This window comes from Chryseobacterium sp. RR2-3-20, from assembly GCF_017808115.1.
In the GTDB taxonomy this organism is placed as follows: Bacteria; Bacteroidota; Bacteroidia; order Flavobacteriales; family Weeksellaceae; genus Chryseobacterium; species Chryseobacterium oryzae.
Genome location: NZ_JADQBD010000004.1, coordinates 1 through 92,442, shown reverse-complemented (window position 1 = coordinate 92,442; position 92,442 = coordinate 1). Strand labels below are relative to the sequence as shown.

Genomic DNA, 92,442 nt, shown 5'->3' with positions numbered 1-92,442 from the left:
TATCAAGGGGTTCTTTTTTGAAATTAAATGTAAAGCTAAATGTAAAATAGGTATTTAGGCTGTTTCTATTTTTAATAATTTTTATTTAGGACAGTATTGATATTTTTTTAAATAATTACATGGACATCTGCCCAAGTATTGTCGCACATAAAAAAAAGTTGTACTTTTGCAGCCGTTACATAATAATCATTAAACAATATTGGAATGTACTTAACATCAGAAAAAAAGGCAGAAATCTTCGCAAAACACGGAAAATCTGCACAAGACACAGGGAGCGCTGAAGGACAGGTAGCTCTATTTACTTACAGAATTAACCACTTATCTCAGCATTTGAAGGCAAATCGTCACGATTTCAATACTGAAAGATCTTTGGTAAAATTAGTAGGTAAAAGAAAAAGTTTATTAGATTATCTTAAGAAAAAAGATATTACAAGATACAGAGCAATTATTGCTGAACTTGGTCTAAGAAAATAATCTGAAAAGATTTTAAAAATGAAGCAACTTCGAAAGAGGTTGCTTTTTTCTTTTAATACCACAAAACCTCATCTAAAATTTACTGATCTTTAAAGAAATCGTTTAAATTTGTTTTCCTAAAACTTTAATCTACTGACTTGAAACAGTTTTATCTCTATATCTTCATTTTAATTTCAGGATTTTGCAATGCTCAGGAATCAGATACAATTTCAAAATCCAATTTGCAAACTTCTGTAAGCCTGCAATTAGGAAAGTTTTTAGACACTAACGATTATCTTAAAAAACTCAAACAGAAAGAATTTATTGGAGCTTCCGCAGAATTGAAGGTACAGACAGACGGAAGCAAAGAATGGCACAGAAGATTTGGCAGACCTTATTACGGAGGAGGAATTGTAGCTTTCGATTTTTTGAAAAACAGTGAAATGGGAAAACCATTTGCCATCTACGGAACTTTTGGCGGTGTTATTAAAGAAACCCCTACTCATTCCTGGAACTATGAAACCAGCGGGGGTTTTGCATTCAATTGGACGCCCTACGATTTGGAGAAAGGATATAAAAATCAGACATTTGGCTCGTCTGTAAGTGTTTACATTAATTTAGGAGCTAATTACATCTATTATTTAGGAAAACATTTTGACTTAGGAATAGGTTTAAATTTCAACCATTTTTCAAATGGAGCTCTTAAACTCCCAAACAAAGGGATGAATACCCTATCTACAAAATTATCTTTAACCTATCATTTCGATGAAAGAAAATTTGCTCCAAAAGATTCTTTAACCTCTTTTGATAAATATTCTACACTCGATGTAAATGCTTTCGGGGCGGTAAGACATTCTATTTTTTACGGTGTAGATGCTGGATTTAAAGAATCTGATGTGGATATGATTCAGAAATTTAAAGGCAGATATTATCAAAACTGGGGAATAGAAACTATTTACCATAGACAAATAAGTTATAAATCTTCATTAGGTTTGGGAGTTGGAGTCATGTATGATGCAGACTATAATCATAAATTTTATCAGGATGAAACGGGAGCGATTCAGGTAACAAAAAGATTTAAAAACGATCAGCTTTTACTTAATATTATCCCGTCCTACCGTCTTACTATCTCAAGATTTGCAATTCTTGTACAACCGGGATTTTATCTTTTCAAAAAATCTATTGATAAAAGATATGACAAAACCATGTTTTACCAAAGACTTGGCTTTCAATATACTATAGGAAAGAATCTGCTCATAGGAATTGGTTTGCGTTCGTATCTCTTTCACAAAGCAGATTACATCGAATGGAGAGTTGGGTACAGGATTTTCAACAAGAAAAACTCTTAAAAGATGAAGAAAAAATGATAAAATTCAGCCTAAATAAGATACATCATTTCATTTAAAACAAAAACACTAAATTTGCAGACGAAATTTAGACGAAATAATTAATTTAAAAGCACTCAATACGGAGTGCATCACAAACAAATTTATGAGTGTACCTCAAGCAATTACAGAGCTGATTACTCTTGCAGACGGCAGAGAAATCACAATTGAAACAGGGAAATTAGCAAAACAAGCCGATGGATCTGTAGTCGTAAAAATGGGCGGAACAATGCTTTTAGCAACTGTTGTAGCCAACAAAGAAGCCAATCCTGGTGTCGATTTTTTACCTTTAACAGTAGATTACAGAGAAAAATTCTATGCAGGCGGTAAAATCCCCGGAAACTTTTTCAGAAGAGAAGCTAGACCATCTGACCAGGAAATCCTGACGATGCGTTTGGTAGACAGAGTTTTGAGACCATTGTTCCCGGAAGATTTCCATGCGGAAGTTCAGGTGATGATCTCGTTGATCTCTTATGACGGACAGTCGATTCCTGATGATTTGGCGGGTCTTGCAGCATCTTCGGCAATCGCCATTACAGATATCCCTTTCAACGGACCAATGTCTGAAGTGAGAGTGGTAAGAATTGATGGAAAACTTTCTATCAATCCAAAATTTGAAGATCTTGCAAAATCTGACCTTGATATTATGGTTGGAGCAACGAAAGATTCTATCGTAATGGTAGAAGGTGAGATGAAAGAAATTACAGAAGCAGAAATGCTTGAAGCGATTACTTTTGCTCACGAAGAAATTAAAAAACAGGTAGAAGCTCAGGAAAGATTGGCTGCAAAAGTTGGAAAATCTTTACCTAAAAGAGAATACAACCACGAAACTCACGATGAAGCCATCCGTGAAAAAGTTTGGAAAGAGACTTATGATAAAGTTTACGAAGTAGCAAAAACCCCTTCCAGCAAAGAAGAAAGAGGCGAAAAATTCAAAGCGGTACGTGATGAGTTTTTAGCTCAATACGTGGAAAATCCAGAAGAACTGGAAAGAGTAACGCCTTTCGTGAAAGTCTATTACCACGATGTGGAAAAAGAAGCGATGCGTCAGATGATTTTGAATGACAAAATTAGACTTGATGGTCGTGATCCTCAAACGATTCGTCCAATCTGGAGCGAAATCGATTATTTACCGGGAGCTCACGGTTCTGCAATCTTCACAAGAGGAGAAACTCAGTCTTTAACAGCTGTAACTTTAGGTTCTGTGAAAGATGCGAATATGGTGGACAGTGTAATGGTTAACTATGACGAAAGATTCTTCTTACATTATAACTTCCCTCCATTCTCTACAGGTGAAGCTCGTCCTTTAAGAGGAACTTCAAGAAGAGAAGTGGGTCACGGAAACCTGGCTCAGAGAGCTTTGGCAAATATGATTCCTGAAGAAAATCCTTATACCATCCGTGTAGTTTCTGATATTTTAGAATCTAACGGATCATCTTCTATGGCGACTGTCTGTGCAGGAACTTTAGCTTTGATGGATGCAGGGGTTCAAATTAAAAAGCCAGTTTCAGGTATTGCGATGGGATTGGTAACGGATGTAAAATCAGGAAAATTCACAGTGCTTTCTGACATCTTAGGAGACGAAGATCACTTGGGTGACATGGACTTCAAAGTGACGGGAACTGCAGACGGAATTACTGCTTGCCAAATGGATATCAAAATCCAAGGGCTTTCTATGGATATTATGGAGAAGGCACTTTTACAAGCTAAAGAAGGAAGACTTCATATCCTGAACAAAATCACCGAAACTATTGCTGAACCAAGAGAAGATGTGAAACCTCACGCTCCGAAAATGGTGATGATGGAAATCCCTAAAGATTTCATTGGAGCTGTAATCGGGCCTGGTGGAAAAATCATTCAGCAAATGCAGAAAGATACCGATACTGTTATTGCTATCGAAGAAATTGGAGAAATCGGAAGAATCGAGATTTCCGGTGTGAGCAGAGAGAAAATAAACGAGGCGATTGCGAAAATCAACGAAATCACTTTTGTACCTGTTGTAGGCGAAGTTTACCAAGGTAAAGTAGTGAAAGTAATGGATTTCGGAGCTTTCGTAGCGATTGCTAAAGGTACTGAAGGTCTTCTTCACATTTCTGAAATCGAGTGGGCTAGACTAGATAAAGTTCCTTACAAAGAAGGTGACGAGGTTGAAGTTAAATTTATGGGTTATGATGACCGTAAGAAAATGAAACTTTCAAGAAAAGTTTTGTTGCCAAGACCGCCAAGACCAGAGAAAAAAGAAGGTGAACAAAGAGGTCCAAGACCGGAAGGAAAACCAAATACTGAAGGAAAAGATAAGCCGGAACAACAAGCTTAACATTTCTTTAAATATATTAATCCCTCGAATTTTCGGGGGATTTTTTGTTAGATTTTAGAAATTTTATTTGAGTATAAAAACTTTTTTCATCCGAATTTTATAGAAGCTGCTGTCTTGTATATTCATTATAAAATTCAAAAATATTAAGAGCTTTCTGGCACAAAACATAAGTTATTGAAAACTAAAATATTAACACAACATCTATTTACAATAATATTTGTTGTATATTTGCAGAAGCAATTAATAGAAAGGTTTTCAGCTTTTACATCCAAGTAAAGTTCAAAATAATTATTTTTCTCTCAGTTTCACATTTCAGATGCCTCCGTTTATCATTAAAATACTTGTGCGGGCAATCTTTTATCCATTACTGAAAAACAATAGTCTACCTTTCGGATTTAATCGGAAAATGTTTTTGGGTAGAGCAGGTAGACTTCAGAGAGGAGTTTTATCTTTAACAACAGCACGTAACAAATAAATTTTTACATATATATGGCGGATTCTTTCTCTAAAAAAGAAAATTTTAAGAAAAAATTACAGAAAGCAAAAGAAAAAGCTCAGAAAAGAGAAGAGCGTAAAACAAGCAACAATAAAGGCAAAAGCCTTGATGACATGATTATGTATGTGGATGCAAACGGTCAGCTAACCAGCACTCCACCAGACAAGAATAATGATGAGGATTTCGATATCAACAACATTCAGCTTGGAGCAGCTCCTATTGAGGCTGAAGAAACAGTTAAAACAGGAATTGTAACATTTTTTAGCGAAAAAGGTTATGGTTTTATTACAGAAGACGGTTCTAAGGAAAATGTATTTTTCCATAGCAATAACTGCATGGAACCTATTAAAAAAGGAAACAAAGTTTCTTTTGAAAAAGAAAAATCTCCTAAAGGCTTCGTTGCCGTTGAGATTAGAATGGTGAAATAATATTTGAAAGATAATCCTTTCAGATTCTTTATAAAAAATCCGCTTCAGTATAAAATGAAGCGGATTTTTTATGATTTAAATTTTAAGTAATTATTTTTTAGCTTCTCTTCTCTGAGCATCCAAAACTGCTACTGTTGCCAAATTCACGATTTCGTCTACACTAGAACGCATCTGTAAAACATGTACAGGCTGTTTCAATCCCATTAAAATAGGTCCGATAACCTGAGCAACCTTCATTCCTCTTATAATTTTATAAGAAAGATTTGCAGATTCCAGGTTAGGAAATATAAATGTATTTGCAGGAGTTTGTCCTAATTTAGAAAACGGATAATCGCTTAAATGATCTGCATCCATAGCAAAATCTGGCTGAATTTCTCCATCAACAATCATTTTAGGATATTTTTCGTGAAGCATGCTTACTGCTTTCGCCACTTTTTTAGAAGTTTCTGAGATCGCAGCAAAATTTTCGAATCCAAGCATAGCAATTCTTGGTTCTATGGCAAAAGATTTTACTGTAAACTCTGCCATTTTCGCAATATTTACCAAATCTTCAGCCGTAGGATTTTGATTTATGGAAGTATCGGCAAAGAAAATAGGTTTCTTTTCAGATAAAATCATCATCATCGCAGCTACTTTATCCACTCCTTTATCTTTTTCTATAATTTCCAGAACAGGACGAAGAACAGAAGTATAATTTTTAGAAAAACCTACAATTAAACCATCTGTATCGCCATGTTTAAGCATTAAAGGTCCGAAATAATCTCTTTGGCGTACAAATCTTTTTGCTTTGTATTCGTTCATTCCTTTTCTCTGACGAAGCTTCCAAAGAGTTTCTCTGTACTTTTTACGGTTTTCTTTTTGGTCATCATCACTTGGATCTACAATTGGTAAATCTAACTGAATTCCGAAACGCTCCATCTGCTTCTTGATGTATTTTTTGTCACCCATAAGAATAGGATGTGCAATTCCTTCTTCGTATAATATCTGAGCAGCCTTCAACACATTGTATTCCTCGGCATTCCCTAAAGTAATTCTCTTAGGATTTGCTTTAGCGCGGTTCTGCATCATTCTAATCAGCTTTTCATCTCTGCCCATTCTGTCGAGAAGCTGGTTTTCGTACTCTTCGAAATCGGAAATTGTTTTTCTTGCAACCCCACTTTCTATCGCTGCTTTGGCAACTGCACTAGAAACCTTGGTAATCAATCGGTTATCAAACGGTTTCGGAATAAAATATTCTCTACCGAATTGTAAATTCTTTAAATTATAAGCTAAAACAACCGCTTCCGGAACAGGCTCTTTTGCCAAATCGGCAATGGCGTGAACAGCGGCAAGCTTCATTTCTTCATTAATTCCTCTTGACTGAACGTCCAAAGCTCCACGGAAAATATAAGGAAAACCTAAAACATTGTTTACCTGATTAGGAAAATCGCTTCTTCCTGTTGCCATAATAACGTCTTTTCTTGTAGCAATAGCCAAATCGTAAGAAATTTCCGGATCCGGATTTGCCAATGCAAAGACGATAGGATTTTCGTTCATACTGCTGATCATTTCAGCCGTCATGATATTTCCTTTAGACAAGCCAATAAAAACATCGGAACCTTTTAAGGCATCTTCAAGAGTATCGATATCTGTCTGAGCAATAAAATCTATTTTCTCTGGCGTAAGGTTTTCTCTTTTATGATTAATAACTCCTTTGCTATCGCACATTAAAACATTTTCTCTTTTCAGACCTAAAGAAATATAAAGATTAGTACAAGCAATGGCTGCAGCTCCTGCTCCATTTACCACCATTCTTACTTCTTCAATTTTTTTATTGGCAATCTGAAGTGCATTAATGAGTGCTGCCGCAGAAATAATAGCGGTACCGTGCTGGTCGTCGTGCATTAAAGGAATATCTAATTCCTCCTTCAATTTTTGTTCTATATAAAAAGCTTCAGGTGCTTTAATATCTTCTAGGTTGATTCCTCCGAAAGTGGGAGCAATACCTTTAACAATCTGTATAAATTTATCTGGATCTTTTTCGTTGATTTCAATATCGAAAACGTTGATATCTGCAAAAATTTTAAATAAAAGTCCTTTTCCTTCCATTACGGGCTTTGAAGCTTCCGCACCAATATCTCCCAACCCTAAAACTGCTGTTCCGTTAGAAATAACTGCCACCAAATTGCCTTTTCCGGTATAATCATATACTGTTTCCGGCTTATCGTGAATTTCCATACAAGGAACAGCCACACCCGGAGAATATGCCAAAGATAAATCTCTTTGTGATGAATGGGGTTTGGAAGGAATAACCTCTATCTTACCTTTTGGTTCTGCTTTATGATAATCTAACGCTGCCTGATTAAATTTTGCTTCGTCGCGATTGTTTTTGCTTGCCATAAATTTTTTCTTTTTTTAAAGTATATATTGTATGTGGTAATTCACAAGACTTTCGATAGGCTTCTGAACAATTTGTCCCACATTAAGATGAAGTTCTGATGCTGCAGAACGTAAAATATCTTCGTAATAATAAGCGATAGATCCTATAAAATTAATTTCTGCAGTTTGCGATTCTTCATAAGAAAGCACATGATAATCGAAAAAATTCTTTATTTCTTCTAAAATCATCTGTCTGAAATAAGGATGTTCTTTTCTTTCTACCACAAATTTATTGAAATCTGCCAAATATGCATTGGGTCTAGAACCGTGGTACATATTTTTCAAGGCTTCTTCTATGGTTAAATGATAAGTGTTTTCGAACTCAGAATGTAAATCGGACGGAAGTTTCTGCATAAAAAATCTTCTTACCACTTGTTTTCCTATCGCACTTCCGCTACCTTCATCACCCATGAGAAAACCCAGTGAAGGAAGTTTTATTTTCACTTTCTTCCCATCAAAAAAACAAGAATTAGAACCCGTACCCAAAATGCAGACAATAGCAGGTTTGCCTCTGTAAGCTGCATAGGCTGCTGCGGTAAGATCTTCTTTAACAATAAGATTTTCTGCTTTGTGAAAGAATTTTCTCAGTTCCCTTTCAATCGTTGCACAATTTTCTGCCACACCACAACCAGATCCGTAGAAAAAAATTTTTGTAATAGAATTTCTTACAGAGCATAAGTTAATATTTTTTTCGATCTCCGGAACAATGAGATCTGCAGCAATATTATTGGGATTGAAGCCTATTGTTTCTGTTTTAAGGAAGATTTTATTGAAATCGTCTAAAATAACCCAATCGCACTTGGTGGAGCCTCCATCAACAATCGCAACCATATTCTGTTTTTTTAAGAGGGCTAAATTATGAAATTTATCTTTATTAAACTTTAGAAACAGGGTTCGGAGTAAGTATTTATGATTAAGTTCAGTTTTTAAGCCTGAGTATTGTTGTGATTGAATTGTACAAGCCAGTCGTTGATTTCCTCTTCGAGATAAGAAGCCTGTAAATTGATCGCTTCAAGAAAATCATCGGTAACAGAATTTCCTTCTGAATTCTCTAAATTCCAAATATCATCGGAAATATTTTCGTATTCAGAATACACTCTTCTGAAACGTGAATTTTCTTTCTCGAGAGCTTCAATATTTTTTTGATGAAGCTGAAATTTTCTGTACTTGTTTTGAGATTTCATACAAATATTAGATTATCGGGTTGTGTAAAAATGATATAAACGATTCTCAATCATCCATTACAAGATAGAAAGACCATCAACAGAAAATGTTGAAAATGAATTTTTTATCAGATGTAATTCCTTCGGTTCTGAAAATTAAAATTATAAATTATTTTCATTCAAAAAAAAATTTTAACAAGTTTTTTCACTGTTTAACATATAGTTATAAATTTGCGTATTATAAAAATAAATGAGAGCATTATTATTACGCCACAAACAGGTATTGTTATTTATCATTGCAGGCGGACTGAGTGCTGTAGTAGAAATCGGAAGTTTTAAACTATTCAGTATTTATCTTCCGCAGATTATTCTTCAGGAACAGGATTTCCATGGGATTCATTATCCGTTCAGTAATATTCTTTCTACTACATGCGGGATTTTATTCAATTATTTCCTAAGCATCTGGTTTGTTTTTGAAAGAGGAAAGCATTCTAAGAAAAAAGAGTTTGCATATTTTATGATTGTTTCATTTATTTCAACTCTTTTAAGTCTTACTTTTTTTCAGGTTTTTTACAGTTTTGTATTTAAATCGAACATCAATTTAATTTTTTATACCTTGAGTCCGGAAATGATTAGTAAAATTGCAGCTATTGTGCTGGTTTCCATACTTAATTATTCAGTAAAGAAAAAAGTAATATTTAACGGTTGATGGTGACGAAGATTTTAAATTATCTGTGGAGAGCTTGGCTTATTATTCTCGCATTTTTCCTAACGATTATTCTGGGAATTCCGGTTTACATCTTATCCTATCGAAAAAAAAATTACAAATACGCCTATAAATTCATTCGTCTCTGGTGTATTGGGATGTTTTACGGTATGGGGATGAGATATGAGCTCATTAATCTCACCCATAAAAAAGTTGATAAAAACAGGCAGTATGTTGTTATTTCTAACCATACCTCTATAATGGATATTATGCTTCCCTGCATTTTATTTCCCAATCATCCATTATGCTATGTAGGAAAAAAAGAGCTTGAAAAAATCCCTATTTTCGGAACAATTTATAAAAGAATTTGCGTGATGGTAGACCGAAGCAGCGCAAGAAGCCGTGCAGATGTTTACAGAAGATGTGCCGAGAAGATGGAAGAAGGAAACAGCATTGTAATCTTCCCTGAAGGTGGGGTTCCGGATGATACTACTATAGTTTTGGACGATTTTAAGGACGGAGCTTTTACACTTTCCTCAAAGCATAACTCTCCAATTGCAGTTTTCACCTTCATTGGTTTAAAGGAAATGTTTCCGTTCGACAACTCCAAAGGATATCCCGGAAAAGTAAAAGTATTTTTTAATGATATCCTTGAGCCTACAGAATCTCCCAAAGACCTAAAAACAAAGGCCTTTGAGACGATAAAAAAAACCTTATCAGAACACAGTTAATCAAAGAAAACAATTATATTTGTCCTTTAATTTTAATATATGAGCTCAAATACACAACAGACCAAGTGGTCGCAGTTTCTCTCGCTAATTGTCGTATTTTTTTTCTGGGGTTTTGTTGCAGCAAATAATGATATCCTCATCCCGGTTTTCAAAAAATGGTTTGTGCTTTCGCAGGTTCAGAGCCAGCTTGTAGCGTGGGCATTTTATGTTGCGTATTTTGTAGGATCTGTTATATTTTTCATCATATCTTTAAAAAGTGACATTCTTCAAAAATTTGGCTACAAAAAAACACTTGCCGTAGGATTGTGTCTTTCCGCATTAGGAGCATTCATGTTTGTACCGGCAGCATTGTCTGCAAACTTCTGGTTTTTCTTATCTGCTTTGTTTATCGTAGGTTTAGGCTTTTCTGTTCAGCAGATCGTAGCAAATCCTCTTGCCATTAAGATGGGAAGCCCGGAAACGGGAGCACACCGTTTAACCCTTGCAGGCGGAATCAACTCTCTTGGGACTACCATTGGACCTATCCTTTTAGGAATTATTCTTTTCGGAATGGGAAACAAAGAAGAATCTCAACCCAAAGCAAAGAATTTATCTAAAATTGAAATCGTAAAATCTGAATATTTAACTCACAAAGAAGAGTTGTCTAAAAATATTCTTGAACTTCAAAAAGACAATCAGGATGATGCAACCGAAGTAAAGAAGGTAATTGCCACCGTAGAACATCACATTTCCTCTTTAGACACAGAAATTCAGTCGATTGAACAAAATTTATCTGCCAATGATTCTCAAGTTGATGAATATTCTAAAAAACTGGGTAAGATTAAGGAAAAGACCATAAGCATACAGTATCCTATAGGTTTTGTGAAAGATCATCTTAAAGAGGTGAAAATGCCTTTTATTGGTTTAGGGATCGCTTTTATTCTTGTTGCTATTTTCATGCTGTTTTCTAAAATTGAAGATCCTGCAAAAGAAGAAGAGGCAGAAATTGAGGAAGGCTCGGCTAACTTCAGTATTTTCAGATATCCACAACTTTATTTGGGAATGCTTGCAATCTTTATTTATGTTGGTGTAGAAGTTACCATCATCAGTAATCTTCCTGCCTTGCTTCATACTAAAGAGTTTGGAGGAATTTTAGAACACAATATTGCTCCTTTCGTGTCATTATACTGGGGAAGTTTAATGATTGGTAGATGGAGCGGCAGCGTAAATGTATTCAATATGTCTAAAACCATGAATACCGCAATGAAATTTATCATTCCATTTATAGCTTTTGCCATTATTATTTTTGCCAACGAACTGAGTGGTAAAGATGTTTCCAGCTTTTATGTGTATGCATTCTGGATTCTTGCATTTATCATCATGAGTTTTATCGGAGGAAAAATGGCAGGAAGAACATTAATGATCTTCGGAATGGCAGGTGTTATTATGATGTTTTTAGGCTTAGTTTATCCAGATAAAGAAATGGCTAAATATTTCTTTATATCGGGTGGTCTTTTCTGCTCTATCATGTGGCCTTCTATTTTCGATCTTGCGATTGCGGGACTTGGCAAAAACACCGGTAAAGCATCTTCTTTCTTAGTAATGATGATTTTAGGAGGCGGAATTATTCCTCTTATACAAGGCTACATTTGTGATTTTGACAAAACAAGCCCTGAAGGCGTAATGGGAATTACCTGGACTCATTTTTCTTATGTAATCCCAATAATCTGTTTTGCTTATATAGCATTCTATGGTTTTATAACGCCAAAACTTTTGAAGAAACAGGGAATTGTAATGGGAGAAACTACATCAGGAGGACATTAATATGATGACTAAAACATATCATAAAAAAAAGAGAATTTGGGCAGCTATTTTAGTTGTCCAATTTCTTTTGTTCTATTATTTTTCAAAAATAAGTTTCTTAATTTCTTTTTTTGAAAGTTTTTTTGAATTTCAGAGAAAATTTCACATCCTTCTCTTTTCGTGGATACCCTGTTCTTTCGGAGACATTGTGTATACGGTTTTAGGAATTGTTTTTTTGATTTTAATCATTCAATTATTTCGAAAAAAAACACGAAATAACGCTTTTTTAAAAATACTTATAACTGTAAACATTTTTTACTTTTTATATCAGATTTTTTGGGGAATGCTTTATTTTCAGACACCTGTTGCCGCCAAACTTCCTAAAATAGAAATCACACTGGAAGCAAGAAAGAAACTGGCTCTTGAATATCTTGAAAAAGCCAAAGCCACCCGAAAACTTATAAACCAAGACCGCAATGGCATTTTTATAATTAAGGATTTACAGTCTATTCAAACCGAAATATTAAGCAGACAAACTATACTTCCTGCCTTTATTACGAACAAAAAAGCCTTACCCGTAAATTCTATTAAGAAAAGTTTATATTCGAAACTGATGAGCTTTACCGGAATTTTAGGATATTACAATCCTTTTACGGCTGAAGCACAATACAACTCTAATTTGCCTTCATCTTATCTTCCTTTTACCATTGCACACGAAAGTTCTCATCAGTTGGGTTTTGCCAGAGAACAAGAAGCCAATTTTATAGGATATCTAATGGGTGTAGAATCTACAAATAACGATCTAAAATACAGTACAGAATATTTTACTTTAAAAAGCCTTCTCAATTCAATAGTTCAGGAAGACGAAAATTTTGTGAAAAGTATGCTAAATAATTATTCCGATGGGATGAAAAGAGACAGAAGCTACGAGAAGAAGTTTATAAAAGAACATGAAGGCTTGGTTACTGACTTTTTTGGCTTTACCAATAATCTTTTTTTAAAAAGCAATCGGCAGGAAGGTTCGATTACCTATTCATATTTTATCGATTTGTTGGTACGATATAAAAGCATGGAAGCTAAATAAAAAAGAACCGTATCTTACGATACGATTCTAAAAACACAAATGATGAAAAAAAATTTATTACCTTGATTTGTTCCCTCATTCAAGGCGGTGTAAAAGTACAACATTTTTTCTAAATTCAAAATTATGTTGCTAAAAAAATAAACATTTTAATAAAACTTTATGATTTTAAATTTTATTAACAAATATCTTTTCCCTATAAAATGATTTAACAAGTCTTTCAAAATCCCTGATAGCACCAAATTATCAGGATTCGAAAGTGAATTATATTTTTTATTCTATCCAAATCCTTATCATTAATTCCGGACAACTTTATTTCTTTATAATAATCAATTCAGAAAATGATTTATCTTAATTAAAAATGGTAAGATAATTTTGATTTTTGAAATGTCTTTTTACAAAAGCCTCAGATTTAAGTTCATAGAAAACACTTTGTTCAAAAGCTTCCACTTCTTTAAGTTTAAAATCTATGAAATCTACAATTTTTGTAACAGAATTATAAAATATCCTGTAAAGAGACATACTCACCGTATTTCCTGCTGAGGAAAGAAAAGCGTTTAAAAAAGGCAGTTGTTTCTGATGTTGTATCGAATCAATATAAAAACCAAAGTTTCTCTTTTCACAGATTATATAAGAATTATGAAGGTAGTCTGAAATAGTTTCGTTCTCTTTCATGGTAATTTTATTTTTGCTTAAATAATCGTGGATAGAGTCTAAAATATATTGAGCATATTCCATCATAGATATTGTTTTCGTTTCTGCAACAGGAGTAAATTTTGCATTGCCTCCCAATTCTGCACCAAAAGACAATCCGTATTTTTCATAATTAGGAAAAACATAATTTTGCAATTCTACACTCGCTTCAGGAATAAGTTTATCCTCAGAAAAACTGTAACAAACATATTCTTTGTACATGTCTTTTATATATAAAAGAAAATCGGTTTCGGAAGTGTTTCCCTGATTTTCAAACCATTTTTCCAGATTATCATAATAATCGGCTTCGAAATCTCTAAAATTTAAATAAAACGGGACTTTCATTGCTTAAATATTTTCAAAGCAAAACTAAACCTGTGTCGCGACAAAAGTTGTCGTCTTATATTTCATTTAAGATGTTATTTCAAAAAAAATTCGGCACTGAAAAATCAGCACCGAATTTCTATTGAATAATTTTTGATAAAGAGTTCTACTTCCAGCCACCTCCAAGACTCTTGTAAATATCTACAACAGTACTCAGCTGTTTTTGTTTTGCTTCCACCAGTTCCATTTTTGCATCTAAAGCATCTCTCTGATTCAGAAGAACTTCCAGATAATCTGCCCTTGAATTTTTGAATAACTGATTTGCAATATCTATAGATTTTTCTAAAGCCTGAGTTTCTTCAGACTTCAGCTGATAATAATGATCGATGTTTTTAACTTTAGACATTAAATTAGCAACATCTAAATACGCATTCAGGATCGTTTTATCATATTCATATAAAGCCTGAATTTGCTTTGCGTCTGCAGACTGAAAATTGGCTTTAATAGCACTTTTATTAATTAATGGACCCGCCAATTCTCCCGCCAAACTTGCCGCCATAGATTCTGGTAACTTTACAAGATAAGAAGGTTTGAAAGCTTCTAGCCCTAAAGTTGCCGAAATTTCTAAACTTGGATAAAATTCTTTTCTTGCAGCTTCTACATCGAGTTTTGCAGACTTCAATTCTAGTTCAGCCTGTTTAATATCCGGACGGTTTGCCAATAATTGAGATGGAATACCTGTGTAAACCGTCTGAGGAATCATCGACATAAAATCTCCTTTAGATCTTACAATCGGTTGTGGGAAACGTCCGCAAAGTGCATTAATTTCATTTTCCTTTTCGATGATTTGTTGGCGGATAGTATATTCGGTTGCCTTAGACTTTGCCAGTTCTGCTTCGAATTTTTTTACAGCCAATTCGGTTGCCGCAGCCGCTTCTTTCTGAATTTTAGAGATTTCCAACGCTTTCTGCTGAAGCTTTGTATACTGCTGAATAATATCCAACTGATTATCTAAAGCAAGCAATTCGTAATAACTATTGGCAACCTCTTCTATTAAATTAGAAAGAACGAAGTTTTTACCTTCTACCGTAGAAAGGTAATGAGCAACAGCAGATTCTTTTTCAGTTCTTAATTTTTTCCAGATATCTACTTCCCAGTTTGCCATTAAACCTCCCTCGAAATTCCCGAGTGGATCCGGCATTGCTTTTCCTGGTTCTACTTCTGTAGTGGCATCTCCGGCTCCTTCGCTTGTATATCGCCCTGCTTTTCTTACTCCGGCTCCTCCTCCTACAGTTACTGTAGGAGTTAATCTTCCTTTTTTAGCTAAAACACCGCTTTTTGCAATTTCAATTTCCTGTAAAGTAATCATTAATTCCTGATTATTCTTCAGAGAAGTTTCTATTAAAGCAACCAAGTTAGGATCTGTAAAAAACTGTCTCCAAGGAGTAGTTCCGCTGTTATTATTAGCATCCGCCTGATCTTCCTGATTGAAATTCTGAGGAACATTTTCTTTGACCTCGTCTTTTATTACAGTCGCCATTGGCGCCTTACAGCTTGCTAAAACAAGCGATAAGGCAACAGCAGCTATAAATTTTTTATTATTATAAATCTTCATGTTTATCATCATGTTGATAAGGTTCTGTTTGTTCTGTTAACGGGTTTTCTTCTTCATATTTAGACAATCTCGATTTTTCTGCAATGGTTCCGAAAATATAATACAATCCCGGAATAATCATCAATCCGAAAATAGTTCCTATTAACATCCCTCCTGCTGCTGCAGTACCAATCGTTCTGTTACCAATTGCTCCCGGACCCGTCGCCATTACCAAAGGTATTAAACCTGCAATAAATGCAAAAGAGGTCATCAAAATAGGCCGGAAACGTATTGCTGCTCCTTCAATTGCTGCTTTCGCCACAGGTATACCTTCTTCCGCTTTCTTCTGAACGGCAAATTCTACAATTAACACTGCATTTTTACCGAGTAAACCAATCAACATGACCATCGCAACCTGAGCATAAATATTATTTTCTAAACCTAATAATTTCAGACATAAGAAAGCTCCGAAAATACCCGTCGGTAAAGATAAAATTACCGGCAACGGAAGTATAAAGCTCTCATACTGTGCAGAAAGAATAAGATATACAAATCCTAAACATACAAGGAAAATATAAACAGCTTCGTTACCACGATTTACTTCATCTTTAGAAATACCTGCCCAATCGATACCGAAACCTCTAGGAAGCGTTTTGTCTGCCACTTCCTGAATTGCTTTAATCGCCTGACCAGAACTGTAACCCGGAGCCGGAGTACCACTTACCTGTGCAGAATTATACATATTATGTCTAGTCATTTCCGATAGACCATACACTTTTTCCATTCTCATGAAATCGGAATACGGAACCATTTGTCCCTTATCATTTTTCACATACAATTTTAAAAGGTCTGTCGGCAAAGCACGATATTGTGCACCGGCCTGAACAATTACTTTATAAGGCCTGTCGAAACGGATAAAACTTGTTTCGTAATTGGAACCAATTAAGGTAGACAAATTATCCATTGCATTTTCGATCGTAACTCCTTTTTGTTCCGCAAGATCATTATCAATTCTCAACATATACTGAGGAAAACTTGCAGAGTAGAATGTAAACGCAGAGCCCAGTTCGGGTCTTTTATTCAATTCTTTCACAAAATCGTAACTTACCTGCTCCATTTTATGATAATCGCCACTTCCCGCTTTGTCGAGCAAACGAAGCTCAAAACCTCCTGCAGCTCCATATCCCGGAACAGACGGCGGCTGGAAGAATTCTATATTGGCTCCTGCAATATTTTTAGCTTTTTCTTCAAGCTTTTCTATAATTTCTGAGGCAGATTCTTTACGTTCATCCCAACTTTTCAGGTTAATTAAACAAGTTCCTGAGTTCGAACCTGTACCTTCAGATAAAATCTCATAACCCGCCAATGAGGAAACAGACTGCACACCATCAATTCCTTCAGCTTCTTTCAACAATTCTCTGGCGATCTGATTAGTTCTTTCTAAAGTTGAGCCTGGTGGAGTTTGAATAATCGCATAAATCATCCCCTGATCTTCTGCCGGAATAAACCCAGACGGAATCGAGTTGCTGAGGAAGAAAGTACATGCACAGAATGCTAATAACAACGGCAATGTAACGGTTTTCTTCTTCACCGTTTTATTCAGCAATTTCTCATACTTCCCTGCTCCTTTGGTAAATAAATTATTGAATTTATCTAAGAAAATTGTTATCGGAGTTCTTTTTTTAGCCTTTCCGTGATTATTTTTCAGGATTAAAGCACATAAAGCCGGAGTTAATGTTAAAGCTACAACCCCTGAAAGGATAATAGCAGAAGCCATTGTAATTGAAAACTGACGGTAGAACACCCCAACCGGACCAGACATAAACGCAATTGGAATAAATACAGATGCCATCACCAAAGTAATCGCAATAATTGCCCCACTGATTTCGTGCATTGCTTCTTCGGTCGCCTTTAGCGGAGATAAATGTTTTTCTTCCATTTTGGCGTGGACGGCTTCAATTACCACAATTGCATCATCCACTACTACTCCAATCGCCATTACAAGTGCAAAGAGTGAAATCATGTTGAGCGTAATTCCGAAAGCAGACATCACCGCAAAAGTACCAATTAAGGATACCGGAACTGCAATTGCAGGAATTAAGGTAGAACGCCAATCTCCCAAGAATAAAAATACCACAATCGCTACCAAAATGAATGCTTCAAATAAGGTATGAACCACTTTTTCGATAGATGCATCTAAGAATCTGGAAACGTCGTAACTTATATCATAATGCATTCCTTTAGGGAAGGTGGTTTTCTGCAGTTCTGCCATCATCGATTTAACGTTTTTGATAACATCACTTGCATTAGAACCATAAGATTGCTTCACCGTGATTGCAGCAGAAGGTTTTCCGTTTAATGTAGAATAAATATCGTACATCGAAGAACCGAATTCCACATCTGCAACATCTTTTAAACGGATATATTCTCCATCTGGTTTAGCTTTAAGAATAATATTTCCGTAATCTTTTTCATTATTGAAACGTCCCGGATATTTTAAAATATATTCGAATGACTGAGATCTTTTCCCAGAACTTTCACCAGTTTTACCCGGAGAAGCCTCCAAACTCTGCTCATTTAAAGCTTGCATTACTTCATCTGCTGAAATACTGTAAGCTGTAAGCCTATCTGGTTTCAGCCAAATACGCATTGCATATTCTCTTGTTCCTAAAATATCTGCAAAACCAACTCCGCTTACCCTTCTTAGTTCCGACATTACGTTGATATCGGCATAGTTGAAGAGGAATTTCTGATCTGCTTTAGGATCGTCACTATACAAGTTAATGTACATTAACATATTAGGTTCTTCACGGGTAATTTTCACCCCTTCTCGAACTACCAATGGTGGTAATTTATTAACAACCGAAGATACACGGTTCTGAACGTTTACTGCTGCAACATTGGGATCGGTTCCCAAATCGAAAACCACCTGAATAGAAGCTTCACCGTCGTTTCCGGCATTGGAAGTCATATATTTCATTCCCGGAACACCATTTAAACCTCTTTCCAACGGAATAACTACGGATTTAATCAACAATTCGTTGTTGGCTCCGGGATATTCTGCGGTGATGTTTACTTTTGGAGGTGAGATAGACGGAAACTGTGTAACCGGCAATTTGGTGAGAGATAAAACTCCCATAAATACGATAATCAAAGAGATTACGATAGACAGAACTGGTCTGCGAATGAATTTCTTAAACATATAAATAATGATAAACTATTAATGAATTTGATAAATGATTATTTTGAACACATGATATGCTCATTAATCAGCTATCAGTTATCGTATCTCTACTCTGCTTTTAATTTTAATGACTGAAGAACTTTTTTAGGATCCTGAGCTTTGGTTTTCACTTTTTGATCGTCTTTCACTTTCTGTACACCTTCCAGTAAAATTTTATCTGATGTGGAAACACCCGAAGCTACTACATACAAATCCGGAAGTTCATAGGCAATTTTAATATTTTTAGATTTTACCACACCATTTTTGTCTACTACGAAAACATATTTCTGATCCTGAATTTCGTAAGTTGCTTTTTGCGGAATAATTAAAGCATTCTTCAATGGTAAGCTCATTCTTACTTTTCCGGTTTCGCCGTTTCTTAAAAGCTTATCCGGGTTTGGAAATTTTGCTCTAAAAGCAATGTTTCCGGTTTCACTATCAAATTCTCCTTCAATAGTCTGAATTTGACCTTTTTGAGGAAAAATATCACCGTTTGCCATAATCAGGTCTACTGTATTACTTCCTCTAGAAGCTACATTTCTCTGATAATTAAGATATTCTGGCTCAGAAACATTGAAATAGGTGAAAATATCGTTGTTATCGGAAAGTGAAGTTAATAAATCACCTTCATCTACTAGACTTCCTAATTTTAAAGGAATTCTGTCTATAATTCCGGAAAAAGGAGCTTTAATATCTGTAAAAGACAAATGAATTTGAGCCAATTTAGCTTCTGCATTGGCTGCATCCAACTTAGCTTTAGCCATTGCTCTTTCGTTTTTAGACACAATATTATTGTTGGCTAATGTGCTTGCGTTTTTAAGTTCTATAGTTGCCTGTGCTACTTCTGCCTGAGCTTTTAAAAGTTCTGCCTGATACAGTTTTGGCATAATTCGGAATAAGGTTTGTCCTTGTCGTACAAACTGACCTTCATCTACGAAGATTTTTTCTAGGAAACCTTTTTCCTGTGCACGAACTTCAATGTTTTTTACAGACCTGATCTGCGCAACATATTCTTTGTTAATCACCGTATCCATAACTATCGGTGTGGTTACAGGATAAATTGCAGCTTCTTCTTTTTCTTCTTTTTTATTGTTACATCCAGTGAACAATAAGATACTGCTTAGCGTAATTCCTGCGACAACTCTTTTCATCATAATTTAGAGTTTATATAAATCGTTAATGTTTAAAAATGGGAATGGTAATGGGAGAATGGCATTATAAGAGATTACCAACAATTATATGCACAATTTCAGAACTGAAACAGCTTTTTAAATTCTTATTGAACGAATGAGAATGAATCGTTTAACCGAAAAAATATCTGCGATAAATCGAAAGGGATCTCCTTTAACCCGATTGCCAAAATGTAAGGCAAACAAATAAATTATAAGGAAAATACTAACCGTAAAAGCAATTAAAGTTCCAGAGTTTGAATAAGAATAATCGGATTCTTCTACTTCTGAAGACATTTTTACGTTATCCAACTTATGCTGAGTAGAAATTTTTTCTAAAGTCTGATTGAGACGATTCGCTTTCTTTGGTAAATTCTGAGATGAATGAGAAAAATAATCATTACGCAATGTATGTAAACTTAGCCTGCTTTCGACTACGAATAGCAAAAACAAAGCGGTAAAAAAATATATAAATGCGTTTTTCATTTGAAGCAACAAATGTAAGCTTAGATTTATAAAAACTAAAATCAATTAACAATATTTAACTGTAATTTAAAATTGCTAAACCCACGATTATCATTAGCAAATCTACTTTAATTATGCTAATTTTTACAATAAAAATAATATTTTAATAAAATTTAACATTTATTTACGGCAAAAACCTTAATTTTACCCCATCCAAATATTATATTGAAACAATTTAAAACTCACAATTGAAATGAAAACAAAATTATTAATTTTAATAGTATTATCCGCTATTACTGGGTGTACGCATTCTGCAAAGGAATCTGAAAACAACTTGGCAAATAATTCCCAATTGGAAGCCAGTAAAGATGAAACTTCGCAACAAGTATTTACTGATCGCTACGGTGAAAAAATGGAAATCACAAGAAATCTCACTAAAAATACTATTGCGCTAAAACTGGATGGTAAATCTTACAGTCTTCATAAAAACCACGAGAACAACGGATATTCTACTTCGGATAACCAATATCAGTTGATAGAAAACAAAAAGACTGTTACCTTTTTGAAGAAAGATGTTGATATGGTCTTATTTCAGAGTGAAAAAGATTCTAACAGTGAGAAAATTGCTAATCAGTAATTAGAAGATTTTTTTAATTATTGAAATCTATTCAGTTGAATTTCTTCGGGTAAAGGATAATTTTTATCGATAAAATCAAATAATATTTTTGAGAAAAAGCATCCATTTAAGATTCCTCTTGCTCCTAATCCATTAAAAACATAAAGATTTTCATGCAGAGAATGTCTGCCAATAAGTGGACGTCTATCTTTTACTGTTGGTCTGAAACCAAAATGCACTTCTTTAGTTTCAAATTCATTTTCATAAAATTCTGAGAGTCCGTTTTCCAGTTGCTTAACGGCAGATTCATCAATATTTTCATGAATTTGATCTCTATCATACGTCCCTCCGTAAAAGTAAAGCTCATCATCCAGCGGAAATAAAAAATGTTTCTTCTTAATGGTAATGTTAGAATCTAAAGATTCTGAAAGTTTAATTCTTATGTGGTGTCCTTTATTGGGTTGTACAGGCAATTCCGCAAAAAAAGGGTTGAATTTCACTCCCATTCCTTCACAGAAAACAATATGTTTAAATGAAAATTCTCTGTATTTATTTTCTTGATTATCTAATTGATGATAATCGAAACGTTCCTGAATCCATTTATTTTGTTGGATTAAAAAATCTTTCATACCATCAAAAAAATGTCTTACATTGAGTCTTGCAGACTGATTCACTTTTCCAGATTTAAAGTTATTTTTCACTCCATCTATCTTTGTGAAGTTCTGATCAAGAAAATCAATCAACTCCTCTTTATTAGATTTATTAAGCCATAGCTTTTGCTCATTTTCATCATGAAAAACACGATGAATAGGTGTCTCTATCAAATAGTTTTCTTGTGTATAAAGGCTTATTTCATTTAAAGTTTTATGCAAAAAATAAATTTGCTCCTGAGCTTTCCAAAAAGTAGTAAATTTCTTTAAAACAACGGGATTAATAATTCCCGCAGAAATTTGCGAAGCACTTTTCTTTCCTTCCGAAAAAATAACAAAAGACTTATTATTTAAAATAAGCTGATGAGCAAAGAAAAGAGCAGCGTACCCGTCTCCAACTATAATATAATCTACATTTTGCATAATAAAAAAACCTGAGTAAAAGTACTCAGGTTTTTTATAAATATCAAGCGAAATATTAATAATTCCACATGTCGTTCTCCATTTGAAGAATCTGCGCTTTAATTCTGTCGCTTTCAGCTAACTGCTCTCTGGCATCTCCTGGGATATAATGTTTGATTGTACCATCACCAAGACCGTTAGATGACTTATAGATGATTGAAGAAAATCTTCTTGCATTGATTACATCATCAAAAGACAAATCTGCAGATGAATTAGCTCTATTAAAAACATAATTATTTGCTAAAATCTCTCTTGCTTTAGGGTAATAAATCCAGAAAAGATCAACCAAATCATTTGCTCCTTCCATTAATTTACCCTGCGCATCAAGTCTACCAATAGAAGTTGGATCTGGGCCCATTGCAGCAATACCAAGAGGTCTGTATTTCATCATTCCATCTCTTTTATCGATGAACCACATACCCATAATTTTCAAGATTTTAACTTTATCTGTTGTCGTTCTGATGTGGTCAACAAGTCTTTTTTTCTCATCTTCTGTAAGTTGTCTCCCTGAATTTAGAATATCAATAGCTTCCTCATCCATTCTAACACTTTCCAGTTTTTTTTGTAAAGCTTCTTTACTTAGCTTAGTAGTAAAATTCTCATCATCATAAACCTCATCAATTTTACCATCCATAGCAGCATCTAGAAGAATTTGGTATAAAGATCTTGTAGTTTTAGACCAAAGTGCATCAGGATTATCATAATAAAACGGCTGATTAATTTTGTCGTTCATATCGATAATTTCCCAAACGGTCACGCTTTTAAGAATGTCTTTCTCATCCACAAAACCATATTCTAAAGGAGTAATTTTGTTACTCACAACTGTATCTCCTACTTTCTTCATATTTTCAGACCTCATTTGTCTGAATTCTTCCGGAGAAGAGGCATTTAGAATAGTCTGAGAAAATGCAAACCCAGACGCTATTACTAAAAGACTGCTTATATATTTTTTCATAATATGAATTTACAAATTAATCTTATTGAACATTTATTGTTACTGGTGAAATTTCTTTCAACCTTTGATTACCTAAACCAGTAGCAGTCGCTTGGATATCATAGATTTGAACAACATCTCCCGATCTAAGATTTTTTAATAGACCTTCCGCAGATGATAATCCACTTCCTTGTATCATAGTACCTGCTCTACCTGGCAATTTCAATATAAAGCTATTAACTGTAAATGAAACAGGGAAATCGAAATCCGGTAAAGCTGCAGTCACAATTTGATTAGGAATAGAGCTTGCCGGCATAAAATTAACCGCTTTACCTCTAATCTGACCTTGTGGTCTAGGAATACCTTTAATTCTATATTCAAAAACCTGTGATACAGTTTTTCCGCTTGGCTCTCTTCCAGAAAGTGTTAACTGAATAACATTTCCAGATTGAGGTGTTACATTCCATTTTCCATTACCAGTACTTTTAACAATAGCTCCTCCAGAAGCAGATAAAGAAAGTTTAGCATTATCGGCACCTAGAATAGAACCAGATACAGGGTTTTCTAAACCTCTATACATAACATTCATTTTATCTGCAGAAAGTAATAATCCTTGTTCAAGTTTAACTTCCTGTGGACCCGCAATTACATTATAAGTATGAGTGAAAGGGAATTGTTGAGCTTTACCAGAAGCATCTGTAAGCGTAATAACTCCACCAATTTTCTTTTCTCCAATTCCTGAAGTATTCAACGGTAAGAAGCCTTTTCCATTTTCCTGTCTGCTTACACCACTCATGGTAATTTTGCTGCTATTAGAATAGTTACCCAACATTACCACTGCTTCAGCTTTTTTACCAACCTGAACGTCAGTAGGTGCAGAAACAATTGCTTCATAGTTTGTAAATTTAATGCTCGCATCTACTTTCTCAGAAAGCATTAATGCTAATGCATCAGACTGTACGTTTCTTGCATCATTCTGAATAATTTCTAAATTAGAAATTGCAGCAATTAACGGCTGATGATAAAACTTATTCTGAAACCATGTCTTCCCATTTGGAGATTTTCCTTGCGGATACTCAGTAGTAATAGACTTAGTGGCTCTGCTAACCAAATCTGCTAACTGTGGGTTGTTACCAAATGTACTTGTAATATAGTTTCTTACATCGTCCATTTTAGCTTTAAGTTCCAAAGCACCTTTAGAAGGGCTGTTTTCATCGCCTTCTTTAAAGAAAAACTCTGTTGTTGCCTCATTATTGTTCAACGCAGAGAAATTCTCACTTACATCCATGTCCTTACCCTTTTCATCTTTGTCGTGAAACTCAGATTTTTTCTTCAGATCAACTTTTACATCTTCTGCAAATTTCACCAAAGCATCAATCTTTGTTTTCAAAACATTGTATTGGCTCCATGGTTGAGCATAAGTATCCGGTACTTGTTGAGCTTTCGCTTCAAGTGTCTTTTCGAATATTTTTTCGTTTTTATGCTCCGTTAAACTTCTTGTTTCATTAAGAGCTCTTGTAGAATCGTAATACGATCTGATGATTTCAACATCAATATTTAGGGCCATCATCGCGATGAACACCAAATACATTAGGTTGATCATCTTCTGACGTGGAGTCTGTTTTCCTTTTGCCATTCTTTTTTCTTTAAGTTTTTATTAAATTAATGGTTCGGAATTAAGACTTCATAGCAGTTAACATACCTCCATAAACTCTGTTTAAGTTATTTAAGTTAGATGTTAAACCTTGTAATTCTTGGTTAAACTTTTCAGATTGTTCCGCAGATTTTTGCATATTAGCAACATATTGCTTAGTAAAGTCTGCCTGCTTTTGACCATTTTCTAACTGTATAGCATAAAGAGCATTCATACTTTCCATGTGCTGAGCAGCTTTATTTAACTGATCATTATATTTGTGTGTAGAAGCAGAAACATCAACAATTTGGTTAATTTGATCTACAGAACTAGAAAATTTATCGATACCGCTTCTCAATCTGTCAAATAACTGTACATCAAGTTTAGCATCCTGAAGCATTTTATCTAATTTACTAGAAAGAGAGTTTTCTAACTCTGCAAACTGAGTTGCATTGGCATTTCTTGCACTAACGTTAGAATGTAAAGGGTTAGGGTTTGCATGCTTATCTAACAATTCAGGATAAACATTTTCCCAAGCATAAGACTCTTCGGTTTTAGGAGGGTCGAAAGCAAAGATGATAAAAATAAATGCTTCTGTAACCAATCCTACAGTTAGAGCTATATTCCCGTTAATAGGTCCCAAGGTAATGTGAGTAATTTTAAGCCAAGCTCCAAGAATTACAATTGCAGCACCGAATGAATAAATGAAGTTCATCCAAGCATCTTTAGTCTTAAACATATAAGTTAGTTTTTTTTAGTTTTAAAATTAATTGAAATAAAATAATTTATCTAGGTTATCTGTTGACTCTTTTAGCTTTAACAGCTGCATCAGAAATATCTTGTACAGTTCTGAAACCGATATAACTTCTAGCAGAATCTTTGTGTTCCCAATCTCTTGCACCAGTCATCAACATATATCCTACATCTTTCCAAGAACCTCCTCTTACCGATTTTTTGTTTCCTGATTTATCTTTTACCGCAGGATTAAGAGTTGATGAGAACTGATAATCTGAATTATTGTAAGCAGAAATTGTCCATTCAGCTACGTTTCCTGCCATATCAAATAATCCGAAAGAATTTTTTCTAAATTTCTTAACAGGAGCAGTATAGGTATAAGTTCCTTTCTTTTCATCCTCCATATAACTACCTCTTTTTGGTTTGAAGTTAGCCAAATAGCAGCCTCTGTCATCCATTAAATAAGGACCTCCCCAAGGGTAAGTAGCATTTTCTTTACCTCCTCTAGCTGCATATTCCCACTCAATTTCTGTAGGAAGACGGAATTGCATTGGTCTTTGTTTCTTTCTTTTTAAACTTTCGTTATAATCAGACTTTAATTTAGTTCTGAAATTACAATAAGCTCTAGCCTGATCCCAGGTAACTCCTACAACAGGATAATCTTTATAAGCTTTGTGCCAGAAATACTGTTCGAATAAAGGCTCATTATAAGTAAAGTGGAAATCGTTTACCCAAACGGTTGTATCAGGATAAATTGCAATGCTTTCACTTCTAAGAAAGTTAATACCTCTCTCATTGTCTGCTATTGCAGCATCCATATCTCCCCACTTATAGGTATATTTCAATTTACTAACGTCTATAATTCTTTCGTTACCTACTCTTGATGAAGCCGGTAAATACATAGATTCTAGAACTTCTGCGTATTCAACATCAGGATATTTTGATGTGTTCCAATGCAAAGGAATTTTCCAGTCTAATCTTTTTGAATCGTCATAGCCATCTTTTCCTCCAGAACCTTCTAAATATTCCTGATAAGGTGTTAAATTATCTTCTTTCTTTGCAAGGTAAGCGTAATCACCAATACTGGCGCCCCTTCTACCTCCGCTACCATCACCTCCTTCACCTGCAGCTTCTGCAAGCATAGTACGTGCGATAGAATCTCTTACGTAATTAATAAAAACCCTGTATTCTGCGTTGGTAGTTTCTGCCTCATCCATAAAGAAAGGCGCTACCGTTACAGTTTTCAAAGGTGCTTTTTCGCCATTGTTGGTAAAGTCCTGATCGGCCATACCCGCAATAAAAGAACCTCCAGGAATTGCTACCATACCATAAGGTCTTTCCGCAACAAATGATTTCGTTTTTTCTCTAGGTATCAATTCTCCCTTTGTTCCTGGTTTTCCTACCGAAGAAGTTCCACCACCTGAACAAGATACCGATGCTACCGACGCAGACACTAATAAAAGAAATATCCTTTTCATGTTAATTTTTATAATTAAGCCGTAAATATATAATTTTTTTAAGAAACTTTTAAGATTTTTTTCAGAATAACGAAAAAAATCTAAACTTATTTTATTTGCAAGTATTTTTTTATTCTACTGTAACCGATTTTGCAAGATTTCTTGGCTGGTCTACATTAGCACCTCTGTACACTGCTATATAATAAGCCAGTAGCTGTAAAGGAACTGAAGCAACGATTGGCGAGAAGCATTCTGATGTCTCTGGAATTTCAATAACATAGTCTGCCATTGCACTTACCTGCTGGTCTCCTTTGTTTACTACAGCGATTACTTTACCCTTTCTCGCTTTAATCTCCTGAACGTTACTTACTATCTTATCATAATGTCCTTTCTTAGGAGCGATAATTACGATAGGCATATTTTCATCAATTAAAGCAATAGGACCGTGCTTCATTTCTGCCGCAGGATAACCTTCTGCATGAATGTAAGAAATCTCTTTCAGCTTAAGTGCACCCTCTAACGCTGCCGGATAATTGTATCCTCTTCCTAAGTATAAGAAATTGGTTGCATTAATAAAATCTTTTGCAATATCCTGAGTAAGCTCATGAGTTAATTCTAAAACTTCTTCTACTCTTTTAGGAATAGCCTCAAGTTCAGATATTAGACTCATAAATTCTGCATTACCTAGATTTCCGTTATGTTTACCTAGTTTTAAAGCTATTAAAGAAAGTATTGTTAGCTGTGCTGTAAACGCTTTTGTAGAAGCCACACCGATTTCGGGACCTGCGTGAGTATAAGAACCTGCATCTGTAATTCTAGCAATTGAAGAATCTACTACATTACAAATACCATAAATAAATGCACCTTTTTCTTTAGCCAGTTTTAAAGCCGCCATAGTATCTGCGGTTTCTCCTGATTGTGAAATCGCAATAACTACATCTTTATCTGTAATAATTGGATTTCTATATCTGAATTCGGAAGCATACTCTACTTCTACAGGAATTCTTGCATATTCTTCGATAAGATATTCTCCTATAAGACCGGCATGCCAAGAAGTTCCGCAAGCAATAATGATAATTCTGTTGGCATTTTTAAATTTCTCTACATGATCCCAGATTCCCGCCATTTTAATTATACCTTCATTTACAATAAGTCTTCCTCTCATTGTATCTTGAATTGATTTTGGCTGCTCAAAAATTTCTTTCAGCATAAAATGCTCGTATCCTCCTTTTTCAATCTGTTCTAAATTCAGCTTCAGCTGCTGAATTTCTGGACTAATTTTAGAATTTCCTGCAATTGTTCTGATATCCACACCATCCTGAAGTGAAATCGTAGCCATGTGCCCTTCTTCTAGATAAATAGCCTCTTTTGTAAATTCAACAAATGGCGAAGCATCTGAAGCGATGAAAAATTCATTTTCTCCAATTCCTATTGCTAATGGAGAACCTAATCTTGCCACAACCAAGAAACCAGGATAATCTTCGTGCATTACTGTGATTGCATATGCTCCATAAACTTCATTTAAAGCAGATCTCACCGCGGTAGGAAAATCCATACCTTGGTTTACATCCATAAAATACTGAATTAAGTTAACAAGAACCTCAGTATCTGTTTCAGACTTAAATGAAAATCCTTTATCGATAAGCATCGTTTTAATAGTATCATAATTCTCTATGATTCCATTATGAACAATTGCGAGTTTACCATTATTTGATATATGGGGATGCGAATTTCTGTCGCTAGGAACTCCGTGAGTAGCCCAACGAGTGTGTCCCATTCCTACTTTAGAAGTCCCTTTCAGCTGACTTGAAATATTAACCAAATCATCAACCTTTCCTTTTGTTTTTTCGACCGCAAAAATGCTTTCTGTATTCTCTAAGACAATCCCTGCACTGTCGTAACCTCTATATTCTAATCTTCTAAGACCGTTGATAACAATATCATAAGCATCCTGAAAACCTGTATATCCAACTATTCCACACATAATTTTAGTATCCGTATTATTATTTTGTTCCGTATGTAACTCTTAACTTAATTTTATTTTTATTTGAAGGATCAGAACCTACAAAAACTGCTCTTGGCATTGAAAAAGCTCTGGAAGTATATTTGTACCCCGCTAAACTCCCTGCACTTGTATTTAAGAATTGAGCCAAATCTATTTTAAAATACTTATTTGAATAATCTTTTCCTGATTCTACAATATCTTTAAGAGATTGAGTCACCGTAAAATCATAATAAGCAGGATTCTTATCTAAATCATACACTCTAAGAGGAACAAAAGTTGAAGCTCCGCTAAGAATTGTATAATCTGTAGTAAAACCAGTAGTTACTTGTCCGCTTGTATCTTTATCTCTTTGTAAAATCGTTAGGATGGTTGGCTTCTGATATTTATTATTCCAAACAGAATCATCTGTATATATTCTGATTTTTGCAGTAATAATAGCTGCTTTGTTCTTTTGATACATATTCTTAAGCGAATCAATTGTAGCCGTTGGGAATTTAACCCCTATAGAGTTTCCTCCCATACCTTGAGCATACAACTTAAGATCACCAGTTGTAGAATTTCCTATAGCATAAGTATTAATTGCCGCTCCACTTCTATTATATTGATAATAACCTGTATGAACGTTAGCACTTCCTAAAGCAAAATTATATTTCGATTGCGGTCTTGTTGTAACACCGTTATCTACTTTATCATTTTTATAGTACATGATTAGTTCAATATCATTTGGAGTAAATTGGAATAAATACCCATCATTTTCAACAACAGAAACTCTCAAACCTCTAAAATGTCGGGTAAAGTTTGCAGCATCTCTCAATTCCATCTGACCTTTTTTATCAATAATTTTCTGCTTAAAAAAGTCTGCATCAAGACGAATTCTTATTCCTACAGGAGTTCTGAAAATATCTCCATTGTCTGAATCTTTTGTAATTGCAACAGCACTTACATTTCCTGAAATTTCTTTAGAACCTAAAACATTGGACTCGTCTGCTGCAAAATTCTTATTAGAATAAACAATATCATTAAATCCGTTCATAAACTCCAAAACTTCGTTTACTTTAAGAGTTAATTTACCCCCGTTCAGTTTGGATTTTCCAAATTTTATGATAGGATAAGTGCTAACTACTTTTTTTGCAGGAATATTTCCGTCCGGATAAACATAATCGTCATTGGTTGTTGTAGACACAGAATCTATCGCATAAGTTGGCTTCACTACCATCACGACAGAATCTACAGTGGGATTAACTCCAAAATCAGGATCATAAGATGGTAATCTAAGCTGAGTAAAGTAAGTAGCTTTCTGCATCCCAAACTGGCTTTCATTAAACGCTCCTAAAACCGCTGTAGAGGATGTCGCAGCATTGGTACCAAAAAGATTTACAAAAGTATTAGCATCTGCTCTTATGGTATCGTTATTACTAATATTATATCCCACAACATCAAACAAAGCTTCCTTTCCATTTGCAGCTCCATCCAAAAAAAGCTGTTCACCTAAAGAATCTGCTTCGGGCTCACAGTTGTAAAGCAATATACTCCCTAAAACCATCATCGAAAGGATGGCGAAAGTTTTTCTCATATTATAAATCATCAAAATGTATATTAATATAGTTTACTGATAGAATCTACGTCAAGATATTCAGATTTAGATGTTGACGTTTCATTGAACGCTTTATCTAATTCCCCATTCAAAAACTCATCACCTTTTACGACTTCATCTACATACTCCATACTTTCGATAACAAAACTTTCAAAGCTTGCATTGTCTAACGCTTTTAAACCAGAAATATTATCAAACTGTAATTTTTCAGCCACATTTGAAGCCAATGGAGCATTGTTTTCATTATATAATGAAAGAATTATTTTTGCATCTTTAAAATAAGAATCAGACTGATAATAAGTTTTAAGATAAATAGGGACAAAAGAAGCCATCCAACCATTCAAATGAATAACATCGGGAACCCAGTTTAGCTTTTTAATTGTTTCTATAACTCCGCGTGCAAAGAAAATTGCTCTCTCGTCGTTATCCTCGAAAGCTGCTCCTTCATCATCAAAATAATATTGCTTTCTTTTAAAATATTCTTCATTATCTATAAAGTAAACCTGAAGTCTCTCACCGGGAAGAGAGGCAACCTTTATAATAAGGGGCTGATCGAGATCATTAATAATAATATTCATCCCAGAAAGACGAATAACTTCATGTAGCTGAAATTTCCTTTCACTAATCTGTCCAAATCTTGGCATAAAAACTCTTACATCATTGCCTTCTTGGTGCATTTTAAGTGCCATTTTGTTTACCACCGCTGCTAAATTTGTATCTTCCTGATAAGGGTACATCTCTGTGGTAATGTACAGTATTTTCTGATTGGGCATATAATTTTTATATAATTTTAAAATATCGCATTAATTTGCAAAATTACGAAAAAACATTCAACATTATAGTAATTAACATTTTTTTACGACAGTTGTAAACAATAATGTAACAAAGTAAAAATGAATCTCACAATATTTAGTATTTTTGAAATGTTATTATTACAAATATGGAAATTCTAAAAACTAAAAAAACACTTCAGGATTTTATAGAACGACAAAAAGAGATGGGCAAAAGAATTGGTTTCGCTCCAACAATGGGTGCTTTACATAATGGACATCTTTCCTTGTATAAAGCCGCGAGAGAAGAAAACGACCTGGTTATTTCATCTGTCTTCGTAAATCCCACACAATTCAACAACCTTGAAGATCTTGAAAAATACCCCCGTGATACCCAAAAAGACATTTCTATTCTTGAAAAATCCGGATTGGTAGACGCAGTTTACCTTCCGCAAGTAGAAGATATTTATCCTAAAAAAACAGAAAGCAAAAAGTACGACTACGACGGCCTTGAGAACGAAATGGAAGGAAAATCCAGACCGGGTCATTTCGACGGCGTAGGAACCGTGGTTGAAGAACTTTTCAGACAAGTACAACCTAACAATGCTTATTTTGGTGAAAAGGATTTTCAGCAACTGGCTATCATAAAAAAAATGACAGAAAAAAAGCATCTTCCTGTTACGATAAAAGGCATACCTATTTATAGAGCTGAAAACGGACTTGCATTGAGCTCCCGCAACCAACGCCTCACGGAAGAAAGAAGAAATGAATCTAAAATTATTTTCGAAACACTAGAAAAAACAAAAGAATGGTTTAAAAACCTTTCCGTTTCTGAAATAAAAAATATGGTAAAAGATATTTTCGAACACCAAAACAATATGGAATTAGAATATTTCCTTATTGCAGATGAACATACTTTAAAGGAAATCAATCAGAAAGAAGATGGAAAATCTTATCGTGCTTTTATTGTAGTAAATGTTGACGATGTAAGACTTATTGATAATATGCATTTAGAATAAAAAAAAATCAAAGGCTTCCGATGGAAGCCTTTGAACACCAAATCACAAAATATTAATATGAAAAAAATTTACTTTTCAGTAAACTTGTGACCCGGCTGGGATTCGAACCCAGGACCCATACATTAAAAGTGTATTGCTCTACCAGCTGAGCTACCGAGTCGGCCATCAAATTAATTGAGATAAATATAAAAATTTATTTTAATACCACACTCAACCTCTTTAATATTTTTTTTTGCAGTGCCTGCGACTGGACTCGAACCAGCACATCCTTAGGAAACCACCCCCTCAAGATGGCGTGTCTACCAATTTCACCACGCAGGCAAAAAATCGCAACGTATGCGAGATTTCACTTGTGACCCGGCTGGGATTCGAACCCAGGACCCATACATTAAAAGTGTATTGCTCTACCAGCTGAGCTACCGAGTCGGCCACTTTATTATCAAGTTTTTCGTTATAAATAACGTCCCTTGTTTTTAGTGGTGCAAAGATAGGACTTTTTTCATTATCTCAAAACTTTTTCGCAAATTTGTTTAAAATAAATTCATGATAATTTCACTACTCGGATACATGGGGAGCGGCAAATCTCACATTTCCAAAATATTAAGCGATAAAATAAATTTTCAATTAATTGATCTCGATAAGGAGATTTCCCGTCGCTTAAAGCTTACAATTCCTGAAATTTTCGAAAAAAAGGGCGAAATTTACTTTAGAAAGCAAGAGCGGGAGATTTTGGAAGAAATTTTGGCAACACAGGCAAACACTGTACTGAGTCTGGGTGGAGGCACTCCAGCGTATTATAATAATATGGAAATTATTAATAATAGTTCTAAAAGCATTTTTCTGAAAACTTCAATTCCCGTTTTATCAGAAAGATTATTAAAGCAAAAAGAAAAAAGACCTTTAATTGCCAGAATTGCAGACAGCGAACTTCCTGAATTTATTGCCAAACATCTTTTTGAAAGAAATGCTTTTTACAGTAAAGCACAATTCAGTATCACAACAGATGATAAAACACCGGAAAATATCATTTCAGAAATAACAGAAAAGCTCTATCTCTAGAGCTTTAGTTTTCATTATTATCATTATCTGCCTCACCAAAAAAATCGTCCCAATCTGTAAATTCGGAAGAAAGATCATTTTCAACATAATCGTCCATATCCCTTCTGTCTTTCTTGGTAGGTCTGCCTTCGCCACGGATACGGTAATAATCCTGACTGAGCTTTCTCATTTTTAACAGTTCCAGCTGTTCTTTATCTGTTACATCTTTTATATGAAGGGAAACCAGTTTCGCTCCTATTCTGCTTTTAGGAATCTGAATGACCTTAATTTGATAATCAATCTGATTTTTACGGATTTTTATTACATCTCCTTCTTTAACCTCTTTAGAAGATTTCACAACAGATGTTCCTATAGAAACCCGGTTCTTTTTAATTTCTTCTGCAGCGACTGATCTGGTTTTGTAAAAACGAATGCTCCATAAAAATTTATCTATTCTCATATTTTTTTATACTTTTGTCGTTATATTATTTGTAAAGTAATTAAAGTTTTTGAAATGAAAAAAATATTTTTATATATCCTTGCTGGATCTTTGTGTTTTACAGCTTGTAAAAAGGATGATGAAGTGGAAAGATTTGTAGAACCAGATGATATTGCGGTAAGAAATTCTTATGACGAGCAGGCTATTCAGAAATTTATGGATGCCAATTATCTCGACAGTCAGGGAAATGTAAAAGCATTCAGCGCGAGTGATCCTGCTGATGATAATTTCAAAAAACTGTCGGAGCTGAATCCTGTAAAACTTCCTTCCGGAGTTATCTATATAAAAAGAGTTGACGCCCAGCCAAATCCCGGAGTTGCTATTAACACTGATTCTAATTCAAACACAGCAAGTTTAGTTAAGATGATGATAAGAGCAAATTATTATGTTGCCACAGATTTGGACGGAAACGTATCGCTTACTTCTTACGGAGCTTTGGTGAACACCATAGATTCAAACCCAAGTCCTGTTACAGATCCTAAGTTTTATTATGTGAAAAAATCTGTTTTGGATGCTGCTACCACATATATTGCAAAACAAAGAAGCTATTATGAAATTGAAGGCTTTCAGGAAGGCTTATCTTACTTCACAGGTTTTCAGGGAATGCCAAATGAAGCCAACTACAATCTTCAGGGTGTAATTATTGTTCCATCTAAAGCAGCATTTGCAAGAAATGAAAATTATTACGGACTTAAAAACACTACTTTTGTATTTAATTTCCAAGTTTACAATACACAGGTAAGACCTGCGGATCAACAATAAACTGACAGTAAATAAATTAAAAAAGTGCATCAATTAATATTGGTGCACTTTTTTTTAGATTTGAATTAAAGTTACTTCACATTCCCTAAGATATCCGGGAAATATTTATCAGAAAGATGTTCAAACTCATCACCTCTCATAAACATGGAAGCATCTACTTCTTCATAGCTGTCTCTTCCTGCAGCAGCAATGAGTTCATTACAAGTGTGCAGCGTATTCTTATGGAAATGATAAACCCTTTCGGCTTTATCGGTAACATCTAGTCCTTTTATCAGCATTTTATCTTGTGTTGCCACTCCAGTCGGGCATTTGTTATTATTACACCTCAACGCCTGAATACATCCCAATGCAAACATAAATCCTCTCGCATTATTACACGCATCAGCTCCCATAGCTACCGCTCTTAAAATATCTAAACTTGTAAGTACTTTTCCGCTTGCTATAATTTTCACTCGTTCTCGGATGCTGTAATTTTTCAAAGTTCGGTTTACAAATATTAAAGCAGGCTCTAAAGGCATTCCTACTCCGTCTGAAAATTCTGGTGGTGCAGCTCCTGTTCCGCCTTCGGCTCCGTCTACGGTTATGAAATCAGGATAAATTTTCAAAACATTCATCTGAACACAAATGTCTTCAAATTCTTTGGTATCGCCAATACACAATTTGAAACCTACTGGTTTTCCTTCGGATAACACCCTCAATTCCTGTACAAAATGCAATAAACCTACTGCATTAGAAAAAGCAGAATGAGATGGAGGTGACAAAATAGTTTCTCCCGGTTTTACGTGGCGTATTTTTGCAATTTCCGGGGTGTTTTTAACTCCCGGCAAAACCCCTCCATGCCCTGGTTTAGCTCCTTGAGATAATTTAATTTCAATCATCTTAACATTCGGAAGAGATGCATATTTAGCAAATAATTCTGGATTAAATTTCCCTTCTTCATCCCTACATCCAAAATATCCCGTACCAATTTGCCAGCAAAGATCCCCCCCCTCCAAATGATATGGAGAAATACCCCCTTCACCGGTATTATGATAAAAATTACCTTTTTTGGCTCCTCTGTTCAAAGAAATCTGAGCACGATCACTCAATGCACCAAAACTCATTGCGGAAATATTAAACAATGAGGCATGATAAGGCTTACTGCACTGTTCACCGCCAATCCAAACTCTAGGCAATTCTTCTTTCGGACTTTTAGCATAAATAGAATGCTTTATACCCTCATATTTTCTATGATTAACTTCCAACTGAGTTCCGAAAGGTACTGTATCGCTAAGATTTTTGGAGCGTCTGTATGCTGCAGATCTTTGATTTCGAGGAAAAGGCTTGCCATCTGTTTCTCTTTCGATAAAATACTGCTGCATTTCCGGAGAAATATTTTCGAAAAAATATCTAAAATATCCTAATACTGGAAAATTTCTTAAAATGGCATGTTTACTCTGAGTGATATTATAAACTCCCAGAAAGTAAATCGCTGTAAGAAGTATCGGAATCCAGTAATGGGCTTTTATTAATAAAGCAATTACCCATGTACACAGGAGCAAAACAACTCCCCACAACAAAAATTTGTTTCTCATTCTTTCATTATTTTAACCTCAAATATAAAGAATGAAAACGAGAAGAAAAATTAAATAAAAAAACAAGAAGAAATGAAACATTTTAGCCTACTTTGTTGTCTTAAAAATAAACCTTAAAATAATACTGCCATGAAAAAGAAAATATTTACGTTCTTAGGGATCTGCATTTTGGGACAGGGCATTTTGTTTTCACAGAAAAAACTACCTGTAATTAAAGCAAATTCTATAAGTGTAGACATAAAAGACGGAAACACACTCAAAAAAAATGCATGGAATATTGTTCCGGAAGAAAAGTTGGATGTGTACACAACTTCCTCCAAAAAAGTAACTTTCTACACAGATATAGATTCTATATCCTTTAAAATTGATCCGAAAAAGGAATATAATTTTATTATTTTGCTGAAAGGTAAAGATTCTGCAAGAACACAAATAAAATACGTCCCTTCCCGATTGGAAATTTTAAAAGGTGGCGAGAAATATAATTTTTCAGACCAAAGATTGATTCCAAAATTCACTTATCAGTCTAAAGAGAATGAAGACTTAAAAAAAATAAGAAAAGAACTACGATTAGATTCTATTGCAGGAAAAGGAAATGAATTATCTCAAATTTTCAATTTAATGCATTGGGTACACAACTTAGTTCGGCACGATGGAAGCAGCAATAATCCTACATTAAAAAATGTTGTTGATTTAATAAAAGTCTGTAAAGCCGAAAATCGTGGCGTAAACTGTAGAATGCTCGCCACAATTCTAAACGAATGCTATCTTTCTATGGGCATAAAATCCCGCTACATAACCTGCATGCCTAAAGAAACCAATTTTGATGACTGCCACGTTATTAATATGGTGTACAGTAAAGATTTGAAAAAAATGGATTTGGATTGACCCCACTTTTGATGCCTATGTTATGAACGAGCACGGAGATCTTTTAAGCATTCAGGAAGTAAGAGAAAGACTTACCAAAGGGCTTCCGTTAGTTTTGAATGCAGATGCTAACTGGAACCGAGAATATCTACAAACAAAACAAGACTATCTGGAAAACTATATGGCAAAAAATCTATACAGAATGCAAACCACATTGGAAAGCGAATACAATACAGAAACCTGGAAAAAAGGAAAAAAAGTAACGTATGTTGAACTGCTTCCGTTAGATGGAATTGAACAAACTCCACAAAAGAAACAAGAAAGTAATACCGAAACCGGAGTTAATTTTACATATTACAAAACCAATAATCCAGATTTATTTTGGACGATTCCCAAATAAATATAAATAAGAAACAGCAATTTCACTAAACTTTCTCCAGGAAGTTTTCATAAGAATTCAGCACAGAAACAGTACCATCGGATTCAATCTTATCAAGTTTTAAGAATTCGATGGTATTAACCGATTTAGCATCAAAATCTTTCTGTACTCTCACATAATTTTCTGTAAAGCCAAACATTTTCCCCTCTTTATTTTCATGTTCCCAAAGAACAGGAAGCGTATTTCCGAGTTGGGTTTGGTAAAATGCCATTTTTTTCTTTTCAGATAAAATTCTCAGCATTTTGTTGCGCTTTTTTCTTTCAGAAATAGGTACAATATCTCCCATATCTGCAGCTTCTGTATTTTCTCTTTCGGAGTAGGTAAAAACATGCAGATAAGTAATTGGCAGTTCATTCAGAAAATTATATGTTTCTAAAAATTTCTCTTCTGTTTCTCCCGGAAAACCTACAATTACATCTACCCCAATTGCTGCATGAGGCATTACTTCACGAATTTTCGCCACTCTGTCGCTGTACAGTTTTGTGAGATAACGTCGTTTCATTTTTTTAAGCAAATCATCACTTCCCGACTGCAAAGGAATATGAAAATGCGGAACGAAACTTTTACTTTTAGAAACGAGTTCGATACTTTCGTCTTTCAGAAGATTAGGTTCAATAGAAGAAATACGGATTCTCTCGATTCCTTCCACCTGATCCAGTTCTGAAATTAAATCTAAGAAAGTATGTTCATGTCTTTTATTGCCAAATTCACCTTTTCCGTAATCTCCGATATTTACACCGGTTAGAACAATTTCTTTTATTCCTTTTCCGGCAATTTCTCTGGCATTGTTAAGTACATTTTCGATGGTATCAGAACGAGAAATCCCTCTGGCTAAAGGAATAGTACAATAAGTACATTTGTAATCGCAACCGTCCTGAACTTTAAGAAACGCCCGGGTTCTATCTCCTATAGAATAGCTTCCGATAAAGAAATCTGTTTCTTCAATCTCGCAAGAATGCACAATACCTTCATGTTGAGATTTCTGAAGATCATCAAGATAACTTAAAATATTGAATTTTTCTTTGGCTCCCAAAACCAAATCTACCCCTTCAATTTGCGATATTTCTTCTGGTTTCAGCTGTGCATAGCATCCAACAATCACCACCAAACCTTCAGAATTGGCTTTCATGGCTCTTTTCACATGAAGTTTGCACTCGCGGTCTGCATTTTCTGTAACCGAACAGGTGTTGATTACATACACATCAGCTTTATCATCAAAACTTACCTTACTGTACCCTGCATCTGTTAATTGACGGGCAATCGTAGAGGTTTCTGCAAAATTGAGTTTGCAACCAAGGGTATGATATGCGGCAGTTTTTTGAATTGTTGACATTTTTTTGAAGCTGAATTTTATGGGTGCAAAGATAATCAATTTAAGATGAATATGTACAGACCACAATTTCAGTATATTGTAAAGGCATTTGAAGATGCTTTAAAAAACAAATAAGCCGCTTCGGAAGAATGAAGCAGCTTATTGTTGATATATTTTAAATTTATTTTAAAGATTATTCAAGATAAATTCTGTCATTTTCTGGTAAAGTTGCGGTCTGGTCTGTCCTCCGTAAATCCCGTGGTTTTTATCCGGATACGCCATAAAATCGAACTGTTTTTTATTCTGAATTAAAGCTTCCGAAAACTCCATAGAATTTTGAAAATGCACATTATCATCCGCAGTTCCATGAATTAGCAGAAACTTACCTTTCAGCAATTTGGCGTGCGTTGTCGGAGAATTATCATCGTATCCTGCAGGATTTTCTTGCGGAGTGAGCAAAAACCTTTCGGTATATACAGAATCGTAATACCTCCAGTTCGTTACAGGTGCAACTGCTATTCCCATTTTAAAAACATCTGCTCCTTTCGTCATTGCAAGACTTGCCATATATCCGCCAAAACTCCAACCGAAAATTCCTATTCTGCTTTTATCAATGTAACTTTGATTTCCTAACCATTTAGCTGCTGTTATCTGATCTTCAATCTCGTATTTTCCAAGGTTTTTATAGGTAACTTTTTTAAATTTAGCTCCTTTATAGCCGGTTCCTCTTCCATCGACACACGCAATTACATAACCTTTCTGAGCCAACATTTCAAACCAAATTGCATTGCCGTTATCCCAAGAATTAGCCACTTGCTGCGATCCCGGTCCGGAATATTGATACATAAAGAGCGGATATTTTTTCTTAGGATCAAAATTTTTAGGTTTTATAATCCATGCATTCATCTGATCTCCCGCAGAATTGGGAATTGTGATAAATTCTTTTTCAGAAAAATTATCAGACTGAAGTTTTTTAAGCTGTTCATCATTATTCTGAAGCTCCTTCATTACCTTTCCATTTCCGTCTTTCAATACAAAAGTATAGGGTTTTGAGGCGGTAGAAGAAGTTTCGATAAAGTAATTGTAATTTTTACTGAAATTAGCAGAATTATTTCCTTCCGCATTAGAAACCAACTGAGACTTCCCGTTTTCTATATTGATTTTTGAAACCACTTTATTAATACTCCCTTTTTCTGTCGTCTGAACGTAAATTTCTTTAGATTTTGGATTAAATCCGTAGTAATCGGTAACCTCCCAATTTCCTTTTGTTACCTGTTTTTTCAGTTTCCCGTCTTTATCATACCAATACAGATGGCGGAAACCGTCTCTCTCTGAAGCCCAAAGAAAAGAATTATCCTCCAAAAACTCTAAGGTTACATTATCTGTATCAATCCATTGGTTGTCGGTTTCTGTAAAAAGTTTTGTTACGGCTCCGGTTTTGGTATTTACTTTTAAAACATCCGAAGCATTTTGTGTTCTCTGCGAAGTGATGAGAACCATTTCGTCTGAAGCGGAAGTCTGAATAACATTCGGAATGTAATAATTCTTAAAATTATCAAGATTAATCTTACTTATACTGCCTTTTCCTAAACTGAAAATATATGCAGAAACCACCGAATTTTTTTCACCAGCTTTAGGATATTTATACCTCATCTCGGATGGATAAAGCGATTTTCCGTAGATGGGAATGTAAATTTCGGGCACTTCTTTTTCATTAGATTTCACAAAAACAATAGCATCCGAATTTTTTGTCCATTCGTATAATCTTGCATGCCCAAACTCTTCTTCATACACCCAGTCTGCCAAACCGTTCAGAATTTCATTCTTTTTACCATCCTTTGTAATTTGAGTGATATTGCCTGATGATAAATCCTGATAAAAAAAATTATTATCTGTAATGAAAGCTACTTTTGTAGCGTCTGGAGAAAATCTAGGTTCCTGAATAGGTTTTCCTTCATTCAGAGTGATGGTTTTTCCTGTTTTAAGGTCTTTCACATCGAATATTCCTAAAAAAGAGTGTCTGTAAATAGGCTGACTGTCTTTTAGCAAAAGAATTTTAGATTCATCATCAGAAAACTCATAACTTTCAAAATTTCCATCAACAAGATTACCTTCCTTTTGAGAAGTTTTATAAGAATACTTGGCAATTCCGCCCTGTTCTATTACCAGATAGCTTTCGCCGTTTTTCATAGAGGTAATTCCGGCAATTCCTTTTCCTCGGTAATATCCCGAATATATTTTATCCAAAGTAATTTCCTGGGCATTAAAATTCTGAAATAAAGCCACAAGACTAAGTGTAAGAATAAGTTTTTTCATTGTAATAAATCCTGAATTTCAAAGATAAACATTTTATTTTCTCAAGGTGAACTAGGAACTTACCGTTTTGGCAAAAAAATTGAATAGTTATTCTATATTAATGATTACATCCTTAAAACCAATAATTATGGAAACAAAAGACAATGAAAGAAAATTAAACCGCTACGATCTTGAAGACAAAACTGTTTTTACCGGCTTTTCTGATTTTAATGATGCTAAAAATTATGCCCAAAATGAAGGTGGAAAATTAGTAGAAGTAGCCTTTAAAGATGGTAATGATAATCCCGTAATTAGCAATGAAGCAGGACTCATAGAAAAAAAATTACATTATTTTGTAGATGCAGGACCAGAATACAAATTCATTCACTCGTCTGACGAAGGATTTAGACAATATGCCGATGAATTACAGAAAATAAAGGCAAAACTTGAACAGTCTCCTCCAGATGAAAGATACATCGCAAGTTTTGAAATTGAAAATGCTGAAGATCCTATCATCGTACTGAAAAACGATGCTTTCGAATCGGTAACTTCCCGAGAAAGATCTAAATATCTGAAAAGTGCAAACGTTTACGAAATTGGTGTTACGGTACCAAAATCCTAATCATAAAAAAATCGGTTTGACGTTGCTCAAACCGATTTTTTATTAATAAACTCCTGCTTTATTTTAATGATTATAAAGCACAGCATAATATTCTTCTGCCATTCTATCGCTGTTGAAGTATTCTTTTACATCTTTCATAGAATTGTGCTGAATTTTTCTCCACTGGTCTGGCTGATCATAGTAAATAGGAAGAATTTCATTTTCCAGAATATCGTATAATGTATTCAGGTCATAATTATCCTGTTCATAAATACTCATATTCAGATAATCTGCTTTAGGAACAACAAAAGCATTTTCGCCATGTTTTGCAAATTCAGGAATCCAGCCATCGTCGGTAGATAAGTTCACCGACCCATTCATTGCAGCCGTCATTCCCGAAGTTCCCGAAGCCTCTCGCGGAACCCTCGGATTATTTAACCAAACATCTGAACCCTGTTTCAAAGATTTGCTTAAAGCAAGTTCGTAGCCGGTAAGAACAGCCATATTTTTATGATTATTACTTTCTTCAACTAAAGTATTAAATGTAGAAATTGAAGAATAATCCATCGGATATGGTTTTCCTGCCCAAATAATCTGCACCGGATATTTAGGGTTATTCAGCAATTTTCTGAATCTTTCTTTATCCTGCAACAGCAAATTTGCTCTTTTATAGCCTGCAAATCTTCTTGCCCAAACTATGGTAAAAATATTAGGGTTGAATAAATTCCCTGTCTGATCTGCCACAATCTTAAACAATCTTTTTTTGAGAAGTTTTTTACGATAATCAAAAATGGTATCGTTATTTTCATCTTTAGCAATGTAAAGCTCTTTATCTGCCCAATATTTGAATTCCTGAGCGTTGGTAATAGACTTTATTTCGCAAATGCCTTTATACTTGCTCCACATCGCTCTGGATACTTCTCCGTGCAACTGAGAAACTCCGTTTGCAATTCTTGCCATTTTTAAAGCACAAAGAGAATGGTTGAACATTTCTCCATCCGATCCTTCAAGATTTTTAACTTCCTCCATACTGAATCCCGAGAAATAAGACATATCGTAACACAGTTTCAGATTATGTTTTTCATTCCCAGCTTCTTCTGGAGTATGAGTGGTAAAAACGAGCTTCTGCTTTACTTTTCTAAAATCACCTTCGTATTTTTTCAGGAGATAAAATGCTGCAGGAAGCCCATGAGCTTCATTAAGATGATAAACATCTCTTTCTATATTCATCTCGTCCAAAAGCTTTGCACCACCTTTTCCCAGCAAAATATACTGCGCAAGCTTAGTAGATTCATTGGCATCATATAATCTGTGACAGATTGTTTTCGAAACATGGTCATTCTCCGGAACATCTGTAGAAAGAAAGAACATTGGTGCTGTATTGAAAATTTCAGGATCCAGATACCAAACCTTCACCCAAACCGGAGCACTGTGAATTTCTATCTGAAACTTTATCCCCGTATCTTCCAGAAAGCTGTACATTTTTTTTGTCCAGACCGGTTGCAAAGTCTGATCGTGGTTTCTTGCCTGATCGTAATATCCAAACTTCCACAAAATACCGATTCCTATAAGATCCTGATTAAGATTATAAGCACTTCTCATGTGAGAACCTGCAAGAAAGCCCAATCCGCCAGAATAGATTTTCAGAACCTGCTCCAAAGCAAATTCCATAGAAAAATAAGCAACTTTTGTAGAAAATTTTGGGTTGATATGATAAGGTATTGTATAGTTTTTAAAATCCATAAATCATTTGTTTGTGCTAAAAAGAAACAAAGGTATTGAATAAGAAAATAAACTAAGTATTAATTATTTGATAAATTATTTTTAAAAAAATTAATGAATAATAATTTTTACTACCTTTAAATGTAAATTTTTGATAATCAAAAACTTCAAAACAATTTCAACATCGGGTAAGTATTCATTTCTTTAAATACAATATCATGAAAAGAGCATTTTCGGAGGAAGATTTGGTAAAAAATCTCAGTTTGTATTATCTCAACAGACACTTAAAAAAGAAACCTATAGAAAAATATCACCGTACGATAGACGAATCTCCTCTTCACCAACGCGAAAAGTATAAAAAGAAAACAGAAATTCTTCTGCTCAATTCTTTCATGCATCATTTCCCGGAAATCACTTTTGAAAATCTCACTTGCGAAAGTCCCGATTTTATCGCCAAATGCAATGGTAAAAAGATAGGAATAGAACTTACTGAAGTGATTAATCATCTTGAAATGAAAAAAATGGAAAGTAATCTGAATAAGATTTTCCGCCAGGCGGAAATATTACTGGAACAAGAAAACGCTGCGAAATATCGTGGCGTTTATTTTTTGGAATTTCACGAGCATATTGCTATTGATAATCTAGAAAAACAGCAGGAAATTATTCTTAACATCTATAAAAGCATTAAAAAAGAAAAACCTGTTGGAGTTGTGAAAAATTTGAGAAAATCTTCTCACCGCAGAAATGTTTTTATCACTCACGAATACAATATGAATCTTTTTGATGAGCTATGTTCCGAAAAAATTGTAGAACTTATTAAAAAGAAGAATGAAAAATTTCCTTTTTACGATAATTCTGTGGACGAATGTTGGCTGGTAATTGTTTCGGATATGAACTCTATTGCATCCAGATACACGTTTATCCAGGATCAGCAACATCTTGAATCGGTTAAAAGTCCGTTTCATAAAATTTTTCACCTCGAGAATCTTTATGGAAATATTACAAGTATTAAATAAAACCTAGCTTATTATATAGAATAAGCAAATAATAGAATTATTCCTTATCATATTTGGATTATTATTTTAAATATAGTGATTTTTAAATAAATTTATTTAAATTTGATACACTTTAACCTTAATACCAATAAGATATGAGAAAAATTCTATTAGCTACTCTTTTCTGCATTTCATCTTTATTGTACTCTCAGGCAGACTGCTCTACCGCTTTGTCGGTATGTGGTAACTCCACCATTACATATAGCCCTACAGGTATAGGCAATGTGAACGAATCTTTGGGAGGATGTCTTAGCAGCGGAGAACACAATTCTATCTGGTATAAAATTACAATTGCAACCAGTGGAACTTTAACTTTTGATTTGGTACCTACCAACTCTGATGCGGATTATGATTGGGCAATTTACGGTCCCAATTCAACATGCGGATCTCTTGGAACTCCCATTCGCTGTAATGCAGCAACTGTTGTTGGCGTGGGTGCTTCAACAGGTCTGAATATGACAAGCACCATTACGAGTGCTGCCGGAGGTTCTTTAACACCGTACTGTCAATACCTGAATGTAACGGCTGGCGAAACTTATTATTTATATATTGATAACTGGGTGGGAGCTGGTAGTTCTACCACAGCACCTTTTTCGCTTACTTGGGGCGGAACAGCTACTTTATCTTCACCATTTACCAATCCTAGCATTCAACCAAATCCTTTTGTTCCTCCCGGATCTCCGGCAGCAAACCCTAATGATCCTAGAGAAATTCTTATCTGTGTGAGCCCGGCAACATTTGATTTCAGCACACTTTCTGCGGGAATTCTGAATTCAAATCCTAATTTCACTGTATCTTATCACAATTCTCAAAATGATGCATTAACAGGATTAAACCCTCTTACAGGAAATCAAACTGTAAATACAACTACTACTTATTATTACAGTATTCATTATCAGGATCCTGCGAACCCAAACAATCCTTTGAATTCATGCCGACAAATTGGAGCTTTCAAGTTTAAACAAGGAAATATTGTTGCCAATGATGTCACTATGTATGCATGTAACAATAATTACAGCGGACAGGGATTATATAACCTTACTACTGCAGGCGTATTTTCGGGAAGTAATGTGGTGATAAAATATTTCCCTACTATGAATGATCTGAATGCAGGTACTTCTCAGATTAGCAATCCTACACAGTATGTTTCTGGTCCCGGAACTGTGTATGCATTGGTTACCACTTCAGAAGGCTGTTCAGATTCTGCTGCAATAACTTTAAGTTTTTATTCTGGTTTTTCCGTTAAGGACGCTACATTAAAGGTGTGTACTTTTAATTCTGTTATAAAAACCGGAGTATTCGATCTTTCTACTGCGAATGTTTCCTCTCAATCCGGATTAACAAAAGAATATTACCCTTCTGTAACCGATGCTATTAACGAAACCAATAAAATTACTGCTTATCAGAATTATGTATCTCCCAACGGATATGTTTTTGTAAAAGTAACAGATGCGAATGCTTGCTATAATATCGCTAAAATAAATTTGGAAGTAATTCCTCCAGTTTATTCTACAGTATTGAAAGATAAAACAATTTGTTTTGAAGACAAAACAACTCTGGATGCCGGATCTGGATTCAGCGAGTACGAATGGAGCACCGGAGCCACTACACAAACAATTTCTAATATTGGAGTAGGTACTTATTGGGTAAAACTTAAAACCGGAGACTGTATTGCTATTCAGAATGTAAGAGTTTATGCAGCCAAAAGCCCTGTAATTACCAGTGTGAACATCTCTAATACAACTGTTACCATCAATGTAAACGGAGGAACTGCACCATACAAATATTCTATGGATAATGTTTCTTGGCAAGATTCTAATGTTTTCTCTAATCTGAAAAGAGGAGATCATAAAATCTTTGTAAAAGACCAATACAATTGTAATCCTATTGAAATTTCGATTGTTGTTCCTAATATCATTAATGTAATTACTCCCAATGGTGACGGATATAATGATGCTATAGATTATTCTGCATTAGCCAATAAACAGAATCTTGTTTTTGATGTGTATGACAGATATGGAAATATGATCTTCCATGCCGGCAAGTTCAATAATTACAAATGGGAAGGAACTTCCGGAAACAAAAAAGTTCCTACCGGAAATTACTGGTATTCTATTACTTGGAATGAAAATGACAAAAAAAATACCCAAATGAAATATTCCGGATGGGTAATGGTAAAAAACAGAGAATAATTGGAATATAAGATTATGGAAAACCGCCTGTGGGCGGTTTTTCTGTTTTAGAATGCTTTTTCGAGAAAAAAAACACTATCCATTCAGCTCTGTTCCGCAAAACTACTTTACGAATGTCTTTAGCCCTGATTGCAGCGGCATCCTTTTTTGTGGCAGGCGAAGCGAAGCGGAGTCTGCCACAAAAAAGATACAGCGGAAAGCAGGAAACAGCTCCAAATAAAAACCATTAATAGAATATTTTTCAATCTCTCAGAAAATAGAACAACTTCATCATTCAGTTAATTGTTATCTTTGTCAAAATTTAAAAAAACAAAAAATATGAGCATTCACATTAGTGCTAAAAAAGGTGAAATCGCCAAAGTAGTTTTGCAGCCCGGTGATCCTTTGAGAGCAAAATATATCGCTGAAAATTTTCTTGAAAACGCAAAATTGGTGAGCCAGACAAGAGGTATTTTTTATTACACAGGAACTTATAAAGGAAAAGAAATAACTGTTGGAGCAAGCGGAATGGGTTTCCCAAGCATCGGAATTTATTCGTTTGAACTGTTTACAGAATATGAAGTGGAAACCATCATAAGAATCGGAACTTGCGGCGGATATTCTAATGACGTAAAACTTTTTGACCTTCTGAACGTGGAAAATGCGGCAAGTGAAAGCACGTACGCAAAATTTGCATGGGGATTTGAAGATGATATTCTCCCTCACCAAGGAAATATCTACCATGTTATTAACGAAACGGCTGAACAACTGGGTCTGAAAACAAGAGCAACCAACATCCACAGCAGTGATATTTTTTATAGAAAAGATCCTGCAATCCCGGAGATTGCAACAAAATACAGCTGTCCTGCCGTAGAAATGGAAGCGTTTGGATTATTTGCTAATGCCAAACAATTAGGAAAAAATGCGGCAACAATTCTTACCGTTTCCGATATTATTCCTACTCAGGAGCAAATTTCTTCTGATGAAAGAGAAAGAGCTTTAAAACCTATGATTGAATTGGCTTTAGAATCTGCTTTAAAGGTAATTTAATCTAAAAAAATGCATAAAAAAAGCTCATTTTCACTGAAAATGAGCTTTTTGTAATTTATCGCAGAAATATTCCGGGATTTTATTTCAAATAAGTATCATAAAGATCTTTTCTACGGTCATTTAAAACCTGTACAGAACCGTTGTAATGAAGATCTTTCAGTAAATTCAAATCTACATCTACAATTAAAGTCATCTCTGTATTAGGTGTGGCTTCACCTTTAATCGCATTGGATGGAAAAGCAAAATCTGAAGGGGTAAAAACCGCAGCCTGACCAAACTGAATATCCATATTATTTACACCCGGCAAATTTCCCACACAACCAGCAATCGCTACATAACATTCGTTTTCGATAGCTCTTGCAGCGGCACAATGACGAACTCTGGTATATGCATTCTGCGTATCGGTAAGATAAGGTACAAAAAGTATTTTCATGCCCTGATCTGCAAGAATTCTTGGTAATTCGGGGAATTCAACATCATAGCAAATTACCAGTCCTATTTTTCCGCAATCGGTATCAAAAACTTTAATCTCGTTGCCCCCTTTCATTCCGTAATATTTTCTTTCATTCGGGGTAATGTGTACTTTTCTGTATTCATCTATTCTTCCATCGCGATGCAAGAGATAACTGATGTTATACAGATCATTATTTTCAAAAATCGGCATACTCCCCGAAATGATATTGACATTATAACTGATTGCCAGTTCGGAAATTTTATTTTTAATCTGTTCGGTGAGTTTTGCCAATTCAATCATACTGTCACGTTCCGAAAGCTTATTAAACGGTGCAAGCAAAGGAGTATTGAAAAGTTCCGGAAACAGTACAAAATCTGATTTGTAATCGCCCATTACATTCACAAAAAATTCTACCTGCTCGTAAAATGCATTAATGTCTTTAAAATGCCTCATTTGCCATTGAACCAAACCCAGCCTAACCACACTGTCCTGCATTGTATTTGGTTTTTTGCTGTAATAGATATTATTCCATTGAAGCAAAACTGCATTTTCTCTGGATGCTTCATCTTCAGGAAGATACTTTTTGAGAACTTTTATTGGCAAAAAATTATTGGATAGCTGAAAAGACAACACAGGATCGTACATTTCCTTATCTCTTACTTTTCGGATGTATTCTCTGGGTGAAAGTTCGTGACTGTATTTATGGTAGTGAGGAATTCTGCCCCCAAGAATTATAGATTTAAGATTGAGCTGTTCGCAGAGCTCTTTTCTCGCGTCATACAATCTTCTTCCCAACCTCAACTCACGATATTGCGGATCTACAAATATTTCGATACCATACAGTACATTTCCGGTAGAAATATGGGTGTTGAAGGTATAATTCCCAGTAATATCGCTGTAAGTGTGGTCATCCCCAAACTCATCATAATTTACTATAATTGAAAGTGCAACTGCTGCTATTTTATCATCTACGGTAATACAGATTTGCCCTGCTTCAAAAATCTTATTTAGTTTTGCGATACTTTTTTTAGACCATACATATTCCGACATTTGGGGATAAGCCCTTCTCATTGTTTCTACCAATTCATCATAATCCTCAACCTTTAAGGTACGCGTTTCTATCTGCATATTTTATTTTTTCCTAAAGTTAAATAAAAACTTAGAAAATATCAAGTTTAAGAAGACTGTAAGAAAGAATAGCAAGCTTGAAAAAATGAAAATTTCAATTTTTTTTATCTGAATCACGGTAATTTTGCGACCAAACTTTCCGGAAGGATTTTTAGAATAAAATAAATGATTTTCCACTTAAAATTGGGGACGATAGTAAACGTATTTCCGGCATTTACAATAAAATCTGCAACATAATCTGGCTGCATGATAAGGTTTTTATTCAATTCTAAACCAGCATTGATTTTGGTATCAATATATCCGATTACCAAAGCATTAACTTTAATTCTTCTGTGCGACAATTCTTGTCTTAAACCTGCTAAATAGGTTGTAAATGCGGCTTTAGTACTTCCATAGACGAAATTACTTTTTCTTCCACGTACTCCCGAAAGTGAAGACAACCCAATGATTCGTTCTAAATTTTTATTGCTTTCATCAGTGGCAACAATATTCAGAATTGAGACGGCTCCCATGTAATTAACCTGCATCATTTGTTGAGTTCCGCTAAAATCCTTTAAGGCTTTTTCATTTTCCACCAAAAATCCTGCTGCATAAACAACTATATGAGGTTTTACGGAAAGTGCATCGTAAAATTTCTGGTGAGAACCAAAATCGGATGAGTCAAAATATAAAATTGTAACTTTTGAATTTAGATTATTGGCATGTACGAATTCTTCTAAAGATTGTAAATTTCTAGATGCCGCAATTACAGAAAATCCTTTGGCAACATATTTTTTGATACATTCTTTTGCTACATCCGAATTAGCTCCTAAAATAAGTACCATTTTGTTTATATTTTGACTCATGAAAGAATATTTTTTATGTAAAAAAAGTTTCGGCGGGGCGGCTTCGCCGCCCCGCCGAAACGAAGTATTTTAAAATTCTGAATTTATTTTTTTTCGGTTTCAATCTCTTTTTTATCTGCAGGTTTTTCAGCCGCAGCTTTTGTAGCTTTTTCACCAAAACGGTTTTCGGTGAACTCTCTTGAAATAGCCGCTTTTTCGAATTTCAATTTGCCAGAAAGAGTTTCAATAATTACTCCGTCTTCCAGAACCTGTGCAATTCTCCCATGAAGACCAGAAGTAAGAACTACTCTGCTTCCCACTTTTAGTTCTTCCTGAAATTTTTTCTCCATTTTCTGCTTTTTCATCTGAGGTCTAATCATCAGGAAATAAAACCCAACAAACATTACCCCCATCATAATAAGCATCATAGGAGAATTTCCTCCCGGTGCAGCCTGCAAAAATATTGTTTCTAAATTAATCATATTACTTTTCGATATTAGCTGTAAATGTTAATTTAATCGGCGACTTATCTACGTTAGCAAAAACATCAGCATATTTACTAACAGCACCATCGAAGTTAGTAGAATCGAAACTTAAAGTAATTTTTCCTTTTTTACCCGGCATAATCGGATCTTTTGTAAAATCTGGAGCAGTACATCCACACCCAGGTTTAACTTCAGAAATAATTAAAGGATTTTTACCTGTATTAGTGATTTCGTATACGTGGTCTACTTTTTTACCTTTTTTAATGTTTCCAAAATCAAAACTGTTTTCAGAAAGTGCAACAGTAGTAATAGGTTGGTTAGATTTAACAGGTGTAGGTGTTTCACCTGTTACAGCTGTATTAGCAGGAACCGGCACATTTTCTGGCACTACTTGTCCTGTAGAATTGCTATCTTTAGGTGCATTAGTAGAGTCTACATTAGTAATTTCTGTATTGGAAGTTTCTTTTTTCTCTTCTTTTTTACAAGAAACCAATCCGAATCCGATAACGGATAAAGCTATTATTGATAATGTCTTTTTCATTTTTTATTTTGTTTAAATTCTGTTTAAATCTTTACAATATTTGTCTAAAATACCATTGATGAAAATATTCGATCTGTCGGTTGCAAATACTTTAGCAATCTCGATATATTCATTAATAATTACTCTTGAAGGCGTAAAACTAAAATTATCCAACTCTGTAAAAGCAGTCGTTAAGATAACTTTATCCATAAGAGAAACTCTCTCCAAATCCCAGTTTTCAAGACGTTCTGAAAGCTTCTTTTCATTAGCTTCCCAATTATTGAGAGTATCTCTCAAAAGTTTGCTGGCGAAATTCTTATCCTCTTCGTCTTTCATCATTTTAATGAGCGTCCTGCTTTCTTCGTTTTCCTTCATAAAACCGATGGTTTTCTGTATCATCGAATTGGCAATGTGAATATCATCTGCCCAAGTAAGCTCTCTATCGCTGATGTAATCGTGGAAATCGTCGTTTTCTGCAATATACCTCAAGAAAAGCTTCCCGATAAACTTTTGATCTTCTTCAAAAGAATAGCCTTCTTCTTTCATAAAATCCTGATACCTTTTTCCGGCAGTTATTCTCTGGAAAGTTTTTACCAGCATATCATCATGAAGATCCCATTTAAGATCTTTGTGCTGTCCGGTAAAGAAAAGTCTTTCAGGGTTTTCTTCAAGCTTTTTTAAAACCTGATTGTTGATGAATTTTTGGTTGGGATTTATATCAGAATCTGTTTTGAAGTATTTGTTTTTACCAATTTCCATCTGATTTTCTGCCAGCTCTTTCAAACCTACCAAAAAATTCAACTGAAAAATATAGAGATTATAGATTTTCTCTATTCCTGTAAACATATTTTTTTCTAATACATCTGTTTTAACAGGGTTTTGGTAGTACGAATAAACAGTTTCTACCACTTTCTCACGGATTTGTCTTCTTCCTAACATTCAAAGAGCTTTTTTATGCGGGCAAAGATATGAAATTTAAAATTTACTCGATTCTCGTTCTGCTCCAATTTTTGTAATTTTGTGAAAGTTTATGAAAGCACTGAAAACACTCAACCCTTATTTCTGGAAGCACAAAATACTATTGTTTTGGGGGTTATTATTCATCATCGCCAGTAATTTTTTCAATATATATAAAGTACAGTTTGTAGGTAAATCGGTAGATGAGCTTGCTAAAAACGGTAATTTGGGATTCAACCGGCAAGTTTTAATTTACGTAGCCATTATTGTAGGATGCTCTCTTCTTACCGGATTTTTCACCTTTATGATGAGGCAAACCATTATTGTTGCTTCAAGAAGAATAGAATACGAGCTGAAAAATAAAATCTACAGACATTATCAGGATTTATCGCTTACGGATTACAAACAAACCACCATCGGGGATTTAATGAACCGCCTGAGTGAAGATGTTGTAGCGGTAAGAATGTATCTCGGTCCTGGTGTAATGTATGTAATAAATTTATTGATTTTATTGCTGATTACCAGCGTTTACATGATTAAAACAGATATTTCTATGACTTTATGGACATTACTTCCACTTCCTGTTTTATCGTATATTATTTTCAAAGTAAGTTCCGTTATCAATAAAAAGTCTAAAATAATGCAGAAAAGCCAGTCTGCGATTTCAACATTTGTTCAGGACAGTTTTTCGGGAATACGGGTTGTGAAATATTTCGCCAAAGAAAAATACATCGAAAAAAATTATGGAATTAAAGTAAACGATTATCAAAACAAAGCATTAGACTTAGCCAAAACAGAAGCATATTTTTTCACCATCATCCTTTTTGTAATCGGATTACTGAATGTAGCTGTAATATTTATTGGAGGTCAGAAATACATTTTAGGAGAATTATCTGTCGGAAAAATTGCAGATTTTTTCATGTATATTAATATTTTAATCTGGCCTTTTTCTATGGTTGGATGGGTAACTTCGATTAATCAAAGAGCTGAAGCTTCTATGCAGAGAATTAATGAATTTATGGATAAGCAATCTGAGATTTACAACAAAAATTTCGATGATTATCAAATAAAAGGTGATATAGAATTCCGCAATGTTTCTTACGTTTACCCCAATACCGGAATTAAAGCGCTTGAAAATTTAAGTTTTAAAATTGAAGCCGGAAAATCTTTGGCGATTATGGGTAAAACCGGAAGTGGTAAATCTACCATCGCCCTTTTGCTCTGTCGACTTATTGATCCTACAGAAGGTGAAATTTTAATAGACGGCAAAAATTTAAAAGATCACAACTTAACCAATTACCGAAAATTCATAGGATACATCCCACAGGAAAGCTACCTTTTTTCTGATACTATTGAACAGAATATTGGCTTCGCAATAGACAACCCAACCCACGAAAGAGTTGTAGAATATGCGAAAATTGCAGATGTACATAAAAACATTATAGATTTTAAGGAACAGTATAAAACAATGGTAGGAGAACGAGGCGTAATGCTTTCCGGCGGACAAAAACAAAGAATCTGTATTGCGAGAGCTTTAATAAAAGATCCACATATCATCATTTTTGATGATTCTCTATCCGCTTTAGATACTGAAACCGAACAGAATATTTTAGAAAACATCGACACCAAAATAAAATCTGCCACTTCAATAATCATCACACACAGAGAATCGAGTGCACAAAGAGCAGACAAAATACTTAATTTAAGCGATATTGTCGATTCTGCAACTGCTTAGGATTTTTTTTCTGAATTGTTAAATAAATCATAAAAAAAATTTTGTGATTAAAAGAAATATTTTATATTTGTTCTTAACAAGATTAAAAATTATCTAATAATGAGTGATTACAAGGAACGCCATGAAAATGAAATTTTCACGAAGGTGCTAAAAGCGGGAAGAAGAACTTATTTCTTTGATGTGCGCGAGACGAAAGCAGGAGATTATTATCTTACAATTACCGAAAGTAAAAAGAACTTCGGAGACAACGGAGAGGCAACATTCGAAAAGCACAAAATTTATCTGTATAAAGAAGATTTCAAAAGCTTTCAGGAAATGTTTAATGAATCTACAGATTTCATCATCAACGAAAAAGGTGAAGATGTAATATCAGAAAGACACGATAAAGATTTCAAAAGCAGATCTTACACCATAGATTCTGACGACGAAGTTTAAGACATAATATTAAAAAGCATCCAAATGGATGCTTTTTTTGTTTAATTTTCGTAAATATCTCGTTAATCTAAAAATTTACCGCTTACGTAATACCAACGATTCTGAATCATTTTAAAAGTAGACAATTCGTGATGAATTTGTTCATTTCCCTCTTCATCTATAAAATAAGCCTTGAACTCCACTTTACTCATTGAAGGTTTTTCTAGAATTTCCAGTTTAATCCATTCATTACTTTCTCCCCATTCCTGCAAATCTTCTTTATTATGAAATTTCCTTTTCTCGGGAAGTGTGGTATCCATTAAATACTCTCCATTAGGAATTGCAAATGCACAAAACCTAGACCTCATTAAAGCTTCAGCAGTGGGAGCAAATTTTTGCTTTAAATGATAGGGCTTACAGCATTCTCCGTAGCTTTTACCAGAACAGCATGGACAGTTCATATTCGAAATATTAAATTTTAAATGATTTACTTTTCACTTTTTAAATAAAAAAATTCCTCAAAATTATTTGAGGAATATATTTAAAGTTCTAGTTCAAAACGTAGGAAGTTCCATCTCTTCCATCTTTCAGTTCGATGCCTTCTGCAAGAAGTTTATCTCTAATTTGATCCGAAAGTTCAAAGTTTTTAGATTTTCTTGCCTGATTTCTTAATTCAATTAAAACCTTCAGAGTCTGATCCAGCTTTTCATTGTTATTTTCCTCAATGGTCTGAAGCCCCAAAACATCAAATACAAAAGCATTCAAGACAGATTTCAATTCCTCTAAATCTTTTTTAGTTGAAATAGTTTCTTTACCATCTTTTAGAGCAAAAATGTATTTTACAGCTTCAAAAAGATGTGCAATTAAAACCGGAGAGTTAAAATCATCCGTTAAAGCATCGTAAGCTTTATTTTTCCATTCATCAAGACGGAAAGCAGATTGCTTTTCATCATTAGGAGTAATGTCATTCAAAACTTTAATGGCTTCCATTAATCGGATAAAGCCTTTTTCACTCGCAAGCATCGCATCATTGGAAATATCCAATACGCTACGGTAATGTGCCTGCAGAAAGCAAAAACGTACAATAGACGGATGGAAAGATTTTTCAAAAAAATCGTTTTCGCCCGTTACTAACTGCATCGGCAGAATATAATTTCCTGTAGATTTACTCATACGCTGAGAATTCATCGTCAACATATTGGCATGCATCCAATAATGTACAGGTTCAGCTCCGTTGCAAGCTTTACCTTGAGCAATTTCGCATTCGTGATGAGGAAATTTAAGATCCATTCCTCCTCCGTGAATGTCAAAAGTTTCACCTAAATATTTAGTGCTCATTGCAGTACATTCAAGATGCCATCCTGGGAAACCTTCTCCCCAAGGCGAATTCCAACGCATAATATGTGCCGGAGAAGCTTTTTTCCAAAGTGCAAAATCCTGCGGATTTTTCTTTTCACCCTGTCCGTCTAAATCGCGGGTATTGGCAAAAAGTTCTTCGATGTTTCTTTTAGATAATTCCCCGTAATTAAGACCTCTTTTATTGTACTCCAAAACATCGAAATACACAGAACCATTACTTTCGTAAGCAAATCCTTTTTGAATTAACTTCTGAGTAAGTTCTATCTGCTCCACAATATGACCAGTCGCAGTAGGTTCAATATTAGGCGGTAAAAGATTGAAGAGTTGCAACACTTTATGAAAATCTACCGTATATTTCTGAACAATTTCCATTGGCTCCAGCTTTTCGAGACGGGTTTGCTTTACAAAACGGTCATTATTTACATCGCCATCATCAGTAAGATGCCCTGCATCGGTAATATTTCTTACATACCTTACCTTGTAGCCCAAATGCATTAAACTTCTGTAAATAAAATCGAAAGAAAGGAACGTTCTAACATTTCCCAAATGAACGTTGCTGTAAACGGTGGGTCCACAAACATACATTCCTACATTTCCTTCTAAAATGGGTTTAAAAATTTCTTTTTCGCCCGTAAGCGAGTTGTATATTTTTAGTTGCATTAATTATAATTGATGATTGATAAATGATTTTTTAAATTAAATTCAAAACAAATTAAGCACAACAGATAATTGTTGCAATAAAAATTCGGTTTGAAATTGTTTTAAATTTTATCATTTTAATACTCCAGTTTAGTATGGCTTCCTACATAATGAAGAAACTCTTGTCTTGTAATAGGATTGGTTCTGAAGATGCCACTTAATTCTGCTGTTGTAGTAGAACTTGCCGTATCTTTTATGCCTCTGCAGTTTACACAAAGGTGTTTTGCATCTATTATACAGGCGACATCTTTTGTTCCTAATGCTTCCTTTAAGGCATCTACAATCTGCATTGTTAATCTTTCCTGAACCTGCGGTCTTTTCGCATAATAATCTACAATTCTGTTGATTTTTGAAAGCCCAATTACTTCTCCATTCGAAATATAAGCAACATGTGCTCTTCCGATTATTGGTAAAAAGTGATGTTCGCAGAAAGAATATACGGTAATATCTTTTTCCACCAACATTTGGCGGTACTTATACTTGTTAGAAAATGTAGAAATCCCTGGTTTATTCTGAGGCAAAAGTCCTCCGAAAATTTCATTTACATACATTTTAGCAACTCTTTTGGGAGAATCTTTAAGAGAATCGTCTGTCATATCGAGCCCCAACGTTTCCATAATTTCCCCAAAAAGTGCGGTAATTTTTTCTATCTTTTCTTCCGGTGATTTTTCAAAAGCATCTTCCCTGATAGGCGTATGTTCTTTTCCTGTGAAAATATCATCGTCGTTATCCGTAAAATCAACCATTTTTATTTAATTTGCAACAAAAATACGGATAAAATCTGTTCATCATATTTAATTTAGCCGAAAAACATTATCTTTAGGCTACACCATCATTTTATACCATGATTATTGCTGAAGAAGTACTTAACTACTCCCAGAAAAAAGAATTTTTAGAGTTTCCTGCAAGACTTTACCAAAGCGACAAAAATTACATAAGACCACGCAATATCGACATTGAGGACATCTTCAATCCGCAAAAAAATAAATTCTTTAAGGAAGGCGAATGTACACGCTTTCTATTCATCAATAAAAATAACGAAACAGTTGGCAAAGTTGCCGTTTTTATTAACAAAACTTATCTGCAGCAACAACCTACAGGCGGAATAGGATTCTTCGACTGCATCAACGACCAAGAAACAGCCAATTTTATCTTTGATTATTGTAAAAACTGGCTTCAGGAAAGAGGAATGAAAGCGATGGACGGACCTATTAATTTCGGTGAACGTGATAAATTCTGGGGATTGGTAATCGAAGGATTCGTTGAACCTCTTTATGGCATGAACTACAATTTCCCTTATTATAAAGATCTTTTCGAAAATTACGGATTCAAAATTTATTTTGAACAGCTTTGCTTTTCAAGACCTATCTTCGGGGATGTTTCCAGAGTTTTTACGGTAATGCATGCAAAACACAGTAAAAATCCAGATATTTCTGCAAAACCAATGACAAAGAATAATCTGGAAAAATTTGCCGCGGATTTTACCGAAATCTACAATAAAGCCTGGGCTGCACACGGAGAAGGAAAACGCATGGAAACATCCAAAGTCCTGAAAATGTTTAAGACGATGAAGCCCATCATCAACGAGCATATTTCTTGGTTTGTTTACGAAAATGAAAAACCTGTTGCCATGTGGATGAATCTCCCGGATACGAACCAATGGTTTAAATATCTTAATGGAAAATTTGGGATTTGGGAAAAGCTTAAATTCCTTTGGATAAAAAAATTCAGGAAAAACGAAAAAATGGTTGGTCTTGTTTTTGGTGTAATTCCGGAATGGCAGAAACGTGGTCTTGAGGGATTTATGATTTGGGAGGGAACTCAGCATCTTAGAAAATATACCGATTTTAAAGTTACCGAAATGCAGTGGATTGGCGATTTTAATCCCAAAATGATAAAAATTGCTGAAAATCTCGATACGAAAGTAACTCGAAAGCTTGCAACCTATCGATATCTATTCAACAGAACCCAAGCCTTTGAAAGACATCCTGAATTATAATAACATGAGTTTGTGATAAGGATTAATAAAATGGAAAGCTAAACTTAGGTTACAATATTAAAATACAGTTTTATGGATCCAATAATTATTTTCATTATTTTTTTTGTTGTATTGCTGTTTTCTATTCCGGCAATTATTTTCTTAATTGCTTATTTGGCAGCAAAAAGTCGGAGAAAAAAGCAAAATCTCTTACTGAATGAAATTGGAAAGCCTGAGTTTTATGCATTTGTACGCTATAATCTTGGGAATGCTCAAAATGAGTTTTTTAAAATTAAAGCTTTTCAGGGAAGCGGAATGATTTTCATTAAAGACCAAAATATTTATTTCGTTGATACTCTACATCAACATCCTCATACTTTTTTATTGAAAGAAAGCATCATAAAATGGGAGGACATTAATATTGTAAACGGACTTCTGAAATGGTTTTCTATCTCTGATCAGGACAAAAAGTATTATTTCAACATCGACAGCGGAATGCTTATTTTTAATTTAAACTCTTCCAAACCGACCACAAAAAGTGTTTTTGAAAGACTATTGAAATACCAAAATGAGATTTTGTAGCCTATAAATTAGATAGAATTTCGGCGGAGCCTTTGGCTCCGCCGAAATTCTTCGTTGACAATTCAAACATTATATTTTTCAAACGAAATCATTTAGGAAATATAAATCAGTTTTGTTTTTAAAACCTTTTTACCTAATTTTTCCAGAACACTTTTGTAGGTTTCAATTTGTCTTTCATTCTTTTCGTTTTCGGAACCTGTCTTAAAATCTAAAATAATATATCCTTCATCGTTTTTTAAAATTCGGTCGGGGCGGTAGATTTTAGCCATGCCATTTTCAGAAATCATAATATCTTTTTCGTTGATAACCTGCCATTTTTCATCGAAAAACTCAGCATGAGCATCAATAATTTTCATTAAAACAGATTTTATTTCGGTTTTTTCTTCGAGAGTAATCTGCCCATCCAAAACATAGGTTTCTAAAACTCTGTCGACATCTTTTGGTGTATTTATTCTTGAAAGCAGTTCGTGTACAAAAAGACCAACTCTTACTTTCTCGTTTCTTACCTGATAATTCTTAGAAGGAGTAGCAATTTGTATAGAACTTTTAGAATCGCTCTTATTTTTTAAATGTTCAATATTCTGGGTTTTGAATTCAGAATTTTGATGCAAAATCTGCTTTTTGAGCATTTCAGGATTGGTTTCATACAAATCAAACTCGTCAAGATTTTGAAGGTTTTTAGATTCAACAAATTCGAGAATTTCCAGATTATTAGAAGTTTTATTTGCCTTTTGAAGATAAAAAAACAGCTGTTCTACTGGTCTTGTAGTTGCAACATATTGCAGACAAAGCCGATCTACAAGATTTTTATAAGAATTTTCCTGATTAAATTTTTCTATACCTTCATCATACGCTTCAAGATTTTTACTGAATTGATTGATATTGACCGATTTTAAAACATCTTCAGCCTCCGTTTCGAACCAATTGCTGAATTCCGAATCTCTGTTTTTATTCATCATCGGAATAAAAACTACAGGAAATTCTAATCCTTTTGCCTTATGAATCGTCATAATCTGAATGGCATCAATATTCTCCGAAGCCTGAATGGTATGTTTAGAAGCTTCTTCGTCCCAATATTTCAGGAATTCTTTGGTACTTGCCCCTGCATTTTGGGTAAAATTAAACAGCATTTCGAGGAAATTCAACAGAAAATCTATTTCTTTATTTCCGGAAGAAAATTCGTTAATATAATATTCAATATAATTATACAGATTAAATTTCGGAAACTGATCTTGCTTGAGTTTTAAAGAATATTTTTCTTCTAAAAAACCGATAATATTTTCATACTCCTGTAACTCAAGAATTTCCTTCATCTGTAAAGTGAAATCCTGCATTTCAATTTTCCCGAGGCGGTTGAGATAAAACATCATCATGATAAGATGGGGCTTATTTTTCGGATTGGTTTCCCATTTCAGAAACTCCACCACAGCTTTTATGGTATCGGATAATTCCAGCGTTAACCCTTTATCTGAAATGGTTTTTATATTGGTTTCCAAGCCTTTATAATTCACCTTTAGACTTCCTAGCTTTTGAGAATAAGAGAAAATATCGAAATTTCCACGACACAGAATAGTAATATCCGAAAATTTAAACCCATTATCGAGGCATTCCTGAATATCTTTCTGCATTTTTACCGATACATCGTCATAAAATTCTTCATTGGTGAGATTTTCGATAAGATTTACTTTTACACGACCTTCTATGGAAGATTTTGGATTTTGTTCGCCATCTGAACCAAAAATCTGGCGGTGCTCCTCTTGCAATTGATGAGAATGAAACTGATAAAGCTCATTATTAAACTGAACAATATTTTTTGCACTTCTCCAGTTGTCTTTCAAGACCAATAAACTTGCCTGTTTGGGAGAAATTTCTTTATTGTTGATGATGTCGAGCATAAGTTTACTTTCACCTCCACGGAATCTGTAAATACTCTGTTTTGGATCTCCCACAAGCGTAAATGAAGTATTCTCCGTGGAGATACTGTGATCTCTCAACGGAACAAAATTCTGCCACTGCAAAGAGGAAGTATCCTGAAATTCGTCGAAGAAATAATGCTGGAACTGCGACCCAACTTTTTCGTAGATGAAAGCAGAAGGTTCATTTTTCAGGTTTTCGTTAATGAGAATATTAAATTTTGAAAGCAGAACCAAATCATTTTCTTCCTCAATTTTTTTCAGTTCATCCTGAATATCTTTATTTACTTTTAACGGCAACAACGCTGAAAGAATTTTCTCTTTTTTCTGAGTTTCTATGTACAGCAAAATGAGTTTCATTCTGTTTTCTAAAAGAACTTCCAGAATATCAAAAACATCGGTTTCTTTATGTTTAGCTTTTGCAGAAGTACCTTTTCGGTATTTATCTACAACAGATTCTTCAGACGAGCTCGGAAAAGGAAATCCAGGTCTTTTTTTCTCGTAAAATTCTATAACTTTTGGAAAAAACCCTCCAAGACCATTTTTTCCCTGAGCAAAATCTTCAATCTCTATATTTCTGGATTTAAATAATTCGATTGACTGTAAAGCTAATTCTAATGACTGCTTTTTGTTCGCTGTAATATCTTTTCTTAACGTATTTTTGATATTTTCGTAATTCTCATCATTAAATTCTTTATTATCATTAAGATGTTCATAATGAATATCTTTTACAAATTCTTTGGCAGAATCGTATAGATTTTTATTGAGATTAATTCTTTCATTATTATCAAGACTATAATCTACATAATCCATAAAAGAGTTGGAAATGTTTTCGTTTTCCCCGATTTGATCCAACATTTTATCTACCGCTTCAATAAGAAAAGGCTCTGCATCTATTTCGAGATTAAAATTCTTCGCAAGACCAAGTTCATAAGAAAAACTACGTACCAAACGAGAATTGAAGCGATCTATGGTTCCAATATTTAAGGTAGAATAATTGTGAAGAATATAATCTAGCAGTTTTTTTGATCGGATATGAAGTTCATCAAGAGTTATTTTAAGTCCTTCCTCTTCAAAAGCTTTCTGAATATTCTTAAGATCATTATTATCTGCATAATTATCTTCTTTAAATTTCCCCAGCCATGAAAGAATTCTTTCCTTCATTTCATTAGCAGCCTTATTGGTAAATGTTAAGGCGAGAATATTCCGTATTACCTGTTGTTGATTAGGATAACGCAGACAGATCATTAAAAGCTTCTGCACCAAAGCATAAGTCTTTCCAGATCCCGCAGATGCATTGATGACAGTATAAGAATTTGACATTTTTTGATAAAAGATTTGATGCAATTTAATCAAAAAAAATCTGAAATTTTAACAATTCTAAACCAATACTTTAACAGTTTTACCCTCTGAAATCAAAAAATATCCTAAAAGCCGTTAAGTCTGGTTAAACTTCATTTCTGAACAGAAAATAATTTTAGTTTTGCTTAATAAAACAATATTCTGTGAAAATTAAACTACTTATTCTTTTTTCATTCATTGCGTTCATCAACATCCATGCTCAGGAATATATTTTCGGTAAGATTACTTATGAAGAAAAACATGAATTGGCAGACGTGAATGTTATTAACATCCGTACAGACGAAAGAGTTCTCAGCAACAGAGACGGGCATTTTATGATTTCCGGACGGGCTGGAGATATACTCCGGTTTGTAAAAACAGGTTTCGACAGATTTCAATGGAAAGTTGCTCCCGAAGACACTAAATCTTCTCTTAACATCAACATGGTACAATCTGCTATTCTGATAGAAGAAGTTGAAATTAAAAAAGGATTGACAGGAGATTTAAAACTCGATTCTAAGGCATTGGCACAATCGAAAAAAGTAGAGAAACTTAAGAGTGATCTTTCTCGTTACATCTCGCAAAAGTCTGATCCTAGAATTTTAGCTGCAAAACCCGGAGAATTTGTTCAGCCAAAAGGACAAGGCTTTTCTATCGGAAAAGTAAAAAATAAATGGGACGATTTGGATCTCGCCAATTATATTGTTTCAGCATTTGGAACTCAGTATTTCACAGACCTTCAGATTGAGCAGCCATTCATCAATCATTTTGTAAATTATATTCTGCAGACAGGTTTTGAGCGAAAAAACATCCTGAAATATGGTTATATGAGTGATGCCGATTTAATGAGATTTCAAAGAACTGTTTTAAATAGAATTACTACCTATAAAGCTCCACCAAAGCAAAAATAAAAGATGGTGAAGACAAAAGGATTTTCGCTTTTAATATGTTTTATCGCAAGCTGTTTATACGGACAAAAAATTTTGTCTGGCAGAACAATGAGCGAGAATAACAGGATTGTAACTTCTGTTCTGGTTATCAACATCAATAATAATGAGAAAACATCCAGTAATTCTAGCGGTGAATTTTCCATAAAAGCTTCATTGCAGGACGAAATCAGGTTTATAAAAAAAGGCTACGAAAGAACGATTAAAAAAATTGACAATCTAGACAACATTCCCGATATCATCATGACCCAGCTTCCTGTGGAAATAGAAGAAGTTAAAATAATTCCACTTTCCGGAAATCTAGCCAAAGATTCTAAAATGCTTACAAAAGTGGATAAAAAAGAAGAACTTCGCAAAGCAATTGGTCTTCCGAGAGGTCCCGAAAAGCCAAGAGAAGTTCCTGCGGACACAAGAAATCTTCTAATGGCAATTCCATTAGGACTTTTGGATGTACAGGGTTTATACGATATTGTTAGCGGAAAAGCCAGAAGACAGAGAAGATGGTATCAGTACGAGGATATGCAGGACGACATTGCATGGGTAAAAACCCGCACCGGTGATGAATATTTTGTAAAAGAAGGTATTCCTGCGGAGAGAATTTCGGAATTTTTGGAATTCAGCTTTATTTTAAAACCCGACATTCGGAGATATATTAAAGCCAAAAACATCTACAAAGTAATGTTTGAACTGGAAGAAACTCTTCCTGTTTATGTAGAAAGAATTAAAGAATCACAAAAAAAAGAAAAAGAGAAACGGTAGTTAATGGTAAACAATATCGTAAATTTCATCTTTAACCTGACTTAAATTTTCTGGTGTATAATTTCCCAAAAGCCAGAGATTAAGGCTGTTTTTTCCTTCTCCGTAACTTGGCTGAACATAGAGTTCATCAATAAGACTGAAACCATTTCTTTGGTAAAACAAAAATCTGCGTTTAGCGTATTCGTTTAAAGTTTCAGGCTCTATTTCCAGAATAATTCTTGGGAAATTTTTAAACAGCCAATCGGTTATTTTAGAACCAAGATTTTGATTTCTGTATTCTGCAAAAACCTCAAAATGCTCTACAAAAAGAAAACTCGATAATTCCCATACAATAAGATACCCTACATTTTCAGACTGATTCAAAACCGAAATAACCTTTACATTAGGATACTCAAACAATTTAACAAACTGAAACCACTCTCTTCTTTCATCCTCAGGAAAAGAAGAACAGTAAGATTTGAAAATTTTTTCCGTGCGGTAATCTTCTGCCGAAATAATTTGTAAAAACTCCATAATTTAAAGATCAAAGACACTAGGTCTTCTAGTAATAAAAATATCTTTTATCCAAAGTGTAAACGCAAGACCAAGATAAATTAAAAAGAAAAAACCGGCAGTAGCAAAAGTGGAATAAATAAAGAAAATTCTCAGTTTAGAAACAGGAATTCCCAGTTTGGCACCCATTCTGGTGAGTACACCAAACCATTCACATTCCATTTTATGGCGGAGATTATCAAACATGACGAGGTTCTTTTAAAATTTTGAATCCGATACCGCAATTTAAGCATTTTTTTGTTTCGCAAAAATTTTTGTAATGGTAAATTAGGCTTTGGCTTTCTAAAGAATTTTCGCTTTTTATCCCCAGATTTTTCCAGCCATCAACCACTGTATTTTTCTCTGCAGCTAAAACCCTGTAATATTCCAGAATTTCATCTGTGATATATTCATTAGTATGCTTTTCGTATGCAAATTTAATGGGAAGCACTGCATTGAGGAGGATAATTTCAATAAAATTGCTGCTAAGAATTTTCTGAGTGTTAACAGACGAAATTTTACCAAAATTATAATGATCATTCCAATATTCAGAAGCTTTAATATGGGCAAAAACAGTCTTTAAAACCTCAGAATTCTTTGCCGAAATAACTTCTGAAAACAAGTGAGAATGCTGAAAATACAAATCTGCAAGTTGCGAAAGTCGTATCGTTGGAAAATTGGCTGGTCTAAGCCTCAGAAATTTTGGAGAAATAATAACATTGGGAAGCTGGTATTTAGCTTTTAAAAAATCAAATTCTCTTTTCCAGATTTTAGATTGATGATCTACTGTATTTTCGAGCCATCCGGCAAGCCCAAAAAATAAAGCTTCCAACTGGGTTTTATCTTGTCTAATCTTGTTAATAACTGAGAAATCTACAGTTTCTGCCAACTGTTTAAAAATTGCCGCATTTATTTTTAATCCAAAAGCATAAGCAAGATAATGGAATAGTATCGCTTCAAAATTATTTTTCTGGATTTTTAAATCTTTTTCTATTACCAAAGATTTTTCTTCCAGTTTTTTGATGAGATTTTCTTCATGAAAGCCTATTGGTATTTTATCTGGACTAAAAACTTTTTCGCAGGGAATAAATCTGCTTTCATTCACAAAATGATGGTAATTACTGCAAATTTTCTCATCAATATAATTTCTAATCTCCAGTGTAGGAATATTTTTATTTTTGAATTCCAAAATATCTGCATCATTTTGAAAAACCACATGTAAAATTACATTTTGATAATCTGAATTTTGAGAATGCTGGTGAAAAATCCAGTCCGAAGCTTTCACATGAATTTCTATATTTCCTGCTAAAATGAGATTATTAATTTTAATTTTTGCAAATAAAAAATCAGGACCAGAATCTGAATTCCATTTTCCAAAATCCAAAATTTCAATTGAATTCCCGTCTGAATCTTTAAAATCAAAATGGGTAAACAATTTATAATTCCATATATATTGCAATAATTTCTCGTTCATTTCAGTGTTTTTAATACTTAAAATTAATAAAAAAAATAATTACAAAACTTACAGAAACATCCTTTGCATAAAAAATAAGACACATTAAACAAATAGAGATCTGAAGTTATGAAATCTGAATAGACATTATAAAAATAAAAAAAGTACACTATAAAGTGTACTTTTTGGGGTGAATGATGGGTCTCGAACCCACGACCTTCGGAACCACAATCCGACGCTCTAACCAACTGAGCTACAATCACCGTTTTGTGAGTGCAAATATAGGCATATTTTTTAATCTACAAAACAATTCCGTCAAAATTTTTCATTGCTATTAATTTTTCTGAAGTAAAGCCTTCTGCATAAGCCACTCCCGACAATCTTCCTAGATCCTGAGCACGATACGTTAAACTCTCAAAAAAATCTTTCGTTGCAATTGGAGTAACCGGTTCTTTTGAATCTGGATCGTAAAATTGAGTTTTATACGCCGCACACGCTTTAAGTTTTACATCCAAATATTCAGAAATATCTATTACAAATTCTGGAACTATATTTTTCCACTGGATGTAATGAAAAATCTGTTTAGGTCTCCAAACTTCCTGATTGATTCCGTCCATACTCGTTTCAATCTTTCTTAACCCTGCTAAAAAGCAAGAATCTGACACCAGTTTTGCTGCTTTAGCGTGATCCGGATGTCGATCATCAATTGCATTGGCCAAAACAATCTCTGGTCGGTATTTACGAATCATTCTCACAATTTCTAACTGATATTCTTCTGAGTTAACCAAAAAACCATCCTTAAGACCTAAATTCGCTCTTTCGGCTATACCTAAAATTCTGGCAGCATCTGTTGCCTCTTCCTTTCTAGTTTGATCTGTCCCACGAGTCCCCAATTCTCCTTTAGTAAGGTCTAGAATAGCACATGTTTTTCCTTCAGAAATTAATTTGGCTAAAGTTCCTCCACAACCTAGTTCTACATCATCCGGATGAGCTCCTATGGCAAGTATATCAAATTTCGTATTCATCTATCAAATTTAAAAAAACTTCCCATACAAAAATGAATGGGAAGTTAGTATATAATTATTATTTAAAACTATTTATTAAGCTCTGCGTTAAGATTAATAGCATCCTGATAACTAGGATCTAATTTAAGAGATTTTGCTACATAATCTTTTGCTTTTGCAACATCTTTGTCTTTTTCTAGAAAAGCAATTGCGAAGTAGGAATATGCTAAAGCTTGTTTGTTAGCCTCAATATCAGCTGGTTTTACAGTTGCAATAAATTTCTCATAAGAAATCATGGCAGCTTCATTATTTCCAGCTTGTTGATAAGAATATCCCTGACTGTAGTAAGCTGGTGCCCAATCTGGAAGTAAATTACTCATTTTCTGCCATGTTAAAACAGCCCCATTCCAGTTTTTCGCATCCTGATAAGCATTTGCCAATTTATAGATAGCATCAGAATCCTTTGGATTTGCAGCAACTAATTTTTTAGCTGCTTCAATTTCTGGAGTAGAAGGACCTGCGTCCGCTGAAGCCTGAGATGCTCCTCCTCCATTAATTTTAGCCAATTCCATATCCCATTTTAAGGTTTCATCTTTAGCTGCTTTTGCCAAAGCAATTTTTTGCTGAGCTTCAGCTTTCAGAGCAGTTTTCTTAGCTTCGTCTGTTTCAGTTTTTGCTAAGCCGGCAGCAATTAATCCCATTAAACCCTGGTCTGCAGGTTGAACTCTCGATTTCTCTGCTTTAGAAACGAAATTATCAATATTTTGTTTCGCTTCAGCGTATTGTCCGTCTGCATAATTTACATACGCTCTTAATTTAAATTTGATAGGATCATCAATCTTATCAAATATTTTATCTAAGACAACTTTAGAGTTAGCATAATCTTCATTAGTAAAATAAAGTTTTGCAATTTCTAATTGTGTATATGGATCTTCATCCGCATACTTTGTATAGTTAAGAAGATCCTGAGTAGCTTTAGCATTTTCCTGATATTTTATATCATAAGCAGCCAAAGCTTTGTACGCAGGTGCATAGGTTTGATCTGTAGCAATAGCTTTATCAATATTTTGTTTTGCCTGTTGCCATTGCTGAGCAGCCATCCATAAAGTACCCATTCTTGTATACACAGATGCTTTATTTTTAGCTAAAGGAAGTGCTTTATCATAAGCAGTCATTGCCTCACCAGGAATTCTTTTGAGTCTATATGCATCTCCTAACGTATAATAGTAATACGCAGGAATGTCTTTTTTGGTTTTTTCAATAGCTTTGTTTAGGTATTGAATTGCCAAATCTGGTGAGTTATTTTTTTCGAATATTGTTAAAGCTTCTGCCGCTCTGAATAATACTTCAGGATCTTTTTCTCTAGAATCTGTTACTATTTTCTGAATTTCTTCAATTGCAGATTTATCACCTTTTCCTAATTTAACAGAAGCTAAACCTATTTTATTAAGATAGCTTTTAGAATCTGCCGTTAATCCTTTATTGAAATTTTCTGATGCTTTTGCATAATCGGGTTCACCTTGTTTCAGAAATGTATTTCCTAAGTAAAAATAATTTTCTGCAGATGGCTCTTTAGCAATCATTTGAGTAAAATTATTTTTAGCAGCAGCATATTTATCGCTGTCTAAACTGTTGATACCGTCCGGCAATGTCTGCGCAAATGCAAAGTTGGTAAAAAATACTACTGATGCCCCAAAAGCAACCTTTCTTATATTCATAATCATTATATCTTTCATTTATATTTTAAACACTAATTTTAATTGGACGAAATAAATCACACAATTTTCAGACCAAAATAAGGGTTTTATTTTGGTTACAAAATAATATTAAGAATTTTTAACGCATCTGTACTTCGCGTCTGTAAATATTATACGGCTGAAGCCCTTCTTTTTCCACAACCATTTGCCCAAGTTGTGTGCAGGAGTATCTTATAAATCCGTTAGCAATATTGAAACCACCTTCATTGGCTATAAAATAGAGAACACGAGTAAAAGGGTATTTCATTTCTCTTAAACCATTAGCATCAGGTAAAAACGACTTATTATCTTTTACCACAGGGAGAATTTTTATCATTTCTCTAAGTTTTTCTGCATCTTTATCATAAGGTCTGCTGATGGTATTTAAACCAATGACTCCAATTTTATCCGGATATTTATTAAGCTCTTCAATTAAATTAACATTTCCGGAAATAATAGAAAACTTAAGGTCTCTAGGCTTTTTACCCACTTTTTGAGCCACGAAATTTAAATTACTAGAATTGGTTCCGTCAAAAACAAAATTTTTATTGTCTGATTGAAGTCCTTCTTTAATTTCATCAAAAGTAATACTGCTTTTTTCTGAATTTTTAGGAACAAAAAAAACAACCGCATCTGCTGCGAATCTTGCCGGAGTGAATTTTAGATCTACCTGATCTTCGTAAAGTTTAATTTCACTTGGTGATAAATCTCTGGACATTACGGCAATTCTAGCTTTGTCATTCAAAATATCCAAAAATCCTAAATCTTCTTTTTTCGTAAGAACTTTAATTTTTGTATCTGGATAACTGATCATATATCCTTCAGCCAATGCTTCCACAACGCTCTTAAAAGATTCGTCTGTAAGAATGGTCATATTTCCTTTATTGTAAGAAGGAGCGGTACTTTCATTCTTAGAGCAGCCAAGAAAAGAAACACACAATAAAAAGTATAAAAAAACTCTATTCATCCTCTTTATTTTTTAATCTTTTCAAAGCCCTAAAAATTCTAAAGATACCATAAAGAATTAATATTGCACCCAATGGATAGGCAGCTACAGGTTCTAGCGTTACCAAAAAGAATTTGAAAACCATTACTACAATTCCCAAAATTATATAAAACATCCCTGTAACAAGGGACAACCAATTGAACATCATATAACAAAAATACAAAAAAAATAAAAAGAGAAGCATTTGCCTCTCTTTTTATCATCATTAAAATATAATTTTATTCGAAGTTCATAGAAACAGGGAATCTGAATCTTGAACGTACTGGTTCCCCATTTACTTTACCTGGAGACCATTTAATTTTAATACTTTTTACTGCTCTTTCAGCTTCTCTGTTAAAATCAGCGTTAGAACCAGTAGCTTTTACCTGTGATAAAGTTCCGTCTCTCTCTACAACAAATGTAATTTGTGTTTTAAGAGAACCTTCACCTTCTACAGAACTAGGATCGAAACTATTTTCAAATTTCTTTCTGAATCCTGCTAAACCTCCTCCTGTAAAGTCTGCAGACTGGTCTACAGATTCGTAAACATCATTAGTAACCTGTGGCTTCACTTCCGCAGTAGAAGCTTTTGTACCTGTAGATGGAGGCGTTGGTGGTGGAGCATAAGCTGTAGGAACTTTCACACCTGCTTGATTCTCCAAACCTGTTGTTGTTTCTAACTGTTTAGAAATTGGTGGCGGTGGCGTTTCAATTTTCGGTGCTTTTACCGGTTCAGGAACAACATTCTGAATAATCTCGATTTTCTCTTCCTCTTTAGGAGGTGGAGGAGGTGGAGGTGGTTCTTCTTCTTTAGGTTGTTCAATAATAGGATCGTCTTGCAATACATCTTTCAAATCTAGCTGAACCTCCTGCTTTTCTTCAGCATTCATTTTCTTAATAGTTAGATATATGAAAGGTGTAAGAGCTGCAATTAAGAATAGAGATGTTCCGATGATAAAAGATTTTGTCAATAATCTAGGATATTGATGTCTTATATCATATGCTCCGTATTCTTTATTTCTATTTTCAAATACAATCTCATCTAAGGTAGCATTTTGACTGTAAATATTTTCATCTGCCATTTTCTTTCGAATTTAATGGTTAAACTACTTTGTTGCAGAAGCGGCTCCTGCCGGATTTCCTACTCTCTTGTCGTAAATAGCTTTTTCCCAAGGCTTAAGGTCTGTAACCCCATATTGCTCACTTTTGGTAATAGCCATTTCATCAAGAATATCTACAAAGTTTTTATATACTGCATCGTCTGTCGGTTTAATAATTACTGTAAATTTAGTTTTATCTGCCGCTCTTGCTTTTGCTTGCTCAATTACTTTTCTAATTCCCTCTCTATCGTAGTTTGTTTCGTTCAAATTTTGGTCATTAAGCGAACCGCTGTCTTGCTGATGCCAAAAAATACGATTGTCTTTTCCTAACAATAAAGATATAGAGTTTGAAAGTTTAATTTCTGTTGGAGGTGGTTTTTTTGTTTCATCTTTCGGTTTTGCCGGAAGACCCAAATCCATAACATTCGGTTTAGAGAATGTAGTCGTGAACATAAAGAAGGTAATCAATAGAAAACCCAAGTCCACCATTGGAGTCATATCGACTCTGGTATTCTGTTTCTTGGAACGTACTTTGCCGCCTTTGCCGCCTTTTTCCTGTACTTGTACTTCTGCCATTTCTAAATGATTAAGGTTTACCTTCTTGAGATGTTATCAACCAAAATTTAAGAAAATCTATATCTCTTAAACCCTCAAATAAACTTTTAACTTTAGGATACTGCGTCGTAACATCACCCTTAATTGCTAATTTGTAATTAGGATTAACACTTAAACTCTGTTCTACCCAATCTACCAATTGTTTATTTGTACTATCCATAGGAATTCCTGTTGGACTCTTATAATTCTTCTGCTCATCTTCAGGTAAGTCTAAATAACTCTTCAGCTGTGTCATTGGGACACCAATCGCCTGCACTCTCTGGAATGAAGCAATCTCTTTTGTTGAGAAATCTGGAAGATTATATTTCTTACCCATTTTTTTAAGAAGTTCTACTCTTTCTGAAGCATTATCTACAGGCTGGAAATAAAATTTTCCGTCTGCTGTAACATTAATGGTCATTAAACTTGCATCAGGGAGTAATGTTTCTGATATTGAAGATGGCGGTTTAATCTGCTCCACATCAGGTTTCTTAAACTGAGTGGTCAAGATAAAGAACGTAAGTAATAGGAACGCAACATCACACATTGCCGTCATGTCCGTAATTACTCCGTGTCTTTTTGGTTTGACTCTCGCCATTATTATTGTATTTTATTAATTAAACTTCTCTCTAAATTATGCAAATATTTTGCTAATTCTTAGTTGAATTCTGCAAAAGACTGCTGGATACTCATTGCGATTTCATCAATCTTATAAGTTAACCCATCAATTTTAGATGTAAAGAAGTTATAAAGGATAATTGCAATTGCAGATGTACCAATACCTAAAGCTGTATTAATTAATGCTTCAGAAATACCTGTAGAAAGTGCAGCAGCATCTGGAGTACCACCACCAGAACCTAGTGCGAAGAATGCTTTAATCATCCCGATTACTGTTCCTAATAATGCAATTAAAGTTGCAACTGTTCCCAAAGTAGATAAAATCATCATGTTTTTCTCTAACATTGGCATTTCTAAAGTTGTAGCCTCTTCAATTGCTTTGTTTAGAGCAACCATTTTTTGTTCTTTGTTCAAAGTTGTATCATGAGATAAAGCTTTGTAAGTCGTAAGACCTTCTTTAACAACATTACCTACAGAACCTTCTTGTCTGTCACACTCTTCTAATGCTTCGTCGATTTTATTTTGGTTAAGTAAACCTCTTACTTTTACCACGAAGTTATCTAAGTTACCTTTACCTGCTGCTTTGCTCAAGATAAAATATCTTTCAAAAGAGAAAACGATTACAGTAATCATAAAAGTAATTAGAATAGGTACAATAACACCTCCTTTGTAGATAATTCCTAAAAACGATTCTGGATGAATGTCTTTACCTTCCACACTAGAAAAAGCTACCGAACCAGAACCCAATTTTTCAGCATCCTTAAAGTTACCTGGGTTACCTAATACGAATAAATAAATACAAATCCCTATAACCAATAGAATAGGAATAATTACAGCTGGATTAAGACCTCCTGCTTTTTTAGCAACTACTTGCTCATCATTTTTTGAAACATTCATTTCCATATTTAACTAAATTATATTGTTTTAAATTTTTAAGGTTGTAAAATAAAGGCAAAATTAATTAAAATCCAATACCATGAAATAAGATTTTCTCATTTTTCAACAAGAATAATTTATTCCGATTTCGATATTGTAATTATATTTAAAAATATTATTAATAATTTTCATTTTCAAAAATTACATTAGAAACTTAAAAAAAAATAGTATCTATTTTTTTCAAATTTGCAATGTTAATTTTTTTTTAAATTACGATATTTACAATTTTTTTAGGGACAATAATGACTTTCTTAGGTAAATTTCCTGCTAAAACCTCTATTGTTTTCTCATTAACCATCACCAAATCTTCGATTTCTTGAGCCGACAATGTTGCAGGAAGTGCTAACTTGAACTTCATTTTACCATTAAAACTTACCGGATATTCAATCTCATCTTCTACCAAGTATTCCTCGTTTAAGACAGGGAACTTTTCAAATTCGATAGAAGACTGATATCCCAACAAATTCCATACCTCTTCACATATATGCGGAGCATACGGAGAAATTACAACGGCTAAAGGCTCTAAAATATTGCGTTTATTACATTTAATTTTTTGCAATTCGTTTACGGCTATCATAAAAGAAGAAACCGATGTATTGAAAGAGAAGTTTTCGATATCGTAAACTACTTTCTTGATTAAAGTATGCAAAACTTTATATTCAGCTTTTGTAGGTTCTTCATCGGAAACAGAGAATGTATCGCCGTCAAAATAAAGATTCCAGAATTTTTTAAGGAAACCATAAACTCCGCTTAGCCCTTGCGTATTCCAAGGTTTGGATTGTTCTAATGGCCCAAGGAACATTTCATATAATCTTAAACCATCTGCTCCATATTCTTCACAAATATCATCCGGGTTTACCACATTGTATTTGGATTTGGACATTTTTTCTACTTCACGACCTGTGATATATTTTCCTTCTTCCAAAATAAATTCAGCATCGGCATAATCTGGTCTCCATTTTTTGAAAGCTTCGGTATCTAATTCGTCCGATGCACCTTTTAATAAAGATGCATCAACATGTATTGCTTGAGTATTATAATCTTTAGCTAAATTTTTAGATACATATTGGTTCGTTCCATCTATTCTATAAACAAACGCACTCATTCCCAAAATCATCCCTTGGTTGATCAACTTTTGGAAAGGTTCATTTTGTTCAATATAACCTCTGTCTTTCAGGAACATATTCCAAAAACGGGAATATAATAAGTGACCTGTTGCGTGCTCGCTTCCACCGATATACAAATCTACTTGTCCCCAATAATCCGAAAGGTTCTTTTTACAGAAAACCTCCTCATCATGCGGATCCATATATCTTAAGAAATACCACGAACTTCCTGCCCAACCCGGCATTGTTGATAATTCTAATGGGAAAACAGTTTTGTCATCAATTAAATCTGTATCAACCACTTTTTGATTTGCTTCATCCCAAGCGAATGTTTTTGCATTCCCAAGTGGCGGATCTCCGTCTTCGGTTGGCAAATATTTTTCAACTTCGGGAAGCTCCAAAGGCAATGCAGAAACTGGCAAAGTATATGGCATACCATCCTTATAGTATACAGGAACCGGTTCTCCCCAATACCTCTGTCTTGAGAAAATTGCATCGCGCTGTCTGTAATTGGTAGTTCCGTGACCGATTCCTTTATTTTCTATTTCGGCAATAATTTTGATTTTGGCTTCGTTATAATTCAAACCATTTAAAAAATCAGAATTTACACAAACGGAATCTTTAGAATCATAAGATGCTTCCTGAATATCTTCGTCCGTTTCTACAACTTTTTTAATTTCAAGATTAAATTTCTTTGCAAACCTATGGTCTCGTTCATCATGTGCAGGAACTGCCATTACCGCTCCCGTTCCGTATCCCATCAAAACATAATCTGAAATATAGATAGGCATTTTTTCTCCGCTAAAAGGATTTACAGCATAACTACCCGTAAAAGCCCCGGAAACATTTTTCACGTCTGCCATTCTGTCCCTTTCGGTCTTCTTCGAAGTTTCTTCAATATAAGAATCTACTTCAGATTTCTGTTCGGGCGTTGTAATATTTTCCACCAAAGGATTCTCTGGTGCTAAAACCATAAAAGTTGCCCCAAAAATGGTATCTGGTCTGGTAGTAAATACGGTAACCGTTTCATCATAATCTTCAACAGCAAATTCTACCTGTGCTCCCTGAGATTTTCCGATCCAGTATTCCTGAGAATCTTTCAAAGGTTGTGGCCAGTCTAAAGTTTTCAATCCCTGCAATAGTCTTTCAGAATATGCAGAGATTCTCATACTCCACTGCATCATTTTCTTTTGATAAACCGGAAAACCACCTCGTTCAGATTTCCCGTCTTTTACCTCATCATTGGCTAAAACGGTTCCTAAAGCCGGACACCAGTTTACAGTTGTCTCTGCTCTGAAAGCAAGTCGGTAATTAAGCAAAATATCTTCTTTATCTATCTCAGAAGCTTCTTTCCATTCTTCCGCAGTAAAATTTAGCTCATCATTTTGATTGGCATGAAGTCCTTCTGTACCTTTTTCTTCAAAATGCTGAATTAAAGTTTTGATGGATTCTGCTTTATCTGAGTCTTTATTATACCATGAATGAAATAACTCAATAAATATCCATTGCGTCCACTTATAATAAGAAGGATCGGAAGTTCTTACTTCTCTGCTCCAGTCGAAAGAAAAACCAATTTTCCGTAATTGCTCTTCATATCTTGTGATATTCTGTTGTGTAGTAATTGCAGGGTGAGTTCCTGTCTGAATTGCGTATTGTTCCGCAGGAAGACCAAAACTATCGTAGCCCACCGGGTGAAGAACATTAAATCCTTGATGCCTTTTGTATCTTGCATAAATATCCGAAGCAATATATCCTAGCGGATGTCCCACATGCAACCCCGCTCCAGACGGATACGGAAACATATCGAGAACATAAAATTTAGGTTTATCTGTATTATCGGAAGTTTTATAGGTTTGATTGTCTTCCCAGTACTTCTGCCACTTTTTTTCTATCTGCTGATGATCGTAAAACACGCTTCGTAATTATTTTAAGTTAAATGATGGACGCAAAACAGATCTTTTTTACATCCTGAAACACAAAAATAATGAATTTAAAAGAAATTGATATGAATTTCAAATGAAATTAGCACAAAAAAATCCCGCCACTACCAATGACAGGATTATTATAAAGGTAATTCAATACAGTACTTATTGAGTAACTCTTTTGAATGTATATGTTGTAGATTTATATACTGTTGGATCTGTTGTATCTTCAAATTTAAGATTCATCGTTTTATCATCCAGCAAAATGACTTTGCTTTTTTCTACCACTACAGTTCCCTGATATTTTATTTCTAAATTTTTCTCAGACGGGTTATAAACATAAGAAAAATTACGTTGAGAAATTGTGCTGCATGTAGGTGTAGAACCTGCTAAATCTCTATTGGTTCTTTGCCCAGTAGAATTTTCATTAAAAACCCATCGGGATTCTTTCTGGCAATCTGTGTATACTATTTCATCCGAAAATCCTGCACCGGTAGCAGAAACCTGAGTTTTCACTTCTTTAGTAGGGGACCATTTTCCTACGAGGGGAAATACCTGCTCCGGAGTTTCGTCATCTTTACAACCTGTAAACGCTAATAATGATAATCCTGCAAATATTAAGGCTAATTTCTTCATAGATCTAATTTTTCAAGGCTTAAAATTATGACTTTTTTTAAAAATCACACTATTTTTTTTAAATTTTGGAAGTATAATTTGCAATATCTGCAAAATTGTTATCTGAGAGTGCCGTTTCAAAGCCTTATATTTGTAAAAAAAACACATGCCGGAAGTTTCCATTATTACCCCGTGCTACAATTCGTCACCCTTTTTGGAAGAAACCATACAGTCTGTTATTAACCAAACATTCACCGATTGGGAATGGCTTATTACCGACGATCAGTCTACTGACAATTCTGTAAATATTATCCAAAAAGTATCTGATGCGAGAATTGTTCTCACTATTTCTAAAAAAAACGGAGGCGCCGGACATGCAAGAAATATTTCACTGCAAAAAGCGAAAGGAAGATACATTACATTTTTAGATGCAGATGATTTTTGGGAACCTCGTTTTCTTGAAGAAATGGTATCTTTTATGAAAAAAGAAAAAGCAGAAATCGCATATTCTAATTATGCAAGATGTGATGAAAATTTAGTTCCGAAAATTGAAGATTTTAAGGCCGATACAGAAGTTACTTTTAATAATTTACTGAAAACCTGCCGACTTTCTCTTTTATCTTCTATGTACGATTCTAAAAGGGTGGGAAAAGAATTTTTTCCTGAAGGCAGCAAACGCGAAGATCATGTTATGTGGCTGAATCTTCTAAAAAAAATCCCAAAAGGAAAACCATTGCCTAAAACCATGGCAAAATACAGAATGCACCCTACAAGTATATCGAGAAAAAAACAGAACATTGTAAAAGATCAATATTTGGTGTATAAAGATTTTATGAAATTTTCCACTTTAAAATCCCTGTACTACACAGCAAATTGGGCAATGAACGGTTTTCTGAAATATTCAAAAATATTTAACTGATGGAATATTCTAAAGAATTTAAAAACGCATTAAGCCAGCTTTCTTCTATAGAAAAAGACAGGCTCATTTTCAGGTTGCTTAAAAAGGATAAAATTTTATCTAAAAAACTTTATTTCGAACTGATTGAGGAAGAAACCACAGACCAGAAACGGAATGAAATGGAAGAAATTATCTGTAAAAATGTAGATGATGCAGCAAAATACATCAGTAACCAAAAATATTTTGTTGTGCTGATAAGAAGCATCAGCGCGGAAATTACAGAGCATGTAAAGGTAACATCGGATAAATTCGGAGAGGTATCTCTCAATCTTATTTTAGTTACCCAAATCTTAGAATACAATGATAAATTGAGTCGGTTAAGATTTAATGATGTTTACAAACTCTATCTTTACCTCATCAATAAAGTCATGAAAGCATTAATCTCGACTAAAAAACTAGACGAAGATTATTGGTTTGAAATTAATGAATATTTGGATGAAGTTTACCAAAAAGTAACTTCCAACATTTATTTGGAAAAGCTTTTCATTAATAACGGAATAGAATTCGGATGGCTAAATGCGGAAAAAATACCGGATCATTTCGAACTCATTATAAAAGACATCAAAAACCAAGGGTTTTTAAAGTGAAAGAATTTTTTTGATAATTAATGCCGTAGAATTGGGTTGTTGCATTACAAAGTTCTCTGCATTCAAAGACATTTCAGCCAAAAGCTTTTCGTCTTTTAACAGTTTTAAAACAAAATTTGCAGCAGATTTTTCTTCATCAAAAGATTTCGCCCCTTTTGCAGCAATTAAACCATCTGCTTCTGGATTTTTCTTATACTGATTTCCGAATATTACAGGAACTCCGAATGTTGCCGCTTCTAAAATATTATGCAGTCCTGCATCATGAAAACCTCCGCCAACAACCGCAACATCAGCATAAGAATAAAGTTTTGAAAGAAGCCCAATGCTGTTGATGACAAGAATTTCAGCTTCATACAGATTGATATTCTCCGAGTTCTTTAATTCACTATACAATAAAGCTTCAGGAAAAATATTTTTAAGAAATTCGACTCTTTTTAAATCGTGTGGAGCAATAATTATTTTGTTTTTTGAATTATTTTCATGCACCATTTTAGCGATTTTCTCTTCCGCGCCCCAAGAACTTCCGAAAACGACTGTTTTTTTGTCTCCAATAAATTCTTCAATATATTCTACATAATTATCTCTTTCTCTTAATTGTTTCACTCTATCGAAGCGAGTATCACCGCTCACCGAAGAATTTAGTAAACCGATGCTTTTCGCTAAAACATACGATGTATGGGTTTGATGAAAAAACCAAGTAATATTTTTTTTCAACTGATTTACAAACCATTTACCATACGTTTTAAAAAAAGCCTGATTTTCATAAAACAATGCAGAAATCACAAAAACTTTAACCTTATTCGATTTAAGTTCAGCTAAAAGATGATACCAATAATCGTATTTTACAGTAAAAAAAATCTCACAGTTAAATTGGGAGACAAACTCTTTTACTGTTCTTTTTTGATCGAATGGAAGATAACATATTGCATCTGCTGCATGTTTTTTCTTAATTACATTTTCGTATCCTGATGGAGAAAAAAAAGTAACCAAAACTTTATGTGACGGAAAATTTTCTTTTAATTTCTCTAAAACAGGAAGCCCCTGTTCGTATTCTCCCAAACTCGCTGCATGCATCCACAAAACTTTATCCGAAGGAGAAAATGTAGACTTTACAATATCTAAAGACTGTTTTCTCCCTTCAACTCCTTTTTTAGTTTTATCATGAAATAACGATAAAACCTTCATCCCGAAAGTGAGCAAATAGACAAATATGGTATATAAAAAAGACATTATAAATTCGTTAAAGCTTTAAAAAATGGATTGTATCTAGATTTTCAAACAAAATATTGCTGTTTTACTATTAGATTAATGCTCATTTCTACCAATTAAATAAATTATTTGTAGATATAAGAAAAGATGATTGCAGACATTATACTTACAAATATAAACGGTAAAAATAACAGAATATGAACTTTTGCTTTCGCTTGAGAATCCAAACTATATCTCAGCATATAATCCTGAATATTCAAAAACATCAATACAACCAAAAACAAAAGCCATTTCAACATAAGAACCATGATAAAAAACTGAATTTCATGATTGGCTTCCGTTAATTGAATCGGGAAATTACCATTCTCAGGATTTTGAGTAATGACAATGAAGGTAATGTAAAAAACCACCGATAAAACCGGTAAAAAGAACGCAAATCCTTTTTTACCAAACTGATCGGGCTTTCCTTCAAAATCGAAATGAGTAGGGATTTTCTCAGGAAGTTTTTTATACATTCTGATGGTGTAAACCCACAAAAGCAAAACTATAAGCAGATTCAAAAAATCAAAAAGATAAAAAAAAATGACTCCCATAAAAGTTTTAAAGAACGTTTTTAATAACCCGAAGCTTGTGTGTATGTTTGTTCATTTCCTGATTAAAAATACCGCTGGAATCAAGCGTATCAATCCTTACTTTTCCGGATGCGTGAATAATTTTTTGATTTTCCAGCATAATTCCGACATGAATAATTTTCCCATCTGAATTTTCGAAAAATGCTAAATCTCCAGGCTGACTTTCTTCCACAAAACTCAACACCTCCCCTACTTCAGCTTGTTGATACGTATCTCTTGGCAATTTAATGTTATGAATTTTATACACCAACTGAACAAAACCAGAGCAGTCCACCGCAAAAAAACTTTTGCCTCCCCATAAATAAGGAATATTAAGAAATTCTTTGGCTGTTAAACTTATGCTTTGTCTCAAATCATGGCTTCTGCGCGAAGCTACGGCAGGATATTCTACTTCCGAACCCATGGAAAGAAGTGTTTTCCCGTCGTTCGTCATAATAGACGCAAAATCTTCTGTAATAATGGTAGTTTTTCTATTGATGAGATATTCATCAGAAACCGGTTTAATCTGTTTGGTATCCATCCAACCTTCATAACCGTCGTAATGCATTTTTATTTTAGTCCAGTTTTTATTCACTTCTAAAATATCTGCACTTTCACCATATAAAATTTCGGTAACAATTTCTGCTTTGTCCGAATTTTCTGCACGCACAGGTGCAACGGTAACAATACAAACTCCTTTATTCATTAGTATTTTATTAAAAGATTGAATGGTTTTGAAGATTAAAAAAACTAGAAATACGGTAATCTTTTCATTGTTTTTACTTTCTTCTGAGGAAATTTACTCCATCTCGCAAAGGTAAAATAAGATTTTCAAAATCGTCGTCTTTTGCAATTAAATCATTAAGCTCTTTAATTATCTGGGTAGATTTTTGTTTAGGGTTTTCTTCCAGCACTTTTCCGTACCACAGAACATTATCAAAAAGTATGACTGAACCCGACTGCGTTTTAGGTTTTATCAATCTAAAATACTCTGCATAATTCTCTTTATCGGCGTCGATAAAAACAAGATCAAAAACCTCATCTGTATTTCTTAGAAATTCTTTTGCATCCTGAATTTTGAAATCTATCTGAGCAGAAAATTTACTTTCGCCGAAATATTTTCTTGGAAGATAGGCGAGATCTTCATTAACATCTAAAGTGGTAATTTTACCGTTATCCTTTAATCCTTCAGCAAGACACAGCGTTGCATACCCTGTAAAAGTGCCTATTTCCAACACATTTTTAGGATTCAGCATCTTAGAAATAATGGTTAATAGTCTTCCCTGTTGATACCCGGAAATCATGTGTGGCTGTGTAGTTTTCTGAAAAGTTTCTCTTCTCAGTTTTTTTAGAATTTCCGGCTCGGAAGAAGCGTGGTTCTCCAGATAGCGATCCATTTCTGGATTTTTTTCTTCAAAAAAGCTCATTATTTTATTTTCTTTTTCAAATTTACATTAATTATGAATATTTCTACTAGGTAAAAATGCAATTAAATTCCGTAAAAATACGGATTGCCCCGATATATAAAAACCATCTACATTTGTTACGCTGCATTCATGGAAAATTGAAACACACCTGCGATGATGAAAAGAAATTTTTATCAAATCTAAAGCCCTCAATACATTCAAAAATATCCAGAAAAGCAGTTACATCTTTTTAATTTATTTTAATTGAGAAAAGAGAAAATCCCGGAAAAAATTCCAGGATTTTTATTGATATGTAAATGAAAGTTATTTCTTAGGAGTAATATCCATAAGTTTCATAAACTCGTCTAATTTAGGCATGATAATAATTTCTGTTCTTCTGTTTTCCGCTCTTCCTGTAACACTCATGTTCGTTGCTTTAGGATTGTATTCTGAACGACCACCAGCAGTAATTCTTGCCGGATCTACTCCAAACTGAGTCTGAAGCACTTTTGCAACAGCGGTACCTCTCAAAGCAGAAAGATCCCAGTTATCTCTAGGAAGATTTGCAGAACTTAATGGCGAATTATCTGTATTTCCTTCAATTAATACTGAGTATTTATCGTAATCATTAATTACTTTTGCCACTTTACCCAAAACTTCCTGAGCTGCAGGCAAAACGTTGTAATCTCCTACTTTGTAAAGCATTTTGTCTGATAATGAAATCATCACCACTCCTTTAAGAACTTTTACCTGAACATCCTGATCTGTAACATTATCCAAAGATCTTTTCAGTTTGTTAGAAAGTGCCAGATTCAAGCTGTCGTTCTTAGCATTTGCAGAGATAAGCTGCTTAATATATGAGTTTGAAGCATTAATTTCTCCAACCAACTTATCAATATTAGCAGAACTTTTTCCTGTATTAGAAAGACAAGCATCTAAAGATGATTTCAAAGCATCATGCTGACTCTTCAATAGATTATTTTCACTTGCCAAAGCCGAATTCTGAGATTTCAAATCCTGAATTTCTCTTTGCCTTTCGCCGATATTTTCAATACACTGTTTGTAATTTCCGCTAAGTGCGTCATACTGTTTTTTACTTACACAAGATGTCATTCCCAACACCACTGCCGAAGCCGCTAAAATTTTAAAAATCTTCATAAATAAACTTTTTTAAACGTTTCAAAGGTAACAAAATTCATTTTAATAATATGAGTTATCTTTGCTTAAAAGAAATCCTAAGCTCTATGCTTACACAATTATTGTTCCAAAATCAGCTTCTGAAACTCATAAAAAAACCTGAGAAAGAAACCTATCTTCTTGCGGTGAGCGGAGGTGCAGATTCTATGGTTTTAGCACACTGTTTTAAGGACTTAGGCATTCTTTTTCAGATTGCCCACATCAATTATAAACTTCGTGGAGAAGATTCGGATCTGGATCAGAAAACGGTGGCGGATTTTTGTGAGAGAAACCATATTAAATTTCATTTATACAAAGTTTCAGAAAAAGACCAGAAACCGGAACATTCTATTCAGCTTTGGGCAAGAGAACTGCGCTATGAATTTTTCAGAAATGTTCAAAGAGAAGAAAATCTGGAATTTTTAGTCACCGCGCATCATCTGAACGATCAACTGGAAACTTTCATCATCAATCTTTCAAAAGCAGCCGGAATTAGCGGATTGAGCGGAATTCCGGCAAACGACAATCACATTTTAAGACCTCTTTTAAATTTCACAAAAAAAGAAATCTACGAATTCGCAGAAAAAAATAATGTTGAATACCGTGAAGATCTGTCTAATAAGAAAAATGATTATTTAAGAAATAAAATTAGAAACGAAATTGTTCCGAAACTTATGGAAACCAACGATCATTTTCTGGAAAATTTCAAAAAAAGCTCTTCTTATTTAAATCAGACCAAAGATTTTGTTCAGCAGCAGATTCAGGAAATAGAAAACAGGATTTCGGTTTGTAACAGAGAATATACAGTTTTATCCAAAGATAAGCTGAATGAAGAAAGTGATTTTGTGAAATTTGAGATCCTTAAAAAGTATGGTTTTAATCAGGAAGAAGAAATTCCAAAAATTTTTAAAGCTGAAAACGGAAGTTCTTTTTTCTCAAAAGATTATCTGCTGATCGTCAATTATGATGAATTGATTTTAAGCAAAAAGACGGAAGATGGAAAATGGAAGTTTGAAAAGCGCAGTGATGCTGAAATTCTTCTGATGGAAAATTTTGACTTTTCTGAAAACCAGATTACCGTTAATCTCGAAAATATCATTGAAATTGAGCAAATCAATAACCGTTTGAACTGGGAATTTGATGCAGAAAAACTTTGTTTCCCACTGCGTTTAAGAAGGCAGAAAGACGGTGACGAATTTTTTCCGGCAGGATTTTCGGGGAAAAAGAAAGTTTCTAAGTTTTTTAGGGACGAAAAAATATCTATTTTAGCAAGGCAGGAAATCTGGCTCCTTACCGACGGTGAAGATTCGGTTTTGGGAATTATTCCTTTCAGGCAGGACCGAAGATGTATGGCAACGAAAAACACAGAGAAAGTTCTGAAGATTAAATGAACAAAAGAACAACAAACACTTTAGCAATAGAAGATTTCCAGAAGGACAACAATGTTGCCTTTGGTATTCTGTACCGGAAATATTTCGGCTACACCAGAAAATTTGTTCTTTCCAACAAAGGAAATTCTGAAGATGCAGAAGATGTTTTTCAGGACGCTTTAATTATTCTGTACGAAAAATTATATGATGACGATTTCAAAGCCTACACTTGTCTTGCGAACTACGTTACCGGAATTTCCAAAAACCTTTGGCTGAAAAAATTGCGCAACCGAAACTTTTTTGTGGAAATGCACGAAAGCTATTATTTTGAAAATAAAGAAGAGATCAATCAGGCGATAGAAAATGAAAGGGATTATTATGATAAACTTAATGATTACATCAATAAAATTTCTTCTCATTGCCAAACCCTAATCCACGATATTTTTATGAAGAATAAAAATATGGAAGAAATACAGGAAAAATACAAGTATTCCACCAAGCACAATGCGCAAAATCAAAAGCATAAATGTGTGGAACAAATCCGAAAAATAAAAAAAGATGATAATTTTTAAAACTGATTATCAACACTTTAAATAAAATAATTAAAAAATCACCTTTTCGCCGGGTGATTTTTTCTGTTTTTGGGAACTTCATAGTAAATACTTTATCTTATGTTCACCAAAATAATTTATACGTTCTTTTTCTTAGTTGCCATTTCGTTCAATGCACAAAGCAAAACCGGAATTCAATTTCAGACTAAAAATTTAGAAGAAGCCAAAAAACTGGCACAACAGGAAAACAAACTCATCTTCATCGATCTGTACACCACTTGGTGTGGTCCCTGTAAACTGATGAAAAAGAATACGTTCCCGAATCCTGAATTGGGAGAATTTTTCAATAAAAATTTCATCAGCCTTTATATTGATGCCGAAAAAGAAGGGACAGAACTTGCAAAAAAATTCAAAATCGTTAATTATCCTTCCTTTCTTTTCTTAGACCAGAACGGCGAATTGGTGCAATACGATTACGGATATTACAACGCCAAACAATTTCTGACGGTCGGACAATCAGTTTTGGAAAAGAGAAATCCGGACAAAAAAACACCAACATTAGACGACGTAAAAGGCAAAATGGTGGGTGAAACGATTCCCAACTTTACAGCAAAAGATCAGTTTGAAAAAACATTTTCTCTGTCTCAGGAAAAAAAGAAAACCGTGGTGGTTTTCATTCGTGGACAATGGTGTCCGTATTGTAATAAATATGTTGAAAGCATACAAAATCTTGCTCCCGAATTACAGTCAAAAAACACAAGACTGGTCATCATTTCTCCCGAAAAACCTGAGTTTATCGCAAAAACCATCAGCAAAACAAAAACCGCGTATTCCGTTTTATATGATGAAAACTACAGAATAGCAGAACTTTTTGATGTTCTGTACACACCCGAGAAAAAAACGCTCGATTTCTACGAAAACCGATTGGGAGACGATTTTAAGAAAAGTCGTTCCGATGATTCCGGAAGACTGCCCGTTTCTGCGACCTATATTTTAGATGAAAATCAAAAAGTAATCTGGAGACACTTCAATCCAGATTACAAAGAAAGAGCTTCGCTGGAGGATATTGTAAAACAGCTTTAATTAAAAATTTTCACCGCAAAAGTGGCAAAAGAAATGACTAATAAAAAGAAACATAAAAGAAAGCAAAAACGCATATTTTGAAAACTTTTGAAAATCTAAAATCCGATACAAACTTTTGATTCTTTTGCGGTTAAAACATTTTATCTAAACAACTTTAATTAAAAAATTATGAAAAATACATTCACGCTCATTCTCGTATTTCTGCTTCCTTTTTTGGCATTTTCCCAAAAAGCAGAACATAGAAATTTAGAAAACAAACTGGCAATTCAGGGTTATGATCCCGTTTCCTACATCGAACAGAAAAAAGCGGTAAAAGGGAAAAAAGAATTTGCGGTCAATGTAAACGGAGCCATTTATTATACTTCTTCGGAAAAAAATAAAGAACTCCTGAAAAAAGATCCCGCAAAATACGAACCTGTTTACGGCGGTTGGTGCGCTTTTGCAATGGGAGATGATGGCGAAAAAGTGGAAATCAATCCTACAACTTTTAAAATCATTGACGGAAAAACACACCTGTTCTACAATAAATTTTTCAACAATACCCTGACTTCGTGGAACAAGAACGAGGCAAAACTGAAAAAAAGTGCAGACCAAAACTGGAAAAAACTGACCAATTAATCCTCACAAAAAAATAAATATCTACATATGAAAACCTTTAAAATTTTCCTGGTAACAGCATTTTTACTGCTTTTGCAAAGCAATCATTTAGTTGCACAGGGATGCAGTGATGCCGGATTCTGTACGGTTAACAGTTTTCAGCCGAATAGCAACGACAGCATCAAAACTTACCATAATCAGATTAAAACCGGAATTTTCTTCGGCAAAGCAGATAACTCGATTTCTGTTTTTGGAAATTACGTAGAATACAACAGACAAATCAATGACAGATTTGGCTTTGATGCAAAATTGACTACTTTGGCACAAAACGGCAATGATGTTTCTACTTTTGGACTTTCGGATTTGTTTCTGAATGCCAATTATAAAGCTAACGAAAACCTGAAGTTTACTTTAGGTGCAAAAGTTCCTCTTTCGGACGCGGGAAACTTCAAAAACAATCTGCCGTTGCCAATGGATTATCAGTCCAGTTTAGGAACGCTGGATTTAATTGTGGGAGTGGGTTACGAAATCAAAAAAATTCAGTTAGTTGCAGCTCTTCAACAGCCTCTAACACAGAACGAGAATCAGTATCTGGCATCACAGTATCCCGCAAGTTCAGCGCTTAGAGGATTTTTATCCACCAATAAATTCCAAAGAAGCGGCGATGTTTTACTGAGAGTTTCTTATCCTTTAATGATTCATCCGAAAATAAGACTTACGCCAAGTATTTTGCCGATTTACCACCTGAAAAATGATCGTTTTACCAACCAAAACAATGTAGAACTGGAAATTAACAATTCGAAAGGACTTACGCTGAACGGAAATGTCTATCTGGATTACGAAATCAACCGGAGAAATGGACTTCAGCTTAATGTGGGTGTTCCTTTTGTCGTGAGAACATCCAGACCCGATGGACTGACGAGAAGCTTTATCGCCAATGTAGAATACAGAGTTAAATTTTAAATTCTTTAATCAGAAAATTTACAACAAATAAAAACATCAGAAATTATGAAAACAATGATCACCTTTATTTTCGTGTCCTTTCTCTTGGTTTCCTGCGTCAGAGAAAGCACTGCAACAGAAGATTTAATGGAAATGGCTCCTGAAAATTCGGTCTTAAAATATTCCGGAGATTTTATGCAGGGACCTTACGGAAATAACGTTAACGGAAAAGCTGAAATCTATGAAAAAAACGGAGTCTTCACATTGGTTTTAAATGAAAACTTCACCATCAGCAACGGTCCGGATCTTTACGTGTATGTAAGCAAGGAACAGCAGCCATCGCAATTTGTTTCTTTAGGTAAGCTGAAATCTGTGAACGGCGGACAAACCTATACTTTTACGGGTTCCGTAAACTTCGATGAGTACAAATACGCAGTCGTTCATTGTCAACAATACAATCATCTGTTTTCTTACGCTTTACTGGAGAAAAAATAACATTACAAATATGAAATCGCCATTAACGAATTTGGAAGCAAACACCGATGAAGATGTAGCGATAACATATGACCTTTAAAAACAATAAAATATACATATGAAAAACTATATCAATTGGGCATTACGATTAATTCCCGCCCTAATTTTACTGCAGACTTTATTCTTCAAATTTACGGCTCATCCGGATTCTGTCGCCATTTTTTCTCAACTCCACGCAGAACCTTTCGGAAGGATTTTTTCAGGAGTATTGGAACTCATCACGGCAGTTTTAATTCTGAACCCTAAAACCACTTTTTGGGGAGCAGTTATGGGACTTGTAACGATGATTGGAGCAATTGCCTCACACATTTTCATTCTGGGAATCGATACCAATAACGATGGCGGAAAATTGTTTTACCTTGCGCTCACCGTTCTTGTTTTCTGCGTGATTCTTTTGTTTAAATTTAAAAAAAGTAAAGTATGAATAAAGACGAATCGGTTTATGCGATCTTACACGAGATCCTTACCGAGCAACAGAATTTACTGAGAAAAGTTTCGGCAAAAATGTACACTCAGAGTATTCCTTCTCTGGACGGTTCTACCATTGGCGGTCACACAAGACATATTATTGAGTTTCTGGAAATTTTACGGAATTCTTACCACACGAATCAGATTAATTATGACGAAAGACAAAGAAATCCGGAACTGGAACAGAATCCTGAAAAAGCGATAGAAATTATTTCCGAAATACTTTTCAGCATTAATTTGCCCAACAAAAATTTGATAATGCATCAAACGGTGGGAACTATTTCTTTGGAAATTCCGACCAATTTCTTTCGGGAACTTTTGTACAATATTGAGCATTGCATCCATCATCAGGCGTTGATAAAAGTAGCTTTTAACGAAATTAAAATGAGTCATTTACTCAACAAAAATTTCGGAATTGCCCCTTCAACAATTCAATACAGAGAAACCCAAAATTTAAACTAAATGTGTACTGTAACGTATTTTCCGCTTAAAAATAAAATTGTTCTGACTTCCAACCGGGATGAGAAACCGAATCGTTCTGCACAGGAAATTCATCGTGAAAAAGGTATTTTTTATCCGAAAGATGCTACCAAAAACGGAACGTGGTTTGCGGTTTCAGAAAACGGAAATGCCCTTATTTTATTAAACGGTGCTTTTGAAAATCATCCGGTAAAAACAAATTACCGAAAAAGCCGTGGACTGATTGTTTTGGATCTGATAGCGGAAGAAGATATTTTCAAGTCAATAGAATTAATTGATTTGGAAAACATTGAACCTTTTACGTTGGTGATTTTTCAGGAAAACCAATTGGCGGAATTTCGCTGGGACGGAGCTGAAAAACATTTTAAAAGATTAGACGCTCATCTTCCGTACATCTGGTCTTCCGCAACTTTGTACGATGCAAAAGCACAGGAAAAAAGAAGAGAAATTTTCAAAGAATTTCTGCAAACCAAGCCGATTTCCGAAGCAGATATTTTAGATTTCCACCATCAGAAAACCGATGATCTGGAAAACGGAATTACCATCAAAAAACAAAATACGATACAAACCATCAGTACGACACAGCTCGTTATTTCCGATGAAACGACACTGAAACATTACGACCGACTGAACCCAGATTCTAAACCCGAAAAAATTTCCCTCAAAAATGAAACTCAAACATCGCCTTCATAAAATTGCACATTGGGAATACTGGTCTACTTTTTCCATTTACCTGCCGCTTTTTCCGGTTTGGCTGTACTGTGCATATAAAGCAAGAACGCTTTTGTTCTTTCACGGTGCGAATCCTTCTATAAAATATGGAGGAATGGCAATGGAAAGCAAAAAAGAAATCTACGATTTAATCCCCGAAAACTGGATACCGAAAACAGTTTTTGCATCCCCGGAAATTTCATTTCAGGACATTTTATCTGAATTAAAATCACAAACCATCAACTTCCCCGTTATTGTAAAACCCAATATCGGATTGAAAGGTTTGGGCGTTGTTCAGGTTGAAAATTTAAACGAACTGGAAGATTATCAAAAAAATAATGATTGTGATTTTTTAATTCAGGAAAAAATAAATTATCAGAATGAAGTCGGGATTTTTTACCACCGTTTTCCGGACGAAAAAAAAGGAAAGATTACAGGAATGGTGAAAAAAGAATTTCTTTCCGTAAAAGGAAACGGCAGAAAAACGTTGCGAGAATTGGTGATGGAAAATCCCAGAAGTGCGTTCCAGATCAAAGCCATAGAACAGAAAATGGGAAGCGAAATGCAGAAAATAGTTCCTGAAAACGAGGAAATTATTCTGATCGCGTTCGGAAGCCATACGAGAGGCGCAAAATTTATTGATATTTCATCTGAAGTTACAGAAAAATTAGAACAAAAAATAGATGAAATCTGTACCAAAGTGAATGGTTTTTATTTCGGAAGACTGGATGTCATGTTTGAAAATCTGGAACTTTTAAAAGAAGGAAAAAATTTAAAAATCATCGAAATAAACGGTGCTAAAAGCGAACCAACGCATATGTACGACCCGAAACATTCTCTTTTTTTTGCGTGGAAAGAAATCAGCAGACACTGGAAAATAATGGCAGAAATCAGCAGAAAAAACCACGAAACCGGATTTCCTTATCTGGATATCAAAGAGGGATTTTCTGCGCTGAAAAACAATCTTGCCATAGAAAAAAGGCTGAGGAAGATTTCTTCGGTTGATTAATCTGCAAAAAACAGTTACTTTTGTAGTAAAGTATTTACATAAAATTACAATATGAAATTCTCTTCGATTTATAAAATCCCGTTGCTGCTTTTCTTTTTTATTACCCTTGCAGTTTCGGGACAAATCAAAAATCCTGTAAAATTTAAATTTACCGTTAACGAACTTGGCAACAACGAGTACGAAGCTGTTCTGAATGCAACTTTAGAAAGTGGGTGGCATATTTATTCCAGAGATATTCCTGAAGATACAGGTATTCCTACAGAATATAAAGTATCCGGAAAAAACATCGAACTGATTGGCAAATTTCAAGAAGTAGGAAAAAAACACGAAGAATTTTCGGAAGCTTTCAATGGGAAAATCATTTATTATTCTAATTCGGCAGCTTTCAAGCAGAAATTCAAATTGAAGGATGTTTCAAAACCGGGAAATGTAGTTGCGGAAATTACGTATCAAACCTGCGATGATCGAGTTTGTTTGGCACCGAATACTTTAGAATTCAACCAAAAAATTATTTCAAAAGAGACCAAAGAAGATGCAGCTCTACCCAATGAAGAAGCTAAAGATTCTGTAACCACGACTGAAACTGTTGCCGAGAACCCTTCGAAAGGTGAAATTACCGTTACCGAAACATCAAAACTAGACCCTAAACAGTTAAAAATAGCTTCTATTGATATTGCAAAGCCTTTAACGGATTGCGGAACCGGCTCATCCAAAATTACAGAAAATTACTGGACTTATCTATTACTGGGTTTCGTCGGCGGACTAATTGCGCTGCTTACTCCATGTGTATTCCCAATGATTCCGCTTACGGTTTCTTTTTTTACGAAAGGAAATAAAAATCCGGCGAAAGGAAAAAGAGATGCTTTAATCTACGGTTTCTTTATTCTTTTAATTTTCGTTTTACTGAGTTTACCTTTCCATTTAATTGACGGAATTGCTGGAAATGTTTTCAATGAAATTTCTACTAATGTATGGCTGAATATTGCATTCTTCATCATCTTTATATTTTTTGCTGGAAGCTTTTTCGGATATTATGATATTACTCTTCCAAGTTCTATTGCCAACAAATCTTCTAAAGCTGAAGAAGCGGGCGGAATGATCGGGATTTTCTTCATGGCATTAACTTTAGTTATTGTATCCTTCTCTTGTACAGGACCAATCCTAGGAAGTTTATTAGGTAGTGCTATTACCGGTTCTGCAAATGTACCGATGCTGCTTACTTTTGCTTTGGCCGGTTTCGGACTGGCGTGGGCAATTGTTTTCGGATTGTTGGCTTTATTTCCGCAAGCTTTGCAGAGTCTTCCAAAATCTGGAGGCTGGATGAATACTGTAAAAGTTGTTTTAGGTTTTGTTGAATTGGCTTTAGCTTTAAAATTCTTATCCAAAGCCGATCTTGTTTCTAAAACATTTCTCATTAAACGCGAACTGTTTATTGCAATCTGGATTATTGTTGCTATTGGTTTGGTTGTTTATCTTTTCGGACTTATCAGATTTCCTCACGATGATAAGAAGCCAAAAATATCTGTAACAAGAAAAATTATAGGGGTTTTAGGACTAGGCTTTGTTGTTTATTTAGTTCAGGGACTTATCCCTTCCGAAAGACCTAAATTACAATTGCTGAGCGGAATTTTACCTCCAATTAATGTTAGTTATTTTTATGATGAAAAGGACGGCATACTTGGTATGAAACCTGAACATGATTTCTTTAATGCTATTGAACTGGCAAAAAAAGAAAACAAACCTATTCTTATTGATTTCACAGGTTATGGTTGTGAAAACTGCCGTAAAATGGAAGAATTCGTATGGTCCGAACCTGACATCCTTCCCATTCTTCAAAACGATGTTGTTTTAGCTTCATTGTATGTGGATGATAAGGAAGAACTTCCGGAAGATCAGAAAACGAAAATTGATTTGGGTGATGGGCAGGTAAAAAAAGTAAAAACAATTGGCGACCGATGGAGTTTGTTTCAAACGGCAAATTTCAATAATAATTCTCAGCCACACTATGTTCTGATTACTCCGGATGGAAAAGTAATTAACGATCCTGTTTCCGGTTATATGGAAAAGGAAAAATTTAAAAAATTCCTGGAATGCGGAGTTAATTACTTCAAGAAGAATAAATAGTTTATTAATTTATAATATTCTAAAAACAACGAAGAAAAAAATGTCTTGGTTGTTTTTTTATTGATAAAATGTAATATTGAGCCTCGATTCTATCATTTAAAGGAATTAAAAAAGCTACAGATATCTGTAGCTTTATATTTAATATTAGGTTTATTAGTCAAAAATAGTTGGTAAAATTCTTTGTACTACTGATTGTTACTGATGATATAGAAAGTTTATTGAACTTTGTTTCAATAAACTTTTTTT

General features: G+C 34.3%; 84 protein-coding genes and 4 tRNA genes. 37 read left to right on the top strand and 51 right to left on the bottom strand.

The window, feature by feature from the left end; translation table 11 throughout:
* Nucleotides 1–204: 204 nt before the first annotated feature.
* The 4 genes from rpsO (at nucleotide 205) to IV513_RS02015 (ending at nucleotide 5,079) form a co-directional block, all read left to right on the top strand.
* Nucleotides 205–474 carry a 30S ribosomal protein S15 gene (gene rpsO / locus IV513_RS02030; RefSeq protein ID WP_089745669.1) on the top strand — a complete coding sequence of 90 codons (270 nt, stop codon included), beginning with the start codon at nucleotides 205–207 and terminating at the stop codon, nucleotides 472–474.
* A gap of 137 nt (nucleotides 475–611) precedes the next feature.
* The gene (locus IV513_RS02025) at nucleotides 612–1,802 is read left to right on the top strand and encodes an acyloxyacyl hydrolase (protein WP_209388848.1); all 1,191 of its coding nucleotides are present in this window, start codon (nucleotides 612–614) and stop codon (nucleotides 1,800–1,802) included.
* Nucleotides 1,803–1,944: 142 nt separating this feature from the next.
* Nucleotides 1,945–4,155: a polyribonucleotide nucleotidyltransferase gene (locus tag IV513_RS02020; RefSeq protein WP_209388847.1), complete on the top strand. Its 2,211-nt coding sequence runs from the start codon at nucleotides 1,945–1,947 to the stop codon at nucleotides 4,153–4,155.
* Between the two features lie 489 nt (nucleotides 4,156–4,644).
* Nucleotides 4,645–5,079, top strand: a complete 435-nt coding sequence (locus IV513_RS02015; protein WP_209388846.1) for a cold-shock protein — start codon at nucleotides 4,645–4,647, stop codon at nucleotides 5,077–5,079.
* A gap of 90 nt (nucleotides 5,080–5,169) precedes the next feature.
* On the opposite strand, the gene IV513_RS02010 is transcribed toward IV513_RS02015, so the two are convergent.
* The 3 genes from IV513_RS02010 to IV513_RS02000 all read right to left on the bottom strand — a co-directional run bounded on the left by IV513_RS02010 (nucleotide 5,170) and on the right by IV513_RS02000 (nucleotide 8,681).
* Nucleotides 5,170–7,458 carry an NADP-dependent malic enzyme gene (locus IV513_RS02010; protein ID WP_209388845.1) on the bottom strand — a complete coding sequence of 763 codons (2,289 nt, stop codon included), beginning with the start codon at nucleotides 7,456–7,458 and terminating at the stop codon, nucleotides 5,170–5,172.
* 15 nt (nucleotides 7,459–7,473) lie between these two features.
* Entirely contained in the window at nucleotides 7,474–8,328 is an 855-nt protein-coding gene (locus tag IV513_RS02005; protein ID WP_209388844.1) for a BadF/BadG/BcrA/BcrD ATPase family protein, read from the bottom strand.
* A 95-nt stretch (nucleotides 8,329–8,423) separates the two neighbouring features.
* Complete coding sequence (locus IV513_RS02000) at nucleotides 8,424–8,681, bottom strand: hypothetical protein (protein ID WP_209388843.1); 258 nt, start codon at nucleotides 8,679–8,681, stop codon at nucleotides 8,424–8,426.
* Between the two features lie 229 nt (nucleotides 8,682–8,910).
* Here IV513_RS02000 and IV513_RS01995 point away from each other — a divergent pair, with 229 nt between their 5' ends.
* The 4 genes from IV513_RS01995 to IV513_RS01975 are packed head-to-tail and all read left to right on the top strand — an operon-like array spanning nucleotide 8,911 to nucleotide 12,963.
* Complete coding sequence (locus IV513_RS01995) at nucleotides 8,911–9,369, top strand: GtrA family protein (RefSeq protein ID WP_209388842.1); 459 nt, start codon at nucleotides 8,911–8,913, stop codon at nucleotides 9,367–9,369.
* Nucleotides 9,369–10,097, top strand: a complete 729-nt coding sequence (locus IV513_RS01990; RefSeq protein ID WP_209388841.1) for a 1-acyl-sn-glycerol-3-phosphate acyltransferase — start codon at nucleotides 9,369–9,371, stop codon at nucleotides 10,095–10,097. The genes IV513_RS01995 and IV513_RS01990 overlap by 1 nt, the downstream gene beginning before the upstream one ends.
* Nucleotides 10,098–10,136: 39 nt before the next feature.
* The gene (locus IV513_RS15760; RefSeq protein WP_245168827.1) at nucleotides 10,137–11,900 is read left to right on the top strand and encodes an MFS transporter; all 1,764 of its coding nucleotides are present in this window, start codon (nucleotides 10,137–10,139) and stop codon (nucleotides 11,898–11,900) included.
* Between the two features lies 1 nt (nucleotide 11,901).
* Complete coding sequence (locus IV513_RS01975; RefSeq protein ID WP_209388840.1) at nucleotides 11,902–12,963, top strand: DUF3810 domain-containing protein; 1,062 nt, start codon at nucleotides 11,902–11,904, stop codon at nucleotides 12,961–12,963.
* A gap of 348 nt (nucleotides 12,964–13,311) precedes the next feature.
* Here IV513_RS01975 and IV513_RS01970 read toward each other — a convergent pair whose 3' ends face one another.
* The 5 genes from IV513_RS01970 to IV513_RS01950 all read right to left on the bottom strand — a co-directional run bounded on the left by IV513_RS01970 (nucleotide 13,312) and on the right by IV513_RS01950 (nucleotide 20,449).
* Nucleotides 13,312–13,998 carry a hypothetical protein gene (locus IV513_RS01970; protein ID WP_209388839.1) on the bottom strand — a complete coding sequence of 229 codons (687 nt, stop codon included), beginning with the start codon at nucleotides 13,996–13,998 and terminating at the stop codon, nucleotides 13,312–13,314.
* A gap of 145 nt (nucleotides 13,999–14,143) precedes the next feature.
* Nucleotides 14,144–15,592, bottom strand: coding sequence for a TolC family protein (locus tag IV513_RS01965; protein WP_245168826.1), 1,449 nt, complete (start codon nucleotides 15,590–15,592; stop codon nucleotides 14,144–14,146).
* Nucleotides 15,579–18,773 (bottom strand): efflux RND transporter permease subunit, encoded by a 3,195-nt coding sequence (locus tag IV513_RS01960; RefSeq protein WP_209388837.1) that lies wholly within the window; start codon nucleotides 18,771–18,773, stop codon nucleotides 15,579–15,581. Before IV513_RS01960 ends, IV513_RS01965 begins: the two co-directional genes overlap by 14 nt.
* An 89-nt stretch (nucleotides 18,774–18,862) precedes the next feature.
* Entirely contained in the window at nucleotides 18,863–19,945 is a 1,083-nt protein-coding gene (locus tag IV513_RS01955) for an efflux RND transporter periplasmic adaptor subunit (protein ID WP_209388850.1), read from the bottom strand.
* 117 nt (nucleotides 19,946–20,062) lie between these two features.
* Nucleotides 20,063–20,449 carry a hypothetical protein gene (locus tag IV513_RS01950; RefSeq protein ID WP_209388836.1) on the bottom strand — a complete coding sequence of 129 codons (387 nt, stop codon included), beginning with the start codon at nucleotides 20,447–20,449 and terminating at the stop codon, nucleotides 20,063–20,065.
* Nucleotides 20,450–20,681: 232 nt separating this feature from the next.
* Here IV513_RS01950 and IV513_RS01945 point away from each other — a divergent pair, with 232 nt between their 5' ends.
* Entirely contained in the window at nucleotides 20,682–21,065 is a 384-nt protein-coding gene (locus IV513_RS01945) for a hypothetical protein (protein ID WP_209388835.1), read from the top strand.
* 17 nt (nucleotides 21,066–21,082) lie between these two features.
* Here the strand turns inward: IV513_RS01945 and IV513_RS01940 are convergent, their stop codons facing one another.
* The 8 genes from IV513_RS01940 to IV513_RS01905 form a co-directional block, all read right to left on the bottom strand.
* Nucleotides 21,083–22,117, bottom strand: a complete 1,035-nt coding sequence (locus IV513_RS01940) for an FAD-binding oxidoreductase (RefSeq protein ID WP_209388834.1) — start codon at nucleotides 22,115–22,117, stop codon at nucleotides 21,083–21,085.
* Nucleotides 22,118–22,172: 55 nt separating this feature from the next.
* Nucleotides 22,173–23,111 carry a gliding motility protein GldN gene (gene gldN, locus IV513_RS01935; protein ID WP_209388833.1) on the bottom strand — a complete coding sequence of 313 codons (939 nt, stop codon included), beginning with the start codon at nucleotides 23,109–23,111 and terminating at the stop codon, nucleotides 22,173–22,175.
* A 22-nt stretch (nucleotides 23,112–23,133) separates the two neighbouring features.
* Complete coding sequence (gene gldM, locus IV513_RS01930; protein ID WP_209388832.1) at nucleotides 23,134–24,726, bottom strand: gliding motility protein GldM; 1,593 nt, start codon at nucleotides 24,724–24,726, stop codon at nucleotides 23,134–23,136.
* 40 nt (nucleotides 24,727–24,766) lie between these two features.
* Nucleotides 24,767–25,462 (bottom strand): gliding motility protein GldL, encoded by a 696-nt coding sequence (gene gldL, locus IV513_RS01925; RefSeq protein ID WP_209388831.1) that lies wholly within the window; start codon nucleotides 25,460–25,462, stop codon nucleotides 24,767–24,769.
* A 55-nt stretch (nucleotides 25,463–25,517) separates the two neighbouring features.
* Nucleotides 25,518–26,936 (bottom strand): gliding motility lipoprotein GldK, encoded by a 1,419-nt coding sequence (gene gldK, locus IV513_RS01920; protein ID WP_209388830.1) that lies wholly within the window; start codon nucleotides 26,934–26,936, stop codon nucleotides 25,518–25,520.
* 109 nt (nucleotides 26,937–27,045) lie between these two features.
* Nucleotides 27,046–28,899: a glutamine--fructose-6-phosphate transaminase (isomerizing) gene (glmS, locus tag IV513_RS01915; RefSeq protein ID WP_209388829.1), complete on the bottom strand. Its 1,854-nt coding sequence runs from the start codon at nucleotides 28,897–28,899 to the stop codon at nucleotides 27,046–27,048.
* A gap of 19 nt (nucleotides 28,900–28,918) precedes the next feature.
* Entirely contained in the window at nucleotides 28,919–30,493 is a 1,575-nt protein-coding gene (locus IV513_RS01910) for a DUF4270 family protein (RefSeq protein ID WP_209388828.1), read from the bottom strand.
* A 23-nt stretch (nucleotides 30,494–30,516) separates the two neighbouring features.
* On the bottom strand, nucleotides 30,517–31,287 hold the full coding sequence (locus tag IV513_RS01905; protein ID WP_209388827.1) for a glycogen/starch synthase: 771 nt from the start codon (nucleotides 31,285–31,287) through the stop codon (nucleotides 30,517–30,519).
* Between the two features lie 167 nt (nucleotides 31,288–31,454).
* Between IV513_RS01905 and panC the strand changes: the two genes are divergently transcribed.
* Entirely contained in the window at nucleotides 31,455–32,303 is an 849-nt protein-coding gene (panC, locus tag IV513_RS01900; RefSeq protein ID WP_209388826.1) for a pantoate--beta-alanine ligase, read from the top strand.
* Nucleotides 32,304–32,390: 87 nt separating this feature from the next.
* On the opposite strand, the gene IV513_RS01895 is transcribed toward panC, so the two are convergent.
* The 3 genes from IV513_RS01895 to IV513_RS01885 all read right to left on the bottom strand — a co-directional run bounded on the left by IV513_RS01895 (nucleotide 32,391) and on the right by IV513_RS01885 (nucleotide 32,729).
* Nucleotides 32,391–32,463, bottom strand: a tRNA-Lys gene (locus tag IV513_RS01895).
* A gap of 78 nt (nucleotides 32,464–32,541) precedes the next feature.
* A tRNA-Leu gene (locus tag IV513_RS01890) sits at nucleotides 32,542–32,624 on the bottom strand.
* 32 nt (nucleotides 32,625–32,656) lie between these two features.
* Nucleotides 32,657–32,729 (bottom strand) — tRNA-Lys (locus IV513_RS01885).
* A 117-nt stretch (nucleotides 32,730–32,846) separates the two neighbouring features.
* On the opposite strand from IV513_RS01885, the gene IV513_RS01880 reads away from it, so the two are divergent.
* Nucleotides 32,847–33,362 carry a shikimate kinase gene (locus tag IV513_RS01880; RefSeq protein WP_209388825.1) on the top strand — a complete coding sequence of 172 codons (516 nt, stop codon included), beginning with the start codon at nucleotides 32,847–32,849 and terminating at the stop codon, nucleotides 33,360–33,362.
* Between the two features lie 4 nt (nucleotides 33,363–33,366).
* Here IV513_RS01880 and IV513_RS01875 read toward each other — a convergent pair whose 3' ends face one another.
* Nucleotides 33,367–33,801, bottom strand: coding sequence for an RNA-binding S4 domain-containing protein (locus tag IV513_RS01875; RefSeq protein WP_209388824.1), 435 nt, complete (start codon nucleotides 33,799–33,801; stop codon nucleotides 33,367–33,369).
* Between the two features lie 54 nt (nucleotides 33,802–33,855).
* Here IV513_RS01875 and IV513_RS01870 point away from each other — a divergent pair, with 54 nt between their 5' ends.
* On the top strand, nucleotides 33,856–34,602 hold the full coding sequence (locus IV513_RS01870) for a hypothetical protein (protein WP_209388823.1): 747 nt from the start codon (nucleotides 33,856–33,858) through the stop codon (nucleotides 34,600–34,602).
* A gap of 71 nt (nucleotides 34,603–34,673) precedes the next feature.
* On the opposite strand, the gene IV513_RS01865 is transcribed toward IV513_RS01870, so the two are convergent.
* On the bottom strand, nucleotides 34,674–36,176 hold the full coding sequence (locus tag IV513_RS01865; RefSeq protein ID WP_209388822.1) for an FMN-binding glutamate synthase family protein: 1,503 nt from the start codon (nucleotides 36,174–36,176) through the stop codon (nucleotides 34,674–34,676).
* Nucleotides 36,177–36,305: 129 nt separating this feature from the next.
* Here IV513_RS01865 and IV513_RS01860 point away from each other — a divergent pair, with 129 nt between their 5' ends.
* On the top strand, nucleotides 36,306–37,061 hold the full coding sequence (locus IV513_RS01860; protein WP_209388821.1) for a transglutaminase domain-containing protein: 756 nt from the start codon (nucleotides 36,306–36,308) through the stop codon (nucleotides 37,059–37,061).
* 22 nt (nucleotides 37,062–37,083) lie between these two features.
* Nucleotides 37,084–37,440 (top strand): hypothetical protein, encoded by a 357-nt coding sequence (locus IV513_RS01855; protein ID WP_209388820.1) that lies wholly within the window; start codon nucleotides 37,084–37,086, stop codon nucleotides 37,438–37,440.
* Between the two features lie 25 nt (nucleotides 37,441–37,465).
* On the opposite strand, the gene mtaB is transcribed toward IV513_RS01855, so the two are convergent.
* Both mtaB and IV513_RS01845 read right to left on the bottom strand, forming a co-directional pair.
* The gene (gene mtaB, locus IV513_RS01850; protein WP_209388819.1) at nucleotides 37,466–38,812 is read right to left on the bottom strand and encodes a tRNA (N(6)-L-threonylcarbamoyladenosine(37)-C(2))-methylthiotransferase MtaB; all 1,347 of its coding nucleotides are present in this window, start codon (nucleotides 38,810–38,812) and stop codon (nucleotides 37,466–37,468) included.
* A gap of 165 nt (nucleotides 38,813–38,977) precedes the next feature.
* Complete coding sequence (locus IV513_RS01845; RefSeq protein ID WP_209388818.1) at nucleotides 38,978–41,107, bottom strand: S9 family peptidase; 2,130 nt, start codon at nucleotides 41,105–41,107, stop codon at nucleotides 38,978–38,980.
* Nucleotides 41,108–41,234: 127 nt separating this feature from the next.
* Here IV513_RS01845 and IV513_RS01840 point away from each other — a divergent pair, with 127 nt between their 5' ends.
* Nucleotides 41,235–41,708: a hypothetical protein gene (locus tag IV513_RS01840; protein WP_209388817.1), complete on the top strand. Its 474-nt coding sequence runs from the start codon at nucleotides 41,235–41,237 to the stop codon at nucleotides 41,706–41,708.
* Nucleotides 41,709–41,771: 63 nt separating this feature from the next.
* On the opposite strand, the gene glgP is transcribed toward IV513_RS01840, so the two are convergent.
* Nucleotides 41,772–43,430, bottom strand: a complete 1,659-nt coding sequence (gene glgP, locus IV513_RS01835) for an alpha-glucan family phosphorylase (RefSeq protein ID WP_209388816.1) — start codon at nucleotides 43,428–43,430, stop codon at nucleotides 41,772–41,774.
* A 197-nt stretch (nucleotides 43,431–43,627) separates the two neighbouring features.
* Between glgP and IV513_RS01830 the strand changes: the two genes are divergently transcribed.
* From IV513_RS01830 to deoD, 3 genes are all read left to right on the top strand, one after another.
* Entirely contained in the window at nucleotides 43,628–44,425 is a 798-nt protein-coding gene (locus IV513_RS01830) for a hypothetical protein (protein ID WP_209388815.1), read from the top strand.
* A gap of 134 nt (nucleotides 44,426–44,559) precedes the next feature.
* Complete coding sequence (locus IV513_RS01825) at nucleotides 44,560–46,656, top strand: T9SS type B sorting domain-containing protein (RefSeq protein WP_209388814.1); 2,097 nt, start codon at nucleotides 44,560–44,562, stop codon at nucleotides 46,654–46,656.
* A 318-nt stretch (nucleotides 46,657–46,974) separates the two neighbouring features.
* Nucleotides 46,975–47,685, top strand: coding sequence for a purine-nucleoside phosphorylase (deoD, locus tag IV513_RS01820; RefSeq protein ID WP_209388813.1), 711 nt, complete (start codon nucleotides 46,975–46,977; stop codon nucleotides 47,683–47,685).
* Between the two features lie 79 nt (nucleotides 47,686–47,764).
* On the opposite strand, the gene IV513_RS01815 is transcribed toward deoD, so the two are convergent.
* The 5 genes from IV513_RS01815 to nusB all read right to left on the bottom strand — a co-directional run bounded on the left by IV513_RS01815 (nucleotide 47,765) and on the right by nusB (nucleotide 52,035).
* On the bottom strand, nucleotides 47,765–49,267 hold the full coding sequence (locus IV513_RS01815) for a carbon-nitrogen hydrolase family protein (protein WP_209388812.1): 1,503 nt from the start codon (nucleotides 49,265–49,267) through the stop codon (nucleotides 47,765–47,767).
* A 113-nt stretch (nucleotides 49,268–49,380) separates the two neighbouring features.
* Nucleotides 49,381–50,112: an SDR family NAD(P)-dependent oxidoreductase gene (locus IV513_RS01810; protein WP_209388811.1), complete on the bottom strand. Its 732-nt coding sequence runs from the start codon at nucleotides 50,110–50,112 to the stop codon at nucleotides 49,381–49,383.
* A gap of 83 nt (nucleotides 50,113–50,195) precedes the next feature.
* The gene (gene yajC, locus IV513_RS01805; RefSeq protein ID WP_243577757.1) at nucleotides 50,196–50,519 is read right to left on the bottom strand and encodes a preprotein translocase subunit YajC; all 324 of its coding nucleotides are present in this window, start codon (nucleotides 50,517–50,519) and stop codon (nucleotides 50,196–50,198) included.
* 55 nt (nucleotides 50,520–50,574) lie between these two features.
* Nucleotides 50,575–51,117, bottom strand: a complete 543-nt coding sequence (locus tag IV513_RS01800) for a DUF1573 domain-containing protein (protein ID WP_209388809.1) — start codon at nucleotides 51,115–51,117, stop codon at nucleotides 50,575–50,577.
* A 12-nt stretch (nucleotides 51,118–51,129) separates the two neighbouring features.
* Complete coding sequence (gene nusB / locus IV513_RS01795; protein ID WP_209388808.1) at nucleotides 51,130–52,035, bottom strand: transcription antitermination factor NusB; 906 nt, start codon at nucleotides 52,033–52,035, stop codon at nucleotides 51,130–51,132.
* Nucleotides 52,036–52,126: 91 nt separating this feature from the next.
* Here nusB and IV513_RS01790 point away from each other — a divergent pair, with 91 nt between their 5' ends.
* A complete protein-coding gene (locus IV513_RS01790) occupies nucleotides 52,127–53,788 on the top strand; it encodes an ABC transporter ATP-binding protein (protein ID WP_209388807.1) in 1,662 nt (553 codons plus the stop codon).
* 99 nt (nucleotides 53,789–53,887) lie between these two features.
* Entirely contained in the window at nucleotides 53,888–54,223 is a 336-nt protein-coding gene (locus IV513_RS01785) for a DUF3276 family protein (RefSeq protein ID WP_209388806.1), read from the top strand.
* A 62-nt stretch (nucleotides 54,224–54,285) separates the two neighbouring features.
* Here IV513_RS01785 and IV513_RS01780 read toward each other — a convergent pair whose 3' ends face one another.
* The 3 genes from IV513_RS01780 to folE all read right to left on the bottom strand — a co-directional run bounded on the left by IV513_RS01780 (nucleotide 54,286) and on the right by folE (nucleotide 57,006).
* Nucleotides 54,286–54,663, bottom strand: a complete 378-nt coding sequence (locus tag IV513_RS01780; RefSeq protein WP_209388805.1) for a YchJ family protein — start codon at nucleotides 54,661–54,663, stop codon at nucleotides 54,286–54,288.
* Nucleotides 54,664–54,751: 88 nt separating this feature from the next.
* Nucleotides 54,752–56,221, bottom strand: a complete 1,470-nt coding sequence (gene cysS, locus IV513_RS01775; protein WP_209388804.1) for a cysteine--tRNA ligase — start codon at nucleotides 56,219–56,221, stop codon at nucleotides 54,752–54,754.
* A gap of 116 nt (nucleotides 56,222–56,337) precedes the next feature.
* Nucleotides 56,338–57,006, bottom strand: a complete 669-nt coding sequence (gene folE, locus IV513_RS01770; RefSeq protein WP_209388803.1) for a GTP cyclohydrolase I FolE — start codon at nucleotides 57,004–57,006, stop codon at nucleotides 56,338–56,340.
* A gap of 98 nt (nucleotides 57,007–57,104) precedes the next feature.
* On the opposite strand from folE, the gene IV513_RS01765 reads away from it, so the two are divergent.
* Both IV513_RS01765 and IV513_RS01760 read left to right on the top strand, forming a co-directional pair.
* Nucleotides 57,105–58,259, top strand: coding sequence for a hypothetical protein (locus IV513_RS01765; RefSeq protein WP_209388802.1), 1,155 nt, complete (start codon nucleotides 57,105–57,107; stop codon nucleotides 58,257–58,259).
* Between the two features lie 72 nt (nucleotides 58,260–58,331).
* Nucleotides 58,332–58,820 carry a hypothetical protein gene (locus tag IV513_RS01760; RefSeq protein WP_209388801.1) on the top strand — a complete coding sequence of 163 codons (489 nt, stop codon included), beginning with the start codon at nucleotides 58,332–58,334 and terminating at the stop codon, nucleotides 58,818–58,820.
* A gap of 92 nt (nucleotides 58,821–58,912) precedes the next feature.
* Here IV513_RS01760 and IV513_RS01755 read toward each other — a convergent pair whose 3' ends face one another.
* Entirely contained in the window at nucleotides 58,913–62,056 is a 3,144-nt protein-coding gene (locus tag IV513_RS01755; RefSeq protein WP_209388800.1) for an exodeoxyribonuclease V subunit beta, read from the bottom strand.
* Between the two features lie 182 nt (nucleotides 62,057–62,238).
* Between IV513_RS01755 and IV513_RS01750 the strand changes: the two genes are divergently transcribed.
* Together IV513_RS01750 and IV513_RS01745 are read left to right on the top strand one after the other, a co-directional pair.
* The gene (locus IV513_RS01750; RefSeq protein WP_209388799.1) at nucleotides 62,239–62,985 is read left to right on the top strand and encodes a hypothetical protein; all 747 of its coding nucleotides are present in this window, start codon (nucleotides 62,239–62,241) and stop codon (nucleotides 62,983–62,985) included.
* Nucleotides 62,986–62,988: 3 nt separating this feature from the next.
* The gene (locus IV513_RS01745; protein WP_209388798.1) at nucleotides 62,989–63,780 is read left to right on the top strand and encodes a carboxypeptidase regulatory-like domain-containing protein; all 792 of its coding nucleotides are present in this window, start codon (nucleotides 62,989–62,991) and stop codon (nucleotides 63,778–63,780) included.
* Here the strand turns inward: IV513_RS01745 and IV513_RS01740 are convergent, their stop codons facing one another.
* From IV513_RS01740 to IV513_RS01680, 13 genes are all read right to left on the bottom strand, one after another.
* Complete coding sequence (locus IV513_RS01740; protein ID WP_209388797.1) at nucleotides 63,781–64,293, bottom strand: GNAT family N-acetyltransferase; 513 nt, start codon at nucleotides 64,291–64,293, stop codon at nucleotides 63,781–63,783.
* A gap of 3 nt (nucleotides 64,294–64,296) precedes the next feature.
* Entirely contained in the window at nucleotides 64,297–64,518 is a 222-nt protein-coding gene (locus IV513_RS01735) for a PspC family transcriptional regulator (RefSeq protein ID WP_209388796.1), read from the bottom strand.
* Nucleotides 64,511–65,785 (bottom strand): DUF2851 family protein, encoded by a 1,275-nt coding sequence (locus tag IV513_RS01730; RefSeq protein WP_209388795.1) that lies wholly within the window; start codon nucleotides 65,783–65,785, stop codon nucleotides 64,511–64,513. Before IV513_RS01730 ends, IV513_RS01735 begins: the two co-directional genes overlap by 8 nt.
* Nucleotides 65,786–65,950: 165 nt before the next feature.
* Nucleotides 65,951–66,027: transfer RNA gene (locus tag IV513_RS01725), tRNA-His, on the bottom strand.
* 36 nt (nucleotides 66,028–66,063) lie between these two features.
* Nucleotides 66,064–66,789, bottom strand: coding sequence for a bacillithiol biosynthesis deacetylase BshB1 (gene bshB1 / locus IV513_RS01720; RefSeq protein WP_209388794.1), 726 nt, complete (start codon nucleotides 66,787–66,789; stop codon nucleotides 66,064–66,066).
* A gap of 68 nt (nucleotides 66,790–66,857) precedes the next feature.
* Nucleotides 66,858–68,504: a tetratricopeptide repeat protein gene (locus IV513_RS01715; RefSeq protein ID WP_209388793.1), complete on the bottom strand. Its 1,647-nt coding sequence runs from the start codon at nucleotides 68,502–68,504 to the stop codon at nucleotides 66,858–66,860.
* Between the two features lie 100 nt (nucleotides 68,505–68,604).
* Complete coding sequence (locus IV513_RS01710; protein WP_209388792.1) at nucleotides 68,605–69,471, bottom strand: PstS family phosphate ABC transporter substrate-binding protein; 867 nt, start codon at nucleotides 69,469–69,471, stop codon at nucleotides 68,605–68,607.
* A gap of 257 nt (nucleotides 69,472–69,728) precedes the next feature.
* The gene (locus IV513_RS01705) at nucleotides 69,729–70,571 is read right to left on the bottom strand and encodes an energy transducer TonB (protein ID WP_209388791.1); all 843 of its coding nucleotides are present in this window, start codon (nucleotides 70,569–70,571) and stop codon (nucleotides 69,729–69,731) included.
* 24 nt (nucleotides 70,572–70,595) lie between these two features.
* Nucleotides 70,596–71,165, bottom strand: coding sequence for a biopolymer transporter ExbD (locus IV513_RS01700; RefSeq protein ID WP_209388790.1), 570 nt, complete (start codon nucleotides 71,163–71,165; stop codon nucleotides 70,596–70,598).
* Nucleotides 71,166–71,175: 10 nt separating this feature from the next.
* Nucleotides 71,176–71,781 carry a biopolymer transporter ExbD gene (locus IV513_RS01695; RefSeq protein ID WP_209388789.1) on the bottom strand — a complete coding sequence of 202 codons (606 nt, stop codon included), beginning with the start codon at nucleotides 71,779–71,781 and terminating at the stop codon, nucleotides 71,176–71,178.
* Between the two features lie 59 nt (nucleotides 71,782–71,840).
* The gene (locus IV513_RS01690) at nucleotides 71,841–72,704 is read right to left on the bottom strand and encodes a MotA/TolQ/ExbB proton channel family protein (protein ID WP_209388788.1); all 864 of its coding nucleotides are present in this window, start codon (nucleotides 72,702–72,704) and stop codon (nucleotides 71,841–71,843) included.
* Nucleotides 72,705–72,942: 238 nt separating this feature from the next.
* Complete coding sequence (gene leuS, locus IV513_RS01685; RefSeq protein WP_209388787.1) at nucleotides 72,943–75,756, bottom strand: leucine--tRNA ligase; 2,814 nt, start codon at nucleotides 75,754–75,756, stop codon at nucleotides 72,943–72,945.
* 174 nt (nucleotides 75,757–75,930) lie between these two features.
* Entirely contained in the window at nucleotides 75,931–76,401 is a 471-nt protein-coding gene (locus IV513_RS01680) for a lipocalin family protein (RefSeq protein ID WP_209388786.1), read from the bottom strand.
* A 145-nt stretch (nucleotides 76,402–76,546) separates the two neighbouring features.
* Between IV513_RS01680 and IV513_RS01675 the strand changes: the two genes are divergently transcribed.
* Both IV513_RS01675 and IV513_RS01670 read left to right on the top strand, forming a co-directional pair.
* Nucleotides 76,547–77,299 carry a glycosyltransferase gene (locus IV513_RS01675; RefSeq protein ID WP_209388785.1) on the top strand — a complete coding sequence of 251 codons (753 nt, stop codon included), beginning with the start codon at nucleotides 76,547–76,549 and terminating at the stop codon, nucleotides 77,297–77,299.
* Complete coding sequence (locus IV513_RS01670; RefSeq protein ID WP_209388784.1) at nucleotides 77,299–77,925, top strand: deoxyuridine 5'-triphosphate nucleotidohydrolase; 627 nt, start codon at nucleotides 77,299–77,301, stop codon at nucleotides 77,923–77,925. Before IV513_RS01675 ends, IV513_RS01670 begins: the two co-directional genes overlap by 1 nt.
* Here the strand turns inward: IV513_RS01670 and IV513_RS01665 are convergent.
* From IV513_RS01665 to IV513_RS01645, 5 genes are all read right to left on the bottom strand, one after another.
* Nucleotides 77,917–79,155 (bottom strand): 3-deoxy-D-manno-octulosonic acid transferase, encoded by a 1,239-nt coding sequence (locus tag IV513_RS01665; RefSeq protein ID WP_209388783.1) that lies wholly within the window; start codon nucleotides 79,153–79,155, stop codon nucleotides 77,917–77,919. The two genes, IV513_RS01670 and IV513_RS01665, sit on opposite strands and share 9 nt — an antisense overlap.
* A 104-nt stretch (nucleotides 79,156–79,259) precedes the next feature.
* Nucleotides 79,260–79,727: a DUF1648 domain-containing protein gene (locus IV513_RS01660; protein ID WP_209388782.1), complete on the bottom strand. Its 468-nt coding sequence runs from the start codon at nucleotides 79,725–79,727 to the stop codon at nucleotides 79,260–79,262.
* Nucleotides 79,728–79,734: 7 nt separating this feature from the next.
* The gene (locus IV513_RS01655; protein WP_209388781.1) at nucleotides 79,735–80,451 is read right to left on the bottom strand and encodes a C40 family peptidase; all 717 of its coding nucleotides are present in this window, start codon (nucleotides 80,449–80,451) and stop codon (nucleotides 79,735–79,737) included.
* A 73-nt stretch (nucleotides 80,452–80,524) separates the two neighbouring features.
* Nucleotides 80,525–81,172, bottom strand: a complete 648-nt coding sequence (locus IV513_RS01650) for an O-methyltransferase (RefSeq protein WP_209388780.1) — start codon at nucleotides 81,170–81,172, stop codon at nucleotides 80,525–80,527.
* 303 nt (nucleotides 81,173–81,475) lie between these two features.
* Nucleotides 81,476–82,309, bottom strand: a complete 834-nt coding sequence (locus IV513_RS01645; RefSeq protein ID WP_209388779.1) for an OmpA family protein — start codon at nucleotides 82,307–82,309, stop codon at nucleotides 81,476–81,478.
* Nucleotides 82,310–82,395: 86 nt separating this feature from the next.
* Between IV513_RS01645 and tilS the strand changes: the two genes are divergently transcribed.
* From tilS to IV513_RS01590, 11 genes are all read left to right on the top strand, one after another.
* Nucleotides 82,396–83,718: a tRNA lysidine(34) synthetase TilS gene (gene tilS / locus IV513_RS01640; protein ID WP_209388849.1), complete on the top strand. Its 1,323-nt coding sequence runs from the start codon at nucleotides 82,396–82,398 to the stop codon at nucleotides 83,716–83,718.
* Nucleotides 83,715–84,269 (top strand): RNA polymerase sigma factor, encoded by a 555-nt coding sequence (locus tag IV513_RS01635; protein ID WP_209388778.1) that lies wholly within the window; start codon nucleotides 83,715–83,717, stop codon nucleotides 84,267–84,269. Before tilS ends, IV513_RS01635 begins: the two co-directional genes overlap by 4 nt.
* Nucleotides 84,270–84,368: 99 nt before the next feature.
* On the top strand, nucleotides 84,369–85,331 hold the full coding sequence (locus IV513_RS01630; RefSeq protein ID WP_209388777.1) for a redoxin domain-containing protein: 963 nt from the start codon (nucleotides 84,369–84,371) through the stop codon (nucleotides 85,329–85,331).
* 168 nt (nucleotides 85,332–85,499) lie between these two features.
* Nucleotides 85,500–85,949, top strand: coding sequence for a YHS domain-containing (seleno)protein (locus tag IV513_RS01625; RefSeq protein WP_209388776.1), 450 nt, complete (start codon nucleotides 85,500–85,502; stop codon nucleotides 85,947–85,949).
* Between the two features lie 27 nt (nucleotides 85,950–85,976).
* Nucleotides 85,977–86,891: a hypothetical protein gene (locus IV513_RS01620; RefSeq protein ID WP_209388775.1), complete on the top strand. Its 915-nt coding sequence runs from the start codon at nucleotides 85,977–85,979 to the stop codon at nucleotides 86,889–86,891.
* Nucleotides 86,892–86,936: 45 nt separating this feature from the next.
* A complete protein-coding gene (locus IV513_RS01615; RefSeq protein WP_169321995.1) occupies nucleotides 86,937–87,365 on the top strand; it encodes a DM13 domain-containing protein in 429 nt (142 codons plus the stop codon).
* A gap of 97 nt (nucleotides 87,366–87,462) precedes the next feature.
* Nucleotides 87,463–87,828 (top strand): DoxX family protein, encoded by a 366-nt coding sequence (locus IV513_RS01610; protein WP_209388774.1) that lies wholly within the window; start codon nucleotides 87,463–87,465, stop codon nucleotides 87,826–87,828.
* Complete coding sequence (locus IV513_RS01605; protein WP_209388773.1) at nucleotides 87,825–88,334, top strand: DinB family protein; 510 nt, start codon at nucleotides 87,825–87,827, stop codon at nucleotides 88,332–88,334. Before IV513_RS01610 ends, IV513_RS01605 begins: the two co-directional genes overlap by 4 nt.
* Entirely contained in the window at nucleotides 88,335–89,045 is a 711-nt protein-coding gene (locus IV513_RS01600; protein WP_209388772.1) for an NRDE family protein, read from the top strand.
* A complete protein-coding gene (locus IV513_RS01595; RefSeq protein ID WP_209388771.1) occupies nucleotides 89,020–90,072 on the top strand; it encodes a D-alanine--D-alanine ligase in 1,053 nt (350 codons plus the stop codon). The genes IV513_RS01600 and IV513_RS01595 overlap by 26 nt, the downstream gene beginning before the upstream one ends.
* A 51-nt stretch (nucleotides 90,073–90,123) precedes the next feature.
* Nucleotides 90,124–92,196: a thioredoxin family protein gene (locus IV513_RS01590; RefSeq protein WP_209388770.1), complete on the top strand. Its 2,073-nt coding sequence runs from the start codon at nucleotides 90,124–90,126 to the stop codon at nucleotides 92,194–92,196.
* The last annotated feature ends 246 nt before the right edge of the window (nucleotides 92,197–92,442 follow it).

Bases quoted from the DNA above. Each gene is read 5' to 3' on its own strand.
- IV513_RS01635 (WP_209388778.1), top strand. From the start codon at position 83,715: ATGAACAAAAGAACAACAAACACTTTAGCAATAGAAGATTTCCAGAAG.
- IV513_RS01690 (WP_209388788.1), bottom strand. From the start codon at position 72,704: ATGGAAATGAATGTTTCAAAAAATGATGAGCAAGTAGTTGCTAAAAAA.
- IV513_RS01975 (WP_209388840.1), top strand. From the start codon at position 11,902: ATGATGACTAAAACATATCATAAAAAAAAGAGAATTTGGGCAGCTATT.
- IV513_RS01910 (WP_209388828.1), bottom strand. From the start codon at position 30,493: ATGAGAAAAACTTTCGCCATCCTTTCGATGATGGTTTTAGGGAGTATA.
- IV513_RS01945 (WP_209388835.1), top strand. From the start codon at position 20,682: ATGAAAACAAAATTATTAATTTTAATAGTATTATCCGCTATTACTGGG.
- IV513_RS01655 (WP_209388781.1), bottom strand. From the start codon at position 80,451: ATGAATAAAGGAGTTTGTATTGTTACCGTTGCACCTGTGCGTGCAGAA.
- gldM (WP_209388832.1), bottom strand. From the start codon at position 24,726: ATGGCAAAAGGAAAACAGACTCCACGTCAGAAGATGATCAACCTAATG.
- IV513_RS01590 (WP_209388770.1), top strand. From the start codon at position 90,124: ATGAAATTCTCTTCGATTTATAAAATCCCGTTGCTGCTTTTCTTTTTT.
- IV513_RS02005 (WP_209388844.1), bottom strand. From the start codon at position 8,328: ATGGTTGCGATTGTTGATGGAGGCTCCACCAAGTGCGATTGGGTTATT.
- IV513_RS01745 (WP_209388798.1), top strand. From the start codon at position 62,989: ATGGTGAAGACAAAAGGATTTTCGCTTTTAATATGTTTTATCGCAAGC.
- IV513_RS01780 (WP_209388805.1), bottom strand. From the start codon at position 54,663: ATGAACTGTCCATGCTGTTCTGGTAAAAGCTACGGAGAATGCTGTAAG.
- IV513_RS01815 (WP_209388812.1), bottom strand. From the start codon at position 49,267: ATGCAGATAGAAACGCGTACCTTAAAGGTTGAGGATTATGATGAATTG.
- IV513_RS01825 (WP_209388814.1), top strand. From the start codon at position 44,560: ATGAGAAAAATTCTATTAGCTACTCTTTTCTGCATTTCATCTTTATTG.
- folE (WP_209388803.1), bottom strand. From the start codon at position 57,006: ATGGTTGATTTTACGGATAACGACGATGATATTTTCACAGGAAAAGAA.
- IV513_RS01950 (WP_209388836.1), bottom strand. From the start codon at position 20,449: ATGAAAAACGCATTTATATATTTTTTTACCGCTTTGTTTTTGCTATTC.
- IV513_RS01660 (WP_209388782.1), bottom strand. From the start codon at position 79,727: ATGGGAGTCATTTTTTTTTATCTTTTTGATTTTTTGAATCTGCTTATA.
- IV513_RS01665 (WP_209388783.1), bottom strand. From the start codon at position 79,155: ATGTCTTTTTTATATACCATATTTGTCTATTTGCTCACTTTCGGGATG.
- IV513_RS01865 (WP_209388822.1), bottom strand. From the start codon at position 36,176: ATGAGAAACAAATTTTTGTTGTGGGGAGTTGTTTTGCTCCTGTGTACA.
- IV513_RS01715 (WP_209388793.1), bottom strand. From the start codon at position 68,504: ATGAAAGATATAATGATTATGAATATAAGAAAGGTTGCTTTTGGGGCA.
- IV513_RS01670 (WP_209388784.1), top strand. From the start codon at position 77,299: ATGGAATATTCTAAAGAATTTAAAAACGCATTAAGCCAGCTTTCTTCT.
- IV513_RS01605 (WP_209388773.1), top strand. From the start codon at position 87,825: ATGAATAAAGACGAATCGGTTTATGCGATCTTACACGAGATCCTTACC.
- IV513_RS01940 (WP_209388834.1), bottom strand. From the start codon at position 22,117: ATGCAAAATGTAGATTATATTATAGTTGGAGACGGGTACGCTGCTCTT.
- IV513_RS01810 (WP_209388811.1), bottom strand. From the start codon at position 50,112: ATGAGTCAAAATATAAACAAAATGGTACTTATTTTAGGAGCTAATTCG.
- IV513_RS01970 (WP_209388839.1), bottom strand. From the start codon at position 13,998: ATGAAAGTCCCGTTTTATTTAAATTTTAGAGATTTCGAAGCCGATTAT.
- IV513_RS01860 (WP_209388821.1), top strand. From the start codon at position 36,306: ATGAAAAAGAAAATATTTACGTTCTTAGGGATCTGCATTTTGGGACAG.
- tilS (WP_209388849.1), top strand. From the start codon at position 82,396: ATGCTTACACAATTATTGTTCCAAAATCAGCTTCTGAAACTCATAAAA.
- IV513_RS01855 (WP_209388820.1), top strand. From the start codon at position 37,084: ATGAACGAGCACGGAGATCTTTTAAGCATTCAGGAAGTAAGAGAAAGA.
- panC (WP_209388826.1), top strand. From the start codon at position 31,455: ATGGAAATTCTAAAAACTAAAAAAACACTTCAGGATTTTATAGAACGA.
- IV513_RS01965 (WP_245168826.1), bottom strand. From the start codon at position 15,592: ATGAAGATTTATAATAATAAAAAATTTATAGCTGCTGTTGCCTTATCG.
- IV513_RS01625 (WP_209388776.1), top strand. From the start codon at position 85,500: ATGAAAAATACATTCACGCTCATTCTCGTATTTCTGCTTCCTTTTTTG.
- IV513_RS02020 (WP_209388847.1), top strand. From the start codon at position 1,945: ATGAGTGTACCTCAAGCAATTACAGAGCTGATTACTCTTGCAGACGGC.
- rpsO (WP_089745669.1), top strand. From the start codon at position 205: ATGTACTTAACATCAGAAAAAAAGGCAGAAATCTTCGCAAAACACGGA.
- IV513_RS01620 (WP_209388775.1), top strand. From the start codon at position 85,977: ATGAAAACCTTTAAAATTTTCCTGGTAACAGCATTTTTACTGCTTTTG.
- IV513_RS01700 (WP_209388790.1), bottom strand. From the start codon at position 71,165: ATGGCAGAAGTACAAGTACAGGAAAAAGGCGGCAAAGGCGGCAAAGTA.
- IV513_RS01615 (WP_169321995.1), top strand. From the start codon at position 86,937: ATGAAAACAATGATCACCTTTATTTTCGTGTCCTTTCTCTTGGTTTCC.
- IV513_RS01995 (WP_209388842.1), top strand. From the start codon at position 8,911: ATGAGAGCATTATTATTACGCCACAAACAGGTATTGTTATTTATCATT.
- IV513_RS01675 (WP_209388785.1), top strand. From the start codon at position 76,547: ATGCCGGAAGTTTCCATTATTACCCCGTGCTACAATTCGTCACCCTTT.
- IV513_RS01630 (WP_209388777.1), top strand. From the start codon at position 84,369: ATGTTCACCAAAATAATTTATACGTTCTTTTTCTTAGTTGCCATTTCG.
- IV513_RS01735 (WP_209388796.1), bottom strand. From the start codon at position 64,518: ATGTTTGATAATCTCCGCCATAAAATGGAATGTGAATGGTTTGGTGTA.
- IV513_RS01785 (WP_209388806.1), top strand. From the start codon at position 53,888: ATGAGTGATTACAAGGAACGCCATGAAAATGAAATTTTCACGAAGGTG.
- IV513_RS01695 (WP_209388789.1), bottom strand. From the start codon at position 71,781: ATGGCGAGAGTCAAACCAAAAAGACACGGAGTAATTACGGACATGACG.
- IV513_RS01960 (WP_209388837.1), bottom strand. From the start codon at position 18,773: ATGTTTAAGAAATTCATTCGCAGACCAGTTCTGTCTATCGTAATCTCT.
- glgP (WP_209388816.1), bottom strand. From the start codon at position 43,430: ATGGATTTTAAAAACTATACAATACCTTATCATATCAACCCAAAATTT.
- glmS (WP_209388829.1), bottom strand. From the start codon at position 28,899: ATGTGTGGAATAGTTGGATATACAGGTTTTCAGGATGCTTATGATATT.
- IV513_RS01730 (WP_209388795.1), bottom strand. From the start codon at position 65,785: ATGAACGAGAAATTATTGCAATATATATGGAATTATAAATTGTTTACC.
- IV513_RS01710 (WP_209388792.1), bottom strand. From the start codon at position 69,471: ATGAATAGAGTTTTTTTATACTTTTTATTGTGTGTTTCTTTTCTTGGC.
- IV513_RS02000 (WP_209388843.1), bottom strand. From the start codon at position 8,681: ATGAAATCTCAAAACAAGTACAGAAAATTTCAGCTTCATCAAAAAAAT.
- IV513_RS01880 (WP_209388825.1), top strand. From the start codon at position 32,847: ATGATAATTTCACTACTCGGATACATGGGGAGCGGCAAATCTCACATT.
- IV513_RS01600 (WP_209388772.1), top strand. From the start codon at position 88,335: ATGTGTACTGTAACGTATTTTCCGCTTAAAAATAAAATTGTTCTGACT.
- gldN (WP_209388833.1), bottom strand. From the start codon at position 23,111: ATGAAAAAATATATAAGCAGTCTTTTAGTAATAGCGTCTGGGTTTGCA.
- IV513_RS01760 (WP_209388801.1), top strand. From the start codon at position 58,332: ATGGATCCAATAATTATTTTCATTATTTTTTTTGTTGTATTGCTGTTT.
- IV513_RS01765 (WP_209388802.1), top strand. From the start codon at position 57,105: ATGATTATTGCTGAAGAAGTACTTAACTACTCCCAGAAAAAAGAATTT.
- yajC (WP_243577757.1), bottom strand. From the start codon at position 50,519: ATGATGCTTATTATGATGGGGGTAATGTTTGTTGGGTTTTATTTCCTG.
- IV513_RS01955 (WP_209388850.1), bottom strand. From the start codon at position 19,945: ATGAAAAGAGTTGTCGCAGGAATTACGCTAAGCAGTATCTTATTGTTC.
- deoD (WP_209388813.1), top strand. From the start codon at position 46,975: ATGAGCATTCACATTAGTGCTAAAAAAGGTGAAATCGCCAAAGTAGTT.
- IV513_RS01645 (WP_209388779.1), bottom strand. From the start codon at position 82,309: ATGAAGATTTTTAAAATTTTAGCGGCTTCGGCAGTGGTGTTGGGAATG.
- IV513_RS01875 (WP_209388824.1), bottom strand. From the start codon at position 33,801: ATGAGAATAGATAAATTTTTATGGAGCATTCGTTTTTACAAAACCAGA.
- IV513_RS01650 (WP_209388780.1), bottom strand. From the start codon at position 81,172: ATGAGCTTTTTTGAAGAAAAAAATCCAGAAATGGATCGCTATCTGGAG.
- IV513_RS01755 (WP_209388800.1), bottom strand. From the start codon at position 62,056: ATGTCAAATTCTTATACTGTCATCAATGCATCTGCGGGATCTGGAAAG.
- IV513_RS15760 (WP_245168827.1), top strand. From the start codon at position 10,137: ATGAGCTCAAATACACAACAGACCAAGTGGTCGCAGTTTCTCTCGCTA.
- gldK (WP_209388830.1), bottom strand. From the start codon at position 26,936: ATGAAAAGGATATTTCTTTTATTAGTGTCTGCGTCGGTAGCATCGGTA.
- IV513_RS01595 (WP_209388771.1), top strand. From the start codon at position 89,020: ATGAAACTCAAACATCGCCTTCATAAAATTGCACATTGGGAATACTGG.
- IV513_RS01840 (WP_209388817.1), top strand. From the start codon at position 41,235: ATGGAAACAAAAGACAATGAAAGAAAATTAAACCGCTACGATCTTGAA.
- gldL (WP_209388831.1), bottom strand. From the start codon at position 25,462: ATGTTTAAGACTAAAGATGCTTGGATGAACTTCATTTATTCATTCGGT.
- IV513_RS01610 (WP_209388774.1), top strand. From the start codon at position 87,463: ATGAAAAACTATATCAATTGGGCATTACGATTAATTCCCGCCCTAATT.
- IV513_RS02015 (WP_209388846.1), top strand. From the start codon at position 4,645: ATGGCGGATTCTTTCTCTAAAAAAGAAAATTTTAAGAAAAAATTACAG.
- IV513_RS02010 (WP_209388845.1), bottom strand. From the start codon at position 7,458: ATGGCAAGCAAAAACAATCGCGACGAAGCAAAATTTAATCAGGCAGCG.
- bshB1 (WP_209388794.1), bottom strand. From the start codon at position 66,789: ATGAATACGAAATTTGATATACTTGCCATAGGAGCTCATCCGGATGAT.
- IV513_RS01680 (WP_209388786.1), bottom strand. From the start codon at position 76,401: ATGAAGAAATTAGCCTTAATATTTGCAGGATTATCATTATTAGCGTTT.
- IV513_RS01830 (WP_209388815.1), top strand. From the start codon at position 43,628: ATGAAAAGAGCATTTTCGGAGGAAGATTTGGTAAAAAATCTCAGTTTG.
- IV513_RS01870 (WP_209388823.1), top strand. From the start codon at position 33,856: ATGAAAAAAATATTTTTATATATCCTTGCTGGATCTTTGTGTTTTACA.
- IV513_RS01800 (WP_209388809.1), bottom strand. From the start codon at position 51,117: ATGAAAAAGACATTATCAATAATAGCTTTATCCGTTATCGGATTCGGA.
- nusB (WP_209388808.1), bottom strand. From the start codon at position 52,035: ATGTTAGGAAGAAGACAAATCCGTGAGAAAGTGGTAGAAACTGTTTAT.
- IV513_RS01990 (WP_209388841.1), top strand. From the start codon at position 9,369: ATGGTGACGAAGATTTTAAATTATCTGTGGAGAGCTTGGCTTATTATT.
- IV513_RS01705 (WP_209388791.1), bottom strand. From the start codon at position 70,571: ATGGCAGATGAAAATATTTACAGTCAAAATGCTACCTTAGATGAGATT.
- IV513_RS01845 (WP_209388818.1), bottom strand. From the start codon at position 41,107: ATGAAAAAACTTATTCTTACACTTAGTCTTGTGGCTTTATTTCAGAAT.
- cysS (WP_209388804.1), bottom strand. From the start codon at position 56,221: ATGCAACTAAAAATATACAACTCGCTTACGGGCGAAAAAGAAATTTTT.
- IV513_RS01905 (WP_209388827.1), bottom strand. From the start codon at position 31,287: ATGCCCAATCAGAAAATACTGTACATTACCACAGAGATGTACCCTTAT.
- IV513_RS01790 (WP_209388807.1), top strand. From the start codon at position 52,127: ATGAAAGCACTGAAAACACTCAACCCTTATTTCTGGAAGCACAAAATA.
- mtaB (WP_209388819.1), bottom strand. From the start codon at position 38,812: ATGTCAACAATTCAAAAAACTGCCGCATATCATACCCTTGGTTGCAAA.
- IV513_RS01740 (WP_209388797.1), bottom strand. From the start codon at position 64,293: ATGGAGTTTTTACAAATTATTTCGGCAGAAGATTACCGCACGGAAAAA.